The 115,343-nt window shown below is 67.7% G+C and carries 110 protein-coding genes, 1 pseudogene and 1 riboswitch (2 of these 112 only partly in view); of the genes and pseudogenes, 42 read left to right on the plus strand and 69 right to left on the minus strand.

Annotation, left to right across the window (positions count from 1 at the left end; translation table 11 throughout):
* Positions 1-398: the 5' portion of a DUF3151 domain-containing protein gene (locus ASG64_RS07500; protein WP_042574155.1), read on the minus strand. Its footprint begins 19 nt before the window's first position; 398 of the gene's 417 nt are visible here — the first part of the coding sequence; the start codon lies at positions 396-398; the stop codon falls past the left edge of the window.
* A gap of 58 nt (positions 399-456) precedes the next feature.
* Here ASG64_RS07500 and ASG64_RS07505 point away from each other — a divergent pair, with 58 nt between their 5' ends.
* Complete coding sequence (locus ASG64_RS07505; RefSeq protein WP_156388288.1) at positions 457-1,014, plus strand: Rv0361 family membrane protein; 558 nt, start codon at positions 457-459, stop codon at positions 1,012-1,014.
* Positions 1,015-1,023: 9 nt separating this feature from the next.
* Here ASG64_RS07505 and fbaA read toward each other — a convergent pair whose 3' ends face one another.
* A complete protein-coding gene (fbaA, locus tag ASG64_RS07510; protein WP_042574156.1) occupies positions 1,024-2,064 on the minus strand; it encodes a class II fructose-bisphosphate aldolase in 1,041 nt (346 codons plus the stop codon).
* A gap of 169 nt (positions 2,065-2,233) precedes the next feature.
* Between fbaA and ASG64_RS07515 the strand changes: the two genes are divergently transcribed.
* Positions 2,234-2,995 carry a VTT domain-containing protein gene (locus ASG64_RS07515; RefSeq protein WP_235579518.1) on the plus strand — a complete coding sequence of 254 codons (762 nt, stop codon included), beginning with the start codon at positions 2,234-2,236 and terminating at the stop codon, positions 2,993-2,995.
* Between the two features lie 14 nt (positions 2,996-3,009).
* Positions 3,010-3,687 (plus strand): DedA family protein, encoded by a 678-nt coding sequence (locus ASG64_RS07520; RefSeq protein WP_082518211.1) that lies wholly within the window; start codon positions 3,010-3,012, stop codon positions 3,685-3,687.
* Here ASG64_RS07520 and ASG64_RS07525 read toward each other — a convergent pair.
* Genes ASG64_RS07525 through ASG64_RS07535 form a run of 3 tightly spaced genes read right to left on the minus strand, consistent with a single transcriptional unit; the run spans position 3,684 to position 6,290 of the window.
* Positions 3,684-4,793, minus strand: a complete 1,110-nt coding sequence (locus ASG64_RS07525; protein WP_056071654.1) for a glycoside hydrolase family 76 protein — start codon at positions 4,791-4,793, stop codon at positions 3,684-3,686. The genes ASG64_RS07520 and ASG64_RS07525 overlap by 4 nt on opposite strands.
* 32 nt (positions 4,794-4,825) lie before the next feature.
* Complete coding sequence (locus ASG64_RS07530) at positions 4,826-5,500, minus strand: TrmH family RNA methyltransferase (RefSeq protein WP_042574159.1); 675 nt, start codon at positions 5,498-5,500, stop codon at positions 4,826-4,828.
* Between the two features lies 1 nt (position 5,501).
* Complete coding sequence (locus ASG64_RS07535; protein WP_042574160.1) at positions 5,502-6,290, minus strand: SDR family oxidoreductase; 789 nt, start codon at positions 6,288-6,290, stop codon at positions 5,502-5,504.
* Between the two features lie 98 nt (positions 6,291-6,388).
* Between ASG64_RS07535 and ASG64_RS07540 the strand changes: the two genes are divergently transcribed.
* Together ASG64_RS07540 and ASG64_RS07545 are read left to right on the plus strand one after the other, a co-directional pair.
* Entirely contained in the window at positions 6,389-6,814 is a 426-nt protein-coding gene (locus tag ASG64_RS07540) for a hypothetical protein (protein ID WP_042574161.1), read from the plus strand.
* The gene (locus tag ASG64_RS07545) at positions 6,811-7,314 is read left to right on the plus strand and encodes a methylated-DNA--[protein]-cysteine S-methyltransferase (RefSeq protein WP_442970482.1); all 504 of its coding nucleotides are present in this window, start codon (positions 6,811-6,813) and stop codon (positions 7,312-7,314) included. The genes ASG64_RS07540 and ASG64_RS07545 overlap by 4 nt, the downstream gene beginning before the upstream one ends.
* Here the strand turns inward: ASG64_RS07545 and ASG64_RS07550 are convergent.
* Positions 7,298-7,924, minus strand: coding sequence for a lysoplasmalogenase (locus ASG64_RS07550; RefSeq protein WP_056071657.1), 627 nt, complete (start codon positions 7,922-7,924; stop codon positions 7,298-7,300). The genes ASG64_RS07545 and ASG64_RS07550 overlap by 17 nt on opposite strands.
* Positions 7,925-7,986: 62 nt before the next feature.
* On the opposite strand from ASG64_RS07550, the gene ASG64_RS07555 reads away from it, so the two are divergent.
* The 6 genes from ASG64_RS07555 (at position 7,987) to thiD (ending at position 14,809) form a co-directional block, all read left to right on the plus strand.
* Complete coding sequence (locus ASG64_RS07555; RefSeq protein ID WP_056071660.1) at positions 7,987-8,457, plus strand: MarR family winged helix-turn-helix transcriptional regulator; 471 nt, start codon at positions 7,987-7,989, stop codon at positions 8,455-8,457.
* The gene (locus tag ASG64_RS07560; protein ID WP_042574165.1) at positions 8,454-9,701 is read left to right on the plus strand and encodes an MFS transporter; all 1,248 of its coding nucleotides are present in this window, start codon (positions 8,454-8,456) and stop codon (positions 9,699-9,701) included. Before ASG64_RS07555 ends, ASG64_RS07560 begins: the two co-directional genes overlap by 4 nt.
* Positions 9,702-9,855: 154 nt before the next feature.
* Complete coding sequence (locus tag ASG64_RS07565) at positions 9,856-11,700, plus strand: hypothetical protein (RefSeq protein WP_082518351.1); 1,845 nt, start codon at positions 9,856-9,858, stop codon at positions 11,698-11,700.
* Positions 11,687-12,298, plus strand: coding sequence for a sortase domain-containing protein (locus ASG64_RS07570; protein ID WP_056071666.1), 612 nt, complete (start codon positions 11,687-11,689; stop codon positions 12,296-12,298). Before ASG64_RS07565 ends, ASG64_RS07570 begins: the two co-directional genes overlap by 14 nt.
* Positions 12,299-12,488: 190 nt before the next feature.
* A complete protein-coding gene (locus ASG64_RS07575; RefSeq protein WP_056071669.1) occupies positions 12,489-13,952 on the plus strand; it encodes a hypothetical protein in 1,464 nt (487 codons plus the stop codon).
* A gap of 68 nt (positions 13,953-14,020) precedes the next feature.
* The gene (gene thiD / locus ASG64_RS07580) at positions 14,021-14,809 is read left to right on the plus strand and encodes a bifunctional hydroxymethylpyrimidine kinase/phosphomethylpyrimidine kinase (protein ID WP_056071670.1); all 789 of its coding nucleotides are present in this window, start codon (positions 14,021-14,023) and stop codon (positions 14,807-14,809) included.
* A gap of 3 nt (positions 14,810-14,812) precedes the next feature.
* Here the strand turns inward: thiD and pyrE are convergent, their stop codons facing one another.
* From pyrE to ASG64_RS07600, 4 genes are all read right to left on the minus strand, one after another.
* The gene (gene pyrE / locus ASG64_RS07585) at positions 14,813-15,349 is read right to left on the minus strand and encodes an orotate phosphoribosyltransferase (protein ID WP_042574170.1); all 537 of its coding nucleotides are present in this window, start codon (positions 15,347-15,349) and stop codon (positions 14,813-14,815) included.
* Positions 15,350-15,359: 10 nt separating this feature from the next.
* A complete protein-coding gene (locus tag ASG64_RS07590) occupies positions 15,360-15,944 on the minus strand; it encodes a hypothetical protein (RefSeq protein ID WP_056071674.1) in 585 nt (194 codons plus the stop codon).
* Positions 15,945-16,013: 69 nt separating this feature from the next.
* Positions 16,014-16,811, minus strand: a complete 798-nt coding sequence (locus tag ASG64_RS07595; RefSeq protein ID WP_056071676.1) for an SDR family NAD(P)-dependent oxidoreductase — start codon at positions 16,809-16,811, stop codon at positions 16,014-16,016.
* Positions 16,812-16,866: 55 nt separating this feature from the next.
* Entirely contained in the window at positions 16,867-17,496 is a 630-nt protein-coding gene (locus tag ASG64_RS07600; RefSeq protein ID WP_042574268.1) for a hypothetical protein, read from the minus strand.
* A gap of 214 nt (positions 17,497-17,710) precedes the next feature.
* On the opposite strand from ASG64_RS07600, the gene ASG64_RS07605 reads away from it, so the two are divergent.
* The gene (locus ASG64_RS07605; RefSeq protein WP_056071679.1) at positions 17,711-23,176 is read left to right on the plus strand and encodes an ATP-binding protein; all 5,466 of its coding nucleotides are present in this window, start codon (positions 17,711-17,713) and stop codon (positions 23,174-23,176) included.
* 48 nt (positions 23,177-23,224) lie between these two features.
* Here the strand turns inward: ASG64_RS07605 and ASG64_RS21875 are convergent, their stop codons facing one another.
* Positions 23,225-24,040 (minus strand): DUF5666 domain-containing protein, encoded by an 816-nt coding sequence (locus ASG64_RS21875; protein WP_056071683.1) that lies wholly within the window; start codon positions 24,038-24,040, stop codon positions 23,225-23,227.
* A gap of 136 nt (positions 24,041-24,176) precedes the next feature.
* On the opposite strand from ASG64_RS21875, the gene ASG64_RS07615 reads away from it, so the two are divergent.
* A complete protein-coding gene (locus tag ASG64_RS07615; RefSeq protein ID WP_056071686.1) occupies positions 24,177-25,583 on the plus strand; it encodes an amino acid permease in 1,407 nt (468 codons plus the stop codon).
* A 659-nt stretch (positions 25,584-26,242) separates the two neighbouring features.
* Here ASG64_RS07615 and ASG64_RS07620 read toward each other — a convergent pair.
* Positions 26,243-26,809 carry a TetR/AcrR family transcriptional regulator gene (locus ASG64_RS07620; protein ID WP_056071688.1) on the minus strand — a complete coding sequence of 189 codons (567 nt, stop codon included), beginning with the start codon at positions 26,807-26,809 and terminating at the stop codon, positions 26,243-26,245.
* A gap of 129 nt (positions 26,810-26,938) precedes the next feature.
* On the opposite strand from ASG64_RS07620, the gene ASG64_RS07625 reads away from it, so the two are divergent.
* Genes ASG64_RS07625 through ASG64_RS07635 form a run of 3 tightly spaced genes read left to right on the plus strand, consistent with a single transcriptional unit; the run spans position 26,939 to position 31,572 of the window.
* A complete protein-coding gene (locus tag ASG64_RS07625) occupies positions 26,939-28,543 on the plus strand; it encodes an MFS transporter (protein WP_056071691.1) in 1,605 nt (534 codons plus the stop codon).
* 46 nt (positions 28,544-28,589) lie between these two features.
* Positions 28,590-30,377: an EAL domain-containing protein gene (locus tag ASG64_RS07630; RefSeq protein WP_156388289.1), complete on the plus strand. Its 1,788-nt coding sequence runs from the start codon at positions 28,590-28,592 to the stop codon at positions 30,375-30,377.
* Between the two features lie 22 nt (positions 30,378-30,399).
* On the plus strand, positions 30,400-31,572 hold the full coding sequence (locus ASG64_RS07635; protein WP_056071697.1) for a GTP-binding protein: 1,173 nt from the start codon (positions 30,400-30,402) through the stop codon (positions 31,570-31,572).
* Position 31,573: 1 nt separating this feature from the next.
* On the opposite strand, the gene clpB is transcribed toward ASG64_RS07635, so the two are convergent.
* The gene (gene clpB / locus ASG64_RS07640; RefSeq protein ID WP_042574178.1) at positions 31,574-34,120 is read right to left on the minus strand and encodes an ATP-dependent chaperone ClpB; all 2,547 of its coding nucleotides are present in this window, start codon (positions 34,118-34,120) and stop codon (positions 31,574-31,576) included.
* 193 nt (positions 34,121-34,313) lie between these two features.
* Here clpB and ASG64_RS07645 point away from each other — a divergent pair, with 193 nt between their 5' ends.
* Positions 34,314-35,480 carry a globin domain-containing protein gene (locus ASG64_RS07645; protein WP_042574179.1) on the plus strand — a complete coding sequence of 389 codons (1,167 nt, stop codon included), beginning with the start codon at positions 34,314-34,316 and terminating at the stop codon, positions 35,478-35,480.
* A gap of 7 nt (positions 35,481-35,487) precedes the next feature.
* On the opposite strand, the gene ASG64_RS07650 is transcribed toward ASG64_RS07645, so the two are convergent.
* Together ASG64_RS07650 and ASG64_RS07655 are read right to left on the minus strand one after the other, a co-directional pair.
* Positions 35,488-35,745 (minus strand): DUF2277 domain-containing protein, encoded by a 258-nt coding sequence (locus ASG64_RS07650; RefSeq protein ID WP_042574180.1) that lies wholly within the window; start codon positions 35,743-35,745, stop codon positions 35,488-35,490.
* A 129-nt stretch (positions 35,746-35,874) separates the two neighbouring features.
* Positions 35,875-36,168, minus strand: a complete 294-nt coding sequence (locus ASG64_RS07655) for a WhiB family transcriptional regulator (RefSeq protein ID WP_042574181.1) — start codon at positions 36,166-36,168, stop codon at positions 35,875-35,877.
* 294 nt (positions 36,169-36,462) lie between these two features.
* On the opposite strand from ASG64_RS07655, the gene otsB reads away from it, so the two are divergent.
* Positions 36,463-39,015 (plus strand): trehalose-phosphatase, encoded by a 2,553-nt coding sequence (gene otsB, locus ASG64_RS07660; RefSeq protein WP_056071700.1) that lies wholly within the window; start codon positions 36,463-36,465, stop codon positions 39,013-39,015.
* Here otsB and ASG64_RS07665 read toward each other — a convergent pair.
* Positions 39,012-40,100 carry a LacI family DNA-binding transcriptional regulator gene (locus ASG64_RS07665; protein ID WP_056071702.1) on the minus strand — a complete coding sequence of 363 codons (1,089 nt, stop codon included), beginning with the start codon at positions 40,098-40,100 and terminating at the stop codon, positions 39,012-39,014. The two genes, otsB and ASG64_RS07665, sit on opposite strands and share 4 nt — an antisense overlap.
* 184 nt (positions 40,101-40,284) lie before the next feature.
* On the opposite strand from ASG64_RS07665, the gene ASG64_RS07670 reads away from it, so the two are divergent.
* From ASG64_RS07670 to ASG64_RS07700, 7 genes are all read left to right on the plus strand, one after another.
* Positions 40,285-41,199: a metal ABC transporter solute-binding protein, Zn/Mn family gene (locus tag ASG64_RS07670; protein WP_042574271.1), complete on the plus strand. Its 915-nt coding sequence runs from the start codon at positions 40,285-40,287 to the stop codon at positions 41,197-41,199.
* A gap of 13 nt (positions 41,200-41,212) precedes the next feature.
* Complete coding sequence (locus ASG64_RS07675; RefSeq protein WP_056071708.1) at positions 41,213-42,022, plus strand: metal ABC transporter ATP-binding protein; 810 nt, start codon at positions 41,213-41,215, stop codon at positions 42,020-42,022.
* A gap of 5 nt (positions 42,023-42,027) precedes the next feature.
* Positions 42,028-42,894, plus strand: a complete 867-nt coding sequence (locus tag ASG64_RS07680) for a metal ABC transporter permease (protein ID WP_056071711.1) — start codon at positions 42,028-42,030, stop codon at positions 42,892-42,894.
* Between the two features lie 106 nt (positions 42,895-43,000).
* The gene (locus ASG64_RS07685; protein WP_056071714.1) at positions 43,001-44,095 is read left to right on the plus strand and encodes a Fic family protein; all 1,095 of its coding nucleotides are present in this window, start codon (positions 43,001-43,003) and stop codon (positions 44,093-44,095) included.
* Between the two features lie 90 nt (positions 44,096-44,185).
* Positions 44,186-44,944 (plus strand): LamB/YcsF family protein, encoded by a 759-nt coding sequence (locus ASG64_RS07690; RefSeq protein ID WP_056071718.1) that lies wholly within the window; start codon positions 44,186-44,188, stop codon positions 44,942-44,944.
* Positions 44,945-44,946: 2 nt separating this feature from the next.
* Complete coding sequence (locus ASG64_RS07695) at positions 44,947-45,534, plus strand: 5-oxoprolinase subunit B family protein (RefSeq protein ID WP_442971129.1); 588 nt, start codon at positions 44,947-44,949, stop codon at positions 45,532-45,534.
* Entirely contained in the window at positions 45,534-46,379 is an 846-nt protein-coding gene (locus ASG64_RS07700; RefSeq protein ID WP_056071724.1) for a biotin-dependent carboxyltransferase family protein, read from the plus strand. The genes ASG64_RS07695 and ASG64_RS07700 overlap by 1 nt, the downstream gene beginning before the upstream one ends.
* Here ASG64_RS07700 and ASG64_RS07705 read toward each other — a convergent pair whose 3' ends face one another.
* From ASG64_RS07705 to ASG64_RS07740, 8 genes are all read right to left on the minus strand, one after another.
* The gene (locus tag ASG64_RS07705) at positions 46,380-47,009 is read right to left on the minus strand and encodes an SOUL family heme-binding protein (RefSeq protein ID WP_042574190.1); all 630 of its coding nucleotides are present in this window, start codon (positions 47,007-47,009) and stop codon (positions 46,380-46,382) included. It lies immediately after the preceding gene.
* 49 nt (positions 47,010-47,058) lie between these two features.
* Complete coding sequence (locus ASG64_RS07710) at positions 47,059-47,895, minus strand: DUF4436 family protein (RefSeq protein ID WP_056071726.1); 837 nt, start codon at positions 47,893-47,895, stop codon at positions 47,059-47,061.
* Positions 47,896-47,914: 19 nt separating this feature from the next.
* On the minus strand, positions 47,915-48,463 hold the full coding sequence (locus ASG64_RS07715; protein ID WP_056071729.1) for a dihydrofolate reductase family protein: 549 nt from the start codon (positions 48,461-48,463) through the stop codon (positions 47,915-47,917).
* Positions 48,464-48,614: 151 nt separating this feature from the next.
* Entirely contained in the window at positions 48,615-49,598 is a 984-nt protein-coding gene (gene rlmB / locus ASG64_RS07720) for a 23S rRNA (guanosine(2251)-2'-O)-methyltransferase RlmB (RefSeq protein WP_056071733.1), read from the minus strand.
* Positions 49,598-51,004 (minus strand): cysteine--tRNA ligase, encoded by a 1,407-nt coding sequence (cysS, locus tag ASG64_RS07725; RefSeq protein WP_056071735.1) that lies wholly within the window; start codon positions 51,002-51,004, stop codon positions 49,598-49,600. Before cysS ends, rlmB begins: the two co-directional genes overlap by 1 nt.
* 11 nt (positions 51,005-51,015) lie before the next feature.
* Entirely contained in the window at positions 51,016-51,510 is a 495-nt protein-coding gene (gene ispF, locus ASG64_RS07730; RefSeq protein ID WP_042574194.1) for a 2-C-methyl-D-erythritol 2,4-cyclodiphosphate synthase, read from the minus strand.
* 11 nt (positions 51,511-51,521) lie between these two features.
* Positions 51,522-52,193 carry a 2-C-methyl-D-erythritol 4-phosphate cytidylyltransferase gene (gene ispD, locus ASG64_RS07735; RefSeq protein WP_082518214.1) on the minus strand — a complete coding sequence of 224 codons (672 nt, stop codon included), beginning with the start codon at positions 52,191-52,193 and terminating at the stop codon, positions 51,522-51,524.
* Positions 52,194-52,202: 9 nt separating this feature from the next.
* A complete protein-coding gene (locus tag ASG64_RS07740; protein ID WP_042574195.1) occupies positions 52,203-52,691 on the minus strand; it encodes a CarD family transcriptional regulator in 489 nt (162 codons plus the stop codon).
* A gap of 260 nt (positions 52,692-52,951) precedes the next feature.
* Between ASG64_RS07740 and ASG64_RS07745 the strand changes: the two genes are divergently transcribed.
* From ASG64_RS07745 to disA, 3 genes are read left to right on the plus strand one after another with little or no spacing between them, the layout of a single operon-like run.
* Entirely contained in the window at positions 52,952-53,533 is a 582-nt protein-coding gene (locus ASG64_RS07745) for a hypothetical protein (protein ID WP_056072904.1), read from the plus strand.
* Positions 53,534-53,589: 56 nt separating this feature from the next.
* A complete protein-coding gene (gene radA / locus ASG64_RS07750) occupies positions 53,590-55,032 on the plus strand; it encodes a DNA repair protein RadA (protein WP_056071738.1) in 1,443 nt (480 codons plus the stop codon).
* 46 nt (positions 55,033-55,078) lie between these two features.
* Complete coding sequence (disA, locus tag ASG64_RS07755; RefSeq protein ID WP_056071741.1) at positions 55,079-56,203, plus strand: DNA integrity scanning diadenylate cyclase DisA; 1,125 nt, start codon at positions 55,079-55,081, stop codon at positions 56,201-56,203.
* 261 nt (positions 56,204-56,464) lie between these two features.
* Here the strand turns inward: disA and ASG64_RS07760 are convergent, their stop codons facing one another.
* Together ASG64_RS07760 and ASG64_RS07765 are read right to left on the minus strand one after the other, a co-directional pair.
* Positions 56,465-57,175: a hypothetical protein gene (locus ASG64_RS07760; protein ID WP_056071744.1), complete on the minus strand. Its 711-nt coding sequence runs from the start codon at positions 57,173-57,175 to the stop codon at positions 56,465-56,467.
* 42 nt (positions 57,176-57,217) lie between these two features.
* Positions 57,218-57,910: a carbonic anhydrase gene (locus tag ASG64_RS07765; protein ID WP_056071747.1), complete on the minus strand. Its 693-nt coding sequence runs from the start codon at positions 57,908-57,910 to the stop codon at positions 57,218-57,220.
* A 70-nt stretch (positions 57,911-57,980) separates the two neighbouring features.
* Here ASG64_RS07765 and ASG64_RS07770 point away from each other — a divergent pair, with 70 nt between their 5' ends.
* Positions 57,981-58,853, plus strand: coding sequence for an A/G-specific adenine glycosylase (locus tag ASG64_RS07770; protein ID WP_056071750.1), 873 nt, complete (start codon positions 57,981-57,983; stop codon positions 58,851-58,853).
* Here ASG64_RS07770 and ASG64_RS07775 read toward each other — a convergent pair.
* Positions 58,782-59,573 carry an alpha/beta fold hydrolase gene (locus ASG64_RS07775; protein WP_056072906.1) on the minus strand — a complete coding sequence of 264 codons (792 nt, stop codon included), beginning with the start codon at positions 59,571-59,573 and terminating at the stop codon, positions 58,782-58,784. The genes ASG64_RS07770 and ASG64_RS07775 overlap by 72 nt on opposite strands.
* 40 nt (positions 59,574-59,613) lie before the next feature.
* Between ASG64_RS07775 and ASG64_RS07780 the strand changes: the two genes are divergently transcribed.
* Together ASG64_RS07780 and ASG64_RS07785 are read left to right on the plus strand one after the other, a co-directional pair.
* Entirely contained in the window at positions 59,614-59,925 is a 312-nt protein-coding gene (locus ASG64_RS07780; protein WP_042574200.1) for an antibiotic biosynthesis monooxygenase family protein, read from the plus strand.
* 118 nt (positions 59,926-60,043) lie between these two features.
* On the plus strand, positions 60,044-61,432 hold the full coding sequence (locus ASG64_RS07785) for a serine hydrolase (protein WP_156388290.1): 1,389 nt from the start codon (positions 60,044-60,046) through the stop codon (positions 61,430-61,432).
* Here the strand turns inward: ASG64_RS07785 and ASG64_RS07790 are convergent.
* The 23 genes from ASG64_RS07790 to dacB form a co-directional block, all read right to left on the minus strand.
* Positions 61,429-61,866 (minus strand): OsmC family protein, encoded by a 438-nt coding sequence (locus ASG64_RS07790; protein WP_042574201.1) that lies wholly within the window; start codon positions 61,864-61,866, stop codon positions 61,429-61,431. The two genes, ASG64_RS07785 and ASG64_RS07790, sit on opposite strands and share 4 nt — an antisense overlap.
* A gap of 66 nt (positions 61,867-61,932) precedes the next feature.
* On the minus strand, positions 61,933-62,682 hold the full coding sequence (locus ASG64_RS07795; RefSeq protein ID WP_056071754.1) for a VOC family protein: 750 nt from the start codon (positions 62,680-62,682) through the stop codon (positions 61,933-61,935).
* A gap of 103 nt (positions 62,683-62,785) precedes the next feature.
* Positions 62,786-65,320, minus strand: coding sequence for an ATP-dependent Clp protease ATP-binding subunit (locus ASG64_RS07800; protein ID WP_042574203.1), 2,535 nt, complete (start codon positions 65,318-65,320; stop codon positions 62,786-62,788).
* Positions 65,321-65,677: 357 nt separating this feature from the next.
* The gene (locus ASG64_RS07805) at positions 65,678-66,031 is read right to left on the minus strand and encodes a histone-like nucleoid-structuring protein Lsr2 (protein WP_042574278.1); all 354 of its coding nucleotides are present in this window, start codon (positions 66,029-66,031) and stop codon (positions 65,678-65,680) included.
* A 110-nt stretch (positions 66,032-66,141) separates the two neighbouring features.
* Entirely contained in the window at positions 66,142-67,659 is a 1,518-nt protein-coding gene (lysS, locus tag ASG64_RS07810; protein WP_056071757.1) for a lysine--tRNA ligase, read from the minus strand.
* Between the two features lie 47 nt (positions 67,660-67,706).
* The gene (locus tag ASG64_RS07815; RefSeq protein ID WP_056072909.1) at positions 67,707-68,129 is read right to left on the minus strand and encodes a rhodanese-like domain-containing protein; all 423 of its coding nucleotides are present in this window, start codon (positions 68,127-68,129) and stop codon (positions 67,707-67,709) included.
* Positions 68,130-68,140: 11 nt separating this feature from the next.
* A complete protein-coding gene (locus ASG64_RS07820) occupies positions 68,141-68,653 on the minus strand; it encodes a cysteine dioxygenase (RefSeq protein WP_327212886.1) in 513 nt (170 codons plus the stop codon).
* 173 nt (positions 68,654-68,826) lie between these two features.
* Positions 68,827-69,621 (minus strand): type III pantothenate kinase, encoded by a 795-nt coding sequence (locus ASG64_RS07825; RefSeq protein ID WP_042574205.1) that lies wholly within the window; start codon positions 69,619-69,621, stop codon positions 68,827-68,829.
* Entirely contained in the window at positions 69,621-70,061 is a 441-nt protein-coding gene (panD, locus tag ASG64_RS07830) for an aspartate 1-decarboxylase (protein WP_056071759.1), read from the minus strand. The genes ASG64_RS07825 and panD overlap by 1 nt, the downstream gene beginning before the upstream one ends.
* A gap of 27 nt (positions 70,062-70,088) precedes the next feature.
* On the minus strand, positions 70,089-71,018 hold the full coding sequence (gene panC, locus ASG64_RS07835; protein WP_042574207.1) for a pantoate--beta-alanine ligase: 930 nt from the start codon (positions 71,016-71,018) through the stop codon (positions 70,089-70,091).
* Positions 71,015-71,929 (minus strand): Rossmann-like and DUF2520 domain-containing protein, encoded by a 915-nt coding sequence (locus ASG64_RS07840; RefSeq protein ID WP_056072915.1) that lies wholly within the window; start codon positions 71,927-71,929, stop codon positions 71,015-71,017. Before ASG64_RS07840 ends, panC begins: the two co-directional genes overlap by 4 nt.
* Before the next feature lie 114 nt (positions 71,930-72,043).
* Positions 72,044-73,222 carry a DUF6779 domain-containing protein gene (locus ASG64_RS07845; RefSeq protein WP_042574208.1) on the minus strand — a complete coding sequence of 393 codons (1,179 nt, stop codon included), beginning with the start codon at positions 73,220-73,222 and terminating at the stop codon, positions 72,044-72,046.
* Between the two features lie 59 nt (positions 73,223-73,281).
* A complete protein-coding gene (locus ASG64_RS07850; RefSeq protein ID WP_042574209.1) occupies positions 73,282-73,749 on the minus strand; it encodes a DUF3180 domain-containing protein in 468 nt (155 codons plus the stop codon).
* Positions 73,746-74,234: a 2-amino-4-hydroxy-6-hydroxymethyldihydropteridine diphosphokinase gene (folK, locus tag ASG64_RS07855; RefSeq protein ID WP_056071762.1), complete on the minus strand. Its 489-nt coding sequence runs from the start codon at positions 74,232-74,234 to the stop codon at positions 73,746-73,748. Before folK ends, ASG64_RS07850 begins: the two co-directional genes overlap by 4 nt.
* The gene (folB, locus tag ASG64_RS07860; RefSeq protein WP_042574211.1) at positions 74,231-74,596 is read right to left on the minus strand and encodes a dihydroneopterin aldolase; all 366 of its coding nucleotides are present in this window, start codon (positions 74,594-74,596) and stop codon (positions 74,231-74,233) included. Before folB ends, folK begins: the two co-directional genes overlap by 4 nt.
* The gene (folP, locus tag ASG64_RS07865) at positions 74,593-75,420 is read right to left on the minus strand and encodes a dihydropteroate synthase (protein ID WP_056072918.1); all 828 of its coding nucleotides are present in this window, start codon (positions 75,418-75,420) and stop codon (positions 74,593-74,595) included. The genes folB and folP overlap by 4 nt, the downstream gene beginning before the upstream one ends.
* Before the next feature lie 47 nt (positions 75,421-75,467).
* Positions 75,468-76,046, minus strand: coding sequence for a GTP cyclohydrolase I FolE (gene folE, locus ASG64_RS07870; protein ID WP_042574283.1), 579 nt, complete (start codon positions 76,044-76,046; stop codon positions 75,468-75,470).
* 113 nt (positions 76,047-76,159) lie between these two features.
* Positions 76,160-78,808: an ATP-dependent zinc metalloprotease FtsH gene (gene ftsH, locus ASG64_RS07875; protein WP_082518216.1), complete on the minus strand. Its 2,649-nt coding sequence runs from the start codon at positions 78,806-78,808 to the stop codon at positions 76,160-76,162.
* 228 nt (positions 78,809-79,036) lie between these two features.
* Positions 79,037-80,383, minus strand: a complete 1,347-nt coding sequence (locus tag ASG64_RS07880; protein ID WP_056071765.1) for an amidase — start codon at positions 80,381-80,383, stop codon at positions 79,037-79,039.
* 5 nt (positions 80,384-80,388) lie between these two features.
* Positions 80,389-80,943, minus strand: a complete 555-nt coding sequence (gene hpt / locus ASG64_RS07885; RefSeq protein ID WP_042574214.1) for a hypoxanthine phosphoribosyltransferase — start codon at positions 80,941-80,943, stop codon at positions 80,389-80,391.
* Positions 80,944-80,953: 10 nt separating this feature from the next.
* Complete coding sequence (gene tilS / locus ASG64_RS07890; protein ID WP_156388292.1) at positions 80,954-81,952, minus strand: tRNA lysidine(34) synthetase TilS; 999 nt, start codon at positions 81,950-81,952, stop codon at positions 80,954-80,956.
* On the minus strand, positions 81,949-82,980 hold the full coding sequence (locus ASG64_RS07895; protein WP_056071770.1) for a zinc-dependent metalloprotease: 1,032 nt from the start codon (positions 82,978-82,980) through the stop codon (positions 81,949-81,951). Before ASG64_RS07895 ends, tilS begins: the two co-directional genes overlap by 4 nt.
* A 35-nt stretch (positions 82,981-83,015) precedes the next feature.
* Positions 83,016-84,407, minus strand: a complete 1,392-nt coding sequence (gene dacB, locus ASG64_RS07900) for a D-alanyl-D-alanine carboxypeptidase/D-alanyl-D-alanine endopeptidase (protein ID WP_056071773.1) — start codon at positions 84,405-84,407, stop codon at positions 83,016-83,018.
* Positions 84,408-84,553: 146 nt separating this feature from the next.
* On the opposite strand from dacB, the gene ASG64_RS07905 reads away from it, so the two are divergent.
* Both ASG64_RS07905 and ASG64_RS07910 read left to right on the plus strand, forming a co-directional pair.
* Positions 84,554-85,045, plus strand: a complete 492-nt coding sequence (locus ASG64_RS07905; RefSeq protein WP_042574218.1) for an inorganic diphosphatase — start codon at positions 84,554-84,556, stop codon at positions 85,043-85,045.
* Positions 85,046-85,208: 163 nt separating this feature from the next.
* Positions 85,209-85,661, plus strand: a complete 453-nt coding sequence (locus ASG64_RS07910; RefSeq protein ID WP_056071777.1) for a histidine kinase — start codon at positions 85,209-85,211, stop codon at positions 85,659-85,661.
* An 18-nt stretch (positions 85,662-85,679) separates the two neighbouring features.
* On the opposite strand, the gene ASG64_RS07915 is transcribed toward ASG64_RS07910, so the two are convergent.
* Entirely contained in the window at positions 85,680-86,531 is an 852-nt protein-coding gene (locus tag ASG64_RS07915) for a crotonase/enoyl-CoA hydratase family protein (RefSeq protein ID WP_056071780.1), read from the minus strand.
* Positions 86,532-86,603: 72 nt separating this feature from the next.
* Between ASG64_RS07915 and ASG64_RS07920 the strand changes: the two genes are divergently transcribed.
* Complete coding sequence (locus tag ASG64_RS07920; protein ID WP_042574221.1) at positions 86,604-87,086, plus strand: YbaK/EbsC family protein; 483 nt, start codon at positions 86,604-86,606, stop codon at positions 87,084-87,086.
* Here the strand turns inward: ASG64_RS07920 and ASG64_RS07925 are convergent, their stop codons facing one another.
* Positions 87,087-87,527, minus strand: a complete 441-nt coding sequence (locus ASG64_RS07925) for a hypothetical protein (RefSeq protein ID WP_056071783.1) — start codon at positions 87,525-87,527, stop codon at positions 87,087-87,089. It lies immediately after the preceding gene.
* A 123-nt stretch (positions 87,528-87,650) separates the two neighbouring features.
* Positions 87,651-88,901, minus strand: a complete 1,251-nt coding sequence (locus ASG64_RS07930; protein ID WP_056071787.1) for an aminotransferase class V-fold PLP-dependent enzyme — start codon at positions 88,899-88,901, stop codon at positions 87,651-87,653.
* 56 nt (positions 88,902-88,957) lie between these two features.
* Positions 88,958-89,074: riboswitch (SAM riboswitch) on the minus strand.
* 154 nt (positions 89,075-89,228) lie between these two features.
* Between ASG64_RS07930 and ASG64_RS07935 the strand changes: the two genes are divergently transcribed.
* Together ASG64_RS07935 and ASG64_RS07940 are read left to right on the plus strand one after the other, a co-directional pair.
* Positions 89,229-93,089: a Pls/PosA family non-ribosomal peptide synthetase gene (locus tag ASG64_RS07935; protein WP_156388332.1), complete on the plus strand. Its 3,861-nt coding sequence runs from the start codon at positions 89,229-89,231 to the stop codon at positions 93,087-93,089.
* Positions 93,086-94,405, plus strand: a complete 1,320-nt coding sequence (locus ASG64_RS07940; protein WP_056071794.1) for a M1 family metallopeptidase — start codon at positions 93,086-93,088, stop codon at positions 94,403-94,405. Before ASG64_RS07935 ends, ASG64_RS07940 begins: the two co-directional genes overlap by 4 nt.
* Positions 94,406-94,421: 16 nt before the next feature.
* Here ASG64_RS07940 and ASG64_RS07945 read toward each other — a convergent pair whose 3' ends face one another.
* The 4 genes from ASG64_RS07945 to ASG64_RS07960 all read right to left on the minus strand — a co-directional run bounded on the left by ASG64_RS07945 (position 94,422) and on the right by ASG64_RS07960 (position 98,715).
* A complete protein-coding gene (locus ASG64_RS07945) occupies positions 94,422-95,630 on the minus strand; it encodes an MFS transporter (protein ID WP_056071797.1) in 1,209 nt (402 codons plus the stop codon).
* A complete protein-coding gene (locus tag ASG64_RS07950) occupies positions 95,627-96,298 on the minus strand; it encodes a GntR family transcriptional regulator (RefSeq protein WP_056071800.1) in 672 nt (223 codons plus the stop codon). Before ASG64_RS07950 ends, ASG64_RS07945 begins: the two co-directional genes overlap by 4 nt.
* Positions 96,299-96,362: 64 nt before the next feature.
* Positions 96,363-97,307: a hypothetical protein gene (locus ASG64_RS07955; RefSeq protein ID WP_056071805.1), complete on the minus strand. Its 945-nt coding sequence runs from the start codon at positions 97,305-97,307 to the stop codon at positions 96,363-96,365.
* A gap of 4 nt (positions 97,308-97,311) precedes the next feature.
* Positions 97,312-98,715: a guanine deaminase gene (locus ASG64_RS07960; protein ID WP_056071808.1), complete on the minus strand. Its 1,404-nt coding sequence runs from the start codon at positions 98,713-98,715 to the stop codon at positions 97,312-97,314.
* A gap of 93 nt (positions 98,716-98,808) precedes the next feature.
* Between ASG64_RS07960 and ASG64_RS07965 the strand changes: the two genes are divergently transcribed.
* Positions 98,809-100,989: an MMPL family transporter gene (locus tag ASG64_RS07965; RefSeq protein WP_056072922.1), complete on the plus strand. Its 2,181-nt coding sequence runs from the start codon at positions 98,809-98,811 to the stop codon at positions 100,987-100,989.
* An 8-nt stretch (positions 100,990-100,997) separates the two neighbouring features.
* Here ASG64_RS07965 and ASG64_RS07970 read toward each other — a convergent pair whose 3' ends face one another.
* From ASG64_RS07970 to ASG64_RS08000, 7 genes and pseudogenes are all read right to left on the minus strand, one after another.
* Positions 100,998-102,776 carry an acyl-CoA dehydrogenase gene (locus tag ASG64_RS07970; protein ID WP_056071810.1) on the minus strand — a complete coding sequence of 593 codons (1,779 nt, stop codon included), beginning with the start codon at positions 102,774-102,776 and terminating at the stop codon, positions 100,998-101,000.
* A gap of 19 nt (positions 102,777-102,795) precedes the next feature.
* Positions 102,796-103,368, minus strand: a complete 573-nt coding sequence (locus tag ASG64_RS07975) for a methylated-DNA--[protein]-cysteine S-methyltransferase (protein WP_042574229.1) — start codon at positions 103,366-103,368, stop codon at positions 102,796-102,798.
* On the minus strand, positions 103,365-103,832 hold the full coding sequence (locus ASG64_RS07980; RefSeq protein WP_056071813.1) for an RNA polymerase sigma factor: 468 nt from the start codon (positions 103,830-103,832) through the stop codon (positions 103,365-103,367). The genes ASG64_RS07975 and ASG64_RS07980 overlap by 4 nt, the downstream gene beginning before the upstream one ends.
* Positions 103,833-104,623: 791 nt before the next feature.
* Complete coding sequence (locus ASG64_RS07985) at positions 104,624-105,463, minus strand: esterase/lipase family protein (RefSeq protein WP_056071817.1); 840 nt, start codon at positions 105,461-105,463, stop codon at positions 104,624-104,626.
* 33 nt (positions 105,464-105,496) lie between these two features.
* A pseudogene (locus tag ASG64_RS22305) lies at positions 105,497-105,904 on the minus strand (M23 family metallopeptidase); the annotation flags it as partial.
* 422 nt (positions 105,905-106,326) lie between these two features.
* The gene (locus ASG64_RS07995; protein ID WP_056071820.1) at positions 106,327-108,036 is read right to left on the minus strand and encodes a flavin monoamine oxidase family protein; all 1,710 of its coding nucleotides are present in this window, start codon (positions 108,034-108,036) and stop codon (positions 106,327-106,329) included.
* Positions 108,033-108,605 carry a helix-turn-helix domain-containing protein gene (locus tag ASG64_RS08000; RefSeq protein ID WP_042574233.1) on the minus strand — a complete coding sequence of 191 codons (573 nt, stop codon included), beginning with the start codon at positions 108,603-108,605 and terminating at the stop codon, positions 108,033-108,035. Before ASG64_RS08000 ends, ASG64_RS07995 begins: the two co-directional genes overlap by 4 nt.
* Before the next feature lie 77 nt (positions 108,606-108,682).
* On the opposite strand from ASG64_RS08000, the gene speB reads away from it, so the two are divergent.
* Complete coding sequence (gene speB / locus ASG64_RS08005; RefSeq protein ID WP_056071823.1) at positions 108,683-109,624, plus strand: agmatinase; 942 nt, start codon at positions 108,683-108,685, stop codon at positions 109,622-109,624.
* On the opposite strand, the gene ASG64_RS08010 is transcribed toward speB, so the two are convergent.
* Positions 109,588-110,235: a DedA family protein gene (locus tag ASG64_RS08010; protein ID WP_056071826.1), complete on the minus strand. Its 648-nt coding sequence runs from the start codon at positions 110,233-110,235 to the stop codon at positions 109,588-109,590. The two genes, speB and ASG64_RS08010, sit on opposite strands and share 37 nt — an antisense overlap.
* Positions 110,236-110,444: 209 nt before the next feature.
* On the opposite strand from ASG64_RS08010, the gene ASG64_RS08015 reads away from it, so the two are divergent.
* A complete protein-coding gene (locus ASG64_RS08015; RefSeq protein ID WP_235579520.1) occupies positions 110,445-111,257 on the plus strand; it encodes a GAF and ANTAR domain-containing protein in 813 nt (270 codons plus the stop codon).
* On the opposite strand, the gene ASG64_RS08020 is transcribed toward ASG64_RS08015, so the two are convergent.
* Positions 111,254-112,000, minus strand: a complete 747-nt coding sequence (locus ASG64_RS08020) for a 3-hydroxybutyrate dehydrogenase (protein WP_056071828.1) — start codon at positions 111,998-112,000, stop codon at positions 111,254-111,256. The genes ASG64_RS08015 and ASG64_RS08020 overlap by 4 nt on opposite strands.
* Before the next feature lie 97 nt (positions 112,001-112,097).
* Here ASG64_RS08020 and ASG64_RS08025 point away from each other — a divergent pair, with 97 nt between their 5' ends.
* The 3 genes from ASG64_RS08025 to ASG64_RS21555 are packed head-to-tail and all read left to right on the plus strand — an operon-like array spanning position 112,098 to position 113,331.
* Positions 112,098-112,613: a hypothetical protein gene (locus ASG64_RS08025; protein ID WP_056072928.1), complete on the plus strand. Its 516-nt coding sequence runs from the start codon at positions 112,098-112,100 to the stop codon at positions 112,611-112,613.
* Positions 112,610-113,158 (plus strand): DUF2231 domain-containing protein, encoded by a 549-nt coding sequence (locus tag ASG64_RS08030; protein ID WP_056071831.1) that lies wholly within the window; start codon positions 112,610-112,612, stop codon positions 113,156-113,158. The genes ASG64_RS08025 and ASG64_RS08030 overlap by 4 nt, the downstream gene beginning before the upstream one ends.
* Complete coding sequence (locus ASG64_RS21555; protein WP_156388293.1) at positions 113,155-113,331, plus strand: hypothetical protein; 177 nt, start codon at positions 113,155-113,157, stop codon at positions 113,329-113,331. The genes ASG64_RS08030 and ASG64_RS21555 overlap by 4 nt, the downstream gene beginning before the upstream one ends.
* Here ASG64_RS21555 and ASG64_RS08035 read toward each other — a convergent pair.
* The 3 genes in view from ASG64_RS08035 to ASG64_RS08045 are tightly spaced (at most 35 nt apart) and all read right to left on the minus strand, a layout consistent with a single transcriptional unit that may run on beyond the window.
* The gene (locus ASG64_RS08035; protein ID WP_056071833.1) at positions 113,312-114,199 is read right to left on the minus strand and encodes a polysaccharide deacetylase family protein; all 888 of its coding nucleotides are present in this window, start codon (positions 114,197-114,199) and stop codon (positions 113,312-113,314) included. The genes ASG64_RS21555 and ASG64_RS08035 overlap by 20 nt on opposite strands.
* Positions 114,199-114,768 (minus strand): hypothetical protein, encoded by a 570-nt coding sequence (locus ASG64_RS08040; RefSeq protein ID WP_056071835.1) that lies wholly within the window; start codon positions 114,766-114,768, stop codon positions 114,199-114,201. Before ASG64_RS08040 ends, ASG64_RS08035 begins: the two co-directional genes overlap by 1 nt.
* A 35-nt stretch (positions 114,769-114,803) precedes the next feature.
* Positions 114,804-115,343: the 3' end of a TDT family transporter gene (locus ASG64_RS08045; protein WP_056071838.1), read on the minus strand. Its footprint extends 585 nt past the window's final position; 540 of the gene's 1,125 nt are visible here — the last part of the coding sequence; its start codon lies off the right edge, out of view — the gene reads right to left on this strand; it ends in the stop codon at positions 114,804-114,806.

The raw sequence follows: 115,343 nt of genomic DNA on the forward strand, positions 1-115,343 counted from the left end.
TCCGCGGCGCGCGGGTCACAGTCCTCGAGCAGGTCGAGGCAGCGGGCGTACTCGTCGGTCTCGCCGATGGACTGTGCGGCGCGGGCCAGGACGGCGACGCAGCGCAGGAATCCGCGGTTGGGCTCGTGGCTGTACGGAACCGGCCCGAAGCCCTTCCACCCGTTACGACGCAACTGGTCCAGACCGCGGTGGTAGCCCGTTCGCGCGTAGGCGTACGCGGTGATGGTGCGGCCGTCCTCGAGCGCGGCCTCGGCGAGGTAGGCCCACGCCACGGAGGCGGTGGGATGCGCGGCCGCCACCTCTTCGGGGGCGGTGTGGTTCAGCAGAGCGGACTCGGCCTCGTCGTCACCGGGCAGCAACGTGGGCTGGGGACCGAGCAGATCACCGAAGGAAGTCATGCACGACAGTCTCCCACGGAGCGCGCGGGAGACGTCGGGCGCTGGATACAGTGCTCGCGTGTCCCCGGATAACTCGCGCCCCGCCGCACCGCGCCGCATCGAACCCAGCACCGCGCCTAAGAAGGTGTCGACGCGCTCCGGGGGTCGCCGACGCGGGCCGTGGATCGCCGCGGCACTCGTCGCGCTGCTGGCCATCGCCGGTGTCGTGGCGTTCGCGCTGACTCGCGGCGGCGCGTCGGCGTCGGGGCCGAGCGACGACGAGAAGATCCGCACCTCGATCGACACCTTCACGACGGCATTGCGCGACGGCGACCTGGCCACACTGCGCACCGCGACGTGCGGGCCGCTGGCGTCGTTCTACGGGGGGATTTCCGACGCCGATTTCGCCGCGACGCACGATGCGGCGGTCGCCGCCGGGACGGTGCCGGTGGTAGAGAGCGTCGACACCATTCAGATCTCGGAAGCGGCGGAGCCGCCAGGGCAGATCACCGAGGCGCAGCCGCCGGATCAGACCACAGCTATCGCTCAGGTGACCGCGCGCACCGAGGGCGCGGAGCCCTCGGCGCGCACGTTCGATCTCGCGCTCGACGGCGAGACCTGGAAGGTCTGCGCCTGAAAGCGATCGTCAGCCTGCGGAGACGCTGCGTCCGGCCGACTTCAGGTCGTTGCACGCCTCGACGACGCGAGCCGACATACCGGCCTCGGCCTTCTTGAGGTAGCTGCGGGGGTCGTAGACCTTCTTGTTGCCCACTTCGCCGTCGACCTTGAGGACGCCGTCGTAGTTGGAGAAGAAGTGACCGACCATCGGACGCGTGAAGGCGTACTGGGTGTCGGTGTCGACGTTCATCTTGACGACGCCGTACTCGAGCGCCTCTTCGATCTCGCTCTTGGCCGAGCCCGATCCGCCGTGGAAGACGAAGTCGAACGGCTTGGATCCGGCTGCCAGACCGAGCTTGTCGGAGGCGACTTTCTGGCCGTCGGCGAGGACGGAGGGCTTGAGCTTGACGTTGCCCGGCTTGTAGACGCCGTGGACGTTGCCGAAGGTGGCGGCCAGCAGGTAACGCGAACCCGCGTCGCCGGCACCGAGCGCCTCGACGGTCTTGAGGAAGTCCTCGTTCGAGGTGTAGAGCTTGTCGTTGATCTCGGCCTCGACGCCGTCTTCCTCGCCGCCGACCACACCGATCTCGATCTCGAGGATGATTCGCGCCGCGGCAGCCTTGGCCAGCAGATCCTTGGCGATCTCCAGGTTCTCGTCGATCGGCACCGCGGAGCCGTCCCACATGTGCGACTGGAAGAGCGGGTTGCGACCGGCGTCGACACGCTCCTGCGAGATCGCGAGGAGCGGACGCACGTAGGTGTCGAGCTTGTCCTTGGGGCAGTGATCGGTGTGCAGCGCGATGGTGACGTCGTACTTCGCGGCGACGACGTGCGCGAACTCGGCCAGGGCGACTGCGCCGGTGACCATGTCCTTCACACCGAGGCCGGAACCGAACTCGGCACCGCCGGTGGAGAACTGGATGATGCCGTCACTTCCCGCGTCGGCGAATCCCTTGATCGCGGCGTTGATGGACTCGGAGCCCACGCAGTTGATGGCGGGGAATGCGAACTTGTGTTCCTTGGCGCGGCCGAGCATCTCGGCGTACACCTCGGGAGTTGCGATCGGCACGAAGAAACCTCCACGGTGAGCGAACGGGGCGCCCGTCTGGGCGCGGTCACCTAGCAGTATGTCAACTCTCACCCGGTCTCCGTGCCCCGCCCGCCGTACTCGCGAGTAGCCGTGGTGAGTTGCACTACATCGGAAGAAGTACTCGGAGGCGCCGGTACTGTGGGCGCTTGTGACTACCGTGGCCGCCTCCGTGACCGACCTCGCCCTGCTCCCGGGGTTCCTCGATCCCGTGAACCTGCTGAACTCCTTCGGCACCTGGGTACTGGTCGGCCTGCTGCTGGTGGTCTTCATCGAGTCCGGTCTGCTGTTCCCGCTGCTCCCCGGTGATTCGCTGCTGTTCACGGCCGGTCTGATCGCCGCGTCGAAGAGCGAGGAGATCAAGCCGTTCGCGCCCCTGTGGGTCCTGATGGTGACCATTCCCATCGCCGCGGTGCTCGGCGACCAGGTCGGCTACATCATCGGCAAGAAGGCCGGGACGGGCCTGTTCTCCGACGACGCGCGCTTCCTCAAGAAGCGGTACATCGACGAGTCGCACGCATTCTTCGAGAAGCACGGCCCGATCACCATCTTCCTGGCTCGCTTCGTCCCCATCGTGCGGACGTTCGCGCCGGTCGTGGCGGGCGCATCGGGCATGCGGTACCGCACCTTCTTCATCTACAACGTGGTCGGCGGCATCGTCTGGGGCGCCGGCGTCACCCTGCTCGGTTACCTGCTGGGCCAGATCGCGGTCATCCGCGACAACGTCGACATCATCTTCCTGATCATCGTCGCGGTCTCCGTGCTCCCGATCGCCTGGGAGGTGGGCAAGAGGATCGTGTCCTCACGCCGCACCCCGCTCGGTGAAGCCGTCGATGCGTTCGACGGGACGATCGACGGCAAGATCGAACCCTCCAAGTGGTCCGAGCGCGCGCCTCGTGACACGTCCTCCTGATCGGTCGCCTCGATATGTTTCTTGCTGGTAGCAGCGTGCTCGCCGAGGGCGGGGCGATGCACTTCGTCGAATCCGCCGGACCCGCGCTGGTCTGGCTGATCGTCGTCTCGTTCGTCTTCCTCGAGTGCGCCGTCATCGTCGGGCTCTTCCTGCCCGGTGACTCCCTTCTCATCACGGCGGGCATCGGTCTGGCAGCGCACTCGTCCGGCACCTCCCACGTCTGGGCGCTGTCCGCCGGGGCGTTCGTCGCCGCGATCGCCGGCAACCAGGTCGGCTTCATGATCGGCAAGCGCACGGGCCATCGCCTCGTCGCGCGCAAGAACGGCAAGTACTTCAACACCGAGAACCTGGACAAGGTCAGCCGGTTACTGGAGAAGCACGGCTTCTGGGCCGTGTTGATCGCGCGCTGGATCCCCTGGGTGCGCACGCTGTGCCCGATGGTCGCGGGCGCCGGTGGCATGAACCACCGCCGCTACACCATCGCCAGCACGCTGGGAGCTCTCATCTGGGCACCGGTGCTGTTGCTGGTCGGCTTCTACTTCGGCGCGGTGCTGGACAAGGTGTCGTGGCTGTTCCCGACCGTGCTCACGCTGATGATCGTGTCGATCGTGCTGGGGACCGCCTTCGGTCTGTACCAGTACCGCAAGGAGATGAAGCGGCCGATCGAGACCGTCGAGGTCCACGACCTCTAGAGCTCGTGGGCGGCGACGGTGTGCGCTGCTTCCATGAGCATCCAGCCGCCGAGCTGCACGGAGAAATCACGCTCGGGGACGGACGACGACGTCACCGTTCCCCCAGCGAACCGGGCGATCGACGCCCCGAACGACGGCAGGGTCGCGATGGCCGACCAGTTGCTGCCGAACAGCGGCAGACCTTCGATGGACAGGCAGTTGTCCCACGCGGCGTCGGCCGAGTCCAGGACGATGTCCGCCGCGATCGACCGGGCTTCACGATCCTCGTCGTTGTCGCCGGGCAACTGAGTGGCCACGACAGCCAGGTAGCGGGCCAGCACTCCGTTGAAGAGTCCGCCGTCGCCTCCACCACCGCCGGCGATGACGCCGTCCTCGGTCATGTGGTCGCGGACCGCGGCGACGAGTCGGTGCACCCGTTCGCGGTGCTTGTCGTCGCCCAGATGGATCGCGAGTTCCGTCTCCGCACCGAGGACGACGCCCTGGCAGTACGAGTAGAACGGCTTCTCGACACGACCGTCGGTGTGGATGCCGTCGAAGACGAGGTTCGTAGCCGGATCCACCAGCGTCGCGTCGATCCAGTCGGCCATGGCCTGGGCGCGCCAGAGCTTGCCGGTGCGGGCCAGCAGGACGGCTGCCGGTCCGTTGGCGGGGACGTTGAAGAAGTCGGACTTGGTCGACCAGCGGATTCCGCCGCCGTGCGCCGGGTCCCACGCGTCGAAGAGCTCGCCCTCGAGGGCGGAGATCGCTCCGCGGTTGTCGATGAGGTGGAGTCGCTGCGCTCGTTCGAGGGACAGTCCCAGCCACGCCATGTCGTCGTAGTAGGAATTGGTCCAGCCCGTGATGTTGCGCAGGCGGTGCGTGCGTGCGAGGCGACCGAGTCGGCGTCGACGCTTCGCGGTGGGCGCACGCTGCTCGGCGTCGACGACGCAGTCGATGAGGTGCGCCTGCCACCAGTAGTGCCAGCGGAAGAAGAGCCGTTCGCGGCGGACCGGTGGCCACGCGACCACTCCCAGTGCGGTTCCGGGGAGACCCCACAATCGTCGGACGTGCCGCGACGTGACGGCCTCCTCTGCGGCGTCCGCCCTGGAGGCCCACGTGTCGTGCATGGTTCGATCTTGCCAGTACGCCCCTGGCGGCTTCACCAGGCCAGGCCGGGATCGGCGTGCTGCCTGACCCAGGTGTGCATCGTGATGCCCGCGGCGACGCCGGCGTTGATGCTGCGTGTCGATCCGAACTGGGCGATGGACACCGTCATCGACGCGGCGGCGCGAGCGTCCGGTGTCACGCCCGGGCCTTCCTGGCCGAAGAGCAGCAGGCACTCGCGCGGGAGTACGGCGGTTTCGAGCGGCACGGATCCCGGCACGTTGTCGACGGCGACGACGGTCAGACCGGCCTCGGCGGCGTAGGCCATAAGTTCGCCGACGTCGGCGTGGTGCTCGATGTGTTGGTAGCGGTCGGTGACCATCGCACCGCGGCGGTTCCACCGCCGGCGTCCGACGATGTGCACGACGGCTGCTCCGAACGCATTGGCCGTGCGGACAACGGTGCCGATGTTGGCGTCGTGCGCGAAGTTCTCGATGGCCACGTGCATCGGGTGCCGACGCGTGTCCAGGTCCGCGACGATAGCCTCGCGTGTCCAGTACCGATACGCGTCGACGACGTTGCGCCGGTCCCCCTCGTCGAGAAGTTCGGGGTCGTAGCGCGGATCGGTGGGCCGGGGTCCGTCGCGCTCGACGTCCCAGGCGGGTGCTCCGCGCGGGTGCTCACCCCACTCGGTGGCACCCGCTTCGTCGGTCCGGTCGTTCTCGGTCAACTCAGGTGTGGGACAGGCGGCGGTTGACCTCGCGGGTCAGCCACACGGGGGAGAAACGCGAGCCCATGGACAGTGCCTTGGACGGGATCCCGACCGGGAAGTGCACCTTGTGGTAGAGCCGCTTCGAGGGCTGGACCGACTTGAAGATGGCGTCGGCGACGTCCTGAGCGGTGAGCTTGACGCCCAGCGATCCGGTGGTGCCCGTCTCGATGCCCTTGGTCATGGCGGTCTGGACGAACAGCGGCCACATCGCCTTGACCGCGATGTCGTGCCGGTGCCACTCGAGATCGAGTGCCTCGGTGAGTCCGCGGACGGCGAACTTCGTCGCGCCGTACGTCGCGAGCTCGGGCTGGCCGTAGATCGCCGACGCCGAGCACAGGTTCACCACCTGGGCGCCGCGGGTCTTCTTCAGGTACGGGAACGCTTCGAGAAGACCGTTGAGCACGCCTCCGACGTTGATGTCGAACTGCTTGCGGTGCGTCTCGATGGCCTGCTCGGCGAACTGCCCGGCGATCAGGATGCCGGCGTTGTTGATCAACACGTCCAGTCGTCCGCCCGCTGCCTCGTCGAACTCCTTCAGCCGCTCGGTGAACTGCGCGGTGTCGGTGACGTCGAGGATTCCGGTGGTGGAGGTCGACCCCTTGGCGGCGATCTCCTTGGCCAGCGAGGCGAGCCCGGTCTCGTCGATGTCGTATGCACCGACGTGGTAGCCGGCCGCGGCGAACGTCAGGGCGGTAGCGCGTCCGATGCCGGCTGCTGCGCCGGTGATGAAGACAGTAGGTTGAGACATGAGATGAACAGTAAAGGGTCGGGCTGAGCAGCAACAGAGCGGTGAGCAGAAAACTTACTGCCGAGTAGGATCGAGCAGTCGCCCGGAAGGAACCACTGATGAATCACGAACGCATCGGTAGGGCGCTGCTGATCGTCACCGCCGCCTACATCGTCGTCCTGGCGGTCTGGGTGTTCGTCCTGCTCCCCCGATCTCCGGACGGAACCGTGCCGTACCAGATCGCCGGTCTGGTCGCCGGATTCGGCGCAGCGCTGGGACTCGCAATGATGGTCGCCGGCCGTCCCACCGCCGAGGACCGTCGACTCCTCCGCGACGGGGTCGAGGGGTGGGCTGTCATCGAGGACGTGCGCACGGTGGGTACCGCGACCGCTCCGATGACCGAGGTGGACGTCGTCATCACGGTTCCGGGTTCCGACAGCTATCCCGGACTGGTGCGTCGACGCGAACCGTCGTCCACGTTCGAGGTGGGTGCGACGATCCCGGTGAAGGTCGATCCGGCCGACCGCACGAGGATATGGATGTGACCGGCGCTCTCGACAGAGTCCATACCGTCGTGGCGACACCCGTCGGCGACCTGACGCTGGTCCGAGCCGGGTCGGCGCTCGCGGGCGTCTACTTTCCCGCGCACAAGCCCGCTCCGGCGGTCGGACGGTTGGGACTCGGATCCAGTGAGGGCTTCGAGGAGATCACGACCCAGCTGTCGGAGTACTTCGCCGGTGACCGACGTCGGTTCGAGCTGACCCTCGACCCCGTGGGAACGGAGTTCCAGCAGTCGGTGTGGGCCGCGCTGCGCACCATCCCGTACGGCGAGACCTGGACGTACTCCGACCTGGCACGGGCGATCGGGCGGCCGACGTCGGTGCGGGCGGTCGCGTCCGCGAATGCCCGCAACCCGCTGTCGATCGTCGTCCCGTGTCACCGCGTGATCGGAATGTCGGGCAGCCTCACCGGTTTCGCCGGTGGTGTGGAGCGCAAACGTCTGCTCCTCGACCTCGAGTCCGGTTCCCCTACTCTCTTCGGCTGACGGTCAGCGAGTCGACGAGCGCGTACTGCGCGGCGATGTAGGTCGTCAGCACCACCGCTTCTAGCGCCGTCCGGGCGCGATCGTCGGAGATCACGCGCCGGGCCAGGACCAGCGCATCGGAGACGGTGAAGAGCGTCGACCCGACGACGGCGCGCGTATCCCCGTCGGCGCCCAGTACCGACATCGTGCCCAGCGCGATCCCGTAGGCCATCGACACCGGCGCGACGGTCGGCGAGCATCTCGTGGCAACGACCGCGCCCACAGCCCATCCGAGTACGCGCGGTGCGACGTCGGCACTGTGTGGCCGGGAGCCGTTGCGATACAGCAGGATCGACCAGCAGCCCTGCATCACCGCGAACGAGGACGCGCCGAGGGTGAACCGTCGATCGTCGTCGGGATCGATCATCGCGATGTCGCCGAGGGTCGCGGCTCCGAGGCCGAGAGCGAGCAGCGGTTGCCGGTGCGCCCCGGACCGCACGGCCAGGAGCGGCATCAACAACGGCTTGGCGACGGCGTGCAGACGCGACCGGTGAGTGGCGGCACCGACCACGGTGGCGACGGCAGCAGCGGCGTAGGCGGCATCGGTGTAGGACGCATCGGTGAGGCGCATCACGACACCGTAGCCACTCGACCGCTGGATTTCGATAGTTAGCCAATGTAACGTTATCGATCGTGCAGACAGTTGCTACCGACGAACTCCGAACCTCGGAACTCCGAGACTTGCTCTCCGAGCTGGTCACGTCGACGTCCCGCTTCACCCGGCTCGCCGCCTCGGTGTCGCCGACCGATCACCCCCGGACGTGGTCACGCGCCCTCTCCCTGCTCGACGAGTACGGCGCCATCCGCGTGAGCGAGTTCGCCCGCCTCGACCGGTGCTCGCAGCCGTCCGCGACAGCATTGCTGCGCACGCTGGGCGACAACGGCCTCGTCACGCGCACCTCCGATCCGACGGATTCCCGCGCGGTGGTCGTCGCGATCTCGGAGTCGGGTCGGACGTGGCTCGCCGAGTCGCGACGTGCCATCGGCGATGGACTGCTGCAACACCTGCATCGACCCGATCCAGCCCAGCTCCGCAGGATCGTCGAGGGCCTCGACGATCTGCGATCGGTACTCAAGAACACCGCACGAGAGGAACAGTCGTGACATCGACGACAGACAGGACCGCCGAGTCCACCGAGCAGCCCAGCCTTCTGCAGCAGCCGAAGGCCGTCTGGGCAGTCGCCTTCGCGAGCGTCATCGCGTTCATGGGCATCGGCCTGGTCGATCCCATCCTCAAGCCCATCGGCGAGCAGCTGGACGCCACACCGTCGCAGGTGTCGCTACTCTTCACCTCCTACATGTTGGTCACCGGTGTCGCGATGCTGGTCACCGGCGTCGTGTCGTCGCGCTTCGGGCCGAAGAAGACGTTGCTGGCCGGATTGGCGATCATCATCGTCTTCGCCGCACTCGCCGGCTCGTCCAGCACGATCGCCCAGATCGTCGGATTCCGCGCCGGCTGGGGGCTCGGCAATGCCCTGTTCATCGCCACGGCCCTCGCCACCATCGTCGGTGCCGCCAGCGGCGGAGTCGCCCGCGCGATCATCCTGTACGAGGCCGCTCTGGGTATCGGCATCGCGACCGGGCCGCTGGTGGGCGGCGTCCTCGGCAGCATCAGCTGGCGTGGACCGTTCTTCGGCGTCGCCGTGCTCATGGCCGTGGCCGTGGTGTTGCTCGTCGTCATGCTGCCCGAGGGAGAGAAGCCCACGCATCGAACCTCTCTCGCGGATCCGTTCCGCGCACTGCGCCACCGCGGACTGCTCACCGTCGGCATCACCGCGCTGCTCTACAACTACGGCTTCTTCACGCTTCTCGCGTACACCCCGTTCCCTCTCGACCTGGGGACCTACGCCATCGGCTTCATCTTCTTCGGCTGGGGACTCGCCCTCGCGGTGGCATCGGTGTTCGTCGCACCTCGTCTGCAGCGCCGGTTCGGCACGCTGAACATGATGATGCTGGCGCTCCTGCTGTTCGCCGTGGACCTCGCCGCGATGGCGCTGTTCACCGAGAACAAGACAGTGCTGATCGTGTGCGTCGTGCTCGCCGGGTTGTTCCTCGGCGTCAACAACACACTCATCACCGAGACCGTCATGATCTCCGCACCGGTCGAGCGGTCCACTGCGTCCGCGGCGTACAGCTTCGTCCGATTCGCCGGTGGTGCGGCAGCGCCCTACCTTGCCGGCAAGCTCGGCGAATCCAACGTTCACGTCCCGTTCTGGGTGGGTGCTGCCTGCACGTTCGTGGCCATCGGCGTCCTGGCGACCGGCCGGAAGGTGCTTGCTCACGTCGACGATCACGACCCTGCACCGCACAGCGTCGACGAGGCGACAGCGCTCACCGTCGGCGACTGACGGCAACTGTTTCCGATGGGGAAGTAATCGAATTGCCACATGCAGAGCGAACCGTCGGGTAGGTTTCCTACCGGGTCGGGGGACCGAACACCGCACCAGTGTTCTCTCGTTCGGCGGTGAACCGCCGAATATCCACGACCCCAGGATGGTTCGCATGTCGGAAAAGTCGATCGTCAGGTTTCGTCGGAAACGCCTCGTCGCCGCGAGTGCAGCCCTCGCCGTCTCCCTCGCCCTCGCTGCGCCGGCCGTAGCGGTCGCGCAGCCCGGGACGGGTTCGGGCGAGTCCTCGGAATCCTCTGATCCGCCCGCTCCCTCCGGCGGCGAGGAGGGCTCCGATACCGCGCCGGACCAGGAGCAACCGCCCGTCGACGAGGTTCCGATCGTTCCCGCACCCGTCGCTCCCGCACCCGTTGTGGTCGACCCGGCTCCTCCCGTTCAGGGAATTGCCCCGGCGGTAGTCCCCGAGGCCCCCTCGACCGTGCGACCCCTCCCCCAGATCGCCGGGGCCGTCGTCGTCGACGAGCAGGGCAACACCACCATCACTGTCGACGTCATTCCGCAGCTGTCCGACGCCGAGAAGAAGGCCCTCGAGGACGCCGCCACGGCATCCAAGGCAGCCGCCGAGGCGTCCGCGATCGCGCGGGCGGAGTACGACGAGGCGATGGCGAACTTCACCGATGCGAACGACGCGGCTACCAAGGCCGACGTCGACGCCAAGAAGGCCGCGCTCGACGCGACGACGTCTGCGGAGAACGCGGCGAAGGCGCGGGCGGAAGCCGTCATCGCCTCCGGTCTGGCCAAGAAGGCCGATGCCGATGCGAAGGCCGCGCAGGACGCGGAGAAGGCCGCAGCCGACAAGGCAACCGCCGCGGCCGCCGACTTCGAGAAGGCCGACACCGCCGCCAAGGATCTCGAAGCGAAGGCCGCAGCCTCCGGGTCCGCCGAGGACAACGCCGCAGCTGCGGCCGCACGCCTCGACGCGACGACGAAGCAGGCCGCTGCCGACAAGGCTCGTGCCGACGCCGAGACCGCCGCGGCACAGGCGCGGGATGCGGCAGCTGCGGTCGCCGCAGCCTTCGAGACACGCAAGGCCGCCGACATCGCGAAGGCGCTGTCGGCTGCGCGCCAGAAGGCGGCCGACCTCGCTGCCAGCGTCGTGAAGGCCGCGTCGGCGCAGGTGGCGGCCACCCGCGCCGCCGAGCTGGCGACGCAACTGGAAGCGATCGCCGCAGACGCCACGACGGCCGACGACGCCGCTGTCGCCGCCGCCGCGAAGGCCCGGTCCGACGCCGATGCACTGAAGGCGACCGCGGATGCAGCGCGGGCCGAGTCCGAGAAGGCAGCTGCGGCAGCAGCCACCGCGGCAACCGATCAGACCAGTGCTCAGGCCGCGGCCGATGCCGCCGAGAAGAAGGCGCTGGACGCCGAGGCGGCCGCTACCAAGGCAGCGGAAGCGTCGACTCAGGCGGCTGCGGCAGCCGAGAAGGCGAAGACCGATCTGGCGGCCGCGACGACCGCGGCGGCCGAGGCGAAGACCGCCGCGGACGCTGCCAAGACTGCCGCCGATACGGCAGCGAAGGCGGACGCCGACCTGAAGGCGAAGGCAGCCGAGCTCGCCGCGAGCGGCCCGAAGTTCACCATCACGATCAAGCTCGGTGACACCGTCGCCACCGATGTGCCCGTGACCGAGGTGGACGACACCACGGTGTCGGTCGACGAGACCGGGACCGAGCTGATCGGTGTCTTCGACGGAGAGGCGGCCGACGGTGCCACCTTCGAGACCGTCGACTACTTCACCACCGACGACGCGGGCAACACGGTCGTCGCCGGCTCGTTGCCCGCTGTCGATCTGGCACTGGGCGACTCGGGCAGCGGCGAGGGCTCCGGTGGATCCGCGGCAGTTCCCGCGCTTCTGGGCGGCGCCGCCGTTCTCGGTGCGGCCGCTGTCGGCGGTGTGGTGTTCATGCGTCGCCGCGCGTCCGACGATGCGTCGGCGTAGCCACTACTCTGCGCTCCTGGCGTCGGCCCTGGTGGTCGGCGCCGCACTGACCGGGTGCGGGGCGGACACGTCGGTGTCCGCCCCCGCCCGGTCTGCCGTGTCCTCCCAGCTGGCCGCCGAGCCGTCGTCCGTCATCGCGCCGGCTCCACCGAATCTGGTCGAGTTGCGCACTCCCGACGGCGCCACGTACCTGAGCGCAGAGATGTATCCCGATCCGATCGTCCGGGGCGGCTCGACCGGTCAGGAGCTCAATCCCGCGGACGAGCGTCCGGCGTGGTGGGGCGAGAGCGGAATGCCCGGCACCGAGACGGCCGAGACGGTGGTCGTGGCCGGTCACAACTACTCGTCGCGCGTCGCTCCCTTCCGCGCGCTGGAAGCCGTCGCACCCGATGACACGGTTCTCCTCCGAACTCCGAACGGCGTGCTGTCCTATGGCGTGCAGACTGTCGGGCCATTGCCGAAAGGGTCGCTGCTGGGTGACGACGAGCTTCGGGCACAGGTCCCGGGCCGACTGATCCTGGCCAACTGCGACGTGCGGAACGGCGAGCCCACCGCGAACAACTACGTGGTGGTTGCGCAGCTCACCAGCGGAAAGTGAGTCACGACAGTCACATACACCACATGAACATCGGCTGCACCAAAGGTCACACTTCGATGACGAAGCAAAATCCGAGTAAAGAGATGGGCGAACCGGAAGGTACGTTCTGTTCGTCAGGGGACGCGCACACCATTCTCACGCTTCTCGGGTTCGGCATTCACTGTCGTTTCCTGTGATCGAAAGGCCATTCATGTCGGAAAAGTCCATCGTTCGCGCTCGGAAGACCCGCCTCGCCGCGGCCGGCGCCGTGCTCGCGGTATCTCTCGCCGTTGCCGCACCGTCCGTCGCGCTCGCCCAGGACACACCGGGTGACAGCTCCGAGAGCAGCGAATCGGCGACGACCACCACCGAGGCTCCTGCGCCGTCGAGCACCGAGGAAGCCCCGGCAGCCGGGGACTCGTCCACCTCGACCACCGTGCCGACCACGGCTCCGCCCGCCCGTCCGCTGCCGCAGGTGACCGGATCCGTCGTCGTCGACGACGAGGGCAACTCGTCCATCAAGATCGACATCGACGCGAAGCTGACCGAGGACGAGAAGAAGGCACTGCAGGTGGCCAAGGACGCCACCAAGGCCGCCGTCGACGCCATCAAGAAGGCGCAGGCATTCCTCGACGACGCCATCGCCGCAGCGCAGGGCGGCGACGCCGCTGCCGAGGCCGAGGTCGACGAGGCGAAGGCCGAGCTCGAGGCATCGAAGGCCGAGGAATCGGCGTCGGTCGCCGAGCAGGAGAGCATCGTCGCCGCGGGCGTCGCCGCCAAGGCCAAGGAAGACGCCGACGCCGCGGAAGCTGCAGCGGCACAGACGAAGGCGGACGCCGACAAGGCACAGGCCGAGGCGGACGCCGCCAAGGACAAGGCCGACGAGACCGAGGGCGACACCGCCGCCGACCCGACCGAAGCCGAGGCAGCTCGTGCGGACGCCGTCGCGAAGGCAGAGGCTGCAGCCGCAGCGCGCACCGCTGCAGAAGAAGCAGCCAAGGCCGCCGAGGACTCCCTGAAAGCCGTCGGCGACGCCGTCGCGACTCTCGACGCCGCCAAGGTCACCACCGCCATCCAGTCCGCGTACGCCCGCGCCTCGACGCTCTTCGCCGCCGTCGTGAAGGCCGCGACGACGCAGGTGGCCGCTACGGTCGCCGAGGAGAACGCGAAGCGGCTCGAAGCAGCCGGTGACGCCGAGGCGGCAGCAGCAGCCGAGGCCGCCGCAGCAGCGAAGGCCGAGGCCGAGGCAGCTGCGAAGGATGCCGCGGACAAGAAGGCCGCCGACGAGGCTGCCGCGGAGAACGCCGCCAAGGAGACCGTCACGCTCGAGGTCGGCGACGAGACGAAGGAGGACGTCGAGGTTGCGGCCATCGACAGCACCACCGTCGAGGTGACCGCGTCGGGCGTCCGTCTGATCGGCTTCTACGTCGACGGACCGACCCGCACGTTCAAGGTCGTCGACTACTTCACCGACGACGAGAAGGGCAACGTCATCGTCGCGGGCGAGCTGCCCGAGATCTCGCTGGTGTCGTCCGAGACCAGCCTCGCCGCACCCGCGAGCGAGGAGGACGGCGGAACGTCGACCGTCGCCATCGGCGCCGGCGTCGCGCTGGTCGCGGCAGCAGGCGTCGGCGGTGCGGTCGCGCTGTCGCGTCGCAAGAAGTCGAACTCCTGACACACCCCGAGTAGCGGCGGGGGCTCCTGAGATACTGGTGGAACCATCTCACCTCAGGAGCCCCCATCATGCCGACACTCGCCTACGTGATCGCTGGATCGGAAGCCACCGGAGGCGCCGGAATCCAGGCCGACCTGAAGACCTTCGAACGTCTCGGTGTCTACGGCGTCGGCACCATCACGTGCATCGTCTCGTTCGACCCGAAAGCCGACTGGGGCCACCGTTTCGTCCCTGTCGACGGCGCCGTCATCGCCGATCAGATCGAGGCGGCCACGGCCGCCCACTCGCTCGACGTTGTAAAGATCGGAATGCTCGGGACACCGGGTACCGTTGCGACCGTTGCCGATTCGCTGCGACAGCAGTCGTGGCGCCACATCGTGGTCGACCCGGTTCTGATCTGCAAGGGCCAGGAGCCCGGCGCTGCACTGGACACCGACAACGCCCTGCGCGCCGACATCCTGCCGCTGGCCACCGTGGTCACCCCGAACCTGTTCGAGGCGCAGACTCTCTCGGGCATGGAGTCCCTCGAGACGGTCGAGGACCTGGGCGAGGCGGCGCGCCGTATCGCCGATCTCGGCCCCCGCTACGTGGTGGTCAAGGGTGGCGCGGGCCTGCCCGGCGACGAAGCCGTCGACGTGCTGTTCGACGGTGAGGACGTCACGGTGTTCCGGGCGCCGAAGATCGGCGACGAACGCGTGTCGGGGGCCGGGTGCACATTCGCGGCAGCTATCACCGCGGAGTTGGCCAAGGGAGCGTCGGTCCACGACGCCGTGGCAACGGCGAAGGACTTCGCGCACGCCGGAATCGTCGGTCGGATCACCACCGCCGCACCCTTCACCGCGGTCGGCTGGCAGTAATCGTCAGAGACCGAGGTCCGCGAGCCCGAGCAGCGAGCGGTATTCGAGACCCTCGGCGGCGATGACGGCGTCGGCTCCCGTGGCGCGATCGACCACCGTGGCGACGCCGACCACGGTCGCACCGGCGTCGCGGAGCGCCGCGACGGCGGTGAGCGGCGAGTTGCCGGTCGTGGTGGTGTCCTCGACGACCAGCACACGCTTGCCGACGATGTCGGGGCCCTCGATCTGCCGCTGCATTCCGTGCGCCTTGGCGGCCTTGCGGACGACGAAGGCGTCGATCTCCCGCCCGGGCGCGTGCATCACGGCCATCGCCACCGGGTCGGCGCCCATGGTGAGTCCGCCGACCGCGTCGAAGTCCCAGTCCTGGACGAGTTCTCGCATGAGTCGACCGATCAGGGCCCCGGCGCGGTGGTGGAGCGTCGCGCGGCGGAGATCGACGTAGTAGTCGGCTTCCTTGCCGGACGACAGGGTCACCTTGCCGTGCACCACGGCCAGATCGCGGACGAGCTCGGCCAGTTCGGACTTCTCGGTAGCGCTCACGCAGAAGAACTTAGCGGGTCGCTCGCTGCGGTGTCCTCACGGCGGGCACGTGCGCTCCCTCGCCGGACATGTCGACGGTCTCGGCGAACAGGTCGGGCGCACGGACGCCGAGAGTTCGCACGATCGGACGCGAGAGAGGCGACCCCGCGAGGGACCGGAGAATCGACGCCTGCGTGTTGTAGACGCGGACCGCGCCGGCGATCCGGTGCTCGATGTGATCGAGTTCCGTTGCGGGAGCAGCGAAGTCCCAGCCGGTCGGTCCACTCGCGCGCCCCTCGAACACCACGTCGTGCAACGCGACGGACAGTCCGTTCTCGGCGGCGGCGCGATCACCGAGCTCGGAACGACGGTCCCGCATCATCGCGGACCAGGACCGCGCTCCGACCAGTTGGTTGACCGCAGCCCTGTCGATCTCGGCGTCGACAGCGGCGCGCACCAGGTCGGGGATCACCGCGCGGCGGCGATCCAGCTCGATCTCGAGCAAGTGCAATCCGGCCGCCACGGTGTCGGCGGATCGACGTGTCCGACGCACGACGGACATGATCCACACGATGCCGATGATCATCAGGAACGCCACGAGGGCCACAACAGTCACACTGGAAACATAGCGACGTCACGCCTCACCGTCGACCCGAGGTCGAGGGTTGGCCCCCCGCCGACAGGCCTACGTTCGACCGCGAGCGCTGCCTACCAGCGACGCTGCGCGACGGGCGATGGAACGAGGCACCAGACGCGTCACCGAAGTCAGTGATTTGTACTGAAGCCCCGGAATGCTCAGGACCGTGTTCTTGTCGAGGTCCTTCAACGACGCATCCACGACCTGATCCACGGACAGGTACATGAACTTCGGGATCGTCGACATCTCGATGCCCGCGCGCTCGTGGAATTCGGTCCGCACGAAGCCCGGGCACAGAGCCTGGATGCGCACGCCCGTTCCTGCCAGACCACCGGCGAGGCCTTCACTGAACGACACCACGTACGCCTTGGACGCCGAGTAGGTGGATCCGCGGCCGGACAGGAGGCCGGCCACGCTCGCGACGTTGACGACGGTGCCCGAGGCAGCGGCGATCATCGACGGCAGCGCGGCCCGCGTGAACTGCATGACGGCCGTGACGTTGACGTCGAGCTGGCGCTGGAGTGCCGCCGGATCCGCCGTCCAGAATTCGCCGGACGTGCCGAACCCGGCGTTGTTGACCAGTACCTCGACGCCCTGTTCCAGACGCTCGACAACCATCGCGCGTCCGCTGTCGGTGGACAGGTCGGCCGAGAGAATTTCCGACGACGTGCCGTAGGCGTCGGTCAGTTCCTGCGCCAGCGCCTCGAGGCGCGCAGTGTCCCGAGCGACCAGGACGAGATCGTGGCCACGGGCGGCGAGTCTGCGGGCGTATCCCCCGCCGATTCCGGACGTGGGACCAGTGACGAGGGCGATGGGCCGCGTCGTGCGCGGCGTCGGAGACGACATGCGGACGAGACTAGCCGGTGAGCTTCCTCACCCGACAGGGTGGCTGACGAATTCGTCAGTTCTCGGCGCGGGGCGTCGTCCGCCGGCGGGACGGCGGCAGGACGTGAAGAAGGCCGGACAACCGGGTGACCGTGTCGATGGCGGCGTCCCATTCGCGTCCCGTACTCCCCATGGGCACCGTCCCCAGCGTCCATTCGCCTTCGCTCCACAGCAGCTGGACCACGTCGGGAACCGAGTGCGTGAAGGCGACCATCCGCTGGTCACAGACCCGGCGGGCCACATCGAGATCGGTCGCGAAGATGATGCGAGGCCCCAACGACCCGAGCAACTGCATGTCGGCGTCCTTGGGAGGCGGTGTCGTCCTGGACCGCAGATCGATGTCCACGTCCGAGCCCACCTCGCGTCGGACCGCGATGACCGTCGCCGCGTCCTCGAGGTCGAAGAGAACGAACTCCTCGCCGCGCCGGACACCCTCGACCACGTCCACGGCACCGAGGAATTCCTGGTTCGCCATCACCGCGCGACCGAAGGTCGCCGGGAGGTCGCGATCGGCCGCAACGTAGTGGTAGCCCTGGGCTTTCGCCCAGATCTGACGCACGCGTCCCTGCTGCCCACGACGGGCACGGTCGATGTACAGCAGAGCCACCGCACCCAGAAGTGCGATCAGAGCAAGGCCGAACCACATCGCTGTCATCGCCCTCCACTGTACTTTTCCCGCGCGCGGCACAAGGATCCGCCCCGCCGCTGCATTACCCGTCGGTATACCGACTGGTAACGCATCTGCCGAGGTCAGTGACCGATCACTACCTCACGCCACCATATTCGGATGTACTCGCCAGTACGCCGTGAGGACGTCACACTGGGCCGGACGACACATTCCATTCGAGACGGCGGAGCGCATGTTCACACGCATAGCAGTAGTCAACCGAGGCGAAGCAGCAGTGCGCCTCATCCGAGCAGTACGCGAACTGAACAGCGAATCTCGCTCCACCGAACCCCTGCGTGTCATCGCACTCCACACCGAGGCCGAGCGCAAGGCGATGTTCGTACGCCAGGCCGACGAGGCCGTCACGCTGCACAAGACCGGCGTGCAGAACCCGTACCTCGACTACGCCGAACTCGAACGTGCGCTCGTCGAGGCGCGCGCCGACGCCGTGTGGGTCGGCTGGGGCTTCGTGGCCGAGGACCCGACCTTCGCCGACGTCTGCTCACGCCTGGGCATCACGTTCATCGGACCGTCCGCGGCATCGATGCGTCTGCTGGGCGACAAGGTCGAGGCGAAGATCCTCGCCGAGAAGGTCGGCGTGCCGGTCGCGCCGTGGAGTGGTGGTCCCGTCGAGACCCGAGCCGATGCGCGTCGTCACGCCGCGGCCATCGGCTACCCCCTCATCATCAAGGCGCGCAGCGGCGGCGGCGGCCGCGGTATCCGCAAGGTCTTCGCCGAGGACGAGCTCGAACTCGCTCTCGAGCGCACGCAGGGTGAAGCCGAGCGCTCCTTCGGCGATCCCGTCGTCTTCCTCGAGCGTCTGGTCACCGAGGCACGCCACGTCGAGGTCCAGGTCATCGCCGACACCCATGGCAACGTGTGGGCCCCCGGCGTCCGCGACTGCTCCATCCAGCGTCGCAACCAGAAGGTGATCGAGGAGTCCAGCTCCGCCGTCCTGACCAAGGAGCAGGCAGACGAGTTGCGGACCGCGTCGGCCGAACTGGTCCGCGCGGCCGGTTACCACGGCGCCGGCACCGTCGAGTACCTGTACCAGCCCGAGCAGAAGATCTTCACCTTCCTCGAGGTCAACACCCGCCTGCAGGTCGAACACCCCATCACCGAGGTGACGACGGGCCTCGACCTGGTCAAGCTGCAGATCCTCGTCGCCGGCGGCCATGCGCTCGAGGGCGAGTGCCCGTCCGAGTTCGGCCACGCCGTCGAGGCCCGCCTCAACGCGGAGGACGCGGACAACGGCTTCGCTCCCGCCCCCGGCACCGTCCGGCTGCTCAAGTTCCCCCTCGGATCCGGCCTGCGCGTCGACACCGGCATCGCCCAGGGCGACGTCATCCCGCCCGACTACGACTCGATGGTCGCGAAGATCATCGCGTGGGGACGCGACCGCTCGGAAGCGTTGGCGCGCTTGCGAACCGCACTGCGCGAGACCACCGTCGTCATCGACGGCGGCACCACCACGAAATCCTTCCTGCTCGACCTCCTCGACCGCGAGGAACTGATCGACGCCACGGCCGACACCGGCTGGCTCGATCGCACGGGCGCCGGCACCGCAGAGGGCCCGACACGCGTCTCCGACGTCGCGCTCGTCGCCGCGGCCGTCGACGCCTACGACGCGGACGAGGCCCGAGAGCGCATCAAGTTCCTGCATTCCGCACGCGGTGGACGTCCCCGCGCCAGCCACGACATCGGCCGGACCGTCGAGCTCAACTACCAGGGCCAGGGCTACCGCATCACCGTCGGCCAGGTCGGTCCGCACCGCTACCTGGTGTCCGTCGACGACCGCGAGATCACCATCGACGTCGAGCGCCTGGGCACCTTCGAGCGCCGCGCGGACATCGACGGCACCCGCTACTCCGTCGTCACCGTTCCCGGCCCGGCCGGGTACCTCGTCGAGGTCGACGGCATCAGCCACCAGATCTCCCAGGACGAGGCCGGGTTGGTCCGCGCACCGGCTCCCGCCGTCGTCGTCGCCGTACCCGTCGCCGTCGGTGACGTCGTCGAGGCCGGCGCCACGCTGGTCGTCCTCGAGGCGATGAAGATGGAGACCGCAGTCCGGGCCACCACCGCCGGTCGGGTCAGCGAAGTTCTCGCCATCGTCAACGCTCAGGTCGACAACGGTGCTGCGCTGCTGCGCGTCGATCCCATCGGCGAGCAGGCCGCCGCGTCGACCACGGCACGCGTCGAGTTCCGCTCACCGTGTGCCGACGCCGTCCGTGACGACCGGGTCGACGCGCTCGCTCGTCTGGACGAACTGCGCGCTCTCCTCAGCGGCTACGACGTCAGTGCCTCGCGCGCTCTGGACACCATCGCCGAGTACGACGCCCTGCGCGGCGCACTCCCCCGCGGCGACGGCGAGCTGGTCAAGGCAGAGCTCGATCTGCTGACGACGTTCGCCGACATGTGCGAGCTGACCCGTAACCGTCCGACCATGGACGAAGAGGACACCGACGAGCGCGTCCACAGCCCGCGGGAGCACTTCCACTCGTTCCTGCAGTCTCTCGACGCCGACGTGCAGGGATTGCCGGACGAGTTCCGCGACAAGCTGGCTCGCGTTCTGCGCCACTACGACAAGAACGACCTCGAACGAGGCACGGACCTCGAAGAAGCCGTCTACCGACTGTTCCTGGCGCAGCAGCGCATCGAGAACCAGGTCCCGGCCATCGCCGCGCTCCTCGAGCGCTGGATCGCCGACCCGTCGGTCGCCCCGGATGCCGACGGCGCCGTCGGCGAGGTGCTCGACCGCCTCGTCGTCGCCACGCAGGTGCGGTACCCGGTCATCGGAGACGTCGCCCGCAACCTGCGCTTCCAGTTGTTCGACGAGCCGCAGATCCGCAAGGCCCGCGAGCAGGTCTACGACGGTGTCCGCGGCAGCCTTCAGTACCTGTCCGAGAACCCCGACGCGGACGACCACCAGGAGCGTATCGACGCCCTCGTCGCCACGGGCGAGCCGTTGGTCGAGCTGCTCTCGCAGCGCATGTCCGATCCCGGCGCGCTGCTCGAGGTGATCACGCGCCAGTACTACGAGATCCGCAACTTCGAGGACGTGAAGGCGTTCGATCGCGAAGGGCGGCACTATGTGTCGGGAACCTTCACTCTCGTCGGCGGCAAGGTCAACCTGCTCTCGACGATGACCGACCGCGACGGACTGTCCGCCACCCTGTCCGCATTGGCGGAGACCGCGGGACCGGCCCCCGAGAACCTCGCCGTCGACGTCTACCTCGCGTGGCCGACGGCCCCGGAGAACGGCGACCAGGTCGTCGAGGAACTGCGCGCGGAGATCGCCGCGCACGATGTCACCACCACGTGGCGACGCGTCACCGTCACGGTGTTCGGGAAGGGCACCGGCATCTCGCGACAGGTGACGTTCCGTCCGCAGGGGGGCGTCCTCACCGAGGACATGTCCCTGCGCGACCTGCATCCCCTCACCGGACAGCGACTCGATCTGTGGCGCCTGAAGAACTTCGACGGCACCCGCATCCCGTCGGCACCCGGCACGTACCTGTTCGATTTGGTGTCCAAGGACAATCCGAAGGACGAGCGCCTGGTCGCGTTGGCCGAGATCCGCGATGCCGCAGTGCAGTTCGACGCCCAGGGCAACGTCGTCTCGGTTCCGGCGTTCGAGCGCACGATCTCCGCGTGCCTCGACGGCATCCGGCGGGCACAGGCTCGACGCGGCAACCGGCGACTCGACCACAACCGCGTCGTTCTCTACGTGTGGCCCGTGCTCGACCTGCCGCTGGACAAGTTGCGCACCGTCGCACGGCATCTCGCGCCCCTCACCGTCGCCGCCGGCCTCGAGGAGATCACGATGCTCGCCCGCGTCCCGGTGCGTCCCGGGGCGGAACCGACGCCGCAGGCTCTGCGCTTCTCGTACCGTCCGGGCACCGGCGTCGTCACCAAGATCACCGATCCGCCGACCGAGCCCATGCGTCCGCTGGACACGTACACCCAGAACGTGCAGCGTTCACAGGCCCGCGGCACCGTCTACCCGTACGAGCTGATCCCGGTGCTGACCAAGCGCGACGGATCCTTCGTCGAGTACGACCTCGACGAGAGCGGTGCGCTGCAACCGATCTCGCGGCCGTACGGTCAGAACACCGCGGGCATCATCGTCGGCCTGGTGTCGACACCGACCACGCTGTACCCCGAGGGCATCACCCGCGTCGCCCTGTTCGGTGATCCCACGAAGGCCCTGGGCACGGTGGCGGAGGCCGAGTGCGCTCGCGTCGTCGCCGCGATCGACCTGGCCGAGGAGATGAACGTCCCGGTCGAATGGTTCGCACTCTCCTCCGGTGCCACCATCTCGATGGGCAGCGGCACCGAGAACATGGACTGGGTGTCGCGGGCACTGCGCCGCATCATCACCTTCACGCAGGCAGGCCACGAGATCAACGTGATCGTCGCCGGCATCAACGTCGGCGCTCAGCCGTACTGGAACGCCGAGGCGACGATGCTCATGCACACCAAGGGCATCCTGGTGATGACCCCGGAGAGCGCCATGGTGCTCACCGGCAAGCAGTCGTTGGACTACTCGGGTGGAGTGTCGGCGGAGGACAACTTCGGCATCGGCGGCTACGACCGCGTCATGGGCCCCAACGGTCAGGCGCAGTACTGGGCGCCCAACCTCGGTGCAGCGTGCGACGTCCTGTTCGCGCACTACGACCACGCGTATCGCGCACCGGGAGAACGCTTCCCGCGTCGCACCACGACGGTCGACCCTGTGGACCGCGACGTCCGGACCTACCCGCACGTGCACCCGTCGAGCGACTTCAAGACCGTCGGCGACATCTTCTCCTCCGCCACCAACCCGGAGCGCAAGAAGCCGTTCGACATCCGCACCGTCATGCGCGCCGTCGTCGACCAGGATCACGCGGTGCTCGAGCGCTGGGCCGACATGGCCGACGCCGACACCTCGGTCGTCTTCGACGCGCACCTCGCCGGATACCCGGTGTCCGTCATCGGCATCGAGTCCAGGGCCATCCCCCGCAAGGGATGGTTCCCGGCCGACGGCCCGGACCAGTGGACGTCGGGAACGCTGTTCCCGCGCTCGTCGAAGAAGACGGCTCGCGCGATCAACGCGGCCAGCGGCAACCGGCCCCTGGTGGTGCTGGCGAACCTGTCCGGCTTCGACGGATCACCCGAGTCGCTGCGCAACCTCCAGTTGGAGTACGGCGCCGAAATCGGCCGTGCCATCGTCAATTTCGACGGCCCGATCGTGTTCTGCGTCGTCTCCCGCTACCACGGCGGCGCCTTCGTCGTGTTCTCCGGTGCGCTGAACGAGAACATGGAGGTGCTCGCCGTCGAAGGCTCCTTCGCCTCCGTTCTCGGCGGCGCCCCGGCCGCAGCCGTCGTGTTCACCCGCGACGTCAACAAGCGCACCGCGGCGGACCCGTCGGTCCGCGACCTCGAGGCACGCATGAACTCCTCCGAGGACGACACCGAGCGCGCCCGCCTGCAGGTCGAACTGTCGGCCACGCGCACCGCGGTCCGCTCGGAGAAGCTCGGTGAGGTGGCATCGGAGTTCGAGGCAGTGCACAACATCGAGCGCGCCCGCACCGTCGGGTCGGTGCACCACATCGTCGCCGCCGCCGAACTGCGCCCGCAGATCGTCGCGGCCATCGAACGCGGAATGGCACGTCAGTAGGAACACTCGTGCAGCCGCGCCCTTCGCTCATCGAAGGGCGCGGCTGTTCTAGTTGAAGCCGATACCCGTACTGACGATGACCTCGGCGGTGATGCGGCCGTCGGCAAGCGGTGTGCCCTGCACGACGATCGACGTTCCCGGCTGCAGATCCGCCACCGTCGATGCCCCCAGCGCCACGATCTGAGTGTTCGCGTCGGTCACCACCGTCACCGACGATCCGCCGATGCCGTCCATGACGATCGTCGTGCCGTCGTTGGAGGTGATCGTGCCGATGGAGGCGCCCTGCGATCCCAACGCCTCGCCCAGACCGCCGGGAATGCTGTCCAGTCCCGGCAGTGACCCGGACGTCGGCGCGGGAAGTGTCGTGGTCGGCGGCGTCGTCGTGGGGGCCGCGGAGCGCGGCGTGATGGCCGGCGCGGCAGTGCGGGAGGACGACTGCGAGTCGAAGACCAGATACGCCCCGAATCCCACCACCGCGAGGACGACCAGAGCCGCGAGGACGATCAGTGCGGTCTTCGGTGACTTCGGGTTCTTGCCGTTGCCGTCGTCGAGGAAGGGTGCCTCGCCGTACTGCGGGGGCTGTTGCGGATAGCCCTGCTGGGGGTAGCCCTGCTGACCGGTGTAGTTCTGCTGCGGATAGCCCTGCTGGCCGGTGTAGTTCTGTTGGCCGGTGTAGTTCTGCTGCGGGTAGCCCTGCTGGTTACCGTAGTAGTCGCCGGTCGGCAATGCCTCGGTCGGACGGTATTCCTGCCGGCCGTACGCCTGAGTCGGGTCCGAGGTGTACCCCGGATGACCTGTCTCGAGGTACTCGGTCGGCTGATCGCGGTCACGAGCCGAATCGTCGTTGTCACGCGGCGTGGTCATGCGACCAGGGTAGACCCGCCGCGCGTGGGCGAATCGGGTCGTATTCGGGCAAACCGGACGAGATGTCCCGTGACCATGCGACGACCCGTCCGATGTGATCGACTCGGAAGGTTCGCTTCTCACAAGGAGACTTCCCATGTCGATAGACAACAAGGACGCGGACCCAGTCGCCTCGACCGGCCAACCCGGTTCACTGGGCACCAGCCTGAAACCACGGCACATCACGATGATCTCCATCGCCGGAGTGATCGGCGCCGGACTGTTCGTCGGCTCCGCCACGGCGATCAACCTCGCCGGCCCGGCGGTGCTGCTGTCCTACCTGTTCGCCGGAATACTCGTCGTCCTCGTGATGCGGATGCTCGGCGAGATGGCCACCGCGAATCCGGACACCGGCTCGTTCTCCACGTATGCCACGAGGGCACTGGGACATTGGGCGGGATTCTCGGTCGGGTGGCTGTACTGGTGGTTCTGGGTGCTGGTCATTCCCGTCGAGGCCACCGCCGGTGCACTGATCATGTCGTCGTGGATCGGCGGCGACCAGTGGATCTGGGCATTGGCCATCACGCTGGTCCTCACCGTCACCAATCTTCTGAGTGTCGGCAATTACGGTGAGTTCGAGTTCTGGTTCGCGCTGATCAAGGTCGTCGCGATCATCGGATTCATCGTTCTCGGTGTGCTGGCGATTCTCGGTCTGCTGCCCGGTAGCGACGTCAGCGGTATCTCGAACCTGTGGGCCAACGGCGGCTTCATGCCGTACGGCTTCGGGGCGGTCATCGCCGCCATGTTGACGACGATGTTCTCCTTCATGGGCACCGAGATCGTCACCATCGCCGCGGCCGAGTCGCCGGACCCGAAGAAGGGCATCACGCGGGCCGTCAACTCCGTCATCTGGCGCATCATGATCTTCTACCTCGGCTCGATCTTCATCGTCGTCGCGCTGGTTCCGTCCATGGAGCTCGACGCCGAAACCGGTTCGTATCAATTCGTTCTGGGCCAGATGAACATCCCGCACGCGGATCGCATCATGGACGTCGTCATCCTCACCGCGGTGGCGTCGTGCCTGAACTCTGCGCTGTACACGGCGAGCCGCATGCTCTTCTCGCTGTCCGAGCGCGGCGATGCCCCGGCAGTGGTGCGCAAGGTCTCCGGTCGCGGCGTTCCGTACGTGTCCGTATTGGCGTCGACCGCACTGGGTTTCGTTGCCGTGGTGGGCAACTACGCGTTGCCGGAAAAGTTGTTCGGCTACCTGCTGGCGACCACGGGCGCCGTCGCCCTGTTCGTCTACCTGGCCATCGCGGCAAGCCAGCTCGTGTTGCGCCGCACCCTCGATCGCGAGAATCGACGGCCCCCGGTGCGCATGTGGCTGTACCCGTGGCTGACCTATCTCGCCATCGGCTTCATCGTGTTCGTTCTGGTGATGATGGTGATCATGCCGGAGCAGCGCACAGCGATAGGCCTGTCCGCAGTGCTGGCAGCCGTCACCGTCGTCGCCGGCATCCTGCGCCAGCGACGCGTCACGTCGCGGGAGGCAGTGCGCATCTGAGTCGGTTCGGTGGGCGTCGTCGCGGCCCTGCAGGGGTGTCGTCGCGGCCTGCAGGGGGTGCGCACACCTGCTGCGTGAACTGCACACCCTTTGCAGCCGGCGGTAGAGGGTGTGCGCTTTGCGGAGGGGGTGTGCACACTCTCGGCAGCGCACCCCGGCGGCGTCGATGTGGGCTTCGGGCACCGCTGCGCACCCACGGCAACTGAGTGCACACCCCCTACGTCGACCGCACACCTGCTGCAGTCAGCGGTAGAGGGTGTGCGCTTCACCGAACCCGTGTGCACACCACCAGCAACACACCCGGCAACGCGGAGGCCCACGTCTCGGCATCGCTGAGCACTCACGGGCAAGGCGCACGCCATTGGCAGCGCACCCGGCGGCGACGGTGTGGCTCCGACATCCCTGCGCACCCACGGCAACCGAGTGCACACCCCCTCCGTCAACCGCACACCTGCCGCAGTCAGCAGTACAGGGTGTGCGCTCACCAGAAAGGGTGTTCACAACCCCTGCAGTGCGCCCGCGGCGGACACGTCCCGGCACCGCTGAGCACCCATGACAGAGGTGCGCACACCCCCACCATCAACCGCACACCCTCTGCAGTCAGCCGTACAGGGTGTGCGCTCACCACAGACGGTGTGCACACCCCCTGCAGCGACCCCTCAGCGCGCCAACGACTCGAGCATCAGGTTCAGTTCTTCGACGACATCGTCGATCGGTTCGACACTCCGCAAGGTCCTGGCCAGGATTATGGCGCCCTCGAAGGCCGAGATGGACATCGATGCCAGCCTTCGGGCCCTGCCGGAGTCGACGCCTTCGCGTTCGAGCGCGGCGGTCATCGCGTCGATCCACCGGCCGAATATCGCGGCGGATCCTGTGCGCATCGCGTCGCTGTCGTCACCGCCGCCGAGGGTCGCTCCGGCTACGGGGCACCCGGCGATGTAGTCGCTGTCCACCAGTGTGGTCTTCCAGAAGTCGGCGAATCGGTGCAGAGCCACGATCGGACCGTCCACGGCGGAGTACTCGATGAACCCGGTGATGACGGAGCCCGCCGCGTCCAGCGCCTCGGTGAGAATCTGGGCGCGTCCGCCGGGAAAGTGATGGTAGACAGAGCCTCTGGGCGCTCCGCTCCGTTCGAGCACCGCGTCCACCGTCACCGATGCGCCCCTCTCACGGAGCAGTTCCACCGCGCTGGTGATCATCTTCTGCCGCGTCGACGTCCGTGCCATGTGTTGTAGGACCCCTCGATCACTCGTTTGTGCGTGCCGTCACATGTCGTTGACCGTTACTTCCCGACACAGCTAGCTTTCGTTCCACTTCTATGCCAGTTCGCATAACTCTACTCGGAGCGAGGGCCCATGGCACGTCATCACGCATCACTCGAACCCGTACGACTGGGACTGTCGGGACGAGGTCGCGCCGTGGCACTCCTCGTCATCTGCGCGGCAGAACTGCTCGTCGTGCTCGACAACACCATCGTCAACGTCGCGCTGCCGTCGATCGGCGTGCAACTGCAGACATCGATGAGCGGACTGCAGTGGGTGGTCGACGCGTACACGCTGACCTTCGCCGGCTTCCTCCTCGCACTCGGTCACCTCGGGGACCGCTACGGCCGTCGCCGCGTCATGATCACCGGCCTGCTGGGTGTCGCCGCACTCTCCATCGTCGGCGCGCTCTCGTCCGACCTCGGACAGGTCGTCGCGGCACGGGCCGTCATGGGCGTGTTCGCAGCTGCCGTTTTCCCTGCGACGTTGGCCATGATCATCACGATCTTCACCGATCCCCGTGAGAAAGCCCTTGCCATCGCCGCCTGGACCGCGATGGCCGGCTTCGCCATCGCCATCGGCCCGACAGCGGGAGGCTATCTGCTGGAGCACTTCTCGTGGCACTCGGTGTTCTGGATCAACGTCCCCGTCGCGCTTCTGGTGGCCGCCGCCGCACGTGCGTTCATCCCGGAATCACGCGCCGAACATGTCGGACGATTCGACACCATCGGGCTTATCTCGTCTCTCGTCGCCATCACCGCCCTGGTGTGGACCATCATCGAAGCTCCGCACCGCGGGTGGCTCTCGGCCTACTCCCTCGCGGGATACCTGCTGTCGGCCGTCGCGATCGCCGGATTCATCCTCTGGGAGAAGCGAACCGACGCTCCCGTTCTCGATCTGTCGCTGTTCTCGAACAGACGCTTCTCGCTCCCGGCCTTGTCCATCGCCGTCGGATACTTCTCGATGTTCGGGTTCCTGTTCATGATCACGCAGTACTTCCAGGGCGTCCGCGAATACTCGCCGCTCGAATTCGGTCTGCACTCGCTCCCGTTCGCCGTGGCCGTCGCCGTCGGTGCCCCCGTGGCGACTCTCATCGCCCAGCGCATCGGAACGACCGCCGTCATCGTCGTCGGCCTGATGATCGTCAGCGCCGGAATGTTCATCGCCGGACAGACCACGGTGGACACCCCGTACTTCGGTCCCGTGCTGCTCTCGATGGTGCTGATGGGCCTCGGACTCGCGATAGTCCAAGGACCGGCGACGGATTCGATCATGTCGGCCGTCGACCTCGACGGTGCGGGAGCGGGATCGGCCGTCAACGACACGACGCGCGAGATCGGCGGCACCCTCGGCGTGGCGGTTCTCGGTTCGATCGTGGCGTCGATCTACACCTCCCGTGTCTCCCCCTTGGTCGACGCGGTGCCGTCGACGCTGATGACGGACGGCGAGAAGGGTTTTGCCCGGGAAACCGTCATCGCCGTGATCGAGATGGCGAAACGGCCCACACCGTCGCTGTTCGAGCAGCAGAAGGCCGACCTGATACTTGCGATGAAGTCCGCGAGCCTCGAAGGATTCCAGTTCGCGTCGTACGTCACGGTGTCCGCGTGCCTGGCGTGCGCTGTGGCAGTGGCGATCTTCATGCCGTGGAAGCCTGCCGCCGACTCGGTTCTGGCCGCAGCGCGGGTTCCCCGGCGGTAAAGTCTGGCTCGACCCGTCGACAGTGCCGACCGCGGAAACGAGCCTCGTGAGATCACAGCGGATCAGCCCCGATCCCGCGCTGTCCTTCCTCGCGCTGACACCCAGGCCGGCGGAGCGCTCACGAGCGGTCATCGCCGTCAGCACGTTGATCGTCGGGGTGTGCGGATTGGTTCTCATGCCGTCGCAGTTCTTACGCCCCGGCGGCGCGATACTCATCCTGATCTTCTCGCTCACCACCATCCCGGTGGCGCTGGGTTGGCTCACCGAGAAACGTCTGCCGCACTTCGAGACGGCGTACGTGATCTACGCGGACATCGGAGTCGTCGCCGTCATGGCGATGTTCCAGTCGGCCTTCCTGTCGATGCCGTCCATCGCCGTCCTGGTCCTGGTGTCCTTGTTCGCGGCGGCGTTCACCGGCACCAGGACCTTGGTCCTGCACGTGGCGTACTCCTTGTGCGTCCTGGGAGTGTTGACGGTTCTGTCCCTGCGGGACGGCACGGAGGTGTGGGTGACGCTCTCGCGCACCCTGGCCCTGGGCAGCATGTTCGCGACGCCGTTCGCCATCCGCATGTATGTCGCCTTCCTCCGGCGACAGGTCGATGCGGCGCAACGCGATCCGCTGACGGGCCTGCTGACCCGACGCGGCCTCTACAACCGGATGTCGTCGATGTCGCAGAACGCCCAGGGCTCGCACGGACCGTGGACGATGGCCGCCACCGTCGTGGATGTCGCGGATTTCGCCGACGTCGATCAGCGTTTCGGCCGCGACAGTTCCATCGAGGTGCTCGTGGAGATCGCCGAACGACTCGTCGATGCGTCGCCGACCGAGGCACTTCTGGCCCGGCTGTCCACGTCCGAGTTCCTGTGCGTACATCGCGCACGAAACGAGGAGTCGGGCCGCGAGGAGAGCAGAGCACTCGGCGCCGCGCTCGAGTCGACGACGTTGCGCAGCGCACCGGTCACCCTGACGACGGGATCGATCACCGAAGCCGTGGATCCACATGCGGACGCCGGGTCGACCTTGCACCGTCTGATGACACGGGCGGAAGCCACGATGCATCGGCGTCATGCGGCGCGGCTGCAGGGTTCGACCGCCGTTCAGGCCATCCACGACCGCATCTCGGCGCTGATCGCCGACGGCGGGCCGGACATCGTGTTCCAGCCGGTCTGTACGGCCGGCACGGGCGACGTCGTCGGATACGAGGCGTTGTCTCGCTTCCCCGACGGGCACGGATCTCCGCAGACGTGGTTCGTCGACGCGAACACCGTCGGACTGCGGGTCGAGCTCGAGGTCTGCGCCATCGACGCCGCCATCACGGCGTCGGCACCCTTGCCCGCCGGGGCGTTCGTCGCGGTCAATGCGTCCGCCGACACGATTCTGTCCACCGACCTCGCCGGCAGTCTCGTCGACCACATGGTCCGCCGACAGTGGGTCGTCGAGGTCACCGAGCGTGACCGCATCGAGGACTACGACGGCATGGGCGTCGCGGTCGACATGCTCAGACGCGCAGGGGTTCTCATCTCCGTCGACGACGTCGGATCGGGATATTCGGGGCTCCGGCAGCTGGTCGAGCTGCGTCCGGACGTGGTCAAGCTCGACGCCTCGATCGTGCGCGGGATCGATTCCGACCCGATGCGCCGGGCGGCGGCGATCTCCGTCTCGACCTTCAGCCGTGAGATCGGCGCGATCTGCATCTTCGAGGGCGTGGAGACTCCCGAGGAACTGGCGACGGCCCGTGAGGTGGGCGCGGACATGGTGCAGGGATATCTGCTGGGCAAGCCGCTGCCCGCGGCATCGGCGCTGATGACGACCACCCCGCCCATCCTTAGCTAATGACAATGATTATCATTAATGCATGACCTCACGATCCCTGCTGCCCGTCACCGTCCTGTCCGGATTCCTCGGTGCGGGGAAGACGACCGTGATGGAGCACATCCTGGCGAACCGCGACGGTCTACGAGTCGCGGTGATCGTCAACGACATGAGTGAGATCAACATCGACGCGCGACTTCTCGACGGTTCCGTCACCGGTACGACCAGCGTTCACCGCACGGAGGAACGTCTCGTCGAGCTCACCAACGGCTGCATCTGCTGCACGCTCCGAGAGGACCTGATCGAGGCAGTCGGCGAGTTGGCATCGGCGGGTGACATCGACTACCTGCTGATCGAATCGACGGGAGTGTCCGAACCCATGCCCGTTGCGGCGTCGTTCGACTGGGACTTCGGCGATGCCGACGGCGACTCCCCCGTCAGCCTGGGCACACTGGCCCGGTTGGACACCATGGTGACCGTCGTCGACGCGTCGACCTTCCTGGGCGAGATCTCACGAGGCGACACCCTCGACACTCGGAACCTCGACGTGGCCGACGGCGACGAGCGATCCATCTCGGATCTGCTGGTCGACCAGGTCGAGTTCGCGGACATCGTTCTGTTGACGAAGACAGACCTGGTCTCCGAGGCGTTGGCCGGTGCCACCGAAGCTGCTGTGCGACGGCTGAATCCGCGTGCCGACGTGGTCGTGACGACGCGTGGAGCGGTGGACCCGGCACGCGTGTTGAACACCGGCCTCTACGACCCGGAGGCAGCCCTGCATGCACCGGGCTGGGACGACGAACTCGCCGGCACACACCTTCCGGAGACGCAGGAGTTCGGGATCTCGAGCACCGTCTTCGTCTCCGATCGTCCCTTCCATCCGACCCGGCTCGCTACCGCACTCGACGGCCTGCAGGGTGTGTTGCGCAGCAAGGGTTTCTGCTGGATCGCGAGCAGGCCGGAGCGAGCTGCGGTGTGGTCACAGGCGGGGCCGGCTCTGACGATCGACGGTGCACAACCGTGGAGCGAGATCGACGTGCCGGCGGGCCAGGAGATTGTCGTCATCGGTATCCGGTTGCAGGACAGGGACGTCGAGTCGATCCTCCGCGCGGCGGTTCTGACGGACGACGAAATGGCAGCGGGCCCGGACGCCTGGAAAGGCTATCCGGACCCGCTGCCCACGTGGACTGTCGACATGCACGCTCACGCGCTGTAGATCAGCTCAGTTCGAGCGCATCTCCACCCTCGGAGACACCCACCACGACGGTGTCGCCGTCGACGATCGTGCCGGCGAGCAACAGCTTGGCCAGCTGGTCGCCGATCGCCTGCTGGATCAACCGGCGCAGCGGACGCGCGCCGTACTGGGCGTCGTATCCACGGACGGCCAGCCAGAACCGAGCGGACGGGGTGACGTCGAGCGTCAGCCTGCGTGTCGACAACCGACGCTGCAGCTGCTCGAGCTGGATGTCGACGATCGACTCCAACTGCTCCTCGCTCAGGGGATCGAAGACCACGACGTCGTCGAGTCTGTTGACGAATTCGGGCTTGAACGCACTGCGCACTGCCGCCATCACGTGCTCCCTGTCGCCACCCGCACCGAGGTTCGAGGTGAGGATCAGGATCGTGTTGCGGAAGTCGACGGTCCGCCCCTGACCGTCGGTCAGACGGCCCTCGTCGAGGACGGCGAGCAGGATGTCGAAGACGTCCGGGTGCGCCTTCTCGACCTCGTCGAACAGCACCACCGTGTAGGGGCGACGGCGCACCGCTTCGGTCAGCTGGCCACCGGCCTCGTAGCCGACGTATCCCGGAGGAGCACCGACCAGGCGGGCCACCGAGTGCTTCTCGCTGTACTCGCTCATGTCGATGCGGATCATCGCGCGCTCGTCGTCGAACAGGAAGTCCGCCAACGTCTTCGCGAGTTCCGTCTTGCCCACGCCCGTCGGGCCCAGGAAGAGGAACGATCCGGTCGGACGGTTGGGGTCGGAGACACCGGCACGAGCCCGGCGGACCGCGTCGGACACTGCCTGCACGGCGTCGGCCTGGCCGACGACGCGCTTGCCCAGCTCGTCTTCCATGCGTAGGAGCTTGGCCGTCTCGCCTTCGAGCATGCGCCCGGCGGGGATGCCGGTCCATGCGGCGACGACATCTGCGACGTCGTCCGGCCCGACCTCCTCCTTGAGCATCACATCGCCCTGCGGGACGGTGGCCGCGGTCTTTTCGGCCAGCTCCTTCTCGAGCGACGGGATGCGTCCGTACCGCAGTTCGGCGGCCTTGCCCAGATCGCCGTCGCGCTCGGCTCGCTCGGACTCTCCGCGCAGAGACTCCAACTGCTCCTTGAGATCTCGGACGGAATCGATGGCGTTCTTCTCGTTCTGCCACCGTGTGCTGAGCTCGGCGAGCTTCTCCTTGCTGTCGGCCAGTTCTCCGCGCAGCTTCTCGAGGCGAGCCTTCGACGCGTCGTCGGTCTCCTTGGCCAGCGCCATCTCCTCGATCTCGAGCCGACGCACGACGCGTTCGATCTCGTCGATCTCGACAGGCCGCGAATCGATCTCCATGCGCAGACGCGACGCGGCCTCGTCCACGAGGTCGATCGCCTTGTCGGGCAGGAACCTCGACGTGATGTAGCGGTCGGACAACGTAGCGGCGGCGACCAACGCGGAGTCGGTGATGCGCACACCGTGGTGCACCTCGTACCGCTCCTTGAGTCCGCGGAGGATGCCGACGGCGTCGTCGACGGACGGCTCCCCGACCATCACCTGCTGGAACCGGCGCTCGAGGGCCGCGTCCTTCTCGATGTACTTCCGGTACTCGTCGAGAGTAGTCGCGCCGACGAGCCGCAGCTCACCGCGGGCGAGCATCGGCTTGATCATGTTGCCCGCATCCATCGCGGATTCACCGGTAGCGCCGGCGCCGACGATGGTGTGCAGCTCGTCGATGAACGTGATGACCTGTCCGGCCGAGTTCTTGATGTCGTCCAGGACGGCCTTGAGCCGTTCCTCGAACTCTCCGCGATACTTCGCGCCGGCGACCATCGATCCGAGGTCGAGGGACACGACGGTCTTCCCGCGCAGGCTCTCCGGCACGTCGCCGGCGATGATGCGCTGGGCGAGGCCTTCCACGATGGCGGTCTTGCCGACGCCGGGTTCACCGATCAGTACCGGGTTGTTCTTGGTCCGACGGGACAGGACCTGCACGACGCGACGGATCTCGGTGTCGCGCCCGATGACCGGGTCGAGCTTGCCGCTGCGCGCGGCGTCGGTCAGATCGGTCGAATACTTCTCGAGAGCCTGGTAGGTGCCCTCCGGATCGGGACTCGTCACACGCGCACTGCCGCGGACCGTGGTGAACGCATCGCGCAGTGCTGCGGACGTCGCGCCGTGGCCCTGCAGGATGCGGGCGACGTCGGAGTCACCCGTCGCGAGTCCGACCACCATGTGTTCGGTGGAGACGTACTCGTCGTCGAGTTCGGTGGCCAGATGCTGGGCCGCGGTGATGGCGGCCAGAGCCTCGCGCCCCAGTTGGGGTTGCGTGGTCGACCCGGTCGCCGACGGCATGCGGTCGACCAGGGACTGAGCGTCCTTGCGCACGACGGCGGGATCGACGCCGACAGCTTTCAGGAGGGGACCTGCGATGCCGTCGGTCTGGTCGAGCAGAGCGACGAGCAGATGAGCCGGCCGGATGTCCGGGTTTCCCGCTGCCGATGCTGATTGCAGTGCAGCGGTGAGCGCTGCCTGGGTCTTCGTTGTGGGTGTGAACGAGTCCACCGGTCACCTTCCTTCTGTCGTGCATGTCGAACCTGGTGTCGCCGGGATCAACCATACCGGACTTGAGTCTATTCCGCTCAAGTTAGTTGACGGTCCAACACGCAGGACAGCGGGAGGCTCGCCGCACGTCGGTGAGGACCAGTAGTCTCGAGGGCGAACCCCACCCGTCACTCGAACACGATGAAGGTGCCCATTGCTCGACGCACAGGCCCTCGCGCACGTGCGTGCCGGAGTAGCTGCCGTGCTGTCGGCGGACGACGGCGCCGAGTCCGTCGCCAAGGCCTTCTACGCGCGCCTCTTCGCCGAACATCCCGACTTCCGCGGCTACTTCCCGGCGGCGATGGACCAGCAGAGGCACCGCCTCGTCCGTGCCGTCGACTACGTGGTCACACACCTCGACGACAGCGAGTTCCTGCCGTTCCTACACCAGCTGGGTCGCGATCACCGCAAGCACGGACTCACCGGAGCGCACTTCCTCGCCGCCCGGAACGCGCTGGTGGAGGCGTTCCGCATCTCGGGTGACGAGTCGACGTGGACGTCGGACACGGACGATGCGTGGGCTCGCGTCGTGTCGATCATCTGCAATTCGATGGCCGTGGGCGCGGACACCGAGGACCTGCCGCCCTACTGGGGTGCCACCGTCGTCGAACATCATCGGCTTCTCGAGGATCTCGCCGTCGTCCGGTTGCAGACCGACGACGACATCCCGTTCGAGGCCGGCCAGTACCTCAGCGTCCAGATCCCGCAGCGGCCGCGCATGTGGCGATACCTGTCCCCCGCGATTGCGCCGAACGACTACCGCGGCATCGAGTTCCACGTCCGCCGGGTCTCCGCCGGGTGGGTCAGTCCCGCCATCGTGTCCGAGACGGTGGTCGGCGACCGATGGTTGCTCGGCCCACCCCTGGGCGGTCTCAGTCTCGACACCGCGCCCGGCAGCCCGGACGTCCTGATGGTTGCCGGGGGAACCGGGATCGCGCCGCTGCGTGCCCAGCTCATGGCGATGGCGATGCGCAGTCGCACTCCGCGGGTCCACCTGTTCGTCGGCGGCGAGTATCCGAGCGACCTCTACGACCTGGACACCCTGTGGGATCTGGCGCGGACCAACCCGTGGCTCACCGTCGTCCCCGTCGTCGAGCACCCGGAAGAGCCGTGGTGGCGCCCCGGCCCGGCGCGGGAGTTCCCGCCCGGCCTCAACCACACGATGGTGGGCAAGCTCGGTCAGGTGGTCACGCGGTTCGGATCGTGGGCGGACCGGCAGATCCAGGTGTGCGGGTCACCCTCGATGGTGCGCACGACGCTGTACGCGCTGCGTCGGGTGGGAACCCCGATGCAGAACGTCCAGCACGATCCCCTGGGCTGAATCCGGGTCAGTGCGGATGCGCGTGCGCCAGTCGCCGTAGCGGCGGCACTGTCTGTGGCGGCTGCTTCCGGGGCGGCAGGACACCCAACAGTCGGGTCGTCGTCTCCGTCACCTCGGCGACCGCCGACTCGAAGGCGGCACGGTTGGCATCCGAGACGGTCCGCAGCCCGCTGACCTTGCGCACGAACTGCCGGGCAGCCGCTTCGATCTCCTCGTCCGTCGCCGCGGGCTCGAGGCCGCGTAGCTCGGTGATGTTTCTGCACATGCCAGGCGAGCGTAGACCTGCAGCCCGACCCGGACAACGATCATCGGGTTTACGACGTACAGGTGTTTAGCTCGAATATTCTGACATTCCAAGCTTTACGCCGTTTTCGATCACCGTGAATTCATTCGTTCAACCGATTGCGCGGACATCCTGGAGTCCTTCGATCAGCGAACGCTCGGGAGCCGACAATCCGCCCCAGACGCCGTACGGTTCCCCCGCGGCCACCGCGTACTCGCGGCACCGCTGCATCACCGGGCATTGTTGGCAGACGCGCTTCGCCTGCTCCTCACGGGCCGTTCTCTTATGTCCCCGTTCACCTTCCGGATGGAAGAACACTGCGGAATCCATCCCGCGGCACAGTCCGTGCAGTTGCCACTCCCAGGTCGTGGCTATAGGTTCGGGTAACTCGACAGGCTTGGACATGACGCTCCTCGTTAGTTCGCCTCGTATGCGACGTCACGCTGTCAGTATTACATTACGAACAATCGTCCAAAAAGTTAATGCCGCATATTCGGGAAGCACCTCCAGGACGTATCGACGAGTTACAGATAATCGCCGAACCCGCCGACATCGCCGAACCCCCGAGTGCACAACCGCCGAGCCTCGATCCCCGATGCGGCGCGACGGCCCGCTCTCCCTTAAGTTTGACCTCGTGAGAAGCCCTGGTTGTCGTCCCGCTCGTTGCCGTACAGGCCGCCGCCGTCACGGGTGTGCGCTGTGAGTGCAGTGGACCTCCCCCTCGATCTCCGCCGCGCACTCGTCGGTGTCGCGCGGGTCCCGAGACTGCTGGTCGCGTCGGACTACGACGGCACCATGGCACCGTTCGTGTCGGACCCGCAGAAGGCGTTCCCGCTCCCCGAGTCGGTTCGAGCGCTGCGTGCACTCGCCGGTCTGGACGGCACACAGGCAGCGGTCATCTCCGGGCGCGCACTGCGGGATCTGGCGATCCTCTCCCGCCTGCCCGTCGAGGTGCAGCTCGTCGGAAGCCACGGCTCCGAGTTCGACGCCGGCTTCGTCACCGAACTCGGCAGCGAGGCCACGGCCCTTCTCGAGCGAGTGGTCTCCGAACTGAGGTCGATCGCCTCCCGCGCCGAACACATCTCTGTCGAGACCAAGCCGGCCAGCGCGGCCCTGCATGTGCGCAACGCCGATCCCGAGGCGGGCGCGCGCGCGCTCGACGAGGTCCGCGCGGGGGCCGCCACCTGGGACGGCGTGCAGGTCACCGAGGGCAAGTCCGTCATCGAGCTCGCCGTGATCGTCACCGACAAGGGCCAGGCACTGGACATCCTGCGCCACCAGGACGGTGCGTCCGCCGCGGTCTTCTTCGGCGACGACGTCACCGACGAGAAGGCTTTCCGACGCCTCCACGGTCCCGACGTCGGTGTCAAGGTCGGTGACGGCGAATCGCTGGCCAAGTACCGCGTCGAGAGCACCGAGGAGGTCGCCGCCGCACTCGCATTCCTCTACGAGGAGCGTCGCCGATGGCTGTCGGGTGCGGACGCTCCCCGCATCGAGCGGCTCACGATGCTCGCCAGCCCTCGATCGGTCGCGCTGTTGACTCCCGAGGCCGGACTGACCTGGCTGTGTCACCCGGAGCCCGATTCCGCAGCCGCGTTCGCGCACCTTCTCGGAGGCGACGAGGCCGGCCACTTCACCGTCGGACCGGCGCGTGCGTCGCTGCCGCTCAGTCAGCAGTACCTCGACAGCACCATGACGGTGCAGACACGGTGGGCGAGCCTGCAGGTCGACGACTACCTCGCGCACGACGTCCCGCGGGACCGCACCGACTTCACGCGCGTGATCACGGGCAAGGCGAAGGCAGTGGTCACGTTCGCTCCCCGCCCCGAGTTCGGCCAGGCACGCGTGCGGCTCCAGGCCGAGGACGACGGCCTCCGAGTGTTCGGCACCAACGATCCGATGGTGCTGCGCGCACCCGGTATCTCCTGGACCGTGACCACCGAGCACGGGCAGGAAACCGCCCGCGCCGAGATCGATCCGTCGGGCGGACCGGTCGTACTCGAACTGCGTTGCGGTACATCGGATCTGGGACCGTCGGAAGTTCCGGAGCCCGAGCGCCGCGCGCAGGCCGAGTCGTACTGGCACGACTGGGCGGCCGGACTCACCCTGCCGCAGCTCAAGCCCGACCTGATGAAGCGGTCCGCATTGACGCTGCGCGGTCTGGTGCACGCCGACTCGGGCGCCATCATGGCCGCCGCCACCACGTCGCTTCCCGAGGAGATCGGTGGCGTCCGCAACTGGGACTACCGCTACTGCTGGCTGCGCGACGCCGCCCTGACCGCATCGGCACTGGTGTCGCTCGGCTCGCGATCCGAAGCCGAGAACTACCTGCTGTGGGTGCACGACGTCCTGCAGACGGTCACCGGACCCGAGCGGTTGCATCCGCTCTACACGCTGTGGGGCCAGTCGCTGCCGCCCGAGGCCGTTATCGACGCGCTCCCCGGCTACGCGGGGTCGCGTCCGGTGCGCGTCGGCAACGCGGCGAATCAGCAGGTGCAGCTCGATGTGTTCGGTCCGATCGTGGACCTGATCACGACGCTGGCCGACTCGCGCACCGCGAGCGGCATCACCGAACACACCGAGATCCTGACCGATCAGGACTGGGACCTCGTGTGCGCCATGGTCGACGCCGTCGAACGGAGATGGTCCGAACCCGACAACGGCATCTGGGAGATCCGCGGCAATCCGCGCCACCACGTCTACTCCAAGGTGATGTGCTGGTTGACGGTCGATCGCGCCATCAGGCTCGCCGACACCTACAGCCGCGACGCCCAACTCGGGTGGAGCACGCTGCGCGACGTCATCCGTCGTCAGGTGCTGGACAAGGGATGGAGCGAGGAGGCGCAGTCCTTCACCTCTGCGTACGGGGGCACCGATCTCGACGCCGCAACCCTGCACATCGGCCTGTCCGGTCTCATCGATCCCAGTGATCCGCGATTCGCCGCCACGGTGGTCGCCACAGAGGCGGAACTCCGCAGCGGCGCCACGGTGTACCGGTACCACCACGACGACGGCCTTCCCGGCGGCGAGGGCGGTTTCCACCTGTGCGCGGCATGGTTGGTGGAGGCGTATCTGCTGATCGGGCAACGACTTCCGGCCGAAGCTCTGTTCACCCAGCTCGTCGCCGCAGCAGGTCCGACGGGATTGTTGAGCGAGGAATACGACCCTGTCGCCGAACGCTCGCTCGGCAACCACCCGCAGGCCTACAGCCACCTCGGGCTGCTGCGGTGCGCCCAGCTGCTGGCCCGCTAGCCGGTCCGCACCGGGCCGAGCGTCACCCCGGCGAGCAGATGCGTCGGGAGGTGCTCGGTCCGGTCGACCCCTGAGTGGCTGACGCCCAGCACGATCTCGCCGACCAGACGCCCCTTCTCCAGCACGGGCTGACGAACGGTGGTCAGCCCCACGCGAACGGCCTCGTCGACACCGTCGAAGCCGGTGACGGACATCCGTCCCGGGACGTCGATGCCGAGGGAGTCGAGGTGATCGAGCGCTCCCAGTGCGAGGACATCGGACGTACAGATCAACGCTGTGGCGCCGGGCGCGGCCTCCAACGCCTCGGCGGCGGCGGAGCGACCTGCCGTGCGGCTGTGCTCGAAGCGCTCCACCACGACCACGTCCGGGTCGACGCCCGCCGCCGTCATCGCATCCGTGATCCCGGCGATGCGCTCGCGTTGCACGTGGAAGGTGATGGCGCCCCGCCGGTCCCGGCCGACGGGACCATCGTGTCGATCACGACGCAGTCGCATACACAGCACGGCGATCTCCGTATGACCCTGTGCGAGAACCTGTTCCGCGATCTCGCGCATCGCGGCCCTGTCGTCGATGCCGACCAGTGACGTCTCCGCAGCATCCCGCGGCTGATCGCAGACGACCGTGGGCAGATGACGCTCGCGCACGGCGGTCAGGTGCGGATCGTCGTCCGACACCGAGTACACGACGAACGCATCGACACCCGCCTGCTGGACCACGGCGGCGGCGTCCTCGGGAGTCGAGGCCGGACCGGCGGGAATCAGCAGAAGACCGCGCCCCGCCTGCTCGCAGGACTCCGCGAGACCCGTCAGGAACTGCACGGCCGCCGGATCGGAGAACGAATAGCTGAGCGCCTCGGTGAGCACCAGGCCCACGGCGCCGGCGCGCCGGGTCCGCAACGACCTGGCCACGGGGTCCGGGCCGGGGTATCCGCGGGCGCGCGCCGCGTCCAGGATCCGTAGTCGCATCTCGGGCGAGAGCTGGTCGGGGCGGTTGTAGGCGTTGGACACAGTGGTGCGCGAGATGTTGAGTTCGGCGGCCAGCGAGGCGAGCGTGGCCATCCGTCGCGGTTCCGTGGACCTCGCCATGGAGGAGACGGTATCCGCTCGACGGCGTCGACGTCGCCTACGGGACGGTTTCGTCTTCGGGGAGGTCGGCCGGTATGGTCGTGACAACGGTTTCCATTAGCGATAACAAACCAACAACCCAGGAGCACCCGCCGTGTACGCACCCGCCCGAATCCCCCTTCGCACCGCTGTCGCCGCGCTCGGCATGACGGCCCTCACGGCGACGGCGCTGGTCGGATGCAGTTCCTCGGACGGTGGCAGTGCCGAAGGTGGGCGACCGACCGTCGTCGCGTCGACGAACGTGTGGGGCTCGGTAGCCGAGTCCGTCGCGGGCGACCGCGCCGACGTCACCGCGATCATCGCCGACCCGTCGGCCGACCCACATTCCTACGAGGCCAGCCCGGGCGACGCCGCTGCGCTGTCGGAGGCATCCCTCGTCGTCTACAACGGCGGCGGCTACGACGAGTTCGTGGACGACGTTCTCGCCTCCGCGGGAGACGTGCCCTCCGTCGACGCGTACTCGCTGCTCGAGGGGCACGCGGACGACGCCGACCATGCCGACGAGGCGGGTGCCCACGACCATTCGGGCGAGACCAACGAGCACGTCTGGTACGACCCCGAGATCGCCGCTGCCACCGCGGAGGCGATCGCCGAGGAACTCGGTAAGGTCGACCCCGACAACGCGGCGTACTACACCGAGAACGCCGCGGCGTTCCACGACGACATCCACGAGATCACCGACATCACGGATCGCATCGCCCAGCAGAAGCCGGGCGCACCCGTCGCGCAGACGGAGCCGATCGCGCACTACCTGCTGGAAGGAGCCGGGGTGGACGACAAGACCCCCGAGGACTTCGAGGACGCCATCGAGGAGGGCAACGATCCCTCGCCCGCCGCTGTCGCTGCGACGCGCGACCTGTTCAGCAGCAAGGGTGTAGACGTCCTGGTCTACAACATCCAGACCGAGGACGCCGTGACGGCCGATGTCCGCCGCATCGCCGAGGAGAACGGCATCACCGTCGTCGAGGTCACCGAGACCCTGCCCGCCGGGCAGGACTACGTCTCGTGGCAGCGCACCGCTGCGCAGGACCTCGCGGACGCGCTGGGTGTCACCTCGTGACGCGAGTTCGGCGATGACGTCCGTCCAACTGACCGGGGCGACGCTCGCGTACGGCGAGCGTGTCCTGTGGTCCGATCTCGACCTGACCGTCGCACCGGGAGAATTCGTCGCCGTCCTCGGCCCCAACGGGTCGGGAAAGACGTCCCTGCTGAAGGTGCTTCTCGGGCAGACGTCCCTCACCTCCGGAACCGCCAGCATCGCCGGCGGACGCTCGTCCATCGGGTACATCCCCCAGCAGAAGGCGATCGACGAGGGAGTGCCGCTGCGCGGCCGCGACTTCGTCGGACTCGGGTGGGACGGTCACCGCTGGGGCATCGGGTTCCGCGGGCGTCACGCGCGTCGCGACGCCGTCGACGCCGCCATCGCCTCGGTGGGCGCACAGGCTTTCGCCGATGCGCCCCTGGGACAGATGAGCGGTGGAGAACAGCAACGTCTGCGCGTCGCACAGGCCCTGGTCGGCGACCCGGACGTGCTGCTCTGCGACGAGCCGCTCCTGAGCCTCGACCTGGCCAACCAGCAGGTCGTCGCGCACCTGATCGATCAACGCCGACGCTCGCACAGCACGTCCGTCGTCTTCGTGACGCACGAGATCAATCCGATCCTGCCGATCGTCGACCGCATCGTCTACCTCGTCGACGGCAAGTTCCGCATCGGCACCACCGAGGACGTCATGACGTCCGAGGTGCTCTCGGAGCTGTACGACACCGACGTCGAGGTGCTGCGCGTGCGCGGCCGACTCGTCGTGGTCGGAACCGGCGACGCCATGGACGCTCTCGGTGCCGCGGGCGGCGACTGCGCACACCATCTCGACAACGAAATCTGAGGCCAGTGGACAAGGTCATCGACGCACTGAGCAAAGCTCTCGACTTCGGCACCACCGCCGACCTCCTCGGCTACGACTTCGTGCAGCAAGCACTGATCGCCGCCGCCATCCTCGGTGTCCTGGCGGGCGCACTGGGTCCGCTGATCGTCAGCCGTCAGTGGTCCTTCGCCGTGCACGGCTCGTCCGAGCTGTCCCTCACCGGCGCCTCGGCAGCCCTGCTCGTCGGCCTCGCGGTCGGCGTCGGCGCCATCCTGGGATCCGTCATCGCCGCCGTGCTGTTCGCGCTGCTCGGACGCAGAGCCCGTGAGCGCGACTCCGTCATCGGCGTCATCATGAGCTTCGGACTCGGCCTGTCGGTGCTGTTCCTGTGGGCCTACCCCGGTCGCACCGGCACCAGTTTCTCGTTGCTCGTCGGCCAGATCGTCGGTGTCGGCAGCACCGGCCTGACCCTGCTTCTCGCCGTCGCCCTCATCGTCATCGTGGTGCTGTTCGTGGTCTACCGGCCGCTGCTGTTCGCCAGCACCGACCCCGAGGGCGCCGAGGCACGTGGTGTCCCGATGCGGCTGCTGTCCATCGTCTTCGCCGTTCTCGTCGGCGTCGCCTGCGCGCTGGGAGTGCAGATCGTCGGCGCCCTCCTCGTGCTCTCGCTCCTGATCACCCCCGCCGCCGCGGCGTCGCGGGTGACGGCCAACCCGGTCACCGCCACCTGGCTGTCGATCCTGTTCGCCGAGACTGCCGCGGTGGGCGGCATCCTGCTCTCCCTCGCGCCGGGCGTCCCCGTGTCGACGTTCGTCACCACCATCTCGTTCGTGATCTACCTCGTCTGCCGGGCGGTGGGCCGCCGCACCCCGGCACGCGCCGTCGTCACCTGACAGGATGCGCGGCAAGGCTGACGAAAGAAAGTTCACACTTCCCGCCGATATGTAAAAAATGGGCCGATTTCTTTACATGTCCACATCAGCGTGCCATCGTCTCCGTATGGCAGCGTGGCAACCCGACATCCCGTTCAACGAGCTTCCTCCACCCCCCGGCGCCGACGAGCTCGAAACCCGCGCAGTCCTGAAGGCTGCCATCGCGGCGAACACTGCACTCGCCAAGCTCGATCAAGCGGTCGTGTCCATACCTAATCCGACAGTGCTCATCAACTCGATCCCCATCCTCGAGGCGCAGGCCAGCTCGGAGATCGAGAACATCGTCACCACGACGGACGAACTTTTCCGGCACCTGGACGACGATGCCGGTGCGGACCCCGCCACCCGCGAGACGCTCAGATACCGCACTGCCCTGAAAGTCGGTTTCGATCGAACCACCGAGCGAGGCTTGACGACGTCCACCGCAATCGATGTGTGCAGCACCATCAAGGGCCGTGAGATGCAGGTCCGGACCATTCCCGGCACTCGTATCGGCAACCCCTCCACCGGGGAGGTCGTGTACAGCCCACCCGAAGGGCGTGCGCTGATCGAGGAGAAGCTCAGCGCGTGGGAACGATTCATACACGATGACGACGGCATGGACCCGTTGGTCCGGATGGCCGTCGCCCACTATCAGTTCGAGGCAATCCACCCCTTCGCCGACGGCAACGGTCGAACCGGACGAATCCTCAACGTCATGCTCTTGATCGAAGCCGGGCTCCTCAGAATGCCGGTGCTTTACCTCTCGCGGTACATCAACGACACCAAGAACGACTACTACCGATTGCTGCTCGAGGTCACGTCGGACGCGGCGTGGGAAGCGTGGGTTCTGTACGTTCTCGCCGGTGTCGAACGGACGTCCAACGACACGCTTCACACGGTGCACGCCATCCGCGCACTCCAGGAAGACTTCAGCCACCGGGCGCGCGCAGTCTCCAAGGGCGGTGCAGATTCCGAATTCCAGTCAGTTCTCTTCGAGCAGCCGTACTGCCGAATCAGCACGGTCGTCTCGAGATGTGGCGTGTCCCGACCGACAGCGACAAGTTGGCTCTCAGCACTTGTCGGCGCAGGGATGTTGCAAGAGAGCAAGGTCGGGCGGGACCGACTGTTCATCAACCGAGAGTTTCTCCGACTGCTCGTGCGACCCCACGACCGCCAGTAGCAAGAAACTTCACACGTCGACGAAACGTGTCAAAAAACCCGACCTTTTTTTACACATGAGACACGCTCTGGTCTCGCCTAGTGTGGACGAGTGGGTATCGACCTCAACTCCGATCTCGGCGAAGGCTTCGGCGCCTGGACACTCGGCGACGACGCCGCCATGCTGCGCATCGTCACCAGCGCCAACATCGCGTGCGGGTTCCACGCCGGCGATCCGTCCACGCTGCTGCGAACCTGCTCCGACGCTGTCGCCGCCGACGTGCGTATCGGCGCGCAGGTGGGGTATCACGACCTCGTGGGATTCGGACGGCGCTTCGTCGACGTGACCGCGGAGGATCTCCGCGCCGACGTCATCTACCAGATCGGTGCGCTCGACGGCCTGGCACGCAGCGTCGGCGGGTCCGTGCGCTACGTCAAACCGCATGGTGCGCTGTACAACACGATCGTCCGTCACGAGGTGCAGGCCCGTGCAGTCGTCGACGCCGTACTGGCGTACGACGCCTCGCTCCCCGTGCTCGGGTTACCCGGATCGGTGTTCCTCGACATCGCCGCCGACGCCGGCCTGCGCACCGTCACCGAGGCGTTCGCCGACCGCGGGTACACCGCGGAGGGAACCCTGGTCTCGCGACGGGAGAACGGCGCGGTTCTCTCCGACGTCGACGAGGTGGCCGCACGCGTTCTCCGCATGGTCACCGAGGGCGTGGTGGCGTCGGTCGACGGGGTGGACGTCCCGGTGTCGGCCGACTCGGTGTGCCTGCACGGCGACACTCCCGCTGCGGTCGACATGGCGCTGGCAGTACGTGACGTGTTGTCGCGCAACGGCATCACCCTGACCCCCTTCGTGTCGTGAAGATCTCACCGGCCGGTGATCACGCCCTGCTGGTCGACCTCGATGACGTCCGCGCCGTCGCCGCTCACCATGCCGGCTGGGCGAGCGGGCACCCCGGTGTCGTCGAACTGATTCCTGCCGCGAGCACCGTGTTGGTGACGATGACCGAGGATGCGGAGCCGTCGCGGGTGGCGTCGTGGCTCCGTGAGACGCCGCCGGCGGAGGTGCTCGGCGGCTCCGGTGACACGATCACGATCGACGTGCGGTACGACGGCCCCGACCTCGACGATGTCTGCGCGACAACGGGACTGGACATCGTCGCCGTGCACACCGGCCAAGTATGGACTGCCGCGTTCTGTGGCTTCTCCCCCGGCTTCGCGTACCTGGTCGGATCCGAGCCACTGTCGATCCCGCGCCGCGCCGATCCGCGCACCTCGGTGCCGGCGGGATCCGTGGCGTTGGCCGGCGAGTACACCGGGGTGTACCCGACGTCGTCGCCCGGCGGATGGCAGATCATCGGCAGCACCGACGCGGCGCTGTGGGACGTGAACCGCGACGACCCCGCGCTGCTCGCGCCCGGCACACGGGTGCAGTTCCGCGCGGTGATGTGATGCTCGAGGTACTGGCAACCGGGCCGCTGACGACCGTGCAGGACCGAGGACGCACCGGGTGGTCCTCGCTCGGTGTCGGCACGTCCGGCGCGGCCGATCGACGCTCGCACGACGCGGCGAATCGGTTGGTGGGGAACATGATCGACGCCGCGACGCTCGAGGTGACGCTCGGTGGACTGGTGCTGCGCGCACGCGCCGAGGTGGTTCTGGCGGTGACGGGGGCTCCGGCCCCGTTCACGGTGGACGGCGCACCGCAGGGGCACGGCGCCGTCGTCGTGGTGCCGTCGGGCGCCGAGATCCGCCTCGACTGGTCGCCGGTGGGACTGCGCTCGTACGTTGCCGTCCGCGGCGGGATAGACGTAACCCCCGTGCTGGGCAGCCGGTCCACGGACTCGCTGTCCGGCATCGGACCCGAGCGAGTGACGGCCGGCGCCGTGCTGCCGGTCGGTCACGACGCCGAGGACTGGCCTCGAGCGGACGTGAATCCGTACCCGTTCGAGCACCGCACCACCCTGCGGGTGATCCCCGGCCCGCGGGCGGACTGGTTCACCGACCACGCTCTCGAATTGCTGACGACCCAGCCGTGGACGGTCGGGACCGACTCCGACCGTGTCGGCATGAGGCTCGAGGGCGCCGAGCCGCTGCCACGGTCGCGGAACGACGAGCTCCCGAGCGAGGGCATGGTGACCGGCGCGCTGCAGGTACCGCCGTCGGGACAGCCCGTGCTGTTCCTCGCCGATCATCCGGTGACCGGTGGTTACCCGGTGATCGCCGTCGTGGCGTCGGCAGATCTCGGATCCGCGGCGCAGTGCGCTCCGGGACGAACGATCCGCTTCAGCGTCTGATCACCGGGCGACGGGAACGGCCACCTCGTTGCGGCGGCGGAACGACACCGTCCAGGGCGGATCGTAGAACCACGACATCGGCTCCCCGGTCGTGTCGATGCCGCGGGACTTCAGGGTGTCCAGCAGCTCCGTGGTGCGTGCCGCCACGGCCTGCGCACCGCGGTCACCGCTGAATCGCAGCACCGCCACCGTCTCGGCCGGCACCTCCACCAGGCGCACCCGATCGTCCTTCGGCGCCGGAAGAGTGTCCATCGTCCATCGCGACGGCATGAAGAAGCGGACCACCCACCCCTCGTCGCTCGCCTCGCGCGACACAGGTGCGGTCATCGCGATGCTCTGTCCGCGCGAGGCCGACTGGGCCACGGGCGCCGTCATCGCGATGCTGTCGGCACCCCGATTTCCTCCGAAGATGTATCCCGCGAGTCGGCGGAAACCCTCGTTGCGCGCACGCTCCTCGTCGGCGTCCACGACGGTTTCCGCGGCGATGCGGGGTTCGTATCGGCGGATCTCGACAGCACCCGTGAGCGTCTCGGTGGTGTGCGGTGGCTCCTCGGTACCCACACGAATCCCCACGGTCCCCAGTGCGGCATCGGCCACCTGCGTCACCGTCGTCCTCAGCCGTTCGATCATGACTCGACGGTACGCGCGGACCGGCCCGACTCCCGGTCGCCGCCCACCCCTAGGGCCCCTGCCGCCACCACGCGACGACGTACAGCACCATTGCCGTCGCCAGGCCCGCCACCACCCACAGGACCACCGTGTAATCCACCCACGACCCGATCGGCGGAGCGCCGGGGAACAGATTCCGGATGGGGAGCACCGCGAACAGCGTCACCGCGAACCACGTCATGATCGGCGGCAGGAACTGTTTGCGGCGGCGCAGAGTCTGGATCGACACGAACAGCGTGCACATCGGAAGCACCACCAGGACAACGCAGATCGCGATGTCGAAGATGGTGGTTCCGACCGTGCGGGACACCCGGATGTCGAAGGCCTGCGCCGACGACGCGTCGATATCGACGGCCTCGACACTCCAGGACGTGAGGGAATCCGTCACCACGATCTCCGACGGCACGGCCACCCGTCCGGTGGCTTCGTTCGAGAACACTCGCACCTGGATCGACGACGCGTCGTAGGTGTCGAACGGCCAGTGCCGGATGTCGCCGTCGGCGTACAGGGAGACCGGCAGCGGGCCCACCCTGGTCCCGCTCGGGAAGGTGAGTGTCCCGGCACTCGCCGTCGGAGTGACGTCGACGATCAGGTCGTCGACCAGGTTGCCGTCGTCGTCGGTCAACCCCTCACCCGGATAGACGGACACCCGCGCGTCGAGCGAGAACTTCTCACCGGAGACCGTGTCGACGTCGAGGTAGACGAGGGCCTTTCCGGGGGCGGGCTCGCGGAGGTCCGGCGCGCCCGTCGGACTCCCGAGCGCGTAGGTCAGGATCACCGCGACGTAGGCGGCGACCACGACCACTGCCAGGACCACACCGCGCGCTCTGCGACCCACCGTCGTCATGGACAGATGATGACAGGACTCAGGTCTGCGCGTGCGGTTCCAGCACGTCGTACTCCGCACAGAGGAACGCGCCGTTGCGCGCGAAGTCAACGAGTCGGAGATCGAACCGACGCGGGAACAGCGGCCTGCCGGCACCGAGGGTGACCGGTGCGATCGAGACGACGATCCGATCCAGGTGGCCGGCCTCGGCCAACTGTGCGGCCAGATCACCGCCACCCACGATCCAGACGTCCTTGCCGCCGGCGGAGTCCTCTATCGCCGGCCACAGGTCGGCCACGTCACCCTGTACGAACCGGACGTCGTGCTCGGAGGCCGCGAACTCTCGATGGGTCACCACCCACGCCGGCATGTCGTACGTCCACGCCTCCCCGGTCGACGCGTTGTGCTCGAGGATCCACGCGTACGTCGTGGCACCCATGACGATCGCGCCGATGTCCGCGATGAAGTCGCCGTAGTTCATCGGACCGTGCTCGTCGATGTCCTGACGGAAGAGCCACTCGAGAGAGTCGTTCTCGTCGGCGAGGTAACCGTCGAGGGTGCTGGCGGTGAAGTAGGTGCTCCGGGTCACAGGACGATTCTGCACCCGCCCACCGACAACGATCGCGCTGCGGAGTGTGTGCACACCCTCTCCGGTGAGCGCACACCCCTCACCGCCGACTGCAGAGGGTGTGCGGTTCAGGCAAGGGGGGTGCGCCCCCCGTCCGCTCCGCTGAGTCGGATCAGCCTCGGCGCTGGCGTGCGATCCCTGCGAGTACGACTCCCGCTGCGACGGAAGCGTTGAGCGACTCCACCGGCCCGGCCATAGGGATGGACAGGATGCTGTCGCAGTTGTCGCGGACCAGGCGGGACAGACCCTTGCCCTCGGAACCGACGACCACCACGATCGGCCCGGTGCCGTCGAAGTCGTCCAGCGAGGTGTCGCCGTCGGCGTCGAGACCGACGACCATGACACCCTTGTCGGCCCAATCCTTCAGCGTGCGAGTCAGATTGGTCGCGCGGGCGACGGGGAGACGCGCTGCCGCGCCGGCGCTGGTGCGCCAGGCGACGGCTGTGACGGACGCACTGCGCCGCTGCGGGATGACCACGCCGTGTCCACCGAACGCTGCGACGGACCGGACGACGGCGCCCAGGTTACGGGGGTCGGTGATGTTGTCGAGAGCGACCAGCAGAGCCGGCTCCTGACGCTGACGCGCCTGCGAGAGGAGATCGTCGGGGTGCGCGTAGCGGTACGGCGGCACCTGCAGCGCGATGCCCTGGTGCATGCCGTTGGCGCTCATCCGGTCCAGGTCGATGCGGGACACCTCGAGGATCGAGATGCCGTTGTCCGCAGCGATCTGCACGCTCTCCTTCAGCCGGTCGTCGGCCTCGGTGCCGGATGCGACGTACAGCGCCGTCGCCGGCACTCCCGCGCGCAGGCATTCGAGCACCGGGTTACGGCCCAGCACGTTCTCGGGACCGTCCTCGGGCTTGCGCACCGGTGGACGACCGCGTCCACCGCCGGCGGACTGACCCCGCCCACCACCGGAGGACGTGTCGCGGGTCGTGGTGCGTCCTCGGCGCGCGGCCTTGGTGCGGTCCGCTGCGGCCGGGGTGGCGCCGCGACCCTCGAGTCCCTTGGAACGCTTGCCGCCGGATCCGACGACCTGACCCTTCTTGGTGCCGGACTTGCGCACTGCGCCACGCCGACTCGAATTGCCTGCCATTACTTCTCCGTGCCTTCCGGCTGTGCGATCGACCATTCCGGGCCGTTCGGGGTGTCGGTGACCTCCACGCCCGCGCGGGCGAGGCGGTCACGAATACGATCGGCCGTCGGCCAGTCCTTGCCGGCCTTCGCCGCGCTGCGCAATTCCAGATCGTCCGCGATCAGCAGGTCCAGTGCCGCGCGTTCCGCCGACGCGTCCGCGGAACCGGCCGCCCAGTGCGGATCGAGGGGATCGACGCCGAGGATCGCGGTCATCGCGCGTATCGACGACGCGGCCTCGACGGCCTTGTCCAGCTCCCCCGCGGCCAGGGCGCTGTTGCCCTCGCGACGGAGACCGTGGATCTCGGCGAGCGCCTTGGGCACCGACAGATCCTCGTCGAGTGCCTCTGCGAACGCCTGGGTCCACGTGCCGACGGGGACCTCGCCTGCTCGCTCGGCAGTCTTGGTCACGAACGACTCGATGCTGCGGTATCCAGCGGCGGCTTCCTGCAGTGCCTCCGCGGAGTACTCGAGCATCGACCGGTAGTGCGCGCTGCCGAGGTAGTAGCGCAGCTCCTGCGGGCGCACCGTCTCGAGCATGGTCGGGATGGACACGACGTTGCCGAGCGACTTCGACATCTTCTCGCCGCTCATCGTGACCCAGCCGTTGTGCAACCAGTACTGGGCGAAACCGTCACCGGCAGCACGTGATTGGGCAAGCTCGTTCTCGTGGTGCGGGAACACCAGGTCGAGTCCGCCGCAGTGGATGTCGAACGCGGAACCCAGGTACGCCTCGGCCATGGCGGAGCACTCGATGTGCCACCCCGGTCGGCCCGGCCCCCACGGCGTCGGCCACGACGGCTCGCCGGGCTTGGCCGTCTTCCACAGCGTGAAGTCGCGCGGATCCCGCTTGCCCGCACCGATGCTCTCGCCTTGATGCACGTCGTCGAGCTTGTGCCCGGACAGTGCTCCGTAGGCGTCGTAGCTGCGGACGTCGAAGTAGACGTCGCCGGCAGCGGCGTAGGCGTGACCCGCGTCGATCAGGCGGCCGATGAGCTCGACCATCTGCGTGATGTGTCCCGTCGCCCGCGGCTCCGCCGACGGAGGAAGGACACCCAGCGCGTCGTAGGCGGCGGTGAAGGAGCGCTCGTACGTCGCCGCCCATTCCCACCACGGCCGGCCGGCGTCGGCTGCCTTGTTCAAGATCTTGTCGTCGATGTCGGTGACGTTGCGGACGAAGGCGACGTCGTATCCCGACGCGGTGAGCCACCGTCGCAGCACGTCGAACGCCACACCACTGCGGACGTGACCGATGTGGGGGTGGCCCTGGACCGTGGCGCCACACAGATACACCGATGCGTGTCCGGGGGCCAGCGGAGTGAACTCACGCACGGCCCTGGTCGCGGTGTCGTAGAAGCGCAGGGTCACGACGGCCGATCCTACCGGGGATTCTGCTGATCGAGCACCACGTGCTGGTCCAGCACCAGGGCCGTCGCGATGGCTGCGACTCCCTCACCTCGTCCTGTGAGGCCCAGGCCGTCGGTCGTGGTGGCGGACACCGACACCGGTCCGCCGAGGATGTTCGACAACAGCGTCTGAGCCTCGAGGCGGCGGGGGCCGATCCGCGGACGATTGCCGATTACCTGCACGGCAGCGTTGCCGACACGAAGAGAGTTCTCGGCGAGAAGTTGGCGCACGTGCATCAACATCGTGGCTCCGCTGACGCCGTCCCACTCGGGCCTGCCGGTTCCGAAGACCGATCCCAGGTCGCCGATGCCGGCCGCGGACAGCAGTGCGTCGCACAGCGCGTGCGCGGCGACGTCACCGTCGGAGTGACCGGCACAACCGTCGGCATCCTCGAACAGCAGTCCGGCCATCCAGCAGTCCCGTCCGGCCTCGACGGGGTGGACGTCGGATCCGATGCCGACTCGCATTGCTCGTCCTCTCACGGGCGAGCGATGAGCGCCCGCGCCAGAATCAGGTCCATGGGGGTGGTGATCTTGAAAGCGTCGGCGTCGCCGCGCACGGTGTGCACGTCGACACCCAATCGTTCGACCAGCCCGGCATCGTCGGTCGCCGACTCGGGGAACTCGGCGTAGGCCCTGCGCAGAGTGTCCCCGTCGAACCCTTGCGGCGTCTGCACCGAGCGCAACGTCGCTCGATCGACGGTCCCGGTGACGACACCCGCGGAGTCGACGGACTTCATGGTGTCGACGACGGGAAGAACCGGGACGACCGCCCGAGCGCCCGACGCGACAGCGTCCACCACCCGGAGGATCAAGGACGGCGGCGTGAGGCATCGCGCCGCATCGTGCACCAGCACGATGTCCGCGTGTCCCGCGGCGACCAGTCCGGCGCGCACGGAGTCGGTGCGTTCGGCGCCGCCGACGACCACGTCGACGTCCACCGCGACGGAGGCGCAGAGCTCGATCGTGCGCTCGCGCAACACCTCCGGGACGATCACGATCACACGAGAAAGGGCGCCGGAGGTCGTGAGACCGTCCAGCGCCCACTCGAGCAATGTGCGTCCCGCGAGTTCCACGAACGCCTTCGGCATGTTCTCGCCGAGGCGCACGCCCATTCCGGCAGCCGGAACGAGCGCGACGACGTCAGTCACGCGCGGCCGTCAGGAAGCCGCGGCCAGGACCTCGTCGAGCATGTTGTCCGCGCGGACCTCGTCGGTTCCCTCGGCCAGTGCGAGCTCCCCGACCAGGATCTGACGAGCCTTCGCCAGCATGCGCTTCTCGCCCGCGGAGAGTCCGCGGTCCTGCTCACGACGCCAGAGGTCACGAACGACCTCGGCGACCTTGTTCACGTCACCGGATGCGAGCTTCTCCAGATTGGCCTTGTACCGACGCGACCAGTTGGTGGGCTCCTCCGTGTGCGGCGCGCGAAGAACCTGGAACACCTTGTCCAGACCCTCCTGGCCGACGACGTCCCGGACGCCCACGTACTCGGCATTGTCGGCAGGAACTCGAACGGTGAGATCACCCTGCGCAACCTTCAGAACGAGATATTCCTTGGCCTCGCCCTTGATGGTTCGCGTCTCGATAGCTTCGATCAGCGCCGCTCCGTGGTGCGGGTAAACGACGGTGTCTCCGACCTTGAAAATCATGTGTTCGGTGCCCCTTTCGATATGGCCAGTTTAACACGCTCCCCCGGGAGGGTCGCTCCAACGGTGCAGGTCAGGGGCACAGGGCACTTCGGCCCGTACTTGACAGCGGCCGCGATACATGTATCGAGCAGGGGTTTAGGTGCCCCCGGCCGCGACACTCGTCACCCGACCTACGACCCCCGGCATCGAACTACTACGCTGCTGTAGTGGTAGCCGCCCGCCGGCACAACCGACGTGAACGACCAGTGGAGGACGACCCAGTGACCGCAACCAACGCCCCGTTTCGGCCTGCCAGAGTCGCGACGGCGGTCGCTCTCGCCCTCGGCGCAGTGATCGGCCTGTCCGCCTGCAGCGCCGGCAAGGTCTCGCAGACCGCGATGCAGGTCGCCGCCGTCAACGGCAACGGTACGGACCAGGGCACGATCTCCATGCGCAACGTGCACGTCGCTTACCCCAGCTCGGGTGAGTTCTCCCTCGAGCCCGGTGGCCGCGCGGAACTGATCTTCACCGCGATCAACACCAGCGAGACCACGGCGGACCGCCTGACGGGCATCGAGACCGAAGGGGCGTCCGAGGTGACCGTCACCGGCGCCACCGGAGGTACCTCCATCGAGATCCCCGCGCAGGCATCGGTCGCCTCCGGTGTCTCCGCCGAGCAGGACCCCACCGCCGAGGAGGGCTCGCAGTCGGTCACCGCCGTGCTCGAGGACCTGTCCGAGAACGTGCGCCCTGGCCTGACGGTGCCGGTCACCTTCACCTTCGCCGAGGCGGGCGACGTCGTCGTCAACGTTCCGGTCGATCCGGGCACCACCCCGCGCATGGAAGGCGAAGCGGAAGGCTGAGTCCGCTCGGGTCGCACGACGCGACCTGTCGGTAGCTCCCTCTAGTCTCTCGAATCGTGGCCAGACCTCGTACCAGTTATCGCTGTTCGGCGTGTAAGCACACCGTCGCCAAGTGGGTGGGCCGTTGCCCCGAGTGCGAGACGTGGGGCTCGATGGACGAGGTCACCCTTCTCGCACCCGTCAGCGCCCGGCCCGGTTCGAGCGGTGTCAGGGCCGGCTCCTCGTCGATGGTGCCGACGTCCCCCGCGCTCCCGCTCACGCAGGTCTCCAGCACCGCGTCGGTCGCTCGCCCCACCGGCGTCGACGAGCTCGACCGCGTACTCGGCGGCGGCATCGTTCCCGGTTCGGTCGTCCTGCTGGCCGGTGAACCCGGCGTCGGCAAGTCGACGCTGCTGCTCGAGGTGGTCAAGCAATGGGCCGAGCGCAGTCCGCAGGACATCGCCCTCTACGTCACCGGTGAGGAATCAGCGGGCCAGGTGCGTCTGCGGGCGGACCGTACGGGCGCCGTCCACGAACGCGTCTATCTCGCCGCCGAGAACGACCTGGCCACCATCTTCGGCCACGTCGAACAGGTCGCTCCCACCCTCGTCGTGGTCGACTCGGTGCAGACCATGCAGGCGTCCGACGTCGACGGCGTCATCGGCGGTGTCACCCAGGTCCGAGCCATCACGTCCGCGTTGACCTCGCTCGCCAAAGGCAGCGGCACGGCCGTGATCCTTGTCGGGCACGTCACCAAGGACGGCGCAGTCGCCGGTCCGCGCTCGCTGGAACACCTCGTCGACGTGGTCCTGCACTTCGAGGGTGACAAGCACTCGACCCTGCGGATGGTCCGAGGAGTCAAGAACCGGTTCGGCGCTGCCGACGAGGTGGGCTGCTTCGAACTGCGCGAAGGTGGCATCCACGGGGTCAGCGACCCGTCCGGCCTCTTCCTCCATCACCGCGCCGATTCGGTGCCCGGCACCGCTGTCACGGTCACGATGGACGGCAAGCGCGCCTTGCTCGCCGAGGTCCAGGCCCTGGTCGCCCCGTCGCACATGCCGACGCCACGGCGGGCCGTCAGCGGTCTCGACGCGGCTCGGGTGTCGATGATCCTGGCCGTGCTCGAACGACGATGCTCGGTGCAGCTGAGCAGCAAAGAGGTCTACGCCGCCACCATCGGTGGAATGAGAACCACCGAGCCGACGGTCGACCTGGCGCTGGCCTTGGCCGTCGCATCCGCCGCGAAGGACACGGCACTCCCCGCCGGCATGGTTGTCCTGGGAGAAGTCGGCCTCGCCGGGGAGGTGCGCCGCGTCGTCGGCGTCGATCGCCGGCTGGCAGAGGCCGCGCGCCTGGGCTTCACCTCGGCCATCGTTCCAGCCGACCAACGCCGCGGCGCCCGAGACGACACGGCCGGTGATCCGCCCGGGATGCGGGTCACGCGGGTCACCGATGTCTTCGGTGCCATGCAGGGCGCATTCGACCGCAGGAGAAAGTCGGCCGACGTGCCGGTACCCTGACTCTGCACGCGTGAAATCCGGAACGACGGCAGGGGGGTTCGACTCGATGACCGATACCGTTTCCACCCCCGACACGATCCCGCGTTCCGCGGCAGCGGCTCCCCTGACCTCGCTCCGTGACGCCATCGCCGATCTCGCGCCGGGCACCACGTTGCGCGACGGGCTCGAACGGATCCTGCGCGGACGCACCGGTGGACTCATCGTCCTCGGGTACGACGAGCACGTGGAAGCCATCTGCGACGGCGGCTTCGTGCTCGACGTCGAGTTCGCACCCACCCGCCTGCGCGAACTGTCGAAGATGGACGGCGCCGTCGTCCTGTCCACCGACGGATCGCGCATCGTCCGAGCCAACGTCCAACTGGTGCCGGACCACACCATCCCCACCGTCGAGTCGGGAACCCGGCACCGCGCAGCCGAACGTACGGCCATCCACACGGGGTACCCGGTGATCTCCGTCAGCCAGTCCATGAGCATTCTCAGCGTTTACGTCGGCGGAACCCGCCACGTGATCGAGGGGTCGGCGACGATCCTCTCGCGCGCCAACCAGGCCGTGGCGACACTGGAGCGGTACAGCGCCCGGCTCGACGAAGTCACCCGTCAACTGTCGCTGACGGAGATCGAGGATTCGGTGACGCTGCGCGACGCGCTGACCGTTGCCCAGCGTCTCGAGATGGTGCGCCGGGTGTCGGTGGAGATCGAGCAGAACGTCCTCGAACTCGGTACCGACGGAAGGCAGTTGGCGCTCCAGCTCGAAGAGTTGGTGGGCGACAACGACTCTGCCCGGCAGCTCGTCGTCCGCGACTATCTCGCCGGCAACGAGACACCCACCACCGCTGCCGTCGAACGATCACTCGCGGCGCTCGACCGGCTCACGGACGTCGACCTGCTCGACCTCACCGTCCTCGCGCGCGCCTTCGGCTACCCGGCCACCATCGAAGCCCTCGACGCACCGATGAGCCCCCGCGGCTACCGACTGTTGACGCGGGTTCCTCGGCTGCAGTTCCATCAGGTCCACAAACTGGTCGGGCACTTCGGCACGCTGCAGACACTGCTGGCCGCGACAGCCGCGGACCTGCAGTCGGTCGACGGCATCGGCGGCTTGTGGGCGCGACATATCCGAGAAGGTCTGTCCCGCATGGCAGAAGCCAGCATCTCCGGACCCTTCGACTGAGTCGAACGGTTCGCGGCGCAAAACAGAGTTCGCTGACGTCGGACGGATCTGCGGACGTTGCAACGTCAGCACATACGGCAACGGTCAGCGAATGCGGCGCTGCACGTTCCCGCGGGCATTTCGTGTTCCCGCGGCGACTGCAGCACCCGCGGCAGAAGGAAACTCCCGCGGGAACGGCATTCGCTGACATTGGACGGCTTCGCGGATGTTGCACGGTGCAGCGTCAGCGAATACGGCAACGGTCAGCGAATACGCTCGGCATCAGGTGATGTTGAACGTCTCCGGGGAGCTGCGGAGCTGACCCAGCTGGCCGACGACGCTGTACCCGCCCGGGCCGACCGGGTTACGCGGTGCTGCGCAGCCGGGCTCGGAGGTGGTGGCGGACCACTTGACCGAGAAGGGGGCCTGCTCACCGGGCTGCAGGGTGCGGAGGTCGGGTGCGGTGGTGGGGAAGCAGTCGACGTTCGACCACAGACGCTGACCCTCGAGGGTGTACACCAGCACCTGTTGCAGGCCCGACCCCAGATCGCGCTCGCAGGCGGAGGTGCCGATGTTGGTGACGACGACGGTGAACGCCGGTTCCTGGCCCGCAGGGTAGGTCGGCTGGTCGGGCGAGGCCTTCACGGCAAGCGACTGGTCGGCGCACTGGCCGGGGGCGACCGGAGCGGCAGATGTCGTCGTGGCTGGAGTGGTGGATCCCGACGGTGCTGCCGCACCGCCTCCCCCGCCGCCACCCGAGCCGCCGGCCGGAGCCGAACCGCCCGTGGCAGAAGCATCGGGGCGGTACGTGGTGGCTGCGGACGGCGCGAGGGACGCCGATGCTGCTGCGGACTCGGAATCCTGGGATCCCCCGCCGGTCAGAGAGACTATGAGCCACACGACCAGCCCGATGACCACGACTGCGCCACCGATCGCGAGCGCGCGGCGTCGCCAGTAGATCTCGGGAGGCAGGGGTCCGTTCGGCTCGAGCACAGATCAACCGTATGTGCCGACGCGGTGACCGAGCGGCACCTACTACGGCGTGTCGCTCGCCGTCGCCGACGAGGTGAGCAGATCACTCGCGTCGGTCCGGTCGGTCGACCCCATCTCGACGTGTCCGATGTCGCCCAGCGCACCCTGGAACTCGACCTTGCCGTCGGCCAGTTTGTAGGTCAGGCCGACGATGGCGAGCTTGCCGGCGGCGACGCGCTTCTCGAGGATCGACGACCGATCGATCAGCAGTTTTCCGGTCTCGAGGACGTGGCGTGCCTCGACGTCGTCGGCGCGCGTGTACCCCAGGCGGTGGGCGTTGAGGACGGACGGCGTGACCCGCTCGACGATGTCGCGGATGAAGCCACCGGGGACGGTTCCCTCGTCCAGCGCGTTGATGGTCGCCTTGACGGCGCCGCAGCTGTCGTGACCGAGAATGACGATGAGGGGCGCTTCGAGGACCTCGGCGCCGAACTCCAGGGAACCGAGAACGGCCGAGTCGACGACCTGACCGGCCGTGCGGACGACGAACATGTCGCCGAGACCCTGGTCGAAGATGATCTCTGCCGCGACGCGGGAATCGGAGCACCCGAAGACGATCGCGGTGGGGTGTTGGCCGTCGACGAGCGACGCGCGGTGATCCACCCCCTGGCTGGGATGCTCCGGGCGGCCGTCGACGAATCGACGATTACCCTCGACGAGTGCGTTCCATGCTGAGCGGGGACTCGAGTTAGGCATGTAGTCATTGTTACCGAAACATGCGTCACCCGCCGGTGGCGGCCCCGACTTCCGGGAGGAATCACAGACAGTGGACACCGACGTCTTGGTCGACTGGTTCACGCGCGATGCCCGTGATCTGCCGTGGCGCCGCCCGGACGTGAGCGGCTGGCAGATCCTGATGAGCGAAGTCATGCTCCAGCAGACGCCCGTCGTGCGGGTCGCGCCGATCTGGCTCGAGTGGGTGCAGCGGTGGCCGGTGCCGTCGGCGATGGCCGCGTCGTCACGCGCCGACGTCATCCGCGCCTGGGGGAAGTTGGGGTACCCGCGCCGTGCAGCGAGGTTGCACGAGTGCGCAGCCGTCCTCGCCGAACGCCACGGTGACGAGACACCCCGGGACGTCGACACCCTGCTGACCCTTCCCGGCGTCGGCGCCTACACGGCGAGGGCCGTCGCCTGTTTCGCCTACGGCCAGCGGGTTCCCGTCGTGGACACCAATGTGCGACGCGTCGTCGCCCGCGCGGTGCACGGCCTAGCAGAACCCGGAAACCCCCGGATCACACAGGATCTCGCGGACGTGGAGGCTCTACTGCCGGACGACGTCGCGACGGCGGCGACGCTGAGTGCGGCGCTGATGGAACTGGGCGCGGTCATCTGCACGGCTCGCAAGCCTGCCTGCGCGCTGTGCCCCCTCCCGTCGTGCGCCTGGGTCGATGCCGGTCGTCCGGCGCACGAGGGACCTGCGAAGAAGGTGCAGAAGTTCGCCGGCACCGACCGTCAGGTGCGTGGGAAGTTGATGGACGTACTGCGGTCGACGACGGTCCCCGTGCCGAAGCAGACCCTGGACCTGGTGTGGCTCACCGATCCGGGACAGCGCGAGCGGGCCCTGGCCTCACTGCTCACGGACGGGTTGGTCGAGCAGACGGCCGGTGGCGAGTTCACGCTCGCCGGGGAGGGCTCGTAGGAAGTTCTCCACCGCGAGCCGGTACTCCACGGGACGCTCGTCGTGGATCAGGTGACCGGCGCCGCCGATCAGCTCATACCTCGAATCTGCTGCCACCGCGGCCATCTCCCGCATCTGACCGGTGGGAGTCACCGTGTGCTCGGCCTCCAGCACCAGAGTCGGGGCGCGCACGTCGCGCCACTGCTGCCAGAACTCCCGCCGTCCCCACTCGTCGGAGATCGCCTGGAACGTATCGACGTCGCCGTGCAGCCTCCACCCGTCGTCACCACGCTCGAACGAGTCCAGGAAGTATTGTCCCGCAACGTTTCCGAAGTAGCCCCTCACGGCATCCTCGTCGTCGAACGGGTGCGGCCACGCCCTGATGACGGCGGCCCACGCGTCGGAGGTGCGCTCGCGGAAGTCGGGCGCCATGTCCTCCACGACGAGTCCGCGCACACGACCGGGCTCGCGGGCCGCGTAGCACCAGGCGTGGAGTGCGCCCATCGAATGACCGACGAGCACCAGCGAGTCGAATCCGGCCAGTGCCGTTGACAACTCGTCGACGAACGCCTCGGTGGACAGGTCCGCCGGAGCCGGGCGACCGTGTCCCGCGGCTCGGACGGTGAAGACACGGCCGTGATCTCGCAGCCACGGAATCTGTCGTCGCCACGTGTCGGGCCCGCCCATGAGCCCGTGCAGAAGTATCACGGGAACACCGGAACCGCCTTCGTCGCGCAGCACGCCGCCACCGTATCGCGAGCCACGCAGGTAGCCTCGAGCCATGCCAGTGGTCAAGATCAACGCCATCGAGGTGCCCGAGGGCGCCGGTGCAGAACTCGAGAAGCGGTTCGCCGCCCGCGCGCAGTCCGTCGACGGCTCGCCCGGTTTCCTGGGGTTCCAGCTGCTCCGCCCCGTCAAGGGTGAGAGCCGGTACTTCGTCGTCACGCAGTGGGAGGACGAGGAGTCCTTCCAGGCGTGGGCTGCCGGACCGGCGCGCGCCGCTCATTCGGGCGAGCGCGCGAAGCCCGTGTCCTCGGGTGCGTCCCTGCTCGAGTTCGACGTCGTTCTCGACGTGCCCGCTCGTCGCGACTGACCGACCCCATTTCGACGCCCCGGCAAACCGACCACAGGTGCCCGGTAGGGTCGCGATACCGGCATCCGACCCGAAACGAGGCACGGCTTTGCAGCACACGCCACGCAGGTACGCCATCGTGGCCGCTGCCGTCGCAGTCACTCTGTCTCTCGCCGGCTGCGGCGGAGTCGATCCCCTTCTCGAGTCCGGCGCGGCACGCGACAGTGCGCCGACTACCGAGGCGAGCACCGCGCCCGCCGACGGTTCCGACGCGGCATCTCCGATCACCACGGTCACCGACACGATGCTCGGGTGGATCACAGCTCCGGATCCCACTGCGCTCGATCCGGCCGCCATCGACGCGCTGGCCGCGCCCGAGTTGGCGGAGGCACTCGCCCAGGTGGGCGGCCTCGTCGGCCCCGTCGCCCAGATCATCTCCAGCGGACCCATCACCGTCGGCGAACGGTCCGAGAACGGACTCGAGTCGACGGTCGCCCTCACCACGGGCCGCGGGGCGCCGCTGACTCTGCGCCTGCGCGCCACCGAGACCGGATTACTGTCCGGCATCCAGGCGCTTCCCGACGCGTCGACCGTCACCTCGTTCGCCGCCGCCGACACCGCCCTCGGCTCTCTCGGCGCTCGGACGTCCTACGTCGCCTCACGCGTGACGGACGGACGCTGCACACCCGTTCACGCGCTGAACGCCGACGAGAGTCTGCCGTTGGCGTCGATATCCAAGCTGTACGTCCTGGGAGCACTCGCACGGGCCGTCGGCAACGGGTCGGTGTCGTGGGACGAGCAGCTCACCGTCACCGACGCGCGCAAGTCCGCCCCGTCGGGACAGTTGCAGTTCGCGCCCGAGGGAACTCCGGTCACCGTCCGCGAGGCGGCGGAGGCGATGATCGCGATCAGCGACAACACCGCCACCGACCTCATCATCGACCGCATCGGGCGGGACGCGGTGGAGGCCGAGGTGAGCACCATGGGTCACGCGGATCCGGCGGCGCTGACACCGTTCCCCACGACCCGCGAATTCTTCCTGCTCGGATGGGGTCTTCCGGATCTGCGCGAGCAGTGGCGCGGGGCCGACACACAGACGCGGCGCGACATCCTCGCTAGCATCGAGACCCGCACGATCGACAGCCAGCCGGTCGACGCTGCAACGGCGGATCTGGACTACGAGGGCATCGTCACTCGGCCCGGCACTCCCGACGGAGTGGAATGGTTCGGCAGCGCGAACGACATCTGCCGGGCATACGCGGCGCTGACCGTGGGCCCGCAGAGCGACGTGGTGCGACAGATTCTCGCGTTGAACCCCGGCGCAGAGGTCGATCCCGCTCGCTGGCCGTATGTCGGCTACAAGAACGGCAACGCCGCGGGCGACGTCTCCGGGTCGTGGTTGCTGACGGACGCATCGGGTCAGGACTGGGTCGTGGCGACGCAGCTGGCATCCGACGAGACCGTCGGCCCCCTGGACAACGCCTATGCGTTCGCCGTCGTCCAGGGGACGTTCGAGCTGTTGCGCTAGCTCTCGAGAGCGGCGTCGAGCGTGATCTCGACGCCCGTCAGCGCCTTGCTCACCGGGCAGGTCTCCTTGGCGTTCTGCGCAGCCTTCGCGAAACCGTCGGCGTCCAGACCGTCGACTTCACCGCGCACCGTGATCTTGATGCCGGTCAGCTTGAAGCCGACCTCGTCCGGTCCGAGCGACACCTCGGCGGTGACGTCGAGGCTCTGCGGGGTGCCACCGGCCTCGGCGATGACGGCCGAGAGCTGCATGGCGTAGCAGGACGAGTGCGCCGCGGCGATGAGCTCTTCGGGGCTGGTCGTGCCGCCGGCGTCGTCCGCCGCACGCTTGGGGAACGACACGTCGTACGTGCCGACCTTGGAGCTGGAGAGCTCGACCTGTCCCGAGCCCTCCTCGAGCGAACCGTTCCATGCTGTCCGTGCTGTGCGTGTAGGCATTGCCGTCCTTGTATCGAGTCGGATCACTGTCGATCACCAGCGTAGACAGCTCGACCCGACAGGGGGTCAGCCTTCGCGAGAGATCACCGAGATCACGTTCCCCGACGGGTCGGTGAACCACGCGATCGAGGGGCCGTTGTTCTTCATGACGCCGTTCTCCTCCTGCGGGAAACCGTCGTATCGCAGGAAGGTGACCCCCTTCGCGGCGAGGTCCGCGACGGCCGTGTCGATGTCGGTCACCGGGATGTTCAGGATGGTGAATGCCGCGGGCTCGTGATCGGGCTTCGGGTACGCGATCGCCGTCGTGCGACGGTCGATGCGGATCATGAGGATGCCCATGCTGTTGCGCATCACCCGCATCCCCAGGACGGTCGAGTAGAACTCGGCGGTCTCGTCGATGTCGCGTACCGCGAACCCCGGAAACGGTGTCGTCGGCTGACCCATCTCGACCTCCGCCTCGTCGCTGAGGCGAACCAGCTGGATCCAGTTCCCGTCGGGGTCCTTTGCCGTCGCGAAGAGGTGGCCGTCCCGATTCTCCAGCGGGCTGACCCACTCGCCGCCGAGAGCGTCGATGCGTTCGGCCACCGCGGCGGGATCGTCGGGTTCGACGTTCAGGATCGTGCGGGCGCCGTCGCGGTTCGGCCCCGACACGTCGTCGCGTCGGTCGAACATGATGAAGAAGCCATCGAGGTCGACGACCGGGTAGGGACCCGCGTCGTCGCTCACGGGCGCCTCGAAGACCTCCCCGTACCACCGCGCGAGCGCCGCGGGGTCCTCACTGGAGAGCAGGATGCTGTTCACGCTTGCTGTAGCCATACCGGTACCGACTCCGGCCGGCCTCCGAAGTCATCGCCAGAGACACCACGAACGCAGAACGGGCGGGACCCGTGAAGGTCCCGCCCGTTGCTGTGCGTACGTACTACTCGGAGCTCTCGCCCGACTTCGCCAAGTCGACGGTCAAGTCGTCGGGAAGGCTGATCGGCTTCTTCTCGCCGCGGAAGGTGAAGACTGCGTCTTCGCCCTGTCCTTCGCCGTCCCAGTTGTCGACGTCGACCAGCACGATCTGACCCGGCTCGATCTCGCCGAACAGGATCTTCTCGGACAGCTGATCCTCGATCTCGCGCTGGATGGTGCGACGCAGCGGCCGCGCACCCAACACCGGGTCGAATCCACGCTTGGCCAGAAGCGACTTGCCCTTGTCCGTGACCTCGATGGCCATGTCCTTGTTCTTGAGCGCAACTTCCACTCGCGCCAGCATGAGATCGACCATCTGGATGATCTCGTCCTTGGTGAGCTGGTGGAAGACGACGATGTCGTCGATGCGGTTCAGGAACTCGGGGCGGAAGTGCTTCTTCAGCTCGTCGTGCACCTTGAGCTTCATGCGCTCGTAGTTCGAGCCACTGCCCTCACCCGAGGAGAAGCCGAGGCCGACGGCCTTGGAGATGTCCGAGGTACCGAGGTTCGAGGTGAAGATCAGGACGGTGTTCTTGAAGTCGACCGTACGACCCTGACCGTCGGTGAGACGGCCGTCCTCGAGGACCTGCAGGAGCGTGTTGTAGATCTCCTGGTGAGCCTTCTCGATCTCGTCGAACAGCACCACGGAGAACGGCTTGCGGCGCACCTTCTCGGTGAGCTGGCCACCCTCTTCGTAGCCCACGTATCCGGGGGGCGCACCGAACAGACGCGATGCGGTGAACCGGTCGTGGAACTCGCCCATGTCGATCTGGATGAGCGCGTCGTCCTCGCCGAACAGGAAGTTCGCCAGCGCCTTCGACAGCTCGGTCTTACCCACACCGGACGGGCCGGCGAAGATGAACGAGCCCGACGGACGCTTGGGGTCCTTCAGACCGGCGCGGGTACGACGGATCGCCTTGGAGACGGCCTTGACCGCTTCGACCTGGCCGATGATGCGCTTGTGGAGTTCGTCCTCCATGCGCAGGAGACGTGTGGTCTCCTCCTCGGTCAGCTTGAAGACGGGGATGCCGGTCCAGTTACCCAGAACCTCGGCGATCTCGTTGTCGTCCACCTCGGCGATGACGTCGAGGTCGCCACTGCGCCACTGCTTCTCGCGCTCGGCACGCTGGGCGACGAGCTGCTTCTCCTTGTCGCGCAGGTTCGCGGCCTTCTCGAAGTCCTGCGCGTCGATCGCGGATTCCTTCTCACGACGGGCATCGGCGATCTTGTCGTCGAACTCGCGCAGGTCCGGCGGCGCAGTCATCCGGCGGATGCGCATGCGCGCACCTGCCTCGTCGATGAGGTCGATGGCCTTGTCGGGCAGGAACCGGTCGTTGATGTACCGGTCGGCCAGCGTCGCCGCGGCGACGAGCGCGCTGTCGGTGATCGAGACGCGGTGATGCGCCTCGTACCGGTCACGCAGACCCTTGAGGATCTCGATGGTGTGATCGACGGACGGCTCGCCCACCTGGACGGGCTGGAAACGACGCTCGAGTGCGGCGTCCTTCTCGATGTACTTGCGGTACTCGTCGAGCGTGGTCGCACCGATGGTCTGCAGCTCACCACGAGCCAACTTCGGCTTGAGGATCGACGCAGCGTCGATGGCGCCCTCGGCAGCACCTGCGCCGACGAGCGTGTGCAGCTCGTCGATGAACAGGATGATGTCGCCGCGGGTGTTGATCTCCTTGAGCACCTTCTTCAGGCGCTCCTCGAAGTCACCGCGGTACCGGCTGCCGGCCACCAGTGAACCGAGGTCCAGGGTGTAGAGCTGCTTGTCCTTGAGTGTCTCGGGGACCTCGCCGTTGACGATGGCCTGCGCGAGACCTTCGACGACGGCGGTCTTGCCGACGCCGGGCTCACCGATGAGCACCGGGTTGTTCTTGGTGCGGCGGCTGAGCACCTGCATGACGCGCTCGATTTCCTTCGCACGACCGATGACCGGGTCGAGCTTGCCTTCGAGTGCGGCCTGCGTGAGGTTGCGGCCGAACTGGTCGAGGACCAGCGACGTGGACGGGGTGCCCGCCTCGCCGCGTCCGCTACCGGACTCGCTGGGCTCCTTGCCCTGGTAGCCCGACAGCAGCTGGATGACCTGCTGGCGCACGCGGTTGAGGTCGGCGCCGAGCTTGACCAGCACCTGGGCGGCTACGCCCTCACCCTCGCGGATGAGGCCGAGCAGGATGTGCTCGGTGCCGATGTAGTTGTGTCCGAGCTGCAGCGCCTCACGCAGGCTGAGCTCGAGGACCTTCTTGGCACGCGGAGTGAACGGGATGTGCCCGGACGGTGCCTGCTGGCCCTGGCCGATGATTTCCTCGACCTGGCTGCGAACACCCTCGAGGGAGATCCCGAGCGACTCCAGAGACTTCGCCGCTACGCCTTCACCCTCGTGGATGAGGCCCAGCAGGATGTGCTCCGTGCCGATGTAATTGTGGTTGAGCATCCGGGCCTCTTCTTGGGCCAGGACGACGACGCGCCGTGCGCGGTCGGTGAACCTCTCGAACATCGCTCTCCCTCACACTGATGACGGGGCAGGCGTCGGACCCTCTAGTCCGAACCTCGAGCCCGAGTCCCACTCTAGTTGCCGTGACTGCCGAGTGCCGCTCCGCCGGGGAAGTTCATCCGACGGCGAACGGACTCGAAAAGTCCGGCACCGGTGTCATGTGGAGTCAACGCGCCGGAGCGCGGATTCGTTACCAGACGGCGGAACAGCGCTCGGGAGCCGCGATCGAGAGTCCTCTACATCCGTGGAGACTCGCGCGCAATGGCTGTCGACCATGAGATGTCATGCACATTTGTCCGTTTCATTGGGGTCATTGTCATTCATCTGAATGACAATGACGCCAGTGATGACCGATTGCAATCAGGAAGACAGTTCCCAGGCCCGCACGATCTCCGAAGAAATGCGGCCGCGAGCACTGATCTCGAATCCCTGCGTGCGCGCCCATTCGCGGATCGCCGCACTGCGTGCGCGGTCCGCCGCCCCGCGTGTACGCGCGCCGCTCGCCGTGGCGGACGCGGCGCCACCCCCGGTGGACCTGGTCGACACACGCCGCGCGTGCTGGATCCACTGGTCCATGACTTTCCGCAGCTCATTGGCATTGGAATTGGACAGGTCCAACTCGAACCACGTGCCGTCCAGACCGATGGACACCGTCTCGTCGGCCGGCACGTTGTCCACATCGTCGACCAGCGTGACCGTCACTTTTTTGACCATTCGACGCATTCCCCCCCTCAGGACACGGCGACCCGATTCGCCGAGACCTAAATATAGCGCGCATTCCGGCGAGTCGACCACCCGCGGTCCGGAATGTTAAATGCGGAAGGTCAACTTCGGTCCGGACGCACCATTGGAAAGAGGATGGTCTCGCGAATACCGAGGCCGGTCAGAGCCATCAGAAGCCGATCGATGCCCATTCCGGTACCCGTTGTCGGCGGCATCGCGTACTCCATCGCCGTCAGGAAGTCCTCGTCCAGAACCATCGCCTCGTCGTCGCCGGCGGACGCCAACCTGGCCTGGTCGACGAACCGTTCCCGCTGGACGACGGGGTCGATCAGCTCGGAGTAGCCCGTCGCCAGCTCGAAACCGCGAACGTAGAGGTCCCACTTCTCGACCACACCGGGGATGCTGCGATGCGCACGCACCAGCGGGGACGTCTCCACCGGGAAGTTCCGCACGAAGGTCGGAGTGTGCAACTGGTCGCCGCAGCTGTGCTCCCACAACTCCTCGACGAGCTTGCCGTGGCCCCAGCCCTTGCCCGACGGCACCGCGAGGCCGACGCGGTCGGCCAACGCCAGCAGGTCGTCGAGCGACGTCTGCGGGGTCACCTCGGTCCCGATGGCCGCCGACAGCGACGGATACATCTCGATGGTGGTCCACTCGCCGGAGAAGTCGTAGGACGATCCGTCTGCCAATGTCACCTCGAGAGTCCCGTACACGGACTGCACGACCTCCTGGATGAGCTCGCGCGTCATCACGGCCGAGTCGTCGTACGTTCCATAGGCCTCGTACGTCTCGAGCATCGCGAACTCCGGCGAGTGCGTGGAGTCGACGCCCTCGTTACGGAAGTTGCGGTTGATCTCGAAGACGCGATCGATCCCTCCCACGACGGCACGCTTGAGAAACAGCTCCGGTGCGATCCGCAGGAACAGGTCGATGTCCAGCGCATTCGAGTGCGTCGTGAACGGGCGCGCCGCGGCGCCGCCGTGCAGGGTCTGCAGCATCGGCGTCTCGATCTCGAGGAACCCGCGCCGTTCGAGTCCGTCGCGCAGCGCGCGCAGGGCCGAGACGCGTCGCCGGGCGTTCTCCCGCGCTTCGGGGCGGACGATCAGATCGACGTACCGCTGACGGACCCGCGATTCCTCGTTCATCTCCTTGTGGGCGACGGGGAGCGGCCGCAGCGACTTCGCGGCCATTGCCCACTCCTCCGCCATCACGCTCAGCTCGCCGCGGCGGGAACTGATGACCTCCCCGCGCACGAAGATCATGTCGCCGAGATCCACGTCCGACTTCCAGAGAGCGAGCGCATCCTCACCGACGCCCGCCAGGGAGATCATGGCCTGCAGCTGGGTTCCGTCGCCGTCCTGCAAAGTCGCGAAGCACAGCTTGCCGGTGTTGCGCAGGAAGATCACGCGCCCGGCGACGCCGACCTGGTCGCCGGTGTGCGTGTCCGGCTCGAGTGCCGGGTGGGCGGCCCGGACCTCGGCGAGCGAGTGTGTCCGCCCCACCGACACCGGGTAGGCCTCGCGCCCGGACTCGATCAGCCGCGCGCGCTTCTCGCGACGGATGCGGACCTGTTCGGGGATGTCGTCGTGCTGATCATGTGCAGGCTGGGCGTCGGTCACGAATGGTCAGCCTATAGAAACCGCGATAGCCGACAAACTTCACGGCGTCAGTGCGAGACGAGTGCGCGACCCTCACGGAGGCAATGCCGAGCACTGCTCACGACGCCGGTCAGGCCGGCAGCGATGATGGCTCGGTATCCCCCGACGACGTCGGACGACTTCCACAGGCCCAGTTCCTGGAGCGCGGCGGCCGCCAGCGAGGATGTGTATCCCTCCGAGCACAGGATGATCCACTCGACGTCGTGGTCGACAGCGGTGGCCAGGCGGGCACTGCTGGTCGGGTCGCAGCGCCATTCCAGGACGTTGCGCTCGATGGCCAAGGCACCCGGCATCGTGCCTTCGACTGCCCGCTGGGCCTGCGGACGAATGTCGACCAGGACCGCGCCGCGGGCGACCGCGTCGGCAAGATCGGACACCTCGGTGCGGCGGTAGGTCGATCGAGCGCGGGCGAGCATGTCGTCGATGGTGATCGCGGTACTCATCAGGCGTCTCCCTCGGGAAGATCGGTCAGAACGGAGCGGACACGACGCAGACCGCCGTTGTCGGAGATCCCGTAGTAGGACATGGCGGTGAGCGGCGGCGAGTAGGCGTGCACGCTCAGCGTCGGACCGGTAACCGTGATCGGATCGCCGGCGGGAGCGTGGGTGACGTCGTGGACCCAGCCCAGCGGGAACGACGCCTGGTCCCCCGCGTCGAGCCGACGGTGGTGCAACCCGTCACCGTTCCAGCGATATTCGCTCAGGGACCCGCTGAGCACGGTCAGGGCGCCGAGGGAGCCGGCGTGATCATGCAGTTCGGTCGACTTGTCGGGAACCCAACTGATCAGCCAGAGATCGACCAGATCGTCCGAATGCAGACGGACGCACCATCGTTCGGATCTGGGGAACACTCCGCCCGGGGGCAGCAGAGCATCGTGGCGGCCGTCGAGGACGTCGGCCGCACCCTGATCGGTGAGGCGCAGGAGGTCCGCCGGACGCAGAGGCGTCGGGGACACGAGAGAGACGGGTACAGCAACAGAAGGGGACAGCACGGCAGAACTCCAGGAAGGTGTGGTGACGAATCAGGGCAGGCGTCAGCCCCGACAACACTCCCGAGTTCCCGTGCGATGAGTCACGTGGAAAGTGTGGCACACCTCGTGACGACGCGCCACCTCCACCGATCCGACCGTCAGCGCCTGCGTGCCTGGTTGCGCTCGTAGACCAGACGCAGACCCTCGAGCGTGAGATCGGGTTCGAGGCGGTCGATCGACGACGAGTCGTCCATGATCAACGCAGCACTGTCCCCCGTGGCCACGACGACGACGTCGTCCCCGTCGAACCCCGGTACTTCGCGGCAGATGCGGTCCACGATGCCGTCCACGAGACCCGCGAAGCCGAACACCGCACCCGACTGCATGGCCTCGACCGTGTTCTTACCCAGAACCCCTCGGGGCCTGAGCAATTCGACCTTCCGGAGAGCGGCGGACCGCGACGCGAGGGCGTCCATGGAGATCTCGAGGCCTGGAGCGATGGACCCCCCGAGAAACTCGCCCTTCGCGGAGACGACGTCGACACACACGGACGTCCCGAAGTCGACGACGATGCACGGCGCACCGAAGAGGTGGTGGGCGGCGAGGCTGTTGACGATGCGGTCCGCCCCGACATCCTTCGGATTGTCCACCAGCAGAGGCACACCCGTGCGGACACCCGGCTCGACGACCACGTGCGGAACATGCGACCAGTACCGGGTGAGCATCGTGCGGATCTCGCGCAGCACCGACGGAACAGTCGACAGCGCGGCCACCCCGGTGATGGTCTCGACGTCGGTTCCCAGCAATCCGCCGAACGTCAACGCCAACTCGTCCGCGGTCATCGATGCGTCCGTCCGCATCCGCCGCTGACGCGTCAGACGTGCATGGTCCCCACTACCCGTGAACACCCCCAGCACGATGTTGGTGTTGCGGACGTCGACGGTGAGCAACATCAGACGGTGACCGTGTCACGCGTCGCGGGTCCGAGAGTGCGGGGTGAGATCAGCCCGGATCCGGCGGGGCTGTCCGCCGGGTCGGACCCCAGATGGACAGGCCGGTTGTCCGCATCGACGAACACGACGTTCGGCGCGTACGACTCGAGTTCGACAGGATCGAGGATGCCGTAGGCGATGATGATGACCAGGTCCCCCGGCTTCACCAGATGCGCTGCGGCACCGTTGATCCCGATGACACCGGAGCCGCGCTGTCCGGCGATCGCGTAGGTCTCGAGGCGGGCACCGTTGTCGATGTCGACGATGGTCACCTGCTCGCCTTCGAGCAACGAGGCGGCGTCGAGAAGGTCCTGGTCGATGGTGACGGATCCGACGTAGTGCAGATCGGCGTGCGTGACGGTGGCGCGGTGGATCTTCGACGTCATCATGGTGCGGAGCATGGTGTGGGTCCTGTTCGAGTCGGGTGTTCAGGAATGGCCGAGATGGCGCTGGGCATCGGCTGATTCGGGATCGCGGCCCTGGAAGCCGGTTCCCAGGGCCACGCCGACGTTGTCCAGGAGTCGGGTGCTGCCCACACGCGCAGCGACGAGCAGTCGTCCGTCGCCCTCCTCCGGCGCGTCACGCAGGTCCGCGCCTCGCACCTCGAGGTAGTCGACGTCGATCTCCGGCACCGAGTCCAGAACCGACTGCGCCGCAGCGAGAACGGCATCGGACCCGCCCTCCGCAGCGTGCGTGCCCGCGACCAGCGCGGCCGACAACGCCACGGCGATCGAGCGTTGGTTCTCGTCGAGGTACCGGTTGCGCGAGGACAGTGCGAGCCCGTCCGACTCCCGTACGATCGGAACACCGAGAATGTCGACGTCCATGTCCAGGTCACGGACCATTTGGTGGATGAGCACCAACTGCTGGTAGTCCTTCTCGCCGAAGTAGGCCGCCGTCGGACGCACGATGTTGAGCAACTTGGCCACCACTGTCAGCATGCCCGCGAAATGGCCGGGGCGCGAAGCACCTTCGAGCTCGGAGCCCAGGGGTCCGGGATGAACGGTGGTGCGCGGGCCGTTCGGGTACATGTCCGAGACGCTGGGAGCGAAGACCAGCTCGACACCTGCCCGGCGGAGGATGTCGAGATCGGCGTCGAGGGTGCGCGGATACGCGTCCAGGTCCTCGCCCGCACCGAACTGCAACGGATTGACGAAGATCGAGACCACCACCACGGCGCCACTGCGCTTCGCCATCTCCATCAACTGCACGTGTCCCGCGTGCAGCGCGCCCATCGTGGGCACCAAGGCGACGCGGCGACCAGCGGACCGCAGCGCACGCGTCACGGCGCCGACGACGGCCGGCGAATGGTGCACCGTCGTCTCCCCCGGCACATAGGCACCGTCGAGTGTGCTCACGAGTTCCTCCTCAGGATGTTCACGATGGACTGATCCGCCCCGGCGCGTTCGGCAGTACGAAGCGCGAGAGCTCGATAGCCCTCGGCGATCCTCGGGTCCAGAGCCGTGAGGACGTCCAGGTGCTTCTCGACGGTGGCTCCGTCCCCGCGCGCCACCGGGCCGGTGAGCGCGCTCTGCCCACTGCGCAGGACGTTGTCCAGAGCTGCGGACAGAAGTGGAGCCATGACGCGCTCCGCGACGCCTCCGGGACGTTGCTCGATCGGCTGCTGCCCGGTCAGTTCCGTGGCCGACAACGCACTGCGCAAAGCATCGAGCGCGTCGGCGACCAAGGTGACCAGATGATTCGAACCGTGCGCGAGGGCAGCGTGGTACAGCGTCCGCTCGTCCTCCCGCACCCCGACGGGTTCGCCGCCGATCTCGAGCACCAACGCCTGCGCGATGGCCTGACCGATCTCGTCACCGGCGGTGATACCGAAGCAGGCCGACGACAACCGGTCGGTGTCCTCGGGCTGTCCGCTGAACGTCATCGCCGGATGCACGGCCATCGTGACGACACCGCGTCCGGCGAGCGGCGCGAGAATGTCGACGCCGTTGGCGCCCGACGTGTGCATCACCAGAGTTCCGGGCGAGACCGCATCGGTGCTCGCGAGCCCCCGCACCAGGGCGTCGAGTTCCTGGTCCGGAACGGCGAGAAGCAGCAGTTCGCTGCGGCGAGCGACATCGACGGCGGGCATCACCACGGCGTCGGGCAGTCGGGACTCGGCACGGCGCAAGGACGCGTCGGAGACGGCCGCACATCCGAACACCACGTGGCCGACGCGCTCGAGCGCCTCGCCCATGGCGGTACCGACACGGCCCGCGGACACGACACCCACGGACAGGCGCGCGGGAGCAGGATCGGAGGTCAAGATCGTCCTCTCGGGGGTTCGTTCCAGTCCCGCTCGGCGGGTACCGGACCAACGGGGCCAACAGTAGCGGCCGAACCCGAGCTGTCGCCATGCGACGCCGGTCACACCGGCAGGTGACTAGTCCGCTCGACGACGACGGCGTCCGGCCGACGGGGACGCGTCGCCGCTTCCCATGCCGGCAAGAATGTCGGCGACCGACCGACCGCTCGAATGGGCACCCGAACCGGGGTCCGCAGCGTCGGAGTCCTCGTCCGGCTCCGCGCGGCGGCGTCGGCCACCTGCCGCCGGCGCGTCGTTCGCGGGCTCGGCCACAGGCGTGTCGTCCACAGGGTTGTCGAGTACAGGGGTGTCGTCCACCGGGACGACCTCAGCCGGCTCCTCGTCGGCGGGAAGCTCGACCGGCGGCGTCACCTCGGGCGTGGGCTCGGGTTCCGGCAAAGGTTCGGGCGTGGACTCCGGTTCGGGCGTGGGTTCCGGTTCGGGCAGAGGTTCGGGCTCGGGTAGGGGTTCCGGCTCGGGGGCGGCGGGAACGCTGTCGGCGCGATGGTTCGACGGGATCCACTGCGGAACGGGCGCCTGCTGGGTGCGAGCCTCCGTCTGCGCGTTCTGAGGTACTCGGCCGGCCTGCGGCATGGGGTGGAACGTTCCGTCGTGGTCGAACTCGCCACCGATGACCGAGGTCTCCGCGGTGACCGGGTCGTCGAACGGCGTCGCGAAGCCGGCCGGTCCGTACGAGGGATCCGGCGCGAAACTCGGGGGGCGCCCGCGTGAGCCCGGCACGTACAGACCGGACGGAGCGGGCTCGTACCCACTGTAGGAGCGGTCCGCCAACTCGCGCATGCGCAGCGCCTCACCGGCGATGGCGGCGCGGTCGTCGGGCAGCTCCCCGTCGAACAGCATCTCGAGGCTGCGCCGCAACGACGCCAATTCCGCACGGAGAGCGCGCATCTCGTCCGCATCCGCACCGATCTCACCGCGCACGCGTGATTCGACACCCAGCTCGTACTCGCGGCGGGCGGCGATCTCGCGCTCGAGCTGGAGTTCGTACACGGTCTGGAGATCGCGGGCCTTCATCTGGTCGACGGCGGCGTCGCGTCGGTACTTGGTCATCGCGAACGCACCGAGGATCGCGGCCCAGAGGGCGGCGACGATACCTACTCGCAGAAGCGGAACACTGTCACTGAGAATGAGCAGGACGCTGGCGATGACACCGAGAAGCACCAGACCGGCGAGCGCTGTGTGGTTCTCGCCGCGCTTCGTGCGACGGTTGGCCTTGGGTCGCCCTGTGTCCGTCATGATTCCCAGGGTAACGGCTCGACGTGCTGTCGCACTTCACCAAGCATGACCGGGGTGTCTCACTGTGCGGGCTCGTCGGGTGTGTCGTCGGGAGTTCGGCAGCTGTGTTCGAGCCACAGCGCGGCGGCGACGGCCGCGATACCGGCCACCAATCCGACGACGGCCCCCGGCGTGTCCTCGCTCGCAGCGCGCAATGTCGACCGCAGCGGCAGCAGGTGAACCAGGAACCCGGCCCACACTCCGGCGGCAGCAGCGCCGACCAGTGCCGCGGCTTTCGCGAGAGCAGCGGCACGCGCCACCGTGATCGGATGCAGTTGACCGGGGCCGGGGCCCACGCGTCGACCGCGAACCCGCGATCGGACCAGGAGTCCGACTCCGACCAGCAGCGCCGCGACGGGATACAGCGACGCCCCCGCGAACGGTGACACCGGCGGGACCGACCCGTAGAAGGTCGAGACGAGGATCCAGGTCGCCACCCCGGCGAGGACCGCGAGAGCCAGCAGGTCTCGCACGCGTGTAGCCGTCACGTCAGGCGCAGGTCCGTCGGATGAACGCCGACGCGTTCGGACTCCGGCAACTTCTCCAGCAGCTCACGGACGGGCGTGTCACCGAGAGTCGCATCGGGTTCGACGTCGAGCCAGGGAACCAGGACGAAGGCCCGTTCGTGAGCGCGGGGATGCGGAAGTATCAACTCGGGATCGTCGCTGCACACGTCGTCGCACACGATCACATCGACATCCACGGTTCGCGGACCCCACCGCACGACCCGCTCGCGGTGAGCGATGCGCTCGAGTTCCTGACCGGCCAGCAGCCAGCCCCAGCAGTCCAGGTCCGGATCGTCGACCACGACGACCGCGTTGAGGAAGTCCTGCTGATCGATACCACCCCACGGCGCGGTGGAGTACAGCGACGACACACCGACGACGGCGTCGCCGAGCGAGTCGACCACGCCGCGGAGGTGACTTTCACGATCGCCGATGTTGCTGCCGATCGACAGCACTGCCCGACTCACGCCGGCCTCGACCGCGTCAGCACCACCGCGACGTCCGCGAACGTCAACGGGATCGGCGCGGACGGCTTGTGGAGCGTGACCTCGACGCGTTCGACGCGTGGATCCTTCAGGACACCGTCGGCGATCTCACCCGCCACGGTCTCGATGAGATCGCGCGTCGGTCCCGCGATGACAGCGGCAGCAGCCTCCGCCAATTCGCCGTAGTGCGCCGTGTCGGCGAGGTCGTCCGAGGACGCGGCGGGCGCCAGATCCATGTGCACCACCAGGTCCACGACGAAGTCCTGTCCGTCGCGCTTCTCATGATCGAAGACACCGTGATTGCCGCGAACTGTCAAGCCGCGCAGCTCTATCCGATCCGTCATGTCGTGCCTTCCTTCCTGGTCGCGGTGTGCCACCGGCGATGGACGGCCAGTGCGTCCAGTGTGCTCCGCGCATCGTGCACCCGGACTCCCCACGCGCCGGCCTCGGCCGAGAGCAGGGAGATGGCGGCGGTCGCGGCATCTCGTTCGTGCGGAGGTCTCGGTACCCCGTCCTCCTGAAGCAGGGTGCCCAGGAATCTCTTGCGCGACGCCCCGACGAGGACCGGGATCCCGGTGTCGATCAACCTGTCGAGCCGACCGAGCAGAGCCCAGTTGTGATCGGCGTTCTTCGCGAATCCCAGGCCCGGGTCGAGCACGATGCGCTCACTGTCGACTCCTGCCGCGACGGCTGCGTCGACCTGGTGCAGCAGACCGGCCCGCACGTCCTCGACGATGTCGCCGTAGTCGTGTTCCTCGGCCGCACCGGGCCGGTGAGTCCAGTCGACATTCGATCGCCAGTGCATCAGCACCCACGCGACACCGCCGTCGGCGACAGTTCCCGCCATGTTCGGATCGGCCCGCCCACCGGACACATCGTTGACGATGGACACCCCGGCCTCGATCGCGGACTCCGCGACCGACGCCCGCATCGTGTCGACGCTGACGCACACGCCCTGTGCCGCGAGTTCCGCGATCACCGGTGCTACACGTCGCGCTTCGACAACCGGGTCGACACGATCTGCGCCGGGCCTGGTCGACTCTCCGCCCACATCGACGATGTCGACACCGGCGGCATGCAGGTCGAGGCCGTGCTGCACCGCTGCGTGTACGTCGAGGTAGCGGCCACCGTCGGAGAAGGAATCAGCGGTGACGTTGACGACGCCCATGACGACGGGGCCGTCGCGACGCGGAAGCGTGAACACGTGCCGACGTCCTACTTGCGAAGGATGAGATCCAGCGCTTCGGACCGTGAGACCGCGCTGGACTGGAACACACCGCGCACCGCGGACGTGGTGGTGCTGGCGCCCGGCTTCCGGATGCCTCGCATGGCCATGCACAGGTGCTCGGCCTCCATCACGACGATGACACCCCGTGGCTCCAACTTGCGCATCATCGCGTCCGCGACCTGGGAGGTGAGTCGCTCCTGGACCTGGGGACGCTTGGCGTACAGGTCGACGACGCGCGCCAGCTTGGACAGGCCCGTCACCCGGCCGGACTTGCCGGGGATGTAGCCCACGTGCGCGACGCCGTGGAACGACACCAGGTGGTGTTCGCACGTCGAGTACATGGGGATGTCGCGGACGAGGACGAGTTCACGGTGCGACTCGTCGAACGTGGTGCCGAGGACCTCGTCCGGATCCACGAAGAGTCCGCCGAAGACTTCCTTGTACGCGCGGGCGACACGAGCGGGTGTGTCGCGCAGTCCCTCGCGCTCGGGGTCTTCACCCACCGCGAGCAGCAACTCACGCACGGCTGCTTCGGCGCGCGCCTGGTCGAATGCTCGACCCGACATGACCGACAGCGGCTCGGAATTCGTGGGTGCATCGGTCTGATCGGCATGGTTGACGGACACGGGGGTCCCTTCGGGGAGGCGCGATAGTTGTCGGGAAGGAGCGAGCGCAGACCTTAGCGCGCGTCCGGCCCTTCCCACCGCTGGGTCTCGGGAGGTCGGTTCTCCTGCGGAGGCTGAGGATCCTCGGACTCTCCACGCGGAGGCTGGTACTGGCCCTCGGGATTCTGAGGGTTGCGGTACCGGGGCTCGGGCTGGGCCGGGGTTCCGTACCCCTGGTTCCCGTAACCCTGGTTGTCGTAGCCCGGATTGTCGTAGCCCTGATCGGGCTGCTGGCCGAACGGCTCCTGGTAGGGCTGCGGCTCGGGCTCCTGGTACGGCCTCGGCTCCGGGTACTGCGGCTCCGGGTAGCGCGGCTCCGAGTAGCCCTGCGGCTGCCCGTAACCCTGCGGTTCCCCGTAGCCCTGCGGCTGGCCATAGCCTTGCGGCTGCCCATACCCCTGCGGCTGCCCGTAGGGCTGGGGCTGGCCGTAGCCCTGCGGCTCGGGGTAGTGCGGAGCGTCGTTCTCACGCGGAGGCCAACCGGGTGCGGACCACCCTGCGGGTGCGCCGTAGTCGGGAAGCGACGGTCCCGGACGCCCACCGCGGTGAGCACCGCCCTGACCGTTCTGACCTTGACCGTTCTGACCCTGACCGTTCTGACCGTGTCCGTTCTGGCCATGGCCGTTCTGTCCGTGACCGTTGGACCCGTTGCGCGCATGCGCGTCGGGCTCCGAGCTGCCCTGACCGTTGCCGGCGTAGCTGGGCTGCTTCACCGTCGAGACGGGCGGCCACGGCTCGCCGCGTTCGGTCGCGAGCTCACGCGGCGTCTTCACCGGCGGCTTGGACGACGGAACTCGATCACCGAAGTCGTTGAACGCGGTGATGCGGGGACGCTTCTCGACGCCGGTGAAGATCTTCTCGAGGTCCTTGCGGGTGAGTGTCTCGCGCTCGAGCAGCTCGGTGGCCAGGATGTCGAGGACGTCGCGGTAGTCGTTCAGGATGGCCCACGCCTCGGTGTGCGCGGCTTCGATGAGGTTGCGCACCTCGCCGTCGATCTCGCGAGCGACCTCGTGCGAGTAGTCGGACTGCACGCCCATCGACCGGCCCAGGAACGGATCGCCCTGCTCCTGGCCGTAGCGGACGGCGCCGAGCTTGCTGCTCATGCCGTACTCGGTGACCATCGCGCGAGCGATCTTCGTCGCCTGATCGATGTCGGACGATGCTCCCGTGGTGGGCTCGTGGAAGACGAGCTCCTCGGCGGCGCGGCCACCCATCGCCATGACGAGTCGAGCGATCATCTCGGATCGCGTCATCAGGCCCTTGTCGTCCTCCGGCACCGTCATCGCGTGTCCACCCGTGCGGCCGCGGGCGAGGATGGTGACCTTGTAGATCGGCTCGATGTCGGGCATCGCCCACGCAGCGAGGGTGTGACCACCCTCGTGGTACGCGGTGATCTTGCGCTCGTGCTCGCTGATGATGCGGCTCTTGCGGCGAGGTCCGCCGATGACGCGATCCACCGACTCCTCGAGAGCAGCCTCGGTGACCACGGTGCCGTTCTCGCGAGCGGTCAGCAGTGCGGCCTCGTTGATGACGTTCGCGAGGTCCGCGCCCGACATACCGACGGTGCGCTTCGCCAGACCTTCGAGGTCGGCGTCCTGCGCGATCGGCTTGCCCTTCGAGTGCACCGCGAGGATCGCGCGGCGTCCTGCGAGGTCGGGAGCGCCGACGGGAATCTGTCGGTCGAAGCGGCCGGGGCGCAGCAGCGCGGGGTCGAGGATGTCGGGGCGGTTCGTCGCGGCGATCAGGATGACGCCGGTGCGCTCACCGAACCCGTCCATCTCGACGAGCAGCTGGTTGAGGGTCTGCTCACGCTCGTCGTGGCCACCACCGAGACCGGCGCCACGCTGACGTCCGACGGCGTCGATCTCGTCGACGAAGATGATGCACGGGCTGTTCTGCTTGGCCTGCTCGAAGAGGTCACGCACACGCGACGCACCGACACCGACGAACATCTCGACGAAGTCGGAGCCGGAGATGGTGAAGAAGGGGACACCGGCCTCACCGGCGACAGCGCGGGCGAGCAGCGTCTTGCCGGTTCCGGGAGGGCCGTAGAGCAACACGCCGCGCGGGATCTTGGCACCGAGAGCCTGGTAGCGAGCCGGGTTCTGCAGGAAGTCCTTGATCTCGTAGAGCTCCTCGACGGCCTCGTTCGCCCCTGCCACGTCGGCGAACGTCGTCTTGGGCATGTCCTTGGTGAGCTGCTTGGCCTTGGACTTGCCGAAGCCCATGACACCGCCGCGACCGCCGCCCTGCATGCGGGACATGACGAACACGAAGATGCCGAGCAGGATGATCATCGGCAGCAGGAACACCAGGATCGAGGTGAACCAGCTCTCCTGAGTGACCTGGGTGTCGTAGCTCTCGGCACCGGACTGAGCGACCTTGTCGAAGACCTGCTGGGACACCGCATCGGGATACTGCGCGATGATCTGCGTCGAGTTGTCCGTGGCCGCGTTGCCGCTCTTCAGCGTCAGGCGGACCTGCTGCTCGCGGTCGTCGATCTGCGCCGACGACACGTTCTGGTCGTCGAGCTGCGCGATCGCGACAGAGGTGTCGACGCCCTTCCAGCCACGGGTGTCGTCGCCGAAGTAGCTGAAGGCGAAGATCACCAGCAGGATGCCGGCGACTATCGCCAGGTTGCGGAACAAAGTCTTGCGATTCATACAGCGTCGCCCTCGATGGCAGTAGGACTCACGAACAGGTGTTAGTCGTAGTCGAATATTCGGATCGAACTGTGGACGTCGACGAACGCGGCAAAGCCGCACGCCGACTGCGCACCGGACAAGCCAGGTTACCGCGGATGCGGACGGCTCGGCGGAGCGCGATATCCGGACAACGACCGGGGAGCCCCCTCGGTTCCCGCCGCGACCATGTCGCAGGCGTGGTGACCACTACCTCACAGGGGCGGTCCGTGGCCACGGACGGGCCAGCTCGATCTGCGCGGCCAACGCCAGCAACAGGCGCTCCGACCCCGGCGGCCCCGCGAGTTGCACGGCGAGAGGAGTGCCCGACTCCGGGTGGATACCGGCAGGAACGCTGATCGCCGGCCACCCGAGCAGGTTCCAGGGAGCGGCGAACGGCGCGTACCGGATGTTGGCCGCCATGTTGGCGAGCCAGCCGCGGGTGCTCCAGTCGATCGCACGGATGGGCGGTGTCGCCAGGGCGGGCGTCAGGACCACGTCGACGTCCGTGAAGTACGTCCGCATGTGCCGTTCCAGAGATGCGATCTGCGACGGCTTCACCAACCGTTCCAACCGGCGCCCCACCGCGATGTGACGACGCGTCCGCTTCTGCAGGGCCGAGCGGTCGAGTCCTGTCGCGTCGTCGGCGCCGCCGGCGGTCCATCTCGCGATCTGACCGAGCGGGCTCGCCGGATACGGGAGCTCCGCGGTCGTCGTGCGGTGACCGTCGCCGTCGAGAAGTCGTGCGGTGTCCAGGGTCGCCCGGCGGAAGTGTTCGTCGACCCGGACCACCGGCGACGGTGAGCCGACCGCGACACCGATCCGGACGGACTCCGGCCGGTCGACGTAGGCCAACGACGGATCGTCGGCCATCACCGACAGCATCAGGGCCGCGTCGGCGACCGTCGTGGTCAGCGGACCGTTCTCGGACATCCCGAACCACGAGTTGCGCCCCAGCTGCGACGGGACCACCCCGCGCCCGGGCTTGATACCGACGAGTCCGCAGTTCGCGGCGGGGATGCGGATGGATCCCATACCGTCGTTCCCGTGCGCGATCGGCACCATTCCCGACGCCACCGCAGCGCCGGCACCACCGGACGATCCGCCGGGTGTGAGGTCGAGGTTCCACGGGTTCCGGGTGATACCGCGCGCGCCGTCCGTCGCGCCCCAGAGGCAGAGTTCCGGGACCGACGTCAGTCCGACGACGACGGCGCCGGCCGCACGCAGGCGTGCCACGACGGGATGGTCCGACGTCGCGGCATCCGGTGAGGTGGCAACGGATCCGTTGCGCATCGGGTAGCCGGTGACGGAGACGTTGTCCTTGATCGCGACGGGCACACCGGCCAACGGGAGCGACTGCAGATCGGCCCGGACCGCGACGGCGTCGGCCTCACGGAGAACCTCGTCGGGCCGGACCTCGACGAACGCTCCGATCGCGCCGTCGCGAGAGGCGATGGCGTCGAGCGCCTGCTGCGCGACGGCAGCCGGTTGGACGCGGCCGGACCTGACGTCCCCCGCGATCTCGGTCGCCGTCCGTGCTCCACCTGTCGCCACCATGGCAGTCAGCCTCCGTAGACCCGCGGTTCCAGTAGTCCGATGTAGGGAAGGTCGCGATACCGCTCGTCGTAGTCGAGGCCGTAGCCGACGACGAACTCGTTGGGAATGTCGAAGCCGACGTTGGCGACCTCGACGTCGACCTTGACCGCGTCGGGCTTGCGCAGCAGGGTGACCACCTCGAGGGAGGCGGGCTGCCGGGTGGTGAGGTTCTTCATCAGCCAGGACAGCGTGAGCCCGGAGTCGATGATGTCCTCGACGATGAGCACGTTGCGTCCGTGGATGTCGCGGTCGAGATCCTTGAGGATCCGCACGACGCCCGACGACGACGTCGACGACCCGTACGAGCTGACCGCCATGAATTCGAGCTGGCTCGGAATGGGAAGGGCGCGTGCGAAATCCGTCATGAACATGATGGCGCCCTTGAGGACTCCGACGAGCAACAGATCGCCTTCGGGCCCACCGACGGGATAGCGCTGGGCGATCTCCTCGGCCAGCTCGGCGATACGCGTTTCGATCTCCTCTTCGGAGATCAGGATCGATGCGATGTCGCCCTCGTACACGGGTGTCCCTTCATTCGAGCCTGGTTCGGTCTGTCTGCCGGACAAGGTGGAGCTTGCCACGTCGCCTCACCGCAACCAACCTCTCGCCGTGAGTGCCGCCGGCCACCGCGACGCCGCCCTGCCCGCGCCACCGCCCGATCAGTTCGTCCACCGCTCGCAGCTGTCCGTCGCTGCGCACCGGCACTCCATGAGTACCCAACCACTCGCGTACGACACGACGGCGTATCGCGGCCGGAACGTCGGACAACGGCGCCAGTTCCAGCGCCCCGTGGTCGACGGTCAGGTCCAGCAGCTCGGCAGCTCGCGCGTCGAGCACGTCACCGTCCTCCCGCAGCTGCTCGGCGGTTCTGGCCAGCGCGTCGGCGACCCCGCCACGGAGCACGTCCTCCAGCAACGGGAGCACCTCGTGACGCAGCCGGACCCTGGTGAACGAGGGGTCGGTGTTCTGCGGGTCCTGCCACGGGTCGAGTCCCAGCTCCGCGCACGCACCGACCGTGGCACTCCGCCGCACTCCGAGCAGGGGGCGGCCGTAGGGCGCATCCCACGGGGCCATCCCGCGCAGCGAGCGCGGACCGGATCCGCGGGCGAGACCGAGGAGAACCGTTTCGGCCTGGTCGTCGAGCGTGTGTCCTAGAAGGACCGGCAACTCGCCGCGAACGGAGCCCAGCGCCGCATACCGCGCCCGTCGCGCGGCCGCCTCGGGCCCGCCGGGACCGTCGACGACGACGGTCACGACCTCCGCGGAGTCGCATCCCAGGTCGCGCGCTCGCTCCGCGGCGGCCTCCGCGATGTCGGCGGACCCGGGTTGCAGAGCGTGATCCACCACCACTGCCCTGACTCGAAGACCCTCCGCGACGCACGCGGCGGTGAGCGCCAGGGAATCCGCTCCGCCCGAAAGACCGACGCACACAGTGCCGTTCACGGATCGATCGGTGATCCACGACCGGACTGCGTGCCGGACGAGCAGCAGATTCGGCCCCTCCGGGAAGTGCGGCGGCTGCCCTGTCATCCCAGTACGCGCGCCGTCCACCGCTCGGGGGACTCGATCTCCGACATCAACGGCAGGGTGTCGGCATCGGTCCAGATCGTGTTGAACTGCTCCATCCCGACCTGCTCGACCACGGCGTCCACGAACGCCTTGCCGCGCACGTACTGCGCCATCTTGGCATCCATACCCAGCAGGGCGCGAAGGATGCGCTGCACCGGGTTCTGCTTGCGGGTCCGCCGGCGGTCGAAGGCCTGCCGGATGGCCGTCACCGACGGCACGACGGCGGGACCGACAGCATCCATGACGTGGTCGGCATGGCCCTCGAGCAACGTTCCGAGCACCAGGAGCCGGTCGAGAGCCTCCTGCTGCGCCGGTGCCTGCGTCGCGCGGAGCAGCCCGATGATGCCGCCGTCACCGCCGCTGCGACCTCGGGCGCGGACCGCCTCGGTCAACCGTGCGACGACGTCGGACATCGGCTCGTCGGCACCGTCCTGCAGCACTCCGACGGTGTCCTTCATGTACGTCGCCAACCAGGGCGACGACGAGAACTGGACGCGGTGCGTCACCTCGTGCAGGCACACCCACAGGCGGAAGTCGCTGGGTCGCAGTCGCAGGGATCGTTCGACGGCAACGATGTTCGGCGCCACCAGCAGCAGCGTGCCGTCGGGACCGGTGAACGGGTCGTACTGCCCCAGGATCGCCGTCGACAGGAACGCCAGCATCGCACCTGCCTGAAGTCCGCCGGGCTTGCCGCCGAGGAAGGACGACCCCTCGTCGGATCCCCCGTCGGTGACGCTCACCAGGTGTCTCATCGACTCCGACGCCGCCTCGATCCACTCCGGCCGGTCGATGACCCGAGCAGCGGGAACGGGGAGGCCGTCGGCCAGTCCGGTGACCTCACGGACAGGGCCCTCCGCTCGAACGGACGCGTCGGCCAACTCGGCCAGCGCGGCGTCCTCGGTGTACCGCGTCATCTTCGGACCGCTCGGAGCCAACCGGGCTCCCGACCGCGCGGCGAAACCCCAATCGATCACACCGGAATCACCCATACCGCGTACCTACCCTCTTCGGATCGCCTGCTCGCTCACGTACACCCACACGACCTGAGCGTCGACGCGAGCGCGTCGAGCGCGGGTCGACCGACCTCGGGAGGCCGATCGTTGGACATGAGAGCGAAGGTCAGGACGCGACCACTCTGATCGACGACGTATCCGGCCAACGCACTGGCGGTCGAGAGCGTTCCCGTCTTGGCCCGCAACCAGCCGGCCGCGGTGCGGTCGCCGGAGGCGTACCGGGCGGCGAGAGTGCCGGTGGCGCCGGCCACGGGGAGGTAGTCGAGCATCGGACGCAGCGTCTGCTCGCCGCCGCCGGCTGCCGTCGTGACGATCTGCCCGAGGACGCGCGACGGGATCAGATTGTCGACGGACAGACCGCTGGTGTCCTCGAGGACGACACCGGACACGTCCACGCCGTTCTTCGTCAGCACGCTCAGCACGGCTGCCGTCGCGCCGTCGAACGAGGCCGGGCCGCCCTGCGACTCCGCCACCTCGCGGCCGACGGCCTCGGCGAGGACGTTGTCGGAGAACCCGAGCATCTGGGAGAGTCGCTGCCGCAGCGGCGCCGACTGCACGGTCGCGAGCGATCCGGCTCCCTGCTGAGCCCGCCCGTCCGTCACGATCGCGGGGTCGAGGCCCAGGGCGCGCGCGAGCGCTCGGCCCGCATCGAGGCCTGGAGTCGCGCTGCGCGGCGATTCGTCCACGGTGGGAACGCTGCGTCCACCGTCGAGCGTGACGGGTTCGATGGGAGCGATGTATCCCGCGGCGACGTCTGCCGGGAACCAGCCCTGCGCGGACGACGGCCCGGTGTACGCGCTGCCGTCGACGGCGATCGAGGTGACCGCCGTCCCGGTCTTGCGAATCTGCTCGGCCAGATCGTCGATACGCGCACCGCCGTCGTAGAAACCGGGTCGGCCGACAGGCTCCGCGGTGAGGGTCGGATCTCCCTCGCCGGTCAGGACGACCTGACCGGGCGCTTCGCCGGCAACCACTTTCGTGGTGACACGGTGATCGGCGGGTAGAGCCATCATCGCTGCGGCGGCGGTCAGGATCTTCGTCGTCGACGCCGGAGTCATCGGGGAGTCCGCGTCGACGCTCCACAGCACCTGCCCGGTGGCGGCATCGGCGACGGTGCCGGTGAAGCGGCCGAGGTCCGGGTTCTGCAACGCCGGCGTCAAGACCGCTTGCAGTCCCGCGGGACTCGGCACGGGAGCGTCCGGCGACACGGGGACCACCGCCGGAGCCGGGAGAATCGGCGCCGGTTCCGGTGCGAGCGCCACGTCGGTACCCGTGTCGTCGATGAACGTCGGGGTGATCAGAGCGACGCCCACCACGGCCGCGACGAGGATCGCGAGCGCCGCGACGACCAGTCCGATCCGCGTGCGGAGCCTCGGCCCGGTGGGACGCTTACCTGAACTCACGTCACTCCTCGCTCGTCGGTCACTCGCTGCAGCCTATCGACCCTTCACTCGAACCGAGACTGGGCGGACGGTTACTGTCTGACCACCGGTGCCTGTGAACAGGGCGCCGCCAGACGAACGTGGCCACCGAGCAAAGGAAAGAGCACGTGAAGTTCGACGTGACCATCGAGATCCCCAAGGGTCAGCGCAACAAGTACGAGGTCGATCACGAGTCCGGGCGTCTGCGCCTGGACCGCTACCTCTACACGGCGATGGGATATCCCGCGGACTACGGTTTCATCGAGAACACCCTGGGTGAGGACGGCGATCCGCTGGACGCCTTCGTCCTGCTGCCCGAGTCGGTCTTCCCCGGCGTCCTCGTCGAGGCCCGCCCGGTCGCAATGTTCAAGATGGTCGACGAGGCCGGCGGCGACGACAAGGTGCTGTGCGTTCCCGCGGGAGACCCGCGGTGGGATCACATCCAGGATCTGTCGGACGTCTCCAAGTTCGAACTCGACGCCATCGAGCACTTCTTCGTGCACTACAAGGACCTCGAGCCCAACAAGCACGTCACCGGATCCGACTGGGTCGGCCGCGCGGAAGCCGAAGCCGAGGTCACCGCGTCGATCGAGCGTCTGAAGAACAACGGCGCCCACTGATCCACCGTTCGCGCAGGCAACCCGGACCCTGGCTGTTCTTCGGTCCGGGTTGCATGCTCCGCTGATAGCATCGCTCCCGGACGTCTCCGGTGGAGATGCCCACGAGAGACATCGACGGATACACCGACGACGCGATCGACGACGATAGGGTGCGGTACGAGCGATGAGTGACGCTGTCAGCGACCGGAGAAACTCCTCTTCGGAGGCTATCTCCACCCCTACTCAGTTCCCGTCACTGCCGGTCACCGTGGTGCTGGACCGCATTCCCGTCCCGGTGCTGGCAGTCGAGCCCGGCGGTTCCGTGGTGTTCGCCAACGAGGCCTTCGACGAGCTCATGGGCTTCGACGAAGAGAACCCGCGCTCGGACGACGCACTGTCGCTCCAGGACATCTTTCCGGCGAGCGAGCCGCTCGGCGTCAACATCGCCGAGACCTTTCTGACCACCGTCGCTACCCGCGCGGATTCGCTGTGGCGCATGAGCGATTCGAAGGGCGACATCCTGCAGGTGCGCGCCAGCAAGTCGATCCTGCGTCGCGCGGAGGATTCCGTCGTGCTGGTCGTTCTCGAGGACTTCACCGACCAGCTGTGGAACGACCCGAAGAGCGCCTTCCGCTGATCGGGCCGCTCCGGCCGTCTACTTTCCCGTGAAGTTCGGGGGGCGCTTCTCGAAGACGGACGTGATCGCTTCGGCCAGGTCCTCGGACGGCAGGAACGCGGCGTTCCACGCTGCGACGTATCGCAACGAATCGTCCACGGCCGCAACGCGATTGTGGTCCAACACCGACTTGATCCCGTGCACCACCAGGGGCGGGTTCGCGGCGATCTCGGCCGCGGTGCGACGAGCATGATCCAGCATCGCGTCGGCGTCGTCGAAGACGTCGTTCACCAGGCCGATATGAAGTGCGCGCGCCGCATCGATGTCGCGGCCCGTCAGTGCCAACTCCCGCAGATGACCGTCGCCGATGATGGCGGGCAGTCGCGCGAATGACCCCATGTCGGCGACGATGGCCACCTTCACCTCGCGGACACTGAACTTCGCATCGGCACTGGCGTAACGGATGTCGGCCGCCGAGATCAGGTCGATGCCACCTCCGATGCACCACCCCTGCACGGCGGCGACGACGGGCTTGCGGCAATCGGCGACAGCGTTGATCGACGCCTGCATCCGCTTGATCATGTCGTGGAACGTGCTGCGCGGACCGGCCTGAGCCTTGTCACCCATGACGGCTCCGAAGTCGCCGGCCATGGCGGGGAGGTCGAGGCCGTAGCTGAAGTTGCGTCCCGATCCCGCGAGTACGACTGCACGAACCTCCGGATCGGCATCGATCGCGGAGAAGATCAGCGGCAGCTCGGACCAGAAGTCCGGCCCCATCGCGTTGCCCTTGCCGGGACCGACGAGAGTCACCGTCGCGACGTGGTTCTCGGCTGTCACGGTGAAGGCTTTCCACGCGTCACCGGACGGGGCTGTCGAATAGGCAGTAGTCATCCTCGAAGGATAGTCAGCACACCGGACGGCCAGTACCCGGTGACGAGCCGCCGCGGCCGATATCCTTCGACCATGACCCGGATTCCTCATCCCGGCGCGGCCCACGTCGCGGACGTCCTGATATCGCGCGGCCACCACGGCGTCGTCGTGACCCGGCCGGAACCGATGCACACCGCACGTCAGGCGGCTGCGGCGAGCGGGATCGAGCTGGGCGCCGTGACCAAGTCACTGGTGATGCTTCTCGACGACGATCCGGTGCTGTTTCTTGTGTCCGGCGCCCACAACGTCGACCTCGACGCCACGGGCCGACGCGTCGAGGGCATCCTTACCCGAGCACCACGCGACGTGGCCGAGGACGCCACCGGCCAACCCGTCGGCGGTATCGCTCCGGTGGGTCACCCCACCAACCTGCCCACCTACGTCGACACCGCCCTCGCGGCTTTCCCGCAGTTGTGGGCGGCAGCGGGCCACCCGAACACGACGTTCCGTACGACGTACTCGGAGTTGCTGCGCATCACCGCCGGGCTGGCCGTGGACGTCGGCCCGGACGTCTGATCAGGACGCTCGAACGCGCCGGATCGCCAGTGCAGGAACGACATCGGCGTCGATGGACCGCACGACATCGTCGGCCGACCGATCGACGATGGGCCGCAGAATCACGCCGTCCGCGACATCGACCGCGACGATGTCCGCGATGAGACCTGCGAGCCCGGACGCGGTTCCGACGTACTGCAGCACGCCGTCGCGGGGCTTCGTCTCCGACGCGAGCACGTCTCGACGCGCCGTACGGGCATCGGATGCGATGTGGACGTCGAGATCGACGAACACGCGCGAGTCGGGGTGGTCCGCCTTGAGGCGCGCGTACTTGTTCTGCGCCTCGGACAGGTCCGCCGCCGAGAAGCGCACGATGTCCGACTGCAGCGGAGCGATGTCGGCACCCTGCGCGGCTACGGACGGGTCGAGAGCGACGAGGGCGTCGAGTGGAACGGTGGTCATGGGAGATCCAGTCAGTCGATGAGGCGAGCGTGTCGGGTGGTCAGCGGACCGGACACGCACTCGATGTGGCGCGGCAGTAGTCGACGTGTCGCCGATGCCACAACCCACCTCTCATCACGCTGCTCATGCTAACGAGCCGGTCGTGGCCCGGCGCCGCAGTGAGAGGCACGTCACAGCGACGGCCTCGACGAGCCGGTCGACGTCTCCGTGCGTCGTACCCAGGCCGATGCTCGCGCGGACGGCGCCGCCGGAGACACCAAGACGATCCAGCAACGGATGCGCGCAGAACTTGCCGGCACGCACCGCGATGCCGTGATCGTCGGCGAGCGCCGTGGCCAGGACGGATGGATCGACGCCGGCCACTGCGAAGGAGACAATGCCGACGATGTCCTCCGAGTCGGACCAGACACGCAGGACCTGCACCCCGTCCACCGCGCTCAGGCCGCGGATCAGCGCCGCGGTGCACTCGTGATCGTGGTCGGCGACGGCGCCGAAACCGATGCGCTCGATCTCGTCGCACGCTGCGGCGAGCGCTACCGCTCCCAGCAGGTTCGGCGTGCCGCCCTCGTGTCGCGCCGGCGACGGGGCCCACCGGATGTCGACGCTCTCGCGGCCGTCGTCGATTCCGACGTGCTGCGTCGCTCCCCCACCAGCCAGGTAGGGCTCTGCCACATCGAGCCAATCACGGCGTCCCACAAGCACTCCGGCACCGAACGGTGCGTAGAGCTTGTGGCCGCTGAAGGCGAGGTAGTCGATTCCGGTCGCGGTGAGGTCCACCGGACGGTGCGGAACCAACTGAGCACCGTCGACGAGGATCCGCGCGCCGAACGAATGCGCGAGCGATGCCAGTTCCGCCAGTGGGAGTACTTCACCGGTCACATTGGATGCTCCGGTGATCGCCAGCAGCGCAGCGGGTTTCGATGCCAACTCCGCTCGCAAACGCTCGAGGGTTTCGCGCACCGTGGTCGCGGACCGCACCACACGGCGATTGCGCCAGGGAAGAAGGTTCGCGTGGTGCTCGATGTCCAGCACCACGGTGTCCCCGGGGACGCAGCGCGCCAACAAGTTCAGAGCGTCGGTCGTGTTGCGGGTGAACACCACGACATCGTCGTCGTCCGCTCCGCAGAACGCGTGCACGGTGTTCCGAGCGGCCTCGTACTCCGCGGTGCAGACACGCGACTTGTATCCGGCGCCTCGATGCACACTTGCGCAGTAGGGCAACACATCTCGCACTCGATCGACGACGCTGTCCAGTGCGGGGGCGCTCGCCGCGTAATCGAAATCCGCACAGCGGACGACACGTCCGTCGGTGCATGTGACCTCGTGCTCGCTGCCGTGGATCGACGCGATCGGGCGTTGCAGGGTGCTGGTCATGAGAAATCCCTCCGTCGAGGGATCGACGCACGGCGATAGCCGAGTAGGTGAGCGTCGATCCGCGCTTGCGGCGTCCCGTGCTCGGAACGCAGCCTGGTCGTCACCCGGAGCACCCCACCGCGGAGGAGGGTTGCCGACCAGCTAGCCGGGGCTTGATGCTGGTACTCGTGACCTGAGAGCAGAATGGCAAAGCGGAGCGCGAGTTGTCAACTCCTTCTCGTCGTGTCGGCCGTACAGCAGAGTTGTTCACCAACCCGCAAACTAGCCGTGCAATAACGTGTCGTCACGAACGTGAGAAGTGCTGTTCACCCCGAGAGGCCGCCCGACTTGTCCCTGCAGATCAGCATTCCCGAGGAGTACGTCCGCTCCCATCTGGCCGCACCGGGGCGCACCCTCGTGGACATCCTGGAGGCCACCGCGCGTTCCTGGCCCGATGCGCCTGCACTCGACGACGGCACGACCACGGTCAGCTACGCCGAACTCCTGGACAACATCGACGAGGGGGCGGGCTGGCTGTCTCGGCACGGCGTCTGCGCCGGGGACCGCGTCGGCGTGCGGATGCCGTCGGGTAGCTACTCCCTGTACGCGGCGATCCTGTCGGTGATCGCCGCCGGCGCCGCGTACGTGCCCGTGGATGTCGACGATCCGGACGAGCGCGCCGACATGGTGTTCTCCGAGGCGGGCGTCACGGCGATCATCTCCGCCGGTGGGGTCACCAGCACGGGCGCGCCGAGCACCGGCCGCGCCGTCGGTCGCCCCACTCCCGACGACGATGCGTGGGTCATCTTCACCTCGGGGTCGACGGGTAAGCCCAAGGGCGTCGCGGTGAGCAACCGCAATGCCGCTGCCTTCGTCGACGCCGAGGCACGGCTGTTCCTCCAGGATCGACCGATGGGTCCGGGTGACCGCGTCCTGGCCGGACTCTCGGTGGCCTTCGATGCGTCATGCGAAGAGATGTGGCTGGCGTGGCGTAGTGGCGCCTGCCTGGTGCCCGCGCCCCGCTCGCTCGTGCGCAGCGGCATGGACCTCGGCCCGTGGCTGGTCGCCCGCGACATCAGCGTCGTGTCGACGGTGCCCACGCTGGCCGCACTGTGGCCACGCGAGGCATTGGAGGACGTTCGACTGCTGATCTTCGGCGGTGAGGCCTGCCCACCCGATCTTGCTGAGCGCCTTGCTGTTCCGGGTCGTGAAGTGTGGAACACGTACGGCCCCACCGAGGCGACCGTCGTCGCGTGCGCCGCCCTGATGGACGGCGTCGGCCCGGTCCGCATCGGCCTGCCCCTCGACGGTTGGGATCTGGCGGTCGTCGGTCCCGACGATCGACCCGTGCAGATCGGCGATGTCGGCGAACTCGTGATCGGAGGTGTCGGGCTCGCCCGCTACCTCGATCCGGTGAAGGATGCCGAGAAGTATGCACCCATGGAGTCCCTCGGCTGGGAACGCGCCTACCGCAGTGGCGATCTCGTGCGCCTCGAGCTGGAGGGGCTGCTGTTCCAAGGCCGTGCCGACGACCAGGTGAAGGTCGGCGGACGACGCATCGAGTTGGGTGAGGTGGACAACGCGCTGCAGTCCCTGCCCGGCGTGAGCGGCGCGGCGGCAGCGGTACGCACCACCGGATCGGGCACGCCTGTCCTGGTCGGGTACCTCGTCAGCACGGACCCCGACTTCGACACCGTCCGCGCGCGAGAGCTTCTGGCAGAGCAACTTCCGGCCGCGATGGTTCCGCGACTGGCACTGGTGGACGAGCTGCCGACGCGGACGTCCGGCAAGGTGGACCGCGCCGCGCTCCCCTGGCCGCTACCCCGACGCGGAGGTCCCGTCGAGGACTCGGCTCTCGCCGGAACGGCCGGATGGGTGGCCGAGTTGTGGAGCGACGTGCTCGGCTCCGAGATCGGGTCACTGGACGCCGACTTCTTCGCAGCCGGTGGCGGCTCGCTGTCCGCGGCTCTGCTCGTGACTCGCCTGCGCGAGCGGTTCCCCGAGATCACCGTGGCCCAACTCTACGACCACCCGCGGCTGGGTTCGCTGGTGGCGCTGCTCGACTCACTGGTTCCGCCACCCGTGACGGAGAAGCGGATCGTGACGCCGACCCCGCGGTCGGCGCAACTCGCGCAGGTACTGGCCACCCTGCCGTTGACGACGCTGACCGGGCTGCAATGGGTCACCTGGCTCGGCGTCGTGGCCAACCTTGCGTCGACTGTCTCCCCGCACGCGTGGTTGCCCACCCTGTCGTGGTGGTGGCTGGCACTCGGCTTCCTGCTGTTCGTCACCCCAGTCGGACGCATGGCTGTGTCCGTCGTCGGATCTCGCGCGCTCATGCGCGGCGTGACCGAGGGTTCGCACCCGCGCGGCGGGAGCGTCCACCTCAGGTTGTGGGCGGCCAATCGCCTCACCGACGCCAGCGGCGCATCGAACCTGTCCGGGGCACCGTGGATGGTCTACTACGCGAGGGCTCTCGGTGCGACGGTCGGGCGCGACGTCGACCTGCACACGTTGCCCCCGGTGACGGGCATGCTCACTCTCGGTGACGGGTGCGCGCTCGAACCGGAGGTCGACCTGTCGGGGTACTGGATCGACGGCGACGTCGTCCACATCGGCTCGATCGAGGTCGGAGCCGGCGCGACGGTCGGGGCGCGTTCGACACTTCTGCCCGGGGCGCGCATCGGCCGCAACGCCGAGATCACCGCCGGGTCCGCCGTCTCGGGCAAGGTCAAGGCCGGTCAGCAGTGGTCGGGATCCCCGGCCGCGAAGGTCGGCAAGGCCACCCATCCGTGGCCCGACGCGGCGCCCCCGCGCGGACGGGGATGGGTGCCGGTCTACGGACTGACCTCGCTGCTGCTGTCGGGACTGCCTCTGGTGTCGATCGCTGTGGGTCTGTTGCTCGTCGTCGTCGGGATTTCGGACGCCGGAACGGGACTCGGGGCCGTCGGTCTCGGATTCGCGCTCGTCGCTCCGGCGGCGCTGATCTCGCTGATCGTGTTCGCGGCGATCACTCTGGCATCGGTCCGGTTGCTGTCCATCGGACTCGTACCGGGGCACCACGCGGTCCGCAGCCGGATCGGGTGGCAGGTGTGGGCGACGGAACGGCTCATGGACTCCGCTCGCACGTTCCTGTTCCCGCTGTACGCGAGCCTCCTGACACCGGGATGGCTGCGACTGCTGGGTGCCGACATCGGCAAGGACGTCGAAGCGTCGACGGTGCTGATGGTTCCCAAGTTCACCACCGTCGGAGACGGCGCCTTCCTTGCCGACGACACGATGATCGCCAGCTACGAACTCGGTGGCGGATGGATGCACCTCGGTGAAGCCAAGGTGGGCAAGCGTGCGTTCCTCGGCAACTCGGGGATGGCGGCCGCCGGACGTCGAGTGCCCAAGAACGGTCTGGTCGCGGTGCTGTCCGCGGCGCCGGCCAAGGCGAAGTCCGGTTCGTCGTGGCTGGGCAGCCCGCCCGTACGCCTGCGCCGCGCCCCCAACTCGTCGGACACCACGCGCACCTTCGATCCGCCGCGGAAGCTGAAGATCGCGCGCGCCGTCGTCGAGACATGTCGCCTCGTCCCGGTCGTCGTGTCGTTCGCCGTCGGCTTCGGCGTCCTCGCGGCCCTCACCGCCATTGCCTGCGAGATCGGTTACTGGGCGGCCGCGCTCCTCAGCGGCGTTGTCCTACTGGTGGCGGGAGCTGTCGCCGCGATCGTCTCGGCCGCCGCGAAGTGGTCACTGGTCGGTCGGATCGGTGCGGTGGAACACCCGCTGTGGAGCTCGTTCGTGTGGCGCAACGAAGTTGCCGACACATTCGTGGAGGTCGTCGCGGCGCCGTGGTTCGCTCGGGCGGCGGAGGGAACACCGGTTCTGAACCTGTGGCTCCGTTGGCTCGGCGCACACATCGGGAAGGGAGTCTGGTGTGAGACCTACTGGTTGCCCGAGGCGGACCTCATCACACTCGGCGACGGCGCGACCGTCAACAGAGGGTGCGTCGTGCAGACACATCTGTTCCATGATCGGATCATGAGCATGGACACGGTCACGTTGGGGGCGGGCGCCACTCTGGGCCCGCATTGCGTCGCACTCCCCGCGGCAGGAATCGGCGCAGGAGCGACCGTCGGTCCGGCGTCGTTGGTCATGCGCGGTGACACCGTGCCGGAGTCCAGCCGGTGGCAGGGCAACCCCATCGCGCCCTGGACCGAGAAATGACCCAGGACGTCGGCGCGGCACGCGATTCCCCGATCGACCCGTACTTGCCGCAGAACGGCAACCGGGGCTACTCCGTCGATCGCTACGAGCTGTCCCTCGAATACAAGGTGCACTCGAACCGCCTGTCGGGCAAAGCCGTCGTCCACGCGGTGACCACTCGACAGATCTCCGAGTTCTCCCTGGACATGGGTCCGGCGTTGTCGCCGTCGAAGGTCGGTATCGCGGGAATGCGCGGTGTGCGCTTCACCCACCGCGGCGCGAAGCTCACCGTCAAGGCGCAGCGACCGATCGCCGAGGGCACCCCGTTCGTTCTCACCGTGGCCTACAGCGGCAACCCGGCACCCATCAAGGGCGTCTGGGGCGAGGTCGGCTGGGAGGAACTGACCGACGGTGCCATCGTCGCGAGTCAGCCGAACGGCGCCGCGTCGTGGTTCCCGTGCGACGATCACCCGAGTTCCAAAGCGGCATACACCATCTCGGTCACGACCGATTCGCCGTACCACGTCGTATCCAACGGAACTCTGACGCACACGTACGTGAAGTCCTCGCGCACCACGTGGGTCTACGAGCAGCCGGAGCCGATGGCGACCTACCTGGCCACGGTGCAGATCGGCCTGTACGAGAGGCATCGGGTCTGCAGCACACCGGTTCCCGTCGACGCCGTCCTGCCCGCGCGTCTGCGGCGCAACTTCGACCACGACTTCGGTCGCCAGCAGCAGATGATGGAGACGTTCGTCGAGTCGTTCGGGCCGTATCCGTTCGACTCCTACGCCGTCGTCGTCACCGACGACGAACTCGAAATCCCCATCGAGGCACAGACCTTGTCGATCTTCGGCGCCAACCACTGCGCCGGTGACCGCGGGTACGAACGTCTGGTCGCGCACGAGCTCGCGCACCAGTGGTTCGGCAACAGCCTCACCATCGGTCGGTGGAGCGACATCTGGCTGCACGAGGGATTCGCCTGCTACTCCGAGTGGATCTGGTTCGAGAACTCGAACGGTCCGTCCGCGCATCAGGAAGCCACGCGAGCGCACAGTCGGCTGTCGTCGCTTCCGCAGGACCTCGTCCTGGCGGATCCGACACCGGACGACATGTTCGACGACCGTGTCTACAAGCGCGGAGCCCTTGCGCTGCATGCTCTTCGGCGCACTCTCGGCGACGGACCGTTCTTCGATCTGCTGCGTGAGTGGACCACCACGTTCCGGCACTCGACGGTGGCCACTGCCGACTTCGTCGCTCTGGCGAAGAAGTACGGCAGCGACGACGACTTCTGGGAGTCGTGGCTGCGGAAGAAGCGGCTTCCCCGCCTGCCCTGACCGGGGTCGACCCCGATCAGCGCGCCTTTCTCCAGCTGGCGTCCTTCAGACCCACGAACACCAGGGTCAACGCCGCCAGAATTGCACCGGCGACGAAGAGTTCCGGGTAGGTGACCGAACCGGGGAACTGCTCGACCACCACCGCCAGGATCGCCGGGACGGCGAAGCCGAGATACGTGACGGAGTAGAACACGGCGGTCAGTCCGGCCAGGTCGTTCGGTCCGGCGATGCGCTGGACCTCCTGCAGTCCCGACACCATCGCCATGCCGTACCCGCATCCGAGCACCGCCGCAGCGAGCAGCGCCATCGGCACGGTGAGAACGTCCGCCGCGACGGAGACCAGGGTCATGCCGACCACGATGATCGCGAGCGCGACCATGATCGCCCGTGCATTGTGCGGGGTGTCGATCCGTCGGCCCACTGCCTGGATCGCGAAGCCGGACGACAGGGCGACGACACCGAGCAGTGCGGAGAACGCGATGGGGAACGATCCTGAATGGTCCGCCATCAGGCCCGGCAGGACCGCGTACGCGACACTGGCCGCGGTGAAGACCCAGGGCGCTGTGGGGAGAACCACGGTGACGAAGCGGCGGTGACCCGCCGACGGAATCTTCAGGTCGTCGATCAGCGAACCGGTGTTCTCGCTGCGCATCCGCGTTTCCGGGATACCGATCAGGGCGGCTGTAGCGATCGCCGCGAGAGCGACGTGCACCAGGTACGGCAGCACTTCGGGCCACGGCGCCCACTGCGCCAGCACTCCGGCGACACCGGCGCCGACGGCGAATCCGCCGGTCAGCGACATCGCGGCGCGGCGAGCACCCGCTCCGACCGTGTCGGCGGACAGTTCTTTGAGCCAGCTCCCGCCGACCGCCATGCCCAACCCGAGAGCGACACCGCTGAGCACGCGGCCCGTGGCCAGGAGCGGGGCGGTGTGCGATCCGAGGGCGATGATGATCGACCCGGCCGCCGCGATGGCCGGCGCGGGGAGCATCAGGGGGCGTCGACCGTAGCGATCGGAGAGTGGACCGCCGATCAACAGCGCCGGAACGATGCCGACGACGTAGGCGAAGAGGAACACGTCGACGATGACGGGCGAGAAGCCGTGGCCCTCGCGGTACATGACGAGCAGCGGCGTGAATTCGTTGCCACCCCACGCGACGGCGAGCATGCCCAAGGCGACGGGCAGCCATGTGCGAGTTGTGGTTCCGCGATCCAGAACGGTCATCGGGATTCTGTCCTTGTCCGCCGCGACGCCAGAGAATGCGTTGCGGCCATGTGGTCGACGAGGGCGGCGTCGTAGCCGGCGACGTCTCCCTGCTCGACGAGTTCGGTGAGACGTGTGTGGTCGTCGATGATCGACGACAACACGTCCGGGTTACGTGCCACGGAGTTCGCGGTCATGCGGCGCTGCCGGTCACGCAATCCTGAGTAGAAGGTCGACAGCAGGGGGTTGTCCCCGTGCGTGACGACGACGGTGTGGAAGTCTGCGTCCTCCGCGGCGAAGCCGAGCGAGTCACCCGCGTCGGCGAGCGCGCGCTGCCGGACGAGACTCTCCCGCATCTGCGCGGTGGCGGAGGCTCGGCTCCCCGCGTCCTGGGCGAATGCCTCGAGTGATCCGGTCTCGACCAGTCGTCGAGCGGCGACCAGGTGCGTCGCTTCGTCCGGTGCCACCGGAACGACCAGGGCTCCGCGTTTGGGGTAGAGCCGCATCCATCCTTCGGCCGCGAGTCGCAGGAACGCTTCGCGGACGGGGGTGCGGCTGGTGCCGGTGCGCTCGGCGATCTGCCCCTCGCTGATCAGCTCACCACCCGGCAGCTCGCCGGAGACGATGAGTTCCTTGACCGTCGCGTACGCCCGATCGGACGACGAGACGGTTGCATCTGTGTTGCGCACGTCTTGTATCTAAGCAGTGTCCGTCCTGGTCGACCACCCCGGAGTGGCCGACCACACAGTCGAGTCAGACGTAATCCCAGAACTGCAGCCACTGCACCGAGGCGAAGAGCGCCAGCGTCACCGCGTACACACCGGCGACCACCAGCGCACCGAGAACCGACACGCGTCGGCCGGCCCCGCGCTCCGGGTCGAGCCACCAGGCGAAGCCGCGGGTCGCCCACGGCATCAGGAACCACGTCATGGCGCCGACGGACACGATCTGGCTCAGCCACATGGACAGCCACGGGTCGATCCCCACGGCGTCGAGGTGCGGGCCGAGGAAACGCGAGAGCAGCATCACCGTCGGGTAGAGCACGAGGAGCACCATCATGGCCGATTTCCAGTTCGGCGTGACCTCGGATTCGCCGTCCCGCACGCGCACGATCGATCCGAAGCGATCGATATCGGCGGAGGTCGAGAAGTCCCGCGTGAGATGCGGTCGCACCATGGACAACGCGGAGCCCCGATCGGCGGAGCTCAACCACGTCGCGAGCTGGGCATCGGTGCGGAACTTCACGACGGAGAGCCATGCCTCCGTTCCACCGGGCAGCGCATCCGGGCCGTATACCAGCGAGAACTCGTGCCCGGACGCGTCGGCTCCCAGCGTCGTCAGATGACGCTGAGCTGCGAGGAATTCGTCTCGGGAAGGCGTTGCCACGTCGTGGACGAAGACCTCGACTCCGGTCGGGGGTGCACCCCCGTCGACGATCACCACGTCGCCGAACCTGCGCAACACCCCGTGCGCGGCACCGGCTTCGACCAGTCGCGTCCATTTCGGGGAGTCGAGGAACGACGTCAGCCGGTCGGCACCGTCGAACCGCAGCACCACTGCCGAAGCACCCTCCTGCGCCAGATGGAGTCCGACGAACCCCGCTGAGGACGCCGCAACGGCCTCGACCTCCGTGGCCCAGGCGCGCATCTCGTCGACCGACGTGGGGTGACAGACCACCAGAACCGTTGCAGTGCTCACTGTTCTACGCGTCGATCTTCCGGCCCTGCACGTACACGTGCGCGACAGCCGGTTCGCGCAATTGCATCAGCAGGGCGAACAACGTCTGATCCCGCGCCATCTCTGCGTCGTCGGCACGAGCGCCGTGCGTGACCGCATTGTTCAGGGCAGGCCAGCGCTCGGGATCGATCACCACGAAGTCGGCTTCCTTGCCGACGTCGAAGTTGCCGAATCGGTTCTCCATGTCGAGAGCGCGAGCACCGCCGAGGGTGGCCACGAACAACATCTCCGCGGGGTGCATGGACACACCGTCGTCACCCGGTTCGGTGATGTGCACCTTGAAAGCGTCGTTCGCGACGCGGGAGATCAGCCACTCGTCGCCACCTCCGTGGTCGGTTCCGAGCGAGATGTTGACCCCGGACGCCACGGTGCGCTTCCACGGCATAGTCCCCGAGCCGAGGAACAGTTGCGACACCGGGCAGTGAGAGATGGACGTACCCGTCTCGGCCATACGCGCCAACTCGCCGTCCTGACAGTGCACCGCGTGCGCCATGATCGTGCGCCGACCCAGCAGGGTTTCACCGCCGATCCGCGACCCGGGCAGGAACTTTCCGTCGTACGTGTCGAGGTAGGAGTCGACCTGGTAGTCGGCCTTCGTGGCGTCGACCTCACCGGTTCCGGGGCGATTGTTCTCGTTGAGGTGGGTGTGTACGTAGACGCCGCGACCACGCAGATCGCTGTACATCTCGCCCAGGCCCGCAAGTGTCGCGGTGGTCACCGAGAGCGAGAACCGGGGCACCAGAGCGACGTGCAACAACGCGGTGTCCACGTCGCCGGTGTCCGCCGCGTGCCACTTCTCGACCTCCGCGGCCGTCAGGTCGAGTGCAGCCTGCTCGCTGGTGCAGAGAGGTCCGGCGGAGTCGGGGCCCCGCGTCTGGATCCCGCGACCGCTCACGATGCGCAGGCCGCGGCGCCTGGTCTCCTCGAACAACGCGTCCTGCGCCGGCGGAAAGGCCGAGCCGAACACCATGGCGGCGGTGGTGCCCGCCCGCACACGCTGGTTCGTGAATTCGACTGCCGCGGCGCGTCCGAACGCGGGGTCCTCCAACTTCGACTCGGACGGGAAGATGCACCGCTCGAGCCATTCCAGCAGCTGCCCACCGCCGTAGGAATCGCCGGCATAGGTCTGAGGGAAGTGGATGTGGGTGTCCACGAAACCCGGCAGCACGAAGCCCGGCCGGTGGTCGGTCACCGTGGCCGACTCGTACTCGGGCGGCAATTGTGAGTGGTCTCCGCACCAGGCGACGAGACCGTCGGGATCGAGGACGAGAGCACCGTCGTCCTCGAAGACCAGAGCTTCTCGAGCACCTGTCACTACCGGCTGACCGGCGATGTGGAAGATCCGGCCCCGATGTATGTGGTGAGTCACAGCGATAGTGAAACAAATCCGGGCCGTTCCCGCGCGTCAGTTCGATTCGTACACTGTGCTCGCCATCACGAGCCTGCGGTGGTGTACTCGTCCATGACCTCTGCGCGTCGCCCCGTCATCTCCGTCGTGATCGTCGCCGTGCTGGTGTTCCTGGGCGGACTGATCGGTGGGCCCTTCCAAGGGAAACTCTCCGAGGTGCAGAAGAACGACAACGCGTCGTACCTGCCCGGGTCGGCCGAATCGACCCGTGTGAACACCGAGAGCGCGGGGTTCCTGTCGGTACAGACCATCCCCGGGTTCGTCATGTTCGACAGCCCCGAACCCCTCACGGACGACGACCGAGCCACCGTCCTGGCGGCGCGGCAGGCGCTCACCGAAATCGAGGGCGTCGATGCGACGGCCATGACTCCGCCGCAGTACTCCGAGGACGGTCGCACCGCCGCGCTCTACGTCCCGCTGGTGGCGAACAAGGACGGTGCGGAGGTAGCGGGAGACGAACTGGCCGCCACCGAGCAGGAGGTTCTCGACACCGCAACGACAGCAGCCGGCGACAAACTCGACGTCCTCCCCGCCGGCCCCGGCGGACTGCTGGTCGCGTTCATCGACGCGTTCGAAGGCCTCGACGGCGCCCTTCTGGGGGCAGCTCTGCTGGTGGTCGTGCTGATCCTGCTGGTGGTCTACCGCTCACCGGTGCTGTGGTTCTTCCCCATCCTGTCGGCGCTGCTGGCGCTGGGCCTGTCCTCGGTCGTCGTCTACTTCCTGGCCAAGGCGGATCTGCTGACCCTCACCGGCCAGAGCCAGGGCATCCAGTCGGTCCTGGTCCTCGGGGCGGGAACGGACTACGCCCTGCTGCTCATCTCGCGGTACCGGGAAGAGCTGCACCATTACGACAGCCGCTTCGACGCGATGATCCGCGCCTGGAAGGAGTCGGCACCCGCCATCGTGGCATCGGCGGCGACGGTGATCATCGGACTGCTGTGCCTGAGCTTCTCGGAACTCAACTCGAACAAGAGCCTCGGGCCGGTCGCCGCCATCGGCATCGCCGCGACGCTTCTCGTCATGATGACGTTCCTCCCGGTGGCCTTGGCGTTGGCCGGTCGGTGGGTCTTCTGGCCTCGCACACCCCGCGTGGATCAGGCGTCGGGTATCGCCACCCACGGCGCTTGGGGCCGCATCGCCGACACGATCGGCCGACGTCACCGCCCGGCGTGGATCGGCGCCAGTGTGTTGTTGCTGCTGTGCATCGTCGGAATCACCGGCCTCGACACGGGCGGCATCACCACGACCGAATCGTTCACGAACCGCCCGCCGGCCGTGGCCGGCCAGGAACTCTACGACGCGAAGTTCGACCCCGGCACCGGAGCGCCCGCCGTCATCACCGCTCGCGCCTCGGCGACGGACGACGTGATCGCGGCCGCATCGGCGGCGCCCGGCGTCGCCACGGCGCCGGGATCGGTGTGCGTGCAGGTCGACTTCGCGAAGATCCAGGATCTGATCAGGACACTCGGACCCGACGCTCTGGCGGCGGCTGCCCAATCCGGTTGTGCCCCGGCGAATCTGCAGGTCCAGCCCATCGATGGACGCATCATGATCAACGCCGTCCTCGCCGATCCCTACGACTCGGATGCGGCGCTGTCCACGGTGCAGACCCTGCGCGCGACGCTGCACGACCTTCCCGATGCGGACGTCCGCGTGGGCGGGAGTTCCGCCGTGACCGTCGATGTGCGGGACGCGTCGATCCACGATCGGAACCTCATCATCCCGATCGTGTTGGTGGTCATCTTCGTGGTGCTCGCCGTGCTGCTGCGAGCGATCGTCGCTCCGCTCATCCTGATACTCACCGTCGTGCTGTCGTTCGCGGCGACGCTCGGAGTGTGCGGCCTGGTGTTCGAGCACGTGCTCGGCTTCGCCGGTGCCGATCAGTCGTTCCCGCTGTTCGCCTTCGTGTTCCTCGTGGCGCTGGGAATCGACTACAACATCTTCCTGATGACACGCGTCCGCGAAGAAACTCTGAAACACGGTACGCACCAGGGCATCCTGACCGGGCTCGCCGTCACCGGCGGCGTCATCACCTCCGCCGGTGTCGTGCTGGCGGCGACGTTCGCCGTGCTCGGCGTGCTGCCGCTGGTGATCCTCGCCGAACTCGGGTTCGCCGTGGCCTTCGGAGTTCTGCTGGACACCGTCATCGTCCGCAGCATCCTGGTGCCCGCCCTGTCCTACGACATCGGCAGGAAGATCTGGTGGCCGTCAGCCCTGGCGAGCGCCAGGGACTGACGGACCGATCACAGAACCGTCGTGTCGAGATCCAGAGTCGTGCGATCGAGGGAGACCAGCAGATCGAACATCGGCCCCGTCTTGGGCAACTCGTAGCGGAAGAAGTACTGCGCGGCAACTCGTTTGCCGTCGTAGAACGCGCCCTCCTTGTCGCCCACAGCGTTGAGTTGATCGAGCCACAACCACGCCACGACGAGGTGGCCGGCCGCATCCAGGTAGGCACTGGAGTTCGCGAGTGCGACTTCCGGATCACCCTGTCCCCACACGGTTCCGGTGACGGAGACGAGTCGATCGAGTGCCGCCTTCAACGCCTCGGCGTACTCACCCGACGCCGCATCGATGGTGGCCGTCACGGCGTCGACAAGCAGCTGCAGACCTCGGCCGCCCTGTGCGACCACCTTGCGTCCCAGCAGATCGAGGCCCTGAATTCCGTTGGTGCCCTCGTGGATCGGGTTCAGTCGGTTGTCCCGGTAGAACTGCTCGACGTTGTAGTCGCGCGTGTAGCCGTAGCCACCGTGCACCTGGATGGCCAGATTGTTGGCCTCGAGGCACCACTGCGACGGCCATGCCTTGGCGATCGGGGTGAGCACGTCGAGCAGGAAGCCCGCGCGCTCGGCAGCCTCCTGGTCACCGGTGATCTGCTCGTCGACCAATCGCGAGCAGTACAGTCCCAACGCGAGACCACCCTCGACATAGGACTTCTGGGCGAGCAGCATCCGGCGCACGTCGGCGTGGTCGATGATCGGCACCTGCGGTGCGGCGGGATCCTTGTCCCCCACCGGGCGACCCTGCGCGCGGTCGCGGGCGTAGGCCACCGAGTGCAGGTACCCGGTGTATCCGAGTGCGGTCGCTCCCATGCCGACACCGATACGGGCCTCGTTCATCATCTTGAACATGTACGACAGGCCCTTGTGCGGCTCGCCTACCAGATATCCGGTGGCGCCGCCTTTCTCACCGAAAGCGAGCAGGGTGTTGGTGGTTCCGCGGTAGCCCATCTTGTGGTTCAAGCCGACCAGGTTCACGTCGTTGCGTTCGCCGAGCGAGCCGTCCTCGTTCACCAGCGTCTTGGGGACCACGAACAGCGAGATTCCCTTGACGCCGGCCGGGCCGCCCGGAATCTTCGCCAGCACGAGGTGCACGATGTTCTCACCCAGCTCGTGCTCGCCACCCGAGATCCACATCTTCGTTCCGCTCACCGCGTACGTTCCGTCGTCCTGCGGCACGGCCTTGGTCGTGATGTAGGCGAGCGACGATCCGGCTCCGGGCTCGGACAGACACATCGTGCCGTGGAAACGGCCCTCGAGCATCGGGCGCACGTACTTGTCCACCAACGCCTCGCCGCCGTACTCGATCAGCAGGTTCGCGTTGCCGATGGTGAGGAACGGGTAGGTGGCGGTACCGGTGTTCGCGGCCTGGAACCACGCCAGCGAGGCCTTCGACACCGTCGTCGGCAACTGCAATCCGCCGAGCGAGTCGTCGAACTGCCCGGAGATCAGACCGGCGTCGTTGAAGACCCTCAGCGCCTGCTCGACCTCGGGGATGAGGACGACTTTGCCGTCGTCGCCGACGTGCGGCTCGTTCGCGTCGGCCTTCTTGTTGTGCGGCGCGAAGTGCTTCACCGCGATCTGCTCACTGAGCTCCATGACCGCGTCGAACGTCTCACGGGAATGGTCGGAGAACCGCTTGCGCTCGGTCAGGGACTCGACGTCGAGCCATTCGTAGAGCAGGAATTCGAGATCACGACGCGACAGGATCAGATTCGCGGGTACTTCGGCAGCAGAGGACATACCCCGAGAGTAATACCGGTCACCGCGGCGAGGACTCGAGTGCCAACAATGCCAGCTTCGCGTCCTCTCCCCCGACATAGCGACCGGGCGACCCGTCCGACCGGACGACGCGGTGACAGGGAATGACCAGCGGCAACGGGTTGTGCGCGCACGCCGACCCGACAGCACGGACAGCGCCGGGACTCGCGGTCTCGGCGGCGATCGCGGCGTAACTGCGCGTCGACCCGTACGGAATCTGCTGCAGCCGGCCCAGGACATCGCGTCGGAAACCGGAGGCGAGCTGCAGATCGACGGCGAAGTCCATGCGTCGACCCGTACCCGCGAAGTAGGCGTCGAGGCTGCGCGCGACCGGGTCCAGCCTCCCGTGCGCTTTCAGGATCCTGGGGCTGATGCGCGTCGCCAACATCGCGAGGACGCTGTCGTGGCCCTCGACGTCGAACGCCACGCGCACCACTCCGACATCGGTCGCCGCGAGCAGCAACGTGCCGACGGGTGAATCCATGGTCCGGTAGGCAACGTCCAGCAGGCCCTCCCTCTCGGCGCTGCGCAGAAGACGGTCGTGTAGAGCAGTCAGGTCCGTCGGGGCAGTCACAGCAACTCACTCCTCGTGGTGGTCCTTCTCAGGGTGGCGATACCGTCGGCACAGGCGCGCCGGGCCGCGGCAGTCGAATTGCCCAGCAGCGCAGCTACATCCGCGTGCGGCAACCCGCCGATGTGGTGATACGCGACGGCCAGTCGCTGGGTGTCGGGCAGTGCAGCGACAGCGGCCCACAACGCATGGTTCTCATCGGGAGCCGTCTGTTGACGGTCGGGCAGTTCGGCGGTGGGCACTGCCCGCCTCGCGGCCGCGCGGTGCATGTCGATCGCCTTGCGGTGCGCGATGGTCACCAACCACGCCTGGACGTTCGCATCCGCCGGCAGGTCCGGGTAGGCACGCAGAGCGGACAGGAATGTCTCCGACCACGCGTCGTCTGCATCGACGGGACCCACCGCGGCGCGGCACACCCGCAGCACCACGGCGCCGTGGGTCTGCACGACAGTCTCGAACGGAAGCATCACGATCAGTAAACGCGTGAGGGTGGCGGAACGTGAGAATCGGCGGGGTGTCGGGTGCAGCGAGCTGTGTGCACACCCCCTGTGTGAAGCGCACACACCTTGCAGGCTGCAGCAATTGGTGTTCAGTTGACGCCAGCTGTGTGTGCACCCCTTGCAGCGGGGCGCCGCGGCGCTGTTGGGTGCGGCAAGCCGTGTGCACACCCCCTGCGTCAACCGCACACACCCTGCAGCGTGCAGCAACGGGTGCTCACTCCACGCCAGCCGTGTGCACACCCTTTGCAGCCGGGCGCAGCAGCGCGAGGTGTAGTCGGCTGTGCGCGGACTCTCTTCAGCCGGCACTGCGACACAAGGGTGCGGCCAGCTGTGTGCACACCCCCTGCGTCAACCGCACACACCCTGCAGCCTGCAGCAACGGGTGCTCACTTCACACCAGCCGTGTGCACACACCTTGCAGCCGGGCGCAGCAGCGCGAGGTGCAGTCGGCTGTGCGCGGACTCTTTTCAGCCGGCACTGCGACGCAAGGGTGCAGCAAATCCGAGTGCACACCCCCTGCGTGAACCGCACACACCCTGCAACCTTCAGCAACGAGTGCTCACTTCACGTCAGCTGTGTGTACACCCCTCGCAGCCAGGCATCGCGGCTGCTGTCGGGTGCAGCAAGCCGAGTGCACACCCCCTGCGTCAACCGCACACACCCTGCAGCGTGCCGCAACGGGTGTTCACTTCACGCCAGCCGTGTGCACACCCCTTGCAGCCAGCCAGCCAGGCACCCCAGCCGCGCACCCCCAGCACTCAGCAGGGGCTGGGCACTCGATCGGCGTAGGAACGGTCGAGGCCGCGCTGGATCATCCACACCGCTCGCGGATCGCTGGTGAGCTCCATGTGGGTTGCCGTGTTCTGCGGGCAGCCGTCCTGGACCCAAACGTTGTCGACGCTCGCGCCGGGGCCGGCGGTGAGGAACGTGTTCTCAGGAGGGGTGGACACCGTGTCGGAGCGCGTGGCGATCACGGTGTAGTCGACACCCGGAACCGTGTCCCCGTCCGCGTTGAGAGCGCCGAGGAAGTTCGATCCGACCATCTGCTGCACGAACGACGGTCCGACCGCTGCCGCGGCGACTTCGCCGACCGGGAGGCCGAACTGCTCCGCCAGGGATCCGATGAGCTGCCCGGCGGAGAAGGTGGTGCCGTGGTTGGTCGCACCGAGGGTGACGAGGGTGTGCACCGCGTCGGCTCCACCGTCGAACTTCAGGTACTGCCGCGCGACGACGCCGCCCTGCGAGTGACCGACGATGTCGACCTGTTCCGCACCGGTCCGGCCCCGGACGTCGTCGACGAAGGTAGCCAATTCGCGTGACGACGCGGCGATGTCGTCGCCGCCGTAGGTCTGCAGGAGGTTGGAGCCCGGGTCGGCGCGGTAGCCGTATTCGAGGGTGAACACGCAGTAGCCCTCGGCGCCGAGCTGGGGAGCCAGGGTCGACCACGTGTCGGGTCCGTCGACCCAGGTGCCGTGGACGAGAACGACGGGGCGCGGATGGGCGCCCGAGGGTGAACACGACGCGGGTTCCGCGTCGGCGTGGACGGGCACCGCACATGCCGCCACTGCGAGTGCGGCCACCATCATCGCCCGTTTCATACCGACGATGTTACTGGAGTGGCAGATGTGACCTCAGTCGCTGGTCGGCCCCAGCGAGATACCGCGACCGATGAGCCACAGTTCCGGGTCCACGTGCTTGTCGGCGACGATCGTCTCGAAGTGCAGGTGCGGTCCCGTCGAGTCGCCTCGGTTGCCCATCGTCGCGATCTGCTGACCGGCGGCAACCCGCTGCCCTGCGACGGCGATGATGGTGTCCACGTGGCCATAGATGGTCACGGTGCCGTCGTCGTGACGCACGCGGACCCACAATCCGAATCCGCTGGCGGGTCCCGCCTCGATGACCTGGCCGTCGGCCACGGAGAGGATCGGGGTTCCGATCGGTCCTGCGATGTCGATCCCGTTGTGAGTGGTTCCCCACCTCGGACCGAACCCGGATGTGTACGCGCCCTTGGCCGGCAGCGCGTAGTTGCCGATGCGCGCGCCGATGACGGCCGGCGGCAGTTCGTAGAGCCGCCGATCCTTCTCCTCGGCACTCGCTGCCGACGTGAGCACGGCGACGGCGGCCGCGTACTCCTCCTCGGCCGTCGCGCGGTTGGCCTTGGCGATCTGCCGCAGCGGGCCGAGGTTCCGGTCCGGCTCGGTCAGGAACGTCGGACGCAGGTCCGCGGCCGGCACGGACGCCGCGGAGGGCGGCGCGGACTCCGGCGTCGGCCTCGTCAGCTGGAACACGAGTACGGCGACGGCCAACACCAGGACGATGGCCAGAGCTTGCAGCGACACGGTGCGCACCGGGACCGTCGCCGGGGCGGTCTCCGTATCGGCATCGCGCCTGCGTGTGAGCAACTGAACCACGCTGGTGACGCTACCGGGCGTGCTCGTCCGCCGGTCCCGATCCACAGTGTTCAGCTCCGCGGGACGGGGCGATTCGAGTCGTCGAGCCTGATCGGTGCGATCCGGTCGTAGACGTCGCCCGGACCGGGGTTGTCCGGATGCGACGCACCGCCGAGATGGTTCATCACTCCCCACACCGCGTTGAGGGCAGTCTGGATGGCCCCTTCCGCCCATCCTGCAGTCCATGAAATGTCGTCGCCGGCGAGAAAGATTCCTCGGTGGCGAGGGTCCAGATCGTGCTGGACGAAGTGCGAGAACAACCGCTCCTGATACCGGTAGTGACCGGGCAGATTGGCCTTGAACGCACCCATGAAATGGCGCTCGGTCTCCCAGGACAACGTCACCGGATCCGAGATGATGTGGCTCCGGAAATCGACGCCCGGATAGATCTTCTCAAGCGACCCCAACATCAACGTCAGACGCTCGTCCGGCGACAACGGGAGCAACTTCAACGAGTCGTCGCTCCATGTGTAGGACAGGCAGATCACGCCGGGTCGATCGTCGCCGTGATCGAGCAGATAGGTCCCGCGACTGAGCCGGTCCGTGAGCGTCATGCTCACCAGATCTCGACCGGTGTCCGGGTCGACGTCCTTCCAGAACGGTCTGTCGACGAGAACGAACACCTTGGTCGAGCCCATGTAGTGGGTGCGCTCGACGGCCGTCCAGTGGTCGATGGGCAGCAGGTCGTCGTCGGTGTCGATCGTGTTGAGCAGCATCCAGCTCTGCGCGGTGACGACGACGGCGTCGAACTCCTCGGTGGCACCGGCCTCGTCGGTCACGGCGTACCGCTCACCTCGACGCCGTATCTCCGTCACACCCGGACGGGTCGCGCCGTCGTGCAGGGACTCGACGGATGTCCCGGCCGGCCAGTGAGCCGCATCCTCCACCTGCTCGGACCACAGCCCCGCCGGCAACCGGGTGGATCCGCCCACGATTCCGCGATGGTGGTCGTCGGCCGCCGTGGCCACGACGCGGAGGATCTCGAGGATCGAGTTGGGGAAGTCGGTGTCCCAGCCCCCGGTCCCGAAACCGACCTGGCCGAACAACTCTCGCCGAGCGAACGACGCGAAGTGGGGAGAGTCGACCAGGAACCCGTAGAATGTTGTGTCGTCCAGTCGGACCACGAGGTCGTTCCAGATCCGCTTGACGGCCTCCACGTCGCGCAGCCGGATGGCGCGCTGCAGCGCCACCAGTTCGGACTGCTCCTCGAGCGTCCTCTGCCACGCCTGTGCGACCTCCGCGTACTCGTCGGGCAGATCCGTGAGGTGTCGCGCGTAGTGGCTGGTGCCCTTGAGGTCGATGACCGTGCTGCTCGTCGCGTCGGCAAGCGGGTTGGGGAACGCCGTCGTCTCGATGCCGAGGTGATCGAGGTAGTGGAACAGCGCGGTCGACGACGGAGGGAACCGCATCGCCCCCATCTCCGCGACGATGTCGGGATGGCCGTCGAACGACACCGAATGCATGCGGCCGCCGAGTCGGCCCGCCTCGTAGACGACGGGTTCGAGACCCATGCGCAGCAGCTCCCGAGCCGCGACGGTGCCGGCCAGGCCGGCTCCGACGATCGCGACGCGCGTTCCGAGGCGCTCCTGCGGAACCGAGCCCAGCCCTGCCGGGTGGGACACGTAGTCGTCGTACGCGAACGGGAAGTCGGGGCCGAACATCGTGACGGGAGGTTCGCGGTCCTCCGTGGTGGTGCTGTCGGGAGTGACGGGCGTTGTCATGGGGCCTTCTCGTTTCCGGTGCTCTCGTGTCTGGAAGGAAGTGACGGGGTGAGGACCCACAGCACCGTGGAACGAGCCTCGGCGCGGAAGCTGTGTCGCCGATGCGGCGGGAACGTGAACGCGTCACCGTCGCCGAGGCGGACGGTCCGATCGTCGACCGTCACCGAGAGGCTGCCGGACAGCACGAGCACGAAGCCCACGTCGGCCGGGAGCTCGTAGGACTCGTCGCCGCTTCCTCCCCCGGACGCGATCTCACCACGGATCACCTGCAGCCGCTGCTCGCCCGGCGGCGTCAGCAGGTACTCGACCTGGGACTCGCCGCCGAAGGCGATGGGCGGATACGCGTCGGCACGCACGACGTCGCCGGGTGGCACGTCGTCGAAGAGCGAGCCCATCGGCACGGACAGCGCATCGCAGAGTCTCACCAGCACGGCCACCGACGCCGTGGCGCGGTCGTTCTCGACCTTGGACAGATAGCCCTTGGTCACTCCGACGGTCTCGGCGAGAGCATCGAGGGTGAGCCGACGGGCAGCTCGCGCCGCGCGAAGTCGGGCACCGGTGGAGGACACGACTGGAGATCATGCCTCGCCGAGCCTGAGGAAACAAGTGTTGACTGTCAGGGCCCGTTGAGGAAACATCCCTGCACATGACCGAGATCCGAGGCCCGCTCGACGCCTCCAAGCACCCCCGCTACACCGAGCCGTCGACCTTCGCGCGGCTCCCTCGACTCGATCAGGTGTCGCGGGCCGACGTCAGCATCCTCGGCGTTCCTTTCGACTCCGGCGTCAGCTACCGGCCGGGTGCGCGCTTCGGACCGGCCCACATCAGGGCGTCGTCGAAGTTGTTGCGGCCGTACAATCCGGCGCTGGACGTGTCACCGTTCGCGCAGCGCCAGGTGGCCGACGCCGGAGACATCGGGGTCAATCCTTTCGACATCACCGAGGCCCTCACCACCGTCGAGCACGCGATCACCGACCTGCGCAAGGACGGCAGCACGGTGCTGACACTCGGCGGAGACCACACCATCGCCCTGCCCATCCTGCGCGCGCTGCACCGCGACCACGGGCCGATCGCCGTACTGCACTTCGACGCCCACCTGGACACGTGGGACACCTACTTCGGGGCACCGTTCACCCACGGGACGCCGTTCCGGCGAGCCAGCGAGGAGGGGTTGATCGACCTCGAGCGTTCGCAGCACATCGGCATCCGCGGCCCGCTCTACGGCAAGAAGGACCTCGAGGACGACGCCGTTCTCGGGTTCCAGATCATCCGCTCCGACGACTACGAGACGGACGGGGTGGCGTCCATCGTCGAGCGCATGCGGCGACGTCTCGACACGGGGCCCGTCTACGTCTCGGTCGACATCGACGTCCTCGATCCTGCGCACGCACCGGGAACGGGAACGCCCGAGGCAGGCGGCATGACGTCCCGCGAACTGCTGAACACCCTGCGCGGACTGGTGGGGGCGAACATCGTCGGCGCCGACATCGTCGAGGTAGCGCCCGCGTACGACCACGCGGAGATCACCGGCATCGCTGCCGCCCACGTCGCCTACGAGCTGCTGTCGGTACTCGCGCTGGGGTCGTAGCCCGTCTTCTTCTCGGACCGATGGGCACGCACGCGCCACACGATGATCGCCACGACCACCAGGACCGCGACGATCAGCGCGGCGTCACGCCCGACGGTCTTCGCGACCTTCTCGTACGAGTTGCCCGCCACGAACCCGAGCATCACGAAGCCGATCCCCCAGACCAGGCCGCCGATCGCGTTGAAGGCCAGGAATTTCGGGTAGGGCATCCGCGACATGCCCGCCAGTGCCGGCATCACGGCGCGGAAGAAGGCCACGAAACGGCCGAGGAAGACGGCGGACCCACCCTTCCGAGCGAGAAGGTCGCGGGCCTTGTCGAGCTTGTCGCGCCGTGAGTCCAACACCTTCATCGCGAGCAGCCGCGGACCGAAGTGCTTGCCGATCTCGAATCCGACGGAGTCGCCGAGAATCGCTGCCGCCACGACCACCGCCGCCATGGCGGCGACGTGGAGGTGGTCCTGGCTCGCCGCCACCCCGCCGATGACGGCCGCCGTCTCACCGGGAATGACGAAGCCGACGAAGATCGCGTCCTCGAGGAACACGAGGAGGAACACGATCAGGAAGACCCAGATCGGCGCGATGTCCAGCAGCCGCTCCATCACAGAACTCATGACCGCAACTATGACGCACGAAAGACCCCACCCCGTGCGCAGGCACGAGGTGGGGTCTTCCGAGTCATCGGCGGGCTTCTTCACCTGACGGCTCTGGTGCCTCGTGATGTCCGGACAACACGGGAACCTATGAGGGGCGGTACCCGCTGGGCGGTGAACTCAACCGGACACGGTGCTGGTGGGCTGGGTTCGTGAGATGATTCTCCATCGTGGACACAACGGATTCCGAGGCTGCCTCGACAGCCGACTCGATGCACACGGGTGCAGACGAGTCGACGTCGCGTGCCGCGGCCCTGGTCACCGAGGTGGCCGCCGGGTCCGTTCCTCCGCGCAGACTCGCCGCCATGCTCACCGCCGTCGGCGGCAGTGTCCGCGACGACGACCATCTAGCCGCGCTGTTGAAGCGGACCGCCGAGATCGCGCACGAGGCCATCGACGGAGCATCGAGTTGTGGTGTCAGCATCCTGTTCGGCGGCATGACGTACACCGCGGTCCACACGGACGAGCTCACGCTCGAGGTCGACGAACATCAGTACGCGGTCGGTGACGGGCCGTGCATCGAGGCGGCGCGCACCGGGGAAATCGTTCGTGTCGACGTCGACGCGGCCGAACAGCGGTGGCCCGAGTTCGCCCGACTGGCGCGCGAGGAAGGGGTGCGCTCGTTCCTGGCAGCTCCCCTGCACACGGAGGACCTGAAGCTGGGGTCGTTCAATCTGTACGGCACCGAACCGTCGGCCTTCGATTCCCTGGACGAGTCGATTCTGTCGTTGCTCACGTCGACGGTGTCGACGGCCATCGGTGACTACGCCCGTGTGCGGTCCGCGCGTGAGGTGGCCGCGGGGCTGCAGGATGCGCTCGAGCACCGTGCCCCCATCGAGCAGGCCAAGGGCATTCTGATGGCGCTGCACGGTGTGGACAGTGACGCCGCGTTCAGGATGCTGTCCTCCGAGTCGCAGCGCACCAATCGCAAACTGCGCGACATCGCCCGGGAGTTCGTCGAGAAGGTCTCCAGCGGAGGCTAACTCGCGCTCCACCCGCCGTCCATCGTGTAGGACGCTCCCGTGATCATCGACGCGTCGTCGCCGACGAGGAACGCCACCAGCGCGGCCACCTCGGCGGGCTCGACCATCCTCTTGATCGCACTCTCCGTGAGCAGCACCTTCTCCAGAACTTCGGACTCCGGAATGCCGTGCACGCGCGCCTGATCGGCGATCTGCTTCTCCACCAACGGAGTTCGCACGTAGCCGGGATTGACGCAGTTGCTCCGCACACCCCGCTCCGCGCCCTCGAGAGCCGTCACCTTCGACAGTCCCTCCATCGCGTGCTTCGCGGTCACGTAGGCGGACTTGTTGGCAGATGCCCGGAGCCCGTGCACCGACGACATGTTCACGATGCGGCCGTACCCCGACTCGTACATGTGGGGCAATGCCGCCCGCACCAGCAGGAAGGGCGCCTCCACCATCAACGTCAGGATTCGCCGGAACATCAGCGGGTCGAAGTCCTCGATCGGCGAGACGTGCTGGATGCCCGCATTGTTCACCAGGATGTCCGTCTCGAGCGTGAGGTCGGCGAGGGCGTCGACGTCGGACAGATCGACCTGCCACGGCCGTCCACCGATCTCGTCCGCGAGCGCCGCGGCGGCATCCCCGTCGAGGTCGGCGACGGTGACCGTGGCACCGTTCCCGGCCAGACGGCGGGCTACCGCCGCTCCGATTCCGCTGGCGCCGCCGGTCACGAGCGCCGATCGTCTTGTGAGGTCCGTCATGCTCACGAGTGTGTGCTGCATCGCCGCCGGGTTCAATGACGACCTGCGCAACCCCGAACTGCAGTTGTGCAGACCGCCGGGTGTGCAGACTGGGGTCATGACCGACGAACGCATCGAATTCCGGCGAGTGATGGCCCTTCCGGCCGCCGACATCTTCGCAGTGCTGTGCGACCCGCAGGGCCACGTGGCGATCGACGGGTCCGGCATGCTGATGGGCGCCGACGGCTCGCCCGTCCAGGCTGCCGGCGACACCTTCACCGTCCACATGGACCGTGAGGCCCTCGGCGACATCCCGATGGGCACCTACGACGTCGAGGTCACCATCGCCTCGTTCGAACAGGACCGCGACATCTCGTGGACCATCGTCGGAACCGTGCGTCCGCCCATCGGGCACCGCTACGGCTACGCCCTGGCGCCGCACACGTTCGACGACGGCACCGAGGGAACCACCGTCACGTCCTACTACGACTGGTCCGACATCCACCCCGACTGGCGTCAGCGGGACATCTTCCCGGTCGTCTCGGGTTCCTCGCTGCGTGCCACGCTGGGGATTCTGGAGCGCACCGTTCGCCGCGGTTACGCAGGTGACGGGCGGGTATCCCCGAGGGTATGAACCTCACAGCGCTGTTCCAGCCGTTCGAGAAGGCGTCGTTCCTCGATCCCGTCAGCGACGCGGTCTCGGGTCGACTGCGATCGGTCCTCGAGGGAACTCCGGTGGACGGCCTGCTGCGCGGCACGTTCGTCGGCCACCCCATGCACCCGATCATGGCGTATTCGTCGGTCGGATTGTGGAGCAGCGCGGTCTTTCTCGACCTCACGGGCGGAAACGGCGCCGCATCCCGACGACTCATCGGAGCCGGACTCGTGACAGCCCCGACCGCGTTGGTGACGGGGTGGGCGACATGGTCGACGCTCGATGAGCAGCAGCGCCGAGTCGGACTCGTACACGCCGGCACCAATGCCGTGGCGTTGACACTCTTCGCCGCGTCGTACAAGCGTCGCGCGAAGGACCCGGTCACATCACCGCCGGACACGACGTCGAAGGCGCTGGCCCTCGCGGGATTCGCGGTGGCGGGCCTGGGAGGTGCGTTGGGCGGACACCTCGGCTACAACATGGGAGCAGGAGTGTCGGCACGCGCACTCCCGGCCGGCGTATGAGTACCGACGACGTGTTCGCCGAACTCCGCGCCCGCGGCGTCACCGCCGAGGGAGCCCGCCGATTCGCCGACGGCAGTTCGGAGAACCTGGACCCCGACGCCCTGTCCGCGTTGACCGAGGCGAACCTGACCGAGGAGCAACTGCGGGACTACATCACTCGGACGGCGGAGTGACCCTGCGATAGTGCTCGGCGATGTCGCCGGCGGTGGTGAACCAGACGCCGTCGGCATTCGCCGTCATGTGCTCCAACGCCCGACGGAAACGCCTGAGCCGGTGGGGTTGTCCCGTCAGGAACGTGTGTGTCGAGATCGCGAGAACCCGTGCCCCGCGACGGGACTGCTCCTTCAACTCGTCGAACGAGTCGACGATGATCGACTCGAAATCTGCGGCCGACGCGTGGTGATGGACGAACACCGGTAGGTCGTTCACCTCGTGCGGGTACGGCACCGCGAGCAACGGCCCGCTGGTCGTCGTCATCCATACCGGTTGGTCGTCGATCGGCCAGTCCAGCGTGTAGTCGAATCCGTGTTCCGCCAGTAGGTCTTCGGTGACGCGGCTCGGATTCGCACCGGGGCTCATCCACCCGCGCGGTGGCGTTCCCTCGTTGATCTCGATGGTGCGGCGAACATGGGCGATGGTGCGGCGCTCCGCGTCGGGATCCTGCTGGTTGGGTTGCTCGGCGTTGGTGCGCCCGTGCGCCACGACGTCGGCGCCCAGAGCGCGATAGGCCGCCACCAGATCCGGGGCGTGATCGTAGATCTCCGAGTTCACCAGCAGTGTCGGCCGAATGCCGTTGTCTCGCAACGTGTCGGCGAGCGCGAAGCCTCCGACGCGGTTGCCGTACTCACGCCACCCCCAGTTGTACGAATTCGGCTGGTCCATCGCCGGCGTGTAGCCGATGCCGGGAGATCCGTCGTCGTACGGGAAGTGTTCGCAGTTGACCGCCACGTACACGGCCAGCGACGCTCCGTCGGGCCACTCGAGGTGGGGGCGGTCGGTGATCGGCGAATACGGGAAACGACCGTGGGACGGCAGGGCCATCACTCGCCCCGCGCTGCGCGGATCCGCGTGCGGAGTCCCTCGAGGTACGGCTCCATGTCCGACTCCGACGCCAGGATGACGTCGTCGACGGCGTGACGACGCCCCTCGATCACCACACCGTGCTCGTCGAGTTGCGCGGACGCCCACCAGCGCTCGGCCCCACCGTGCAGCTCGAAGTGGACATCGACGCCGTCGACGGGAACGGTCACCCGCTGCGCGTCCGTGGCGGCGATCGCCTCGCGGCGTCGTTTGTACTCCGGCGACATCGGCGTCAGGCCGATGGCGGACAGCATCGCTGCCAGGGCCTTGCGGTGCGGATCCTTCATCGTCGTCGTGACCTCGACGAAGGGCGTGTCGACGTCGCCGCCGTCCCAGTCGACCTCACCGTGGCGCAACGTGACACTGGTCAGGACGTCGTTCTCACGCTCCCACGGCCCCAGGACGCGCGGACCGTCCCACGTGGTGACGGCGTACGTGGGAAAGGTCGTGGCCTCGGCGCGGATCTGATCCTCGATCGCGCGCTGCTGAGTCCAGAACTGCTCCTCGTCGAGGTGGCCGATGATCTCCATGCCTCCAGTGTGCCCACTTCGCCGTCGTGCGACTCTCACGCCGGAAGAAACACCCGGCCGCGGTACGCCTCGCGCACCGTCCTCGTCGCCACCGTCGTCCACGCCGCCACCAGCACGGCGAACAGCACGACCGCCAGCGCCTCGACAACTGACGACTCCAGCGCGCGCCCCAATGCCGCCGCACCGGTCACGCATGTTCCGACGGGGAAGGTGAACGACCACCATGCCAACGAGAAGCGCAGTCCTCGGCGCGCGGCGTGCACGGTCAGCGCTGCGGCCAGGGCGAACATCATCGCTCCGAAACCGCCCATCACCGTTCCGAAGAGGATGCCCGCCGCACGCAGGACCAGCGCCACCTCGCTCCGATCACCGGTGAACACCATCACCGCGTCGGCACCCAGGAGGTTGGCGGCGGTGACGGACTGGCCGATGACGCCGAGGGTGATCCATATCGTCGGTGCAGCCTGGACCGGGAGGACGGCGCCGTGCAGCAATCGTCCGAGCACCACGGTGGTCACCATCAGCCCGGTCACGAGTGCCATTCCGAACAGCGCGTAGCAGCCGGCGAGCATCGC

The organism is Rhodococcus sp. Leaf247, from assembly GCF_001426185.1.
GTDB lineage: Bacteria > Actinomycetota > Actinomycetes > Mycobacteriales > Mycobacteriaceae > Rhodococcoides.

Excerpts from the sequence above, each read along its gene's own strand:
- ASG64_RS07520 (WP_082518211.1), top strand. The coding sequence starts at position 3,010 with ATGTTTCTTGCTGGTAGCAGCGTGCTCGCCGAGGGCGGGGCGATGCAC.
- ASG64_RS07525 (WP_056071654.1), bottom strand. The coding sequence starts at position 4,793 with ATGCACGACACGTGGGCCTCCAGGGCGGACGCCGCAGAGGAGGCCGTC.
- ASG64_RS07535 (WP_042574160.1), bottom strand. The coding sequence starts at position 6,290 with ATGTCTCAACCTACTGTCTTCATCACCGGCGCAGCAGCCGGCATCGGA.
- ASG64_RS07540 (WP_042574161.1), top strand. The coding sequence starts at position 6,389 with ATGAATCACGAACGCATCGGTAGGGCGCTGCTGATCGTCACCGCCGCC.
- ASG64_RS07550 (WP_056071657.1), bottom strand. The coding sequence starts at position 7,924 with ATGCGCCTCACCGATGCGTCCTACACCGATGCCGCCTACGCCGCTGCT.
- ASG64_RS07565 (WP_082518351.1), top strand. The coding sequence starts at position 9,856 with ATGTCGGAAAAGTCGATCGTCAGGTTTCGTCGGAAACGCCTCGTCGCC.
- ASG64_RS07570 (WP_056071666.1), top strand. The coding sequence starts at position 11,687 with ATGCGTCGGCGTAGCCACTACTCTGCGCTCCTGGCGTCGGCCCTGGTG.
- ASG64_RS07575 (WP_056071669.1), top strand. The coding sequence starts at position 12,489 with ATGTCGGAAAAGTCCATCGTTCGCGCTCGGAAGACCCGCCTCGCCGCG.
- thiD (WP_056071670.1), top strand. The coding sequence starts at position 14,021 with ATGCCGACACTCGCCTACGTGATCGCTGGATCGGAAGCCACCGGAGGC.
- ASG64_RS07595 (WP_056071676.1), bottom strand. The coding sequence starts at position 16,811 with ATGTCGTCTCCGACGCCGCGCACGACGCGGCCCATCGCCCTCGTCACT.
- ASG64_RS07600 (WP_042574268.1), bottom strand. The coding sequence starts at position 17,496 with ATGTGGTTCGGCCTTGCTCTGATCGCACTTCTGGGTGCGGTGGCTCTG.
- ASG64_RS07605 (WP_056071679.1), top strand. The coding sequence starts at position 17,711 with ATGTTCACACGCATAGCAGTAGTCAACCGAGGCGAAGCAGCAGTGCGC.
- ASG64_RS21875 (WP_056071683.1), bottom strand. The coding sequence starts at position 24,040 with ATGACCACGCCGCGTGACAACGACGATTCGGCTCGTGACCGCGATCAG.
- ASG64_RS07615 (WP_056071686.1), top strand. The coding sequence starts at position 24,177 with ATGTCGATAGACAACAAGGACGCGGACCCAGTCGCCTCGACCGGCCAA.
- ASG64_RS07620 (WP_056071688.1), bottom strand. The coding sequence starts at position 26,809 with ATGGCACGGACGTCGACGCGGCAGAAGATGATCACCAGCGCGGTGGAA.
- ASG64_RS07625 (WP_056071691.1), top strand. The coding sequence starts at position 26,939 with ATGGCACGTCATCACGCATCACTCGAACCCGTACGACTGGGACTGTCG.
- ASG64_RS07635 (WP_056071697.1), top strand. The coding sequence starts at position 30,400 with ATGACCTCACGATCCCTGCTGCCCGTCACCGTCCTGTCCGGATTCCTC.
- ASG64_RS07650 (WP_042574180.1), bottom strand. The coding sequence starts at position 35,745 with ATGTGCAGAAACATCACCGAGCTACGCGGCCTCGAGCCCGCGGCGACG.
- ASG64_RS07655 (WP_042574181.1), bottom strand. The coding sequence starts at position 36,168 with ATGTCCAAGCCTGTCGAGTTACCCGAACCTATAGCCACGACCTGGGAG.
- ASG64_RS07665 (WP_056071702.1), bottom strand. The coding sequence starts at position 40,100 with ATGGCGAGGTCCACGGAACCGCGACGGATGGCCACGCTCGCCTCGCTG.
- ASG64_RS07670 (WP_042574271.1), top strand. The coding sequence starts at position 40,285 with ATGACGGCCCTCACGGCGACGGCGCTGGTCGGATGCAGTTCCTCGGAC.
- ASG64_RS07675 (WP_056071708.1), top strand. The coding sequence starts at position 41,213 with ATGACGTCCGTCCAACTGACCGGGGCGACGCTCGCGTACGGCGAGCGT.
- ASG64_RS07685 (WP_056071714.1), top strand. The coding sequence starts at position 43,001 with ATGGCAGCGTGGCAACCCGACATCCCGTTCAACGAGCTTCCTCCACCC.
- ASG64_RS07700 (WP_056071724.1), top strand. The coding sequence starts at position 45,534 with ATGCTCGAGGTACTGGCAACCGGGCCGCTGACGACCGTGCAGGACCGA.
- ASG64_RS07705 (WP_042574190.1), bottom strand. The coding sequence starts at position 47,009 with ATGATCGAACGGCTGAGGACGACGGTGACGCAGGTGGCCGATGCCGCA.
- ASG64_RS07710 (WP_056071726.1), bottom strand. The coding sequence starts at position 47,895 with ATGACGACGGTGGGTCGCAGAGCGCGCGGTGTGGTCCTGGCAGTGGTC.
- rlmB (WP_056071733.1), bottom strand. The coding sequence starts at position 49,598 with ATGGCAGGCAATTCGAGTCGGCGTGGCGCAGTGCGCAAGTCCGGCACC.
- ispF (WP_042574194.1), bottom strand. The coding sequence starts at position 51,510 with ATGCGAGTCGGCATCGGATCCGACGTCCACCCCGTCGAGGCCGGACGG.
- ASG64_RS07740 (WP_042574195.1), bottom strand. The coding sequence starts at position 52,691 with ATGATTTTCAAGGTCGGAGACACCGTCGTTTACCCGCACCACGGAGCG.
- disA (WP_056071741.1), top strand. The coding sequence starts at position 55,079 with ATGACCGATACCGTTTCCACCCCCGACACGATCCCGCGTTCCGCGGCA.
- ASG64_RS07765 (WP_056071747.1), bottom strand. The coding sequence starts at position 57,910 with ATGCCTAACTCGAGTCCCCGCTCAGCATGGAACGCACTCGTCGAGGGT.
- ASG64_RS07780 (WP_042574200.1), top strand. The coding sequence starts at position 59,614 with ATGCCAGTGGTCAAGATCAACGCCATCGAGGTGCCCGAGGGCGCCGGT.
- ASG64_RS07790 (WP_042574201.1), bottom strand. The coding sequence starts at position 61,866 with ATGCCTACACGCACAGCACGGACAGCATGGAACGGTTCGCTCGAGGAG.
- ASG64_RS07795 (WP_056071754.1), bottom strand. The coding sequence starts at position 62,682 with ATGGCTACAGCAAGCGTGAACAGCATCCTGCTCTCCAGTGAGGACCCC.
- ASG64_RS07800 (WP_042574203.1), bottom strand. The coding sequence starts at position 65,320 with ATGTTCGAGAGGTTCACCGACCGCGCACGGCGCGTCGTCGTCCTGGCC.
- ASG64_RS07805 (WP_042574278.1), bottom strand. The coding sequence starts at position 66,031 with ATGGTCAAAAAAGTGACGGTCACGCTGGTCGACGATGTGGACAACGTG.
- ASG64_RS07825 (WP_042574205.1), bottom strand. The coding sequence starts at position 69,621 with ATGTTGCTCACCGTCGACGTCCGCAACACCAACATCGTGCTGGGGGTG.
- panD (WP_056071759.1), bottom strand. The coding sequence starts at position 70,061 with ATGCTCCGCACCATGATGACGTCGAAGATCCACCGCGCCACCGTCACG.
- ASG64_RS07845 (WP_042574208.1), bottom strand. The coding sequence starts at position 73,222 with ATGACGGACACAGGGCGACCCAAGGCCAACCGTCGCACGAAGCGCGGC.
- folB (WP_042574211.1), bottom strand. The coding sequence starts at position 74,596 with ATGACGGATCGGATAGAGCTGCGCGGCTTGACAGTTCGCGGCAATCAC.
- folP (WP_056072918.1), bottom strand. The coding sequence starts at position 75,420 with ATGGGCGTCGTCAACGTCACCGCTGATTCCTTCTCCGACGGTGGCCGC.
- folE (WP_042574283.1), bottom strand. The coding sequence starts at position 76,046 with ATGTCGGGTCGAGCATTCGACCAGGCGCGCGCCGAAGCAGCCGTGCGT.
- ftsH (WP_082518216.1), bottom strand. The coding sequence starts at position 78,808 with ATGAATCGCAAGACTTTGTTCCGCAACCTGGCGATAGTCGCCGGCATC.
- ASG64_RS07880 (WP_056071765.1), bottom strand. The coding sequence starts at position 80,383 with ATGGTGGCGACAGGTGGAGCACGGACGGCGACCGAGATCGCGGGGGAC.
- tilS (WP_156388292.1), bottom strand. The coding sequence starts at position 81,952 with ATGACAGGGCAGCCGCCGCACTTCCCGGAGGGGCCGAATCTGCTGCTC.
- ASG64_RS07895 (WP_056071770.1), bottom strand. The coding sequence starts at position 82,980 with ATGGGTGATTCCGGTGTGATCGATTGGGGTTTCGCCGCGCGGTCGGGA.
- ASG64_RS07910 (WP_056071777.1), top strand. The coding sequence starts at position 85,209 with ATGAGTGACGCTGTCAGCGACCGGAGAAACTCCTCTTCGGAGGCTATC.
- ASG64_RS07915 (WP_056071780.1), bottom strand. The coding sequence starts at position 86,531 with ATGACTACTGCCTATTCGACAGCCCCGTCCGGTGACGCGTGGAAAGCC.
- ASG64_RS07920 (WP_042574221.1), top strand. The coding sequence starts at position 86,604 with ATGACCCGGATTCCTCATCCCGGCGCGGCCCACGTCGCGGACGTCCTG.
- ASG64_RS07925 (WP_056071783.1), bottom strand. The coding sequence starts at position 87,527 with ATGACCACCGTTCCACTCGACGCCCTCGTCGCTCTCGACCCGTCCGTA.
- ASG64_RS07930 (WP_056071787.1), bottom strand. The coding sequence starts at position 88,901 with ATGACCAGCACCCTGCAACGCCCGATCGCGTCGATCCACGGCAGCGAG.
- ASG64_RS07940 (WP_056071794.1), top strand. The coding sequence starts at position 93,086 with ATGACCCAGGACGTCGGCGCGGCACGCGATTCCCCGATCGACCCGTAC.
- ASG64_RS07945 (WP_056071797.1), bottom strand. The coding sequence starts at position 95,630 with ATGACCGTTCTGGATCGCGGAACCACAACTCGCACATGGCTGCCCGTC.
- ASG64_RS07965 (WP_056072922.1), top strand. The coding sequence starts at position 98,809 with ATGACCTCTGCGCGTCGCCCCGTCATCTCCGTCGTGATCGTCGCCGTG.
- ASG64_RS07970 (WP_056071810.1), bottom strand. The coding sequence starts at position 102,776 with ATGTCCTCTGCTGCCGAAGTACCCGCGAATCTGATCCTGTCGCGTCGT.
- ASG64_RS07980 (WP_056071813.1), bottom strand. The coding sequence starts at position 103,832 with ATGCTTCCGTTCGAGACTGTCGTGCAGACCCACGGCGCCGTGGTGCTG.
- ASG64_RS07985 (WP_056071817.1), bottom strand. The coding sequence starts at position 105,463 with ATGAAACGGGCGATGATGGTGGCCGCACTCGCAGTGGCGGCATGTGCG.
- ASG64_RS07995 (WP_056071820.1), bottom strand. The coding sequence starts at position 108,036 with ATGACAACGCCCGTCACTCCCGACAGCACCACCACGGAGGACCGCGAA.
- speB (WP_056071823.1), top strand. The coding sequence starts at position 108,683 with ATGACCGAGATCCGAGGCCCGCTCGACGCCTCCAAGCACCCCCGCTAC.
- ASG64_RS08010 (WP_056071826.1), bottom strand. The coding sequence starts at position 110,235 with ATGAGTTCTGTGATGGAGCGGCTGCTGGACATCGCGCCGATCTGGGTC.
- ASG64_RS08020 (WP_056071828.1), bottom strand. The coding sequence starts at position 112,000 with ATGACGGACCTCACAAGACGATCGGCGCTCGTGACCGGCGGCGCCAGC.
- ASG64_RS08025 (WP_056072928.1), top strand. The coding sequence starts at position 112,098 with ATGACCGACGAACGCATCGAATTCCGGCGAGTGATGGCCCTTCCGGCC.
- ASG64_RS08030 (WP_056071831.1), top strand. The coding sequence starts at position 112,610 with ATGAACCTCACAGCGCTGTTCCAGCCGTTCGAGAAGGCGTCGTTCCTC.
- ASG64_RS21555 (WP_156388293.1), top strand. The coding sequence starts at position 113,155 with ATGAGTACCGACGACGTGTTCGCCGAACTCCGCGCCCGCGGCGTCACC.
- ASG64_RS08035 (WP_056071833.1), bottom strand. The coding sequence starts at position 114,199 with ATGGCCCTGCCGTCCCACGGTCGTTTCCCGTATTCGCCGATCACCGAC.
- ASG64_RS08040 (WP_056071835.1), bottom strand. The coding sequence starts at position 114,768 with ATGGAGATCATCGGCCACCTCGACGAGGAGCAGTTCTGGACTCAGCAG.